The sequence below is a fragment of the Arcticibacter sp. genome (assembly GCF_053551015.1).
Genome location: NZ_JBMQOB010000017.1, coordinates 1 through 115,343, shown reverse-complemented (window position 1 = coordinate 115,343; position 115,343 = coordinate 1). Strand labels below are relative to the sequence as shown.

Genomic DNA, 115,343 nt, shown 5'->3' with positions numbered 1-115,343 from the left:
TTCCGAAAGGGGGAAATTATGTTTTTGTCGATGTGGAAGGTTCGGATGCAGATCTGGACGATCTTCATTTGATGAAGACCTGCAGGCATCATATTATCGCCAATAGTTCATACAGCTGGTGGGGAGCATGGTTGAACGGTTATCCCGATAAGATTGTGATAGCTCCGAAAGAATGGTTTAGAAATCAGCCCGACTGGAATACAAAGGATCTGCTTCCTGAAAGCTGGCTCAAAATCTAATGGCATGAAGAAATTGTATTCAAAGTTTCTGTACGTAATTGCGAGTTTGAACTATCCTTCGGTGTTGAAAGACTACCGGTATTTTATACGGGACAATTATTATAGCCGGACCCGCCAGATCCTCTTTTTTTGGAAGGATTACATGACTAAACCGAAGTATAAGGTCATTGAGTTTCAAGGAGAGTTCGACCAGGAACTCAGGTATGTTATTCCATTTGCTTACTGGCACCATTTGAATGGTACCTTGAAGAAGACCATTTCATGCACGAATACAAAAGAGCTGTATTTCTTCAGTGAAGATCACGAAGAGCGTCACACGAAGCGGATCTGGGAGCTTGGTTACAGCAATTACGAAATCCCCAATATGACCCATTCTGCGTCGTTCAGTTATACGAAGTGGAAACAAGTCCCATTTAAGAGCTTCTACAAAAATGATGTCTTTAGGTATGATAAGCCCATTCTCCTTGTCGCGAATAAATACAACATCGAATGGGATGATGCACCACTCAATTATTTCAATTTGGAGTTTCTTGACTGGCTTATTACGCATTACAGCGATACGTATCAGATCATCTACAACAGGCCTCTAAACACGCAGATCGTTTCTGATAATAGCGAAATTCTTGATCTGAACGAACATTGTTGGTTACGTGAAAGGCATCCCGGAGTGATCCTGATGAATGATCTTTATGAAGCTAACATCGGCCTGGTGAACAACTTCAATCATCTTCAATTGATGGTATATGCCAACTGCGACCGGTTTATTTCCGCTCATGGGGGGACGGCGGCGTTTGCGAGCTATTTCGGAGGCATTAATGTTATCCTGTCAAAAAGAGGGATAGAACATCATCTGAAAGAGTTCGACAGTATTTTTCCTCAGCTCTCCGGTGCGACCATTTATCATGCTGAGAATGAAAATGCGCTAAAAGCCTACGTGGAGAAATACTTCTAACTGCCATGATATTCATGCTGAGATACATCGAATTAATTAATTTAATCTTTAATGCCTGGATTTAATAGTTAAATAAAACCATTAAATTCGACAGTCCATAAACCTTATCGAATGAACTTTGTCTTTGTTAGTCTTCAACGCATTAACACGGGTCGTGAGTCAACCTCTATTGGTCTGGCTAAAGCCCTATCTAAGGAACATGCGGTTCTATATGTTAATCCTCCGATCGACAGGCGGACCTATCTTTCAAAGCAGGGAGATGTTTATACTAAACGACATATCCAGGATATCCGGGCGGGGAAGCCTGGACTGTCTGAACTATCGGCTAATCTGTGGATATTGAATCCCGAGAAGGTCATCGAATCTGTTAACTGGATTCCCTCCACTCCGATATTTTCGCTCTTCAATAAGTTCAATAACCGGACATTCGCATCAAGCATTAAGAAGGCTGTCGGGGAGTTGAAATTTGAGTCTTTTGTGTTGATCAATGATAAAGATATGTTTCGCAGTTTTTATTTGAAGGAACTGTTGAAGCCCAGCATAGCCGTGTATCTTGACAGAGATTATACACTTGGCTTTGATTACTGGAAACGGCACGGGAACTCTCTCGAGCCCAAACTCATGAAGAAGCAGGACCTGGTGGTCTGTAACTCCCTGGATTTTACAAAGCGAGCGTTAAAATATAACCCGGCAAGTTTCTATATCGGCAACGGAGCTAATCTGGAGATATTTGATCATGAAAAGACCTGGGCAGTGCCGGATGACTTAGGTAAGGGAGAGCGTCCCTTAATCGGATACATAGGAGCGTTAAATTCCATGCGTATCGATATCAAGCTGATTGAAAAAATAGCAATGAAGCGTAAAGACTGGGATTTTCTCATGATAGGAGAGGAAGATCATGAATTTCGGATGAGTGCTTTGCACAATATGGAAAACATCAGGTTCCTTCCTAAGAAACATACTAACGATATCCCTGCGTATGTTAAACATTTCGATGTGTGTATCAATCCGCAGCTCATTAACGAAATTACTATTGGCAACTTTCCAATGAAGATAATTGAATATCTGGCGATGGGACGTCCCGTAGTTGCTACAGAAACGAACACCATGAAGGAAGTCTTCAGCGAAGTGACCTACCTGTCGAAAGATACAGAAGGGTACATTGCAGCTATTGAACGAGCTTTGGCAGAGGATACAAAGGAAATACAGAAATTAAGAAGCCTGTTTGCCAGGCGATATAGCTGGAAAGCATTATCTTCAATCTTGTTAAGCCATATTGAAGAGTTTGCTAAAAACGAAAGCAGAACGCTGAACCATGATTTAGTGGTTAAGCTGGCCGAAAGGAGATAAAAAGGCAGGTTTACGAATTTAGTCGCATATTAGCGAGTTGATTATGGAAGGTACGAACGAGACGATAAGCATTGTTACGGTATGCGATAACCATTATGCGCTAATGCTTGCAGCATTACTGAAATCCCTAGAGGTTAATTACAAGGGTAAGAAAAGGATTGATCTGCATATTATTGACGACGGGCTTAAGGAAGGGACTATAGAGAAAATTGCTCGTTCGGTTGATAAACAGGTGTTTGATATTACCTGGTTGAAGTTGGAAGATGCCATTCGTGACAGGTCTGAATTACCACTCGACAACTCAACTTTTCCGTTAAACGTGTATGTTCGGCTATTCATCCCGCATTTTTTACCATCTTCAACCGGGCGGGTATTGTACCTGGACGTCGACATGATAGCAGAAGCAGACATCAGCATGCTCTGGAATGTGGATATGGAAGACAAAGTGGTTGCAGGAGTGGTCGACCGGTCAGGCACAGTAAGCAGCACCTGGGGAGGAATTACGAATTATCAGGAGTTGGGCTTAGACCCCGACACAAAATACTTCAATAGCGGCTTACTGCTGATTGATACACGGAAATGGCGTGAACAGGACATAACGCGTCGGGTTCTTAAATGTATACAGGAAAACAGCAGGTATGCGGGATTTCCGGATCAGTACGGACTGAACGTCGTCCTGGCCGGTCAGTGGCTGGAGCTGGATAGTAAATGGAACTGCTACGCCATGTCTACCGAGGAAAGTCCTTATATCATCCATTTTATCGGAATTAAACCCATCTATACGTCCTATGAATATAGTTCATATTACAAGGAACGCTTTTTTCATTATCTGAGATTAACAGAATGGAGTAGCTTCAGGCCTGTAAGTAACAATTTCAGACTTCTGAAGAAATTGTATAATAAGGTGGTTAAAAGATGGCGGAGGATAGTCAACGGACGCCAGAAGAGTTAGTCTGGAATTTTGTAATTAAGTCAAAAAGCGATGGTTAAGGTATTTAAGGGAGTGACTTTACTTGTAACGCACTATAACAGGAGCAGTTCTTTAGAGAGGTTGTTAAACGCTTTCGGGCATCTTGAATGCCGGTTTGAAGACATCGTTGTGTCAGATGACGGAAGCGCTGCCGAACAAATAGCCTATCTGGAGGAGCTACAAAAAACTCATGCTTTTCGCCTGATCAAGACGGCGGTCAACAAAGGGCTGGGGAATAACATAAACAAGGGGCAGGAGGCCGTAAGTACGCCGTACACCTTGTATGTTCAGGAGGATTTTGTTCCTTCAGCATCGTTCCCTGAGCATTTCCAGGATGCTCTTGAGATCATGGAGGAGCGGGGGGATCTGGACATTGTTCGTTTCTATGCGTACTACCCGTATCCTTACTTGCGGCCATATAAAAAGGGCTTTTCTGAAATGCACATCAAGCCCTGGTACCCGGATTACGGTAAGATCTATTACTATAGTGATCATCCTCATTTGCGCCGCAGTAACTTCCTGCAGAGATTTGGTCATTATGCTGAGGGGATCAAAGGCGACCGTACGGAGTATCGCATGTGCGTCTCTTTTATCCAGAACAAGGGAAAGGGTTTATTTTACGATGAGTATGATCAGCTTTTTACTCAGGTGAATTCCGATGAAGAGCCCAGTACCATGTCGCGGAAGAGCTGGACAACAAGCAAAAATCCTTTGATCTCCCTCGTTCGCTATGCTTATAGACAGATTCGCTATAATTACGATATTTTGTTCAGTAAGCAGGTTTCCAAAAGCAAGAACTCCTGAGGAACTTGTTTAGAGCAGAAGCCTGTGAGCGCTGTGCACAGTGATCCGGCGGATATTAGGGTGTATGAAAATTGATATACATCGCCGGATTGGCTATATTTGAACTATACGAAATTGCACATTCAAATGGGTAGCCGATTAGCTTTTTTAGGAAATTATTTGAAATATCCTTACTCAAAGGTTAAAAATCCGGCTATTAGGGGAATATTTTGGGTGAATACCCCATCATCAACAATTTCGATGTTAAGCTGTTTTAGTTCATAATAAGGCGCGTCCAATTATTTTATCCATCTGAGTATGCCCATAATTACCAACAGAGATATTCTGATCGTCGGTTTACAGCCATGGGACACGGAGATCGGCAGCAACTGCAAAGATATTGCACTTGAGTTCAGCAAGCATAACAGAGTCTTATATATCAACGCTCCACTCGACAGGATAACCATTTTAAGAAGGAAGGGTACGGAGTACGTCGATAAACGCTTGCGTATCAGGAAGGGAGAAGGAAAGGCGTTAGAAGAGGTATCTTCCAATTTATGGGTCTACTATCCGGACACTATTTTGGAATCCCTGAGCTGGATAAAGGTCGGTTGGTTGTTTGACCTGCTGAACCGGTTTAACGGGAAAAGATTCTCAAATTCGATAGAAAAAGCGTTGGGCATGCTGAATTTTAAAGACTTCATCCTGTTCAACGACAACGATATTTTTAAGAGCTTCTATCTGACAGATTACCTCAAACCTGCGTGTAGCGTGTACTATTCAAGGGATAATCTGCTGGCGATGGATTACTGGAAATTTCATGGCAAGCGGCTGGAGCCAAGGCTCATGGCTAAAAACGATGTTTGCGTTGCCAATTCTATATATTTAGCCAATATCTGCCGTAAATATAATCCTAACTCATTTTATGTTGGTCAAGGTTGTGATGTAGAGCGCTATACAAACGTGTCGCAGACTTCAGTACCTGCGGATATCGCTGATATTCCCAGGCCGGTCATTGGATATGTGGGAGCGCTGATCACCTTACGCCTGGATATCGGGATCCTTTATTACCTTGCTGAGCAACATCCGGAATGGAGTATTGTGCTGGTAGGTCCAGAAGACGAGGATTTCAAGAAGAGTTCACTCCATACCCTGAAAAATGTTCACTTTTTAGGGTCGAAGGATCCGCTGGAGCTTCCTCACTACATTTCTGCGTTTACCGTTTGTATCAACCCTCAAATCGTGAATGAAGTTACGATAGGAAATTACCCAAGGAAGATAGACGAATATCTGGCCATGGGGAAGCCTGTTGCGGCAACCAGAACGGAAAGTATGGAAGCATTTGCCGAACATGTCGCATTATCTGTCAGCAAAGAAGAGTTCGCTAAAAATGTGGAGGACCTTATTGCTCATGATGCTGCTGATCTGCAGCAATCCAGAGCAGCTTTTGCCGCTGGTCATACATGGACAGCCAGCGTCGACGAGATCTATGAAGCCATTTATAAAACACTCCAATCCGGTAAATAATCGTAAATGTCTGGCTGCATTAAAGTGGTCGAGTTTTTAACATTCGTATAATCAATCAGGTGAATAGAACAAAATCTGCTTTCAAAGGGGCAATCTCGTCTCAACTATATACGGTCTTGGTGATATTATTGAATCTCGTCACTACTCCGTTTATCCTGGGTCATTTGGATGCCTCCATTTACGGACTGTCCATCGTTATTTTTCAGATCACATCGTACCTGGGGATGTTTGATTTTGGACTGACTGCCGGCGTCGAGAGGTTCTTAGCAGGTACGAAGAGCGATAGTCAGGATGGCAGGCAGAAGATCCAGGAAATCATTTCTACCTCTTTTATTGTCTATGCCATTTTAGGAATGCTGGTCATCGTAGTCGGCGCAGGAGTTTCACCTTATGTTTCAGGGATTTTTGATGTTCCTGCGAAATCAGGCACGGACATTCAATCTATAGTGATTGCCCTGGCATGCCTGGTAGGCGTTCAGTTTCTTCTAAGATCCATCTCCGGGATATTTTTTGCTCACCAACGGCAGCTATTGTCTAATACACTCTCGTTCTTCCTAAGCATCAGCAATATTGCATTTACCGTTCTTTTCATCTACTTAGGCTACGAACTGTGGAGTTTCGTGTTCGCCCAGGTATTGGTTTTCGTCGTCAACGCCGTACTCAATTTGTATATATTCAGAAAGAGCTATCCCTATATCCGCCTGAATATGGCGGACTTCAGAATGCCCTTATTGAAGGAGATGTTCTCCTACGGATTCTATCTTTTTATTATCGGAATCGCTGTCCAGATCGTCTTTCAAACGGACCGGATCATTATCGGATCCCTCGTTTCTTTATCTGCCGTTTCGGTATATGCATTGACATCAAAGCTTCCTGAAATGGCCTCTCAGTTTATCTGGAAAATTACGGACAATTCCTTTCCTGCGATGGTTGAATTATCGAAGGGGAACGACATTAACCCGTTCAGGGTTGTGCATAATAAGCTGATGGATCTGACTCTTTCACTATCCACCACTGCCTTCTGGTTAATCTGCTTTATAACTGCTCCGTTCCTCAAGTTGTGGGTGGGGGAAAGCTTCTTTGCGGGACAAAACTTCGTGTTCCTTGTTGCCTATCTCTACCTGATCCAGTTAACGTTCATTCATGTGAGTGCAATGTGTCTTAACGGTGCAGGAATCGCCAAGCAGTTGTCGTATATGTCGATACTGGAAGCAGTCTTAAACCTGGGGTTTTCCGTTTATTTCGCTAAGAAGTTCGGGCTCATCGGTGTGCTCTACGGAACTGTGCTTGCGGGCCTTGCCACATCGTTCTGGTATGTTCCATACCTGACGAGTAAGTTTATGGGAATATCACTCCAAAAGTATATAGTTTCTCTGCTGAAGCCGATTCTATTCTGCTCGCTGTTCGATGGCTTGCTGTATATGTTCTTTAAAGATTGGTTTGTTGCGACAGGCTGGTGGTCATTTATTATGTATTTTGCTGCTGCTTCAATTGTCGTACTTATTCCCCTTCTCTTTTATAACAGGAGTGCTTTGAAGGAAATACGATCTAAATTATTTAAGACGGCTGTTTAATTTGTATCTACATGGAAAAGTTTGAGATTCCTTTAGTTTCGGTTATCATGCCGGCGTATAACTCCGGACAACTGATAAGAAGGTCTATTCAGAGCGTTATCGGGCAGACGTATAAGAGATGGGAACTGATTGTTATTAACGATGGTTCCAAAGATAACACTGCTGAAATAGTATCTGAGATGGCTGCTGTTGACCCACGGATAAAGCTGATCACACAAAAGAACGGTGGCATCGGCAGAAGCAGAAATTCTGGGTACAACCACGCGTCGGGGGAATGGCTGGCGTATTTAGATCATGATGATCTATGGACGCCGGATAAGCTGGAAAAACAGATGCATGTGGCTGGTCAAAATCCTTCCTATGACGTCTTGTTTTGCGGAGGCTGGTTTTTTTATAATGACGACCTTACTAACCTGGTAGATTATAAGACGATCTATGGAGAGTTCAGTGCTGAGAGGATGTTCCTCAGGCAACTTGAAGAGAACTATATCCCGACCCTGGCGGTAGTTGTTAAAAAATCAATTCTCGAAAAGATAGGTCCCTGGGATGAAAGTAAGGCTATACAGGGATGCGATGATTATGATTATTGGTTCAGAATGGCGCAGGTGAACGCGACTTTTTATGGTTTAAACGACAAGCTGTTTTATTACAGAAAGCATGGGAGCAATTATTCAAACGATGTCTCGAAAATGCTTACGGCCGAGGCCCATGTTTTACTGAAAGATTATGACCGTGCTATATTGAACAATGGGGCAAAGACCAGGCTATATAAAAAGAAGCTTCATTCGATACTTCTGGCACTTTTCCGAAACGGCGAAACTTCTAAAGTTAAAACCTTGCTTAAAGATCTTTACAGCCTTTTACCATCACCTATGTTGAAGGCAGCTCTGACAACTTTAAAGTATTCGGACTCGTATATGCCCCTGAAGGCTTTTTTGAAATTGGATAGGGTGCTAAATACTAATTGAACGTATATGCTAGCCAGAATTAAACAGTATCTCCGCAAAACCTTGCTGTTTTACAGCCTTCCGGGTGGAGATAAGATCAATGTGCACAAGAGCTTTACGATAGGTAAATATCGCAAGCTTTATATTTCCGGTGAGTCGACAGTCACGATTCAGCAAAACGTAGCGTTGAGAGAATTTTGCAATATTGTTGTGGAGAAGGGTGCGGAACTGCGGATTAGCAGCAACGTGTTTTTTAACAATCACTGTTCAATAAATTGCATGGAGCGGATAGAGATAGGAGAAGATACGCTGATCGGAGAAGGCGTGAAGATCTATGATCATAATCACCGGTATGTGACGGAACCCAGCTTTGAAGTCTTCAAAGACAGGTTCGTTTCCTCTCCGGTAAGTATCGGGAAAAATTGCTGGATCGGCAGTAATGTTACTATATTGAAGGGAGTCTCGATCGGAGACAATGTTATTGTCGGTGCAGGATGCCTGGTACATAGGTCCATACCCGCCAATCACATCGTTAAATTCAATTCCCAGTTAATTGTTGAACCACTTGAAAATGGAAATAGAGAGAAAAAAGCTTAATATCGTTTTTACCATCGATGAAAATTTCATCAGGCACTTCGCTGTGGCCCTGGTCTCTGTTCTGGAAAATAACAAGGACTTAGACCTGCGTATATTCGTTATTCACGACCTGGAAAACTCGGAGAAACTCGATAAGGTACTCAGCTTTTTCGAATCCAGATACGGTATTTCAGTGGAACAGCGATCTCTGAGCAGCTCTGCACTGGAAAATTACAAAGTATCGCATCATCTTTCAAAAGCGGTATATTTCAGGTTATTCCTGACGGATATCCTGCCGCCCGAAATCGATAAGATCCTGTTCCTCGATTCAGATCTTGTGGTTACATCATCCCTGTCATTTTTCGCTGATTTCGAGTTCCAGCAGCAGGCTCTGCTTGCTCAGGATGATATCGAACTTGATTTAAATATCCAGAGGCTGCGGGACATGGGATTCCCTCTGAAACGCTATTTCAATGCGGGCGTACTTCTGATCAACCTGAAGCTGTGGCGTGAAAGGAATATGGCGGCAAAATTCATGGAAATTGCTAATGCGTACATGGACAAGCTTGCCTGGTGGGATCAGGATATTTTAAATATCTGTTTCTATGACCAATGGGAGTACTTTGATAAAACGTACAACAGTCTGCATCTGCGCCATAAGCTAAAGAAAAGACCCGTGATCATTCATTATGCAGGCCCTTCTAAGCCCTGGCAGTACATGAATAATAATCCGTACAAATCTCAATATTGGAAGTACCATCGAATGACACCCTTTAAGCATATCCCGATCGAAGGCCGTACGCTGAAGAGTATCTGGAGGAAGAACTACATCATCTTCAAGGTGTTCCTGATCAACACGTTCACCGATAAAAACTACTAAAGGATGCAGGTTGCGCATATCATCATGGCTCACAAGGATCCTTTGCAGGTAAAGCGACTTGTAGACAGGCTGCTGCACCCTGGCTGTTCTGTTTTTATTCATGTTGACAGAAGTAAAGCTATTGAGCCGTTTAGGGAGGTGATCACTAACCCGCAGGTCCGTTTTGTAGAGCGCCGCATCAAGGTCAACTGGGGTGGATTCAGCCAGGTTCAGGCTTTTATTCATTCAATGGCTGAGTGTATGGAGTGTGCGCCTGAGACGGAATATATTAATTTCCTGAGTGGACAGGATTACCCGCTACGAAGCATGTCTGAGCTTCAGGAATTCTTGTCATTACACTCAGGAGCTGCTTTCATGGAATATGTCACTGGTGGCGATCCGTGGTTAGAAGAGTCAAGAAGAAGAATAGCGCAGTATCATATTACGGATTACACGTTTCCGGGACAATATAAACTGGAGAAACTGATCAATTACCTGATGCCCAAGCGACAGTTGCCCGCTGGTTTCGAGCTGGTAGGGCGATCGCAATGGTTTACAATCGACAGCGAATCCGTACGCTATATTCTAGACGTGATCAGCACGAACAAGCCGATCGTAAATGCTTTCAAACACAGTTGGGGAGCAGATGAACTGTTCTTTCAGAGCATCTTATACAACTCTTCGCTAAAGCCTAAACTGGTCAATGATAATCTTCGGTACATTGACTGGAGTGCCGCACAGTCGAGTCCGAAGGTCCTGACGATCGGCGATGCTGAAGCCCTGATCCGCTCAGGTAAATTCTTCGCCAGAAAGTTCGACTCCCTGGTTGACGAGGAGATAATGGACTATATCGACAGCAAGCTAGTCCGTTAATTCTAAGGGCAATACGCTAGTAAGATTAGCCTTCGTTCTTAGAAGTTTTGGTGTCGTGATCTTTCTCTGATCTGAGCATCTGGAATGAGCGCTTAACTTCCTTTACTATTCTATTGCTCAGTGCTTTAGTGAAGCTTCCTTCCAGGGCCAGGGTGCGGGGTCCGGTCCACGGCCGTGCAGCATTTGATGTTACAGGCTTTATCTTACCATATTTCATCATATCGAAAGCAAGTCTTCCATCCTCACCCCTGATATTCGCCATTACGTAGCCTGCCTTGAGTCCAAACTCCTTTATATACCCCATACTAATACCGTATGTATTCAGATAGGGGCGTTTAATTTGCCGGTAAGAGGCAATCACATCCTTTAGCCGTTCAAGTATAAAGAGCTGCCACCTTGGATATCCTGGCTCAGGCAAGAAAGAATATCTGCCATATACACAAACCACGCCGGGTTCGCGTAAAACTTTCATCATTTCATCGATCCAGCAATCGGGATAGAGACAATCCGCGTCAGCGAGTAAAATATACTCCCCTTTAGCATTTTCCTGACCCATTTGTCTGGCAGGTCCGCAGCCTTGTATAGACTGAAATACTTTTCTAACATGCAGCCGGTCAAGAGTGTCCTGTGTTCTGTCTGATGAATTATTGTTCACGACGAGGATCTCGAAGGGGATACGTGTTTTAGATCTGGATAGCGAGCCTATACAGCGCAGTACGTTTGCCTCTTCATTATAGGCAGCAATGAGGACGGTTATTACCGGTGTGTTGCTTAGAACAGCATCTAGCCGGCTGTTTACTTCATCTATAGCGCTCTGCGGAATATCGTTATACGTGTTATAAGGCAGATTAACATCCTTTATCCAATCAGGTATTTTCATCAGTATTGTTGAGGTTTGAAAGGTGAATATTCTTTCTCTTCGTTATGTCCAAACGCTTGGTTATGGTAATTAGTGCTGCGAAAAAGTAGAAATAAATATTGGAGGGGTATTGCACGATAGCCTCCTGCGGGTAGTTTCCGACGGCGTAGGCGAAGACAATTACGGTCATGGCCAGACAATACGATCGTAGCTCAGGATCTTGAATCCGGAAAGAATTATTGATCCCGGTAATCAGGATGATAACCATCAATGTACAGATTAACAGGAGACCGATAGAGCCTGTTTCTACCGCTACCCTGACATATCCGCTATCGGGCGGGAACTTAGCAAGTTCAGAGTTGGGCGAAAATCTTTCGCCCCAGGTGCCGGTTGACCCTAGTCCGCCACCGAAGGGGTGGGTCTGTATGAACGGCTGGATCTTTGCCTGATTGATTTTCCTCACATTGAATGAAGCATCCTCAGAGGGCCGGAACGCAGATTGGAAGCGCTGAATGCTTGGACTCGATGTTGGCATGAAGATCAGCGCCCCCATGATTGCTCCGGCTATGATGCTGAAAATAATCATGTTCCTGTTCAATTTCATGATGGCGAGCAGGATCAAACCCGCCGGAACAAGGACGTATGCACCTCGCGTTCCGGAAAGCATCATCGCGAGAAAGAAAATGAATGCCATAGACGCCAGAAGGATCTTCTTTGTATTGCTGACAGGTCCGAAGAGCATACATATACAAAACAGCGTTGCAGAAACCATATTGTACGCAAATGCTACCGGATCCGAAAAGATGGAAAATTTTCGCCAGTGACCGCCTATGAAGTAAAGACTTCGAAGTCCGGGATCCTCGAGGCGCTTTAGCTCCCAGGAGGAAAAGCCGAAGAGTTCCTGTTTAAACGCATAAGCCGCTGCGAAGAGCGCCAGCGCCAGCCATATCTTCAGCATCCATTTAACCAGGCGGAGCGTGCGGATATTGTGACTGAAGATAAAGTACATTAAAGTAACAACTGCCACTGTTCTAACGGTGTACAGCCAGGCCATGCGGGATTCGGCTGTTGGATTTGCAAGTTGTAAGACATTGTAAGCCACCCAGATCAGGATGATGATTCCAATAGGTTCCTTGAAGACGCTCCAGTCGGGTTTCCGTTTCTGGGCAAGTAGAAAGCCCAGAATAAGCAGTGCCTGAATACCGTCCATTACCGTTCCGAGAGGTATACTGGAGATCATCCCATAGATCCACATGACCAGGTACGCCGCGATAAATATGATCAGTATGCCGAATCGCGGGAATGCAACAATCCCGAAAACAGCAGGTAAGGCGAGCATGGCAACGAGCAATAATATTCCTCCTGTCATTCCCTGCCTGTAAACGACAAAGGAGCAGAAGACGCTGAATACAGAGAGCAGGATCAAGCCTTCCGGATTGTTCAGTTTTTCGACCAGAAAAATCCGTTTTAAATAGGCTGCCAAGCTAAATTTCTTGTGCGGCTTGCGTAAGTTGATGACATCTTTCATTATAAAAATATCAACTTGATGAAAAAGTAATAAACGATCAGGCAAACCAACGCTATTGCCGCTTTCCGCTTATATTCCTGCAGCTTCATCTCCAGCCTGCGGATCTTCTCATGGTCTTTTTTGACAGGATCTACCCTCATTTCTCCTCGTTTAGCTTGTCGATCGATCTTGAATGATAGTGCTTGGTCGCTACAGAGATTTTATTTGCTTTCCTGATCTTCAACAGAGATAGAAGCTGATAGTACATGAAGTTAGGAATGTTCTTTAATGACTTGTATATGCGTCTGTCTGTTGTGGGCTTGGAGAGTGCACTATAGAAGCCGTAGATGAAGATCATAAAAGCAAGCAACCAGATCAGGCTGGTCAGGGGACTCACCAGAAGGTTAATAAGAAGGCAGAGAGCAGATAGGAGGATGAAGATAAACAAGGGGGGCCTTAAAAGAGTAATGCCAAAAAGCAGCTGATTCAGACTGGAGTTTTTGATGCCTTTACCGACAAGAGAAAACCCGAGAGAAAAATACTTGAACCAGGTGTTAATCCAACGTGACCTTTGTTGCACTAGCTGATCAGAACGGGAGGTTTTTTCGTCGTAAACGATTGCTGATTCGGCGAAAGCAATTCTTAAATCTCTGCCGACAATAGCAGCCTGAAGAACCTTGTCGAAACCTGCACCCTCAACAGGATTGTTTTGCAGACATGCTTTGTACAGCGGCACTGAAAATGCCATTCCTGAGCCGGCCAAGGTAGCCGAAGAGCCTGATTCAAAGAGCAGCTTACCATCGTAATGATGGTAGTAGATATCCCTGGCGGCATCAAGGCACGCGTAGGTGGTATCCAGGTTCTTGGCTTCTCTGACTCCCTGAACGGCCTGAAATCCCTGCTGAAGCACAAAAACGAGTTCATTCAGATATTCGGGGTGAACAAGGTTATCACTATCAATAATTGTGAGATGTGTATGGGGCCTCACAAAGCGATCTATAGCATAAAAGTGCGATTTAGTATTGCTGCCCAGTGTCTCGGCGGGACGTAATAGTGATACGTTCTGGCTGCCGAAATCAAGTCCTGTTATATCACATTTGTCGGCAACTACATACACATGATAATTGGAATAGTTCGACTGGAGGATAGAGGAGACCACTGCAGGCAGCGTATGCGTTTGCTCGTAAGCGGTTACGATAATGGCAAAGTCGGTATCCTGCGGAGTGCCGGTTGATCGCAGATGAGTAGTCCGGCGCCTGAGTCTCCATAGGAGAGATAGCAGAGACGGCCACACGAGGTAAAATCCGACTAAGCATTGAACGATCTTCCAGATTACATTTGCTACCATCATGCTTTACTTTTCGTCACATTCGTATTTCCGTCGCGCGGTTCATTCTTGTTCAACACCCAGCCGTCGAACTTGTTCTCTAGGGATTTCAGGTATTGTATATGGTTTTTCTTTTCGTCGCTGAGGGTTTGTCCCGCCTCGAACACTGCCACGATATTGCCGGCAAAGAGCATCCACTCCTTGCTTTGGTTCATAGCGGATACTGGCGGCGTTTCAATAATGATAATATCAAAGATCGTCTTGAGCTCTTTCAGCTTAGCCGAGATCGTTGGCGCATCCGCAATTTCCAATGGAGACCGGTCTTGCCCCTTATTTGCGAGAACGGTAACCGCGGAAGAGGGGCTGATATGGGTGAGTCCTATTGCCCCTGTGAGATAATCTTCGATGAAGACTTTTCCTTCCAGAGATTGACTTATGTCGGGATGCCCAAAGTTCCCATCGATCAGGAGGACTTTCTTGTCGGTCATCTTCCAGGCATGCGTTAAGCTGAGGGCCAGAAGGGTTTTTCCTTCAGATTCTTTCATGCTTGTTATCGCAATTATTCCGGATTGAAGCTCGCGGTCAATTTCGAATCGAATAGAGCGTAACTGGCTTTTAAATGTATCCAGGTTTGCTGAGGTGGAGCCTGACCAGATGGCGTTTAGGTCAACCTTTGAGCCGCGCACTTTATTCAGAACACCCAGGACGGGAACATTCGTTTTGTTTGCCAGATCCTTTGCAGTGGTAATGGAGTTATCCAGGAAAAACAGGATAAAAAGCACCACCAGGCAGAATACGAATGATATTATGGCGCTCAGTATCACCAGAAGCATCTTTTTCGAAGGCTGAGGCAGTCCAGGCATCGCTTTTTGCACCTGGCTAAGCTTGATGGTAAAGCCCGATTCCAAACTGCTCTGATTGAACTTGTTGAGTGCGTCAAGATATTCTGTGCTGGAGATCTGCACCTCACGTTCGAGAGACTGAACCTCGGCTTCATGCGGCACCATCTGGTCAAACTGTCCGTTCAGGTTGTTCAGCTCTCTGTTGATCGTGTTTAAGCTGTATCTGGACAGGTCGAGCTGCACCTCCAGTTGTATTTTCTGTTCGACGAGCGTCTGTTTGGTGGCCAGCGGGCTGTTCAGGTATTGATCTGCTGAAGTGTTGATCTGATAATTCAGGATCCGCTGCAAAGAATCTATGGATGCTTTATTTACAGGATCAAAATCATTCTGCACGTAGAGGTCATAAAGAGACTTTAACTCATCCTTGGTAGAGGCCAGTCTCTGGTTTGCCTTGGTGAGAGATGACTCCAGATAGCTTCGCTCCCGGGGAGCGAATTTTGCTTCGATTTCCTCAACTGCACCTGTATTGGCGGCTATTTCCTTCAGAATAGCCTGTTTTTGATTGTTGTATTCTATTATTTGTCCATATAGCTGACTGGACTGCTCTTCCAGATTCAGCACACGGTTCTCAATTTTATAGTTTCTAAGTGCCGCGATCCTGGAGTTCATCTCCGATCTTTTCTGAGCAACCAGGCTGTCGAGAAACACATTGGCCCGCCTTTGGTTGGTCTTCACGACATAGGCGTAGTGTTTGATAAATTCTTCTATTACTGTATTGACGATGAATGCAGACAGCTGTGGATTTTCTGAATCAAATTCAACATTGATAAAGTCACTGTCGCCTGCACGACCTATACCGATACGGTTTTTAAGAGATTCATTGTCGTATTTGAGATCACGTAAGATATTATGCAGTTGACTCTGTTTTTTATCCCAGAGATTCAGCCCTTCAGATTTGGCGTATTTGTCCTGGAACGTTATGATCATCTGTTGTTTCTCGCGTTCACTAGTTTCGTTTAGCACTGACTGGATGTCTCTGAATGGAGTTTTGGAATTCAGGTCATGGATAATGAGTTTATAAGATACCTGATCCAGTATTTTTTTTAATCTCATCATCTCAATGAGATTACCAAACTCCTGATTCACTTCAGCCCATCCTTTCTGGCCGTTTTCGCCTGTGATCGCGGTTTGTGTCTGATCTACAATTCCTGTAGCGATTTGTGATTGTGATACGTAGGAGTTTGGAAGATTTCTAACCAGGAAGTAGGTGATGACCAGGGTCAGGGCAGGTATGATGATCAGGGTAAGGCGATTCTTTTTTAAAAGCCTGATGAACTTATAGAGGTCTTCCATTTACTTTATTTCTTCCAATTTTCTAACCAGTAATTCCTCAAGTGATGACTTGGCGGTAATCATATTTGCTTCTGCTTGCACCCGGGACATTTGCGCGCTGGACAAAGAAGTTGATGCTGTATTATATTCCTGCAGGGTAATTTCGCTTCGTTGATATTTTAGTTTTTGATCGTTGAATGAGGTTTCAGCGTCGACAACAATTTTGTTCTGCAACCTGAGTGTGTTCAAGCTCTGGAGATAATACATATATCTGCGGGTGACCTCGGTTTCCAGCTGAAGTGCGTATTCATTTTGTTCCAGCTGCGCGATCGCGACTTCTTCTTTTGCTGCTTTGATAGTGAACGGTCTCCTCAGGAGTGTACCGGGACTTATGGACACACCAAACTGGTATCCTGTAAGGAGCTGAGGATTTACAATGTCAAGGGTCCTGTCACCTGACCTCAGAAGATAGGAAAATGAGAAAGGATCCAGCCATGCTGCCTTTTCACCTGATAGATTATTCTTTGCAATCCTGACCTGATGATCATAGGCTTTAGATTTTGGATAGTTTTCTTTGGCAATTGCGATCAACTTTTGAACATACAAAGGTGAATATTCAGTCATTATCGATTCCTGTGCGGTCGCAATCTGAAAGATCAGGACAAATTGAAAAAAGAGTAGAGCAGATGTTTTCTTCTTGAACATTGTTAGTCGTAGAAAGAGGCGAAAATAAACAACTTTCGCCATTTTATTGGTTTAACAAGATGTTATTAAAAATAAGGATGATTTTCTAATTTTTGATATTATTTTCACATATGGGGAAGAAAGTTCACATGTTGGGTGTGAGTTGACATTCACACAATAAGGATCGGGCTTTTTTGTCGATATAAGTTAGGGGTATGCTAAATTAAATGACATCGTTATCAGTGTTTTACAACTAATGAGCGTCGAATTTGTTGTGTGGTTGTCCCTGGCTGTATTTTTGTTTCAGGCGAACGGTCAGGCTCTATTTAAAAAACACCGTTGTTATCATATGTTTGTAGCTAATTTACACGCTCTATTTAAATTTTTATGACCAAATCTTTACAGCTTATCACATGTTTTCTGATGGTCGTAACTCTCTCGAATGTCGCGAAGGCTCAATTTCCTTATAATGAGAGTTTTAGGAATGCTACAGCTGAGGGCGTTATATTCGGAGGCGCACCCTCCGCGTTCTTAACCGCAGCACCGGGCACCGGGCCGGCCGGAACGAGTATAGATCCGGTGGGAAACGGATACCTCCGGCTCACCAATAATGCAAATAATCAGAAGGGCTTCGTTTATAGTACAAGTACTTTTCCATCGTCTAAGGGCTTATCCGTAGATTTTGAATATTATATTTATGGGGGTAGCGGAGCTGACGGAATCAGCTTGTTCTTATTTGATGCTACCGCTAATCCTTTTGTGATCGGGGGATTCGGAGGATCACTCGGTTATGCGCAAATCACGACTACGGTCCCGGTTTCTCCAGGAGTATCAAAGGGCTACCTGGCTATTGGTCTGGACGAATTTGGTAATTTTTCCAATACCAACGAAGGAAGACAGGGTGGTATTCCGGGGCGGAGACCGGGATCTGTCACTTTGCGGGGCAGGGGGGACGGAGCGGCGCTTGTTCCCGACAATTACCGCTTCCTGACGACGGTCAGAACGGAGGACCTTGGATTTCCTCTTACGGTTGGGGGACCTTCCAGAAATTCTAGTCCCACGTTAGCAGGATACCGGAGAGTTTCTATGGAACTGGTGCCTGATCCCAGGGGCGGATATAATATCACCGTGCGAATTTCCCGCGGGGGAGCCCGACTGATCACAACCACTGTTATTGACAATTATTACTATCCGGACATCGCTCCGGCTACGCTGAGCTATGGAATAGCGTCTTCAACCGGAGATCAGACTAATTTTCATGAGATACGGAACGTTCAGATAGATGTTATTAACGTTGGTGAGCTGGCGAAGCCTACGGTGATTGCTGACAGCCTTACTGTATGTGCCGGGCAGCCTGCTTTTCTCGATGTGACGCTAAATGACAAGTCTAATGAAGGCGGAGTGATCAATACAGCATCCGTGGACCTTAACCCCTCTCTGGAAGGCGTGCAAACGGCTTTTACGGTAGCAGGGCAGGGGACGTTTTCGGTCAACACAGAAGGAATTGTGTCTTTTACGCCGGTAAGCGGTTTTACGGGTACGGCCGCAGCGAGCTATACCGTGAGAGATAATTACGGTGCTCAATCAGACCCGGCACCCATACGCGTCACGATCAGCCCGTCACCCGTTCAGTCGGATGCCGGACGAGATACCATACTGAGCGTCGGAACAGCCGGAAGAAGCTACACGCTCCGCGGAAACACCCCCGCTTCAGGAACCGGAGTTTGGACCCAGATAACGGGACCGAATACGGTGGTGTTTAGCAATTCTGCATCTTCAACATCAACTGTCAGTAACTTAATTGCGGGTGCTTACATCTTCCGGTGGACCCTTACTTCAGCCGGGGGGTGCCAGGACTTTGATGATGTACTGATTACCGTCAATTCTCTGGTGTTTACTGCTCCTGACATCGCAGTGAGCGGTCCTGTAGACGGGCGGGTTGTCGTTAATGTTCCTGTTCCACCGGGTGGTTCTGTCATCATCACGAGACCACCTTCTAATGGTACAGTAACCATCGATCCGGTTACAGGCCAGATCATCTACATACCTAATCCCGGTTATTCGGGTCCTGATGATTTTGAATATGTAATTGTAGATGGAGAAGGCAACCAGTCGACACCGGGTCGGGTAAATGTGGTGATCAACCTACCGGTAAAAATCGGTCTTGCAAAGGCAGTCAGTTCGGTGGTGAAAAACATAGACGGAAGTTATAATCTGAGGTTTATCTTCACGGTCGTTAACTACAGCAATGTGCTTGTTGATCAGTTAAGCCTTGTTGACGATCTCACCGCAACGTTTAAGGAATCGCGTTTCACCGTTAGCGGCTTGTCGAGCAGCGGCACCCTGCAGGTCAATTCAGGATTCGACGGGAGTTCTGATAAGGAGCTCCTGCTGCCTGAGAGCACGATCAGGGCAGAGAACAAGGAGTCTGTAGTACTTGATCTGATCGTTTATCCCGCGTCTGAGAGTTCAACGTATACAAACACTTCGTTTGTACGGGGCAGATCTATACGTGACGGCGTAGAAGTATCTGATCAATCAACAAACGGACTATCTCCGGACTCCAGAATTTCAGGCGACCCAAGTCCCTCAGATCCAACGCCTGTCTCTCTGGTCAGGGAAAGCCTGTTCATTCCCGGAGGGTTTTCACCAAATAACGACGGCATCAATGATTTTCTGATCATTCAAAATAGCTTAGGGCGGAAGATTCATTTAGAAGTATACAACAGATGGGGGAACCGGATCTATCGGGCCGCAGACTACCAGAATAACTGGGACGGGCGATGTACGGAGGGAATCCATATAGGTGATGATGTTCCGGTCGGCACGTACTACTATGTGGTTATCATAGATGGTCAGGATAAAATGTCGGGCTATATCACAATCAACAGGTAATGAAACTCAAACTCATAACAATAACTATCCTGCTTACAAGCGCCCTTGCTGGGGTGGCGCAGCAGAATCCCATGTATTCGCAATACATGTTTAATACCATGGCTATCAATCCGGCGTATGCGGGGAGCAGGAATGTTGTTTCGGCGACGGCATTGCACCGCAATCAATGGTCAGGAATGGAGGGGGCACCCAAGACCACCACGCTGACTATCGACGCTCCGTTCCGGAGCAAGCGGGTGGGGGTCGGATTGCAGCTGATCAACGATCAGCTGGGAATTTCGAAGACCACGGGTGCCGTTCTGAGCTACGCATACAGGATCAGGATGGACAAAGGTTCGCTTGCTTTTGGCGTTCAGGGTAGTGGTGTCCAGTATCGTGCTGACTATACCAGTGTAGATCTGGGAAGCGGCGGGGTATATGACCCGGCCTTCTCAGAGAACGTTAATAAGATGCTGTTTAATTTCGGCACCGGTGTTTATTATAATTCCGATAAGTTCTATGTGGGCTTATCGGCTCAGGATCTCCTGAACACCCGGATCACAGAATATGAGGCTCCTGAGGATTACGCCGGAGGCAGCTTCAAAAATCTCCATTTGTTCTTTGCCACCGGCTATGTCTTTACGCTGGATGAAACCTTCAAGCTGAAGCCCTCCGTTCTGGTTAAAGCCGTAAAAGGAGCTCCACTTGAAGGTGATTTAAACGCCATGCTGTGGATAAACGATGTGATTGCTGTAGGTGGTCAGTACCGTACGAATGCAGATGTTGCCGGTATCCTTGAAGTGCAGGCCAGCCCGCAGATCCGGATAGGTTACAGCTATGATCACAGTGTTACCCGGCTGCGTAATTTCAATTCAGGCAGTCATGAAATTATGTTGCGTTATGAATTCGGCTTTGAACGCGGAAAAATACTGTCGCCCAGATACTTTTAAGTCTTATGAAACACTTTTTACAAAGGTTTTTTTTAGCTTGTTGCCTGGCATGTGTATGCCTGGGTAGTACAGCCTATTCGCAGTCTTCAAACCAGTCGAGATCTTTCAAGGCAGGGAAGTCTGCATTTGATTCATTCCGGTATATGGATGCAATAGGAAGTTTGAGCCGGGTACTGGTGGCAGACTCCTCCAATGTGGAAGCCATGGAGATGCTGGCCTACAGTTTCAGACAGACGAAAAGATATCCGGAGGCTCTCCGCTGGTATGAAAAGCTGAGTCAAACGAAGCCTTTGAAGGCTGAATGGGCACTATTCTATGCGGAAGCTCTGGCTACGGATCAACAGTACGAGAAGTCTGAGAACTGGTACAGGGCATACCTGCGCTTGATCCCTGCAGACCGGAGGGCATTAGCTTTCGCACGTTCGAATCCCGGGGCATTTGCAAATGAGGCGACCTTCTGGAGGGTCTCGCTTACGGATCTTAACACCTCTGCTTCGGAATATGGTCCGGTTTTCTATAAGAATGGCCTTCTGTTCAACAGCAACAGGGTCACCGAGCATCCCGTAAAGAGAGTTTTTCCATGGGATAATACCCCTTTTACCAATCTGTACTATATCAACGATCTGAAGCGTATCAGAACGATGAACGATCATTCCATTGGTTCTTATCTTAAAAGGCCCAGTCTTGGTTGGAAGCAAAATGATGATGATACGGCTCCGACATCCAATGACAGCAAGACACTGGGTCAGTTTGATCCATCGGTATACGGCGACTCTACAGGTGCCAGTCCCGTTCTGAATAATGGTATAGAGCTGCTCCGGGGAAACGTAAACTCGAAGTATCATGAAGGTCCCGCTGCCGCTTTTCCTGACGGTTCAATTATTTTTACCCGTAACAACTATTTCAGGGGTCGGGCCGGACAGAGTGAGAAGGGGATCAACAAGCTGAAGCTGTACATTGCCACAGGGAACAAGCTCGGGACAATTTCGGAGTTTCCGTATAACAGCGATGAATATTCGACCGGGCATCCTGCACTAACTCCCGACGGGAATATCCTGGTCTTTTCTTCTGATATGCCTGGTGGTTATGGAGGTACGGACCTTTATTATTCGGTACGCTCGGGAAGCCAGTGGACCCGTCCGATCAACTTGGGGAAACAGATCAATACAGAGGGAAATGAGCAGTTTCCTTCCATATCAGCTGAGGGGGTCTTGTTCTTTGCATCAACGGGGCATCCGGGACTTGGCGGACTGGATGTCTTTCAGGTTTCTCTGGTAAATATGCGACCTAGCGGTGCACCGCGGAATATGGGTACTCCGATCAATTCGTCTAAAGATGATTTCGGCTTCATCAGGACTGCAGATGGTAAGAGCGGTTACTTCTCGTCTAACAGGGGAGGTAATGACGATATTTATCACTTTGAACAAGCTACCTACAGGGTGATCCTGGAAGGCCGGGTTACAGATGGAAGATCGCGCTTGCCCCTTGCGGGAAGCAGATTGTTGCTCAGGACGCTGGATGGAACAGATACAGTTCATACAAACGCGAGGGGAGAGTTCAGGCTCGACATGAAAAAGGAGACTGACTATGAAATCACTGCTCAGAAGCTTGGCTATGTGAATCAGCTCGTTTTCCGGTCATCAATAGGCATTGAAACAGACTCTGTTGTAAGGACCGATGTACAGCTATTCAAAACGGAAAGTTCACAACAATATGTCATTTCTAACTGCGACTCCCTCAAACGCGTTTTTGCGGTGGAGAGCATCTTTTATGATCTGGACAGGGATGAAATCCGGGCTGATGCGCGTCGCTCGCTGGACAAGCTGGCAGCGCTGATGAGAGCACACCCAGAGATGAGCGTGATTACGTCAAGTCATTGCGACAGCCGCGCTTCAGAAGAGTATAATCGTAATCTATCGATGAGGAGAGGTATGTCGGCCAGAAGCTATCTGATTTCAAGAGGTATCAGCGGCAGTCGTATCAAAGTGGAATACTACGGTAAAACCAGACTGTTAAACCGCTGCTACGATGGTGTAATCTGTTCGGAAGCAGACCAGCAACTGAACAGAAGAACGGAGTTTGATGTGATTCTGAATGGTGTGAACCTCAGTCAGCTGGATTGCGACGAACTTTAATTTGAAGAGAAGGAAAAGGTCTCAGACCTTTTCCTTCTGTAATAACGCCGGGAAGGTTTTCAGTAAAATCTTCAGGTCCAGCCAGAATGAATATTTGTTTGCGTAGAAATTGTCGAGTTTTTTACGTTCCCGTTCAGACATATCTTCTTTTCCCCGCTTGCTGATCTGCCATAAGCCGGTAAGCCCTGCAGGTCCGAGAAAGCGTGTAGTCCACTCGTTTGAAGTCAGCATTTCGGCCTCGTAAAGCGGAAGCGGACGGTTGCCTACCATAGACATATCGCCAACCAGCACATTGAAGAGCTGAGGGAGTTCGTCGATACTGGTCATTCTGATGAACTTGCCAACCTTGGTGATACGAGGATCATCCTTGATCTTGACAAATGCAGATTTACCCTTTTCCGAATCAGTGTATTGATTTAAAGAGGAGAGCAGGGCGATTTCTTTATCCGCATTGGTCCTCATAGACCGGAATTTATAAAAATCGAAGATTTTGTAGCCTGTGCCAACTCTCTTGCTTTTATAGATCACCGGCCCGCGTGATTCGAGTGCGATGCATGCTGCAACAAATAGGAACAGCGGTGACAGAATGATCAGTGCGCAGCCTGAGGCCAGGATGTCGAACGCCCGTTTATAACCTGGAACTGTATATCGTACGTCCACCTTTCCCGATAATTCTGTCAGGGTAGGTTTAATCAACTTGAACTTGACCAGGAAGGAAAGACGTTCACAAAGGTCTTCGGTGGGGAAGGGATAGTTATAGTAATCGTGTACCTTTAGGGAAATAGCCTTCCTCTTCCACTCTTTATTTACGAAGGCAGACAAGACGACGATGATCATACCGCCCAATAGGGGATTCTTCTTGATGTTACCCACCTTTTGAATCCACTCACCTTTGAAGTCCGCTTCGATGAGCAAGATATCGGGAAGAGTAAGAAGCGATTGATCGTTTAGAAAGCTCTCTATATTGTGAATAGTCAGCTCCCCCGGGTATACATCATAGTAAGTAGAAAGATCAATGAACAGGTAATCTTTCAGTTCATTTCCAACATAAACGATACGGGCATTCACACCGGATCTGCTGAGCGTGCTCAATGATGATTCAAACAACATCTGTTAGTTAATTTGCGGGTTTATTTCGTGTAGAAAGGAGCTTGGTAATCTCTGTTTTCAATGCTTCCGGATTGAAAGGTTTATGTATGTAAGCCTCAGCCTTCCTGCTCATGCTATCGGCAACTCCCTGCAAGTCATCGTTACCGGATAGCAAAATGACGGGTATATCGCGATAATAGCCACTTACTTTCAGGTTGTGAATAAAGGATGTGCCATCAAAATAGGGCATGTGAAGATCGGATATAATCAGGGCTGGGTCGTTACCTTCTTCAAGCCAGCTGATTGCTTCTACTCCACTATTTTTTATGACCAGCTTGTAATCTTTGGAAAGTACAAAGTTCAGTAGCTTCAGTATACTTATCTCATCATCCACTATAAGTATTTCTTTCTTCATAAGGTAAAGTCTGCTTGGCTTCCGGTGTAATGTATACGTTCTACGCCCGTAATGTGAAAAGGTTTGAAATCTTTACATAAAGATACACATAAATGGTATATTGTGAACTGGAAATTAACCAAAAAGCGATTTAAACGGGATAATTTCTTAGTTTGCGCTTACAAAAAAATTACAATACGATTCCATAATTAACTTTCAGGATTTACATATTTAATTAATTTTGCGTTGCAACACCCAAATTATGTCAGAAAAAGCTACATTAAACCTAGGAGATAAAACGTACGAGTTACCGGTTATTACCGGTACTGAGAATGAAAAAGCTATAGATATTTCAAAGCTGAGAGATCAGACCGGATATATTACACTAGACAGTGGGTTTAAAAACACTGGCAGTACCAAAAGTGCTATTACTTACCTGGATGGCGAGCAGGGTATCCTGAAGTATCGCGGATACAAGATTGAGGATCTTGCAGAAAGGTCGAGCTTCATCGAGGTTGCATATTTGTTGATTTATGGAAACCTGCCGACTCAGACAGAGATTGATAATTTCAAACTTCAGATAAGCAAGCATATGCTTCTTCACGAGGATATGAAGAAGTTCTATGACGGATTTCCTCCGAAGGCACATCCGATGGGCCAGTTGTGCTCACTGGTTAGTTCGCTATCGGCATTTTCTCCTGAGAGCCTTAATCCTAACCCCTCTGAGGAAGATATTAACTTAAGCATTATTAAGCTGTTTGCTAAAATGCCGACTATCGTTTCGTGGATTTACAAGGGATCACTTGGTGAGCCTTTTATTTATCCGAAGCACAGCCTGAGCTATGTGGCGAACTTTATGAATATGACCTTTGGTCAGGTTACAGAAGAAGTGGAGATTGATCCTGTAGTAGTAGATGCACTTGATAAGCTGCTGATCCTTCATGCAGACCATGAGCAGAACTGCTCAACATCCACTGTTCGTATCGTTGGCTCTTCAGGATGTAATTTACCTGCTTCTATTTCTGCCGGTATTTCAGCGCTATGGGGGCCGTTACATGGTGGGGCTAACCAGGCGGTGATTGAAATGCTTGAGCTCATCAAGAACGACGGTGGTGACACCGAGAAGTGGATCAACAAAGCAAAAGATAAAGATGATAACTTCCGTTTGATGGGCTTCGGTCATCGTGTTTACAAGAACTTCGACCCTAGAGCTAATATTATAAAGTCAGCTTGTGATAAGATCCTTGATAAGTTGGGTATCAATGACCCGATCCTGGAGATCGCAAAGAAGCTTGAAGAGGCGGCGCTGAACGATCCTTACTTCGTAGAGCGTAAATTGTACCCGAATGTGGATTTCTATTCAGGGATTATCTACAGAGCTTTAGGATTCCCGACAGACATGTTTACCGTCCTTTTTGCTCTGGGACGTCTACCGGGATGGATTGCACAATGGAAAGAAATGAAAGAGAACAAAGAGCCTATCGGCAGACCTCGTCAGGTATATGTTGGCGGAGTTGAGAAGCAATATGTTGATATTGCGGAGAGAGGATAATTTCTCCTTTAACATAAAAAAGGGTGTCTGAAAATTTTTCAGGCACCCTTTTTTATGTTTTATATTTCGTCTCTTTTTAGAGGAGAATTCCGGCAATCGTTGCGGAAAGATAGGAGGCAAGCGTACCGCATATCAGTGCTTTTACGCCCAATTTTGCAAGATCCGATCTTCTTTCCGGAGCAAGTTCTCCGATGCCACCCACCTGTATCGCAATAGAGCTGAAATTGGCGAATCCGCATAAAGCGAAGCTGGTGATGACGAGGGTTTTCGGGTCTATGGTATCTTTTATCTTGGCTAAGTCAAGATAGGCAACAAATTCATTGATCACCATTTTGGTGCCCATTAAGGAGCCGGCTGTGTGAATATCTTTGAAGGGAACTCCCATCGCCCAGGCGAAGAGCGAGAATAAAGCTCCGAGAATCTGGTTCAGGCTCAGGTGATGAATGTCAATACCTACAAAAGAAAGCGATAAGCCCCATCCGCCCAGAACGGAACCGATACTTCCCAGAACATAGTCAACAAGGGCGATGATCGCAATGAAGCCGATTAGCATAGCGACCACGTTTAAGCCTACTTTCAATCCGTCGCTGGCGCCGTGTGATATGGAGTCTACCAGGTTGGCACTGGTTTTCTTAATTTCAAGCGATACCTCGCCTTTTGTTTCAGAGACCTCGGTTTCAGGCCAGACTATTTTTGAGATGACAAGGGCAGCCGGCGCGGCCATGATGCTGGCTGCCAGCAAGTACTCTGCCGGCACGCCGAAAGAGATGTAGATCGCCATAACGCCTCCGGCAATACAGGCCATGCTACCGGTCATGGATGCAAGGAGCTCCGACATGGTCATGCCTCTGAGATAAGGTTTGATCATGATCTGGGCTTCTACCTGTCCTACAAACGCACTGGCGATATTAGAGAGAGCTTCAGCTCCCGAAACTCCCATGAGCTTATAAACTCCATAGGCGAATACCTTTACAATACGTTGCATGATACCCAGATAATAGGCGACGCTGACGAGTACTGCTACGAAGATGATGGTAGGGATGATGTTAAAGAAGAAGATGGTATCTACTCCGAATGCTGTGTTAAGTGCTATTCTGTTAGCCAGGGGGCCGAAGACGAAGTTGGCACCTGCATGAGAGAAGTCGAGTACTTTGGTGACACCTGCGCCAAGCCACGCGAATATTTGTTTTCCTGCAGGAACTTTAAGGATAAATACGGCTAGAACGAGCTGGATGGCTAAACCGGATAAAACAAGACGATAGTTGATGGCCTTACGGTTGTTAGACATCAAAAAAGCGATGGCGAAAATCAGTACGATACCGATTATGCCGGTGAATCTTTCCATTTATATATTTCTGTATTTGTAAAATTCTTGGGAGGTCTTAGGAAGACTTTCTTTTGGAGAGCTCATCACGGATCTTAACGGCTTTTTCATATGCTTCTTCAGCAAGTGCTTGTTGCAGCTTTTCTTTCAGCTCGTCGTCACTTAGTGCGGTATAGCCTGCGCTGGCTTCCTGCTTTTCTTCTCCGGCCGCGCTGTCTATATTTTCAAGGAAGACAAAGTCATTGCCTTCAATCATAATGCCTGCGGATGCGAGTATGAATTCGTATGTATGGATAGGGCAGGCAAAGCGTACGGCAAGGGCTACTGCATCTGACGTGCGGGCGTCAATTTCCTGTATTTGATCACCGTCGCTACAGATCAGTTTGGCGAAGAATATTCCGTCTACGAGATTGTAAATAATTACCTCCTGGATGTTAATCTGAAAGGCTTGAGCAAACGACTTGAACAGGTCGTGAGTAAGAGGGCGCGTCGGTGTCATCTTTTCGATTTCGACAGCTATGGCCTGCGCTTCTGATCCACCTATTATGATGGGTAGCCGGCGTCGTCCATTCACTTCCCCCAATACGAGAGCGTAAGCGCCGGACTGTGTCTGACTGTAAGATAACCCCACAATTTCCAATTTGATTTTTTTCATTCCGTTTACCCTTAATCGCCTGTTTTGTTTTATTTTGCAAAAATAGATTAAAAAAGCATTTTTTTATAATGAACGACGACCGATTGCAAAAGCTTTTCGCTTTTTTGGAAAATGATCCTTCAGATCCCTTCATTAAATATGCTCTCGCAACTGAATATACGAAAAGACTTGAGCTTGAGAAAGCGCTTTCTTACTTCGAGGACCTGCTGACGAATCATGAAGAGTATGTGGGGACGTATTATCATGCCGGTAAGCTCTACGAAAGGTTGGGAAGAACAGAAGACGCGATAAAAACCTATCAGAAAGGAATGTCTGTTGCAAAGGCTGTTCGTGATATGCACGCTTTTTCTGAATTACAAACAGTATATCTATCTGCCACCGGCCAGAACTACGAAGATGACTAAACTCAATGCCAGGAAGCTGTTGTTTTTGCGGGATGTTCTGGTATTCACGCTGACAGCTTTCGGCGGAGCGCAGGCACACCTTGCGATGATGCTCAAAGAGTTTGTGATGAAGCGGCGGTATATCAGCGAGTCTGAGCTAATGGAGCTGAATGCGATGACTATGCTGCTTCCCGGACCCTCTTCCACGCAGACGCTGGTGGGTATAGCCTACAAGGTGGGAGGCTTGTCACTGTCTCTGATTACCTTCCTTATCTGGATATTCCCCTCTGCTGCTTTTCTATGCTTCATGGGGGTCATTTATTCCTTTCTGGGTACAAGGGAGAGTTATCATCATGTGATGGCTTATATACAACCCATTGCAGTCGGCATAGTCGGTTATGCTTCTATTACGCTGGGTCGGCATCAGTTGAAAACCAGGCTGAGTTTATGGCTTGCCTTTGCGGCGGTGGTTGTAACGCTGATTCTGAAGAACGCCTTTGTTTTTCCGATTCTGATTCTGATGGGCGGGATAATTTCCTCTGCTCTCGAAAATTCGCCTGATGAGAAGGATCTGCAAACGAGTGTTTTCAAGGGAATTAACCAGAAGAAAGTGCTGTATTTTATTGGTATTCTGCTCTTGTTCGCGACGCTAGGTGCGATTATCAATCAAACATCGCCCTTTAGTTTACCTATCCGCCTGTTTGAAAACTTTTACCGGAACGGTGTCATTATTTTCGGAGGGGGGCAGGTGCTTGTACCGCTGATGTTCACCGAGTTTGTGGAGATGAAAGGATACCTGACTTCTGACCAGTTCCTGAGTGGTTATGCGTTTCAGCAGGTACTTCCGGGACCTACCTTTTCGTTTACTTCTTTTGTAGGCACGATGGCCATGAAAAATGCGGGTAATGGACTTCCCGGGCAGATTGCAGGCGGCGTGGTTGCTGCCCTCGGGATTAACCTGCCGGGTGTGATCCTGGTGTTGTTCTTCGTGCCTTTCTGGAATGATCTGAAGAAGATCGGTCGCATAAAGAAGTCGCTTTCAGGAATCAATGCAGTGGCTGTGGGCTTTGTTATTGCGGCTTTTCTGTTCCTGTTGCAGCCGGTATTCTCAAAGACGCCGGCAGTGGGGATTTTTGAGTCTGGGATTATCCTTGCTACTATTGGTTTGCTGCAATTTACCAGGATCAGAACCCCCTGGTTGATCCTGATGGGGGTTCTGATCGGTTTTATATCTTAGGAGCCTTAGAAAGGTGCTTCGTCGTCCATCTCATCCATTCTGGATGGTCTGGTGATGAAGCTGTTTGGCTTATCGAAGTCTGTTGAAGGAGCCATTCCAGCAAAGGGGTCTGTGCTCGCTGCCGCTGAGTTGACACTAAAGTCATCTTCCAGGTCGGCAAACTTCACATACTTACCTACGAAACGCAAAGGAATCGTGCCTGTTTCACCGTTACGGTGCTTGGCAATGATTACTTCGCCAATACCGACTGTGGAACGACCTTCTTCATCCTCGGTGAGTCCGTAGTATTCCGGTCTGTACAGGAAGAGTACCATATCGGCATCCTGTTCAATGGAACCAGACTCACGTAAATCGGAGAGCATCGGCTTTTTGTTCCCTCCCGGGCGGCTTTCAACTGCACGACTCAACTGAGAAAGTGCGATAACGGGTACGTTCAACTCTTTTGCGACAGATTTAAGTGCACGGGAAATGCTACCAATTTCCTGCTCACGATTACCACCTTTGCCTTCACCCTTACCATGCATCAGCTGCAGGTAGTCAATGATGATCATCTGGATGTCGTATTGGGCTTTTAGTCGCCTGCATTTAGCTCTGAATTCAAAGATATTCAATGCCGGTGTGTCATCTATGAACAAAGGAGCCTCTGTTAAGGTGCCTATTTTGGAGTGAAGCTGCTGCCATTCCCACTCGGCTAGGTTGCCTTTTCGGATTTTTTCCTGTTCGATTTCCGTTTCTCCCGAGATCAACCTGTTTACCAGCTGAACGGAGGACATCTCGAGAGAGAAGACCACAACCGGTTTGTTGAACTGAACGGCGGCGTTCCTCGCACAACTTAGTACGAATGCTGTCTTACCCATTGCCGGACGTGCCGCAATGATAACTAAGTCAGACGGCTGCCATCCGGAAGTCATTCTGTCGAGTGCGGTGAAGCCGGAAGGTACACCGGTAAGTCCGTCAACACGGTCACGCAGTTTTTCCAGGGAATCCAGCGATTCGCGAATGATATCGTCCATCTTTCTTGAATCACGGCGGAGGTTATTCTGGGCTATGTCGAAAAGGTTCTTTTCAGCATGGTCCAGAAGGTCAAATATATCTGTGGTGTCTTCGTAAGCATTCTGAATGATCTCAGTAGAGATTCGAATAAGCTCTCTCTGAATGAACTTTTGAGAGATGATACGCGCATGATATTCGATGTTCGCTGCAGATACAACACGGTTGGTTAACTCTGTTATGTAAAATGCGCCTCCAACCATTTCCAGATCGCCCTGTTGCCTGAGCTGAGACGTTACCGTCAGAATGTCGATCGGGGAGGACTTCTGGAAAAGGGTAGCGATGGAAGCAAAAATCTTCTGATGCGACTCCTTGTAAAAGAGTTCAGGTTTAAGAATGTCAATGACTGCAGACAGCGCGTCTTTCTCCAGCATGAGCGCACCCAAAACCGCTTCTTCTAAATCTAGAGCCTGAGGAGGTAGCTTTCCGAGCCCGCTTACCATGTTTGTAAGACGAGCGCGCCTGTCTGTACCCGTGGATTTCCTGTCAGGGTTGAATCCCCCATTTTCCATGTCTAAACTCATGCTGCAAAAATACATAAACGCTTTGTGTAGTTCTGCACAACAAACCAGAAGGATGGTGTTTTTTACAATAGCACGGGTTTTAGATATCCACATTGAAATGTGGATAAGTTGTTAGTGTAGTGCAATTATCAGGCGTTTAGCTACGTTCGGGGTATGTTAGTAAAATTAATTGATGTTAAAAACGAAATCGTTCGAGAATTTATTAAGTATTATATGCTCAAAAAAACGGTAATTTGTCAGATAAATTTTTATGAATGAATACTAATTCCGAGAGGGCCCGCAGGGAGCATAACCAGATGATTTTTGGTATCCGCGCTTTGATCGAAGCGATAAAAAGCGGACAGGATATTGAGGCTGTGTACGTGCAGCGTGGTCTTACAGGTGCTTTATTTAATGAGTTAAGGGTCTTATTAAAAGAGGCTGAGATTACCTATCAACAGGTACCGGTTGAGAAACTAAATCGCATTACGCAGAAGAATCACCAAGGCGTGATTGGGATGATATCTCCGATCACGTATCAGAAGATAGAAGATATTGTTCCTCAGATTTACGAGAAAGGAGAGGTTCCCTTACTGCTGATTCTGGACGGAATTACAGATGTGCGGAATATGGGAGCGATTGCGAGAACAGCTGAATGTTCAGGTGTAAATGCCATTATCGTTCCTGTTAAAGGGTCGGCGCAGATTAACCCTGACACGATCAAGACGTCGGCAGGAGCGCTTTTCAATATTCCTGTTTGCAGGCATGAGAACCTGGGTAAAGTGGTGCGTTATCTGCAGGAATCTGGTATACAAATTGTTGCCTGTACGGAGAAGACGAACGACTACTTATATAAAGTTGATTTCAAAGGTCCGACAGCGATCGTGATGGGTTCAGAAGAAGATGGGATTTCTTCTGAGATCATGCGGATTGCGGATCATCTGTCGAAAATACCGATGAGTGGAACAATTGGTTCGCTCAATGTATCTGTGTCTGCGGGCGTAATTCTTTATGAAGCCGTGAGACAGCGGACCGTTTAAAGGTCAGCATATAGTAGTTTATTGAGAGGACATTAAACTAACCAAAATTAAGGTGAATGATTATTATCTATTTATAGACACCGAGACATCAGGACTGCCCAAGAAATGGGACAAGCCCTACGGCAAACCCGGGAACTGGCCATATATCGTGCAGGTATCCTGGGTTGTATACACGACATTGGGCGAAGAGGTGGTGCAGAAAGACCATTTCGTGTCCGATGACGATTTTGTGGTTTCGCAAGGGTCGTTCAATATCCACGGCTTTTCGGATGAATACCGGAAGAAGCATGGCCGGACGAGAGAAGAGGTTATGAAAGATCTGGCGGCGGACCTTCTCAAGTACCAGCCCATCATCGTTGGGCATTTCACAGAGCTTGATCTGCATATGATCGGCGCTGATTTTTACCGTGCGGGTCTTCCGAACCCGGCGTTGAATTTGCCAGCCTTCTGCACGATGATCGCTACGATGAAGATGGTGCAAAATCCGTCGGCTAGTTTCTTAAGACTTGGCCAGCTGTACGAGCAGCTGTTTAATCAGCATCTCCTGAATCCGCACAATGCCCTGGACGATTCTATCGCTACAGCCCGCTGTTTTTTTGAACTGAAGAACAGGGGCGACATCACAGACCAAATCATTCAGGCTCAGCAAAAAGCTCTCGATAAGGTGAAATTGACCTCAAAGAAGTTTTCCTTTGCACTTCCGGTGCTTGTACTGTGCCTGGTAACCATACTCATTTCATTTCTTTTCTAGAATCTATGACACGCGCTGAATTCCTAAAAAATGTTCTTCCGTTTAATATACTACCCGATGAGGTGCTGCTAGGGGTTGCTGATCTTCTGCATGAAGTACGGTATACAAAGGATACGGTAATCTATCAGCAGGAAGTGACTAAGATGAAGGGAGTCGATATCATCGTTGAAGGTACGTACGAGTCATTTTTCTATGATAGCTCACATGCGAGGCGCATGGAGGAACATCACGATGCCGGCTTCTGCTATGGAGGCGTTTCGGTTTTGTTAAACAGGAAGCGTTCATTGAGGACTGTCATTGCCAGGAAAGGCACGGTGGTTTATTTCCTTCCACGTAAAGACTTCAGGGCCTTATGCACGGCTTATGAGGAGTTCTTCCATCATTTTACTGCCGACTTTGGACGCAGGATGCTGAATGAAGAGTTCGCTCATTTCGCGAAGAAGCCTACTTCATTTGAGGAAAGCTATCTCGCATCAGAACTGTTGTATTCAAGACGCATCGAAAGCATTGGATACCGGGATATCGTCTACTGCGATGCTGACACTCCGATTTATCAGGCCGCCTCGATCATGGCAGAGAATAAGACCAGTTGTTTGATTGTCCGCAATGCTGAGTCAGAAGTACTGGGCTTTGTTACCGATATAACCCTCAGAGATAAAGTGATCGCTGCGAGAGGAAACTATGATGCGCCTGTGATTGAAGTGGCAGATAACCCTGTGACGACTATAAGTAGCCAGGCATTTGTTTATGAGGCGGTTTTGATGATGTTTTCGACTAAGACGAAGTATCTTCTGGTGGAGGATCAGGGTGTCTATAAGGGCATCATCAGCCGTAACCGTTTGCTGAGTGAACAGGCACAGTCACCGCTGGTATATGTACAATCTGTTAAGCTGGCTGTTTCGGTAGAAGAGCTCCGATCGAAATGGCAGCAGGTACCACAGATGATCACACAGCTTCTTGGCCGTGGAGTCAACGCGGAGATCATTAACCAGATCATTTCGACGATTGCAGATACAATAGCGCAAAAAGTGATTGAGGAAGTGATTAAGCGCGTAGGAGAGCCGCCTGCAAAGTTCGTGTTCATGGTGCTTGGCAGTGAAGGCCGGAAGGAGCAGACGCTTAAGACTGATCAGGACAATGCAATCATTTATGAGGATAAGGCGAATGAGCAAAGGGAGTTGGTTAGGGAGTACTTCCTGAATTTTGCGAAGATTGTTTCCGAGAAGCTGGATTATATAGGGTTCAGTTACTGTACAGGTGGATTTATGGCGAGTAATCCGGCCTGGACGCATTCTCTCTCGCACTGGAAACGGAATTATGTCAGCTGGATGGAAGAATCCTTACCTGAGACAGTAATCAAGTTCTCTACTTTTTTCGATTGCCGCTATATTTATGGAGACAAGAACATCATCGCTGAACTGCATCAGTTCCTGGATGAAAAGCTTCATGAGCCCATGGAGAAACTCTTTTTCCATATGGCGAATAACGCGGTACAATATCAACCACCTCTTACATTCTTTAAAAATATACGGACAATCACTGTCGGGGAGCAAGAGGTCTTTGATATTAAAAAGGCGATGACTCCCATTGTCGATCTGGTTCGCTTATATTGTTTGAAAAATAGGATTTTCAAAACGAATACGGGTGAACGATTGAAAGCGCTCAAAGATATAAAGGTGTTCTCGGAGTCGGAATACCATGAGCTCAACCAATCTTATTACTACCTGATGGCTATGCGCCTGAAAAAGCAAGCCAGCCAAATCATACACGACAAGGCCGTTCCGGAGAACTATATAGACCCGAACAGCCTGACGAAAATTGAGCAAGTAACACTAAAAGAGATATTTCGCACGATAGAGACATTTCAGTCGAGATTGCGACGCGAATACACCAATAATTTGTTCGGTTAAATGCCTGAGGTTTAATGATTCTCATCATTTAGCACCTTGACTGCTATCATTGGTTTCGTGACGATTTGAGGATACCTTTATATCATCAAATCACGATTAAAAGTAAATATCATGAAACCCACAAATGCAGAAAAGCTTGTTCAGAAGATTGAGAGAGTTAGAGAAGCCCAAAGGTTATACTCTTCTTACAGTCAGGAGCAAGTGGATGAAATCTTTCGTCAGTCCGCCATGGCTGCAAATAATGCAAGAATTCTGTTAGCTAAGCTGGCAGTTGAAGAGACAGGGATGGGGCTTGTTGAAGACAAAGTAATCAAAAATCATTTTGCTTCGGAATACATTTATAATCAATACAAGGACACAAAAACCTGTGGTGTCATCGAAACAGATGAAGCTTTTGGCATCACTAAAATAGCTGAGCCAATAGGTGTTATCGCAGCTGTTGTCCCTACTACCAATCCAACATCAACAGCGATCTTTAAGGCATTGATCGCTTTGAAAACAAGGAACGGTATTATCTTTTCCCCGCATCCGCGCGCAAAGAAATCAACTATTGCGGCAGCGAAGATCGTTTTGGAAGCCGCTATAGCAGCCGGTGCACCGAAAGACATCATTGGATGGATCGATGAGCCCTCTGTAGAGCTTTCTCAGATTGTGATGGCAGAGTGTGACCTTACTTTGGCTACAGGAGGTCCGGGAATGGTTAAATCTGCATATTCATCAGGAAAGCCAGCTATCGGTGTGGGTGCGGGAAATACACCTGCGATCATCGATGAGACAGCCCACCTTAAGATGGCGGTAAATTCCATTTTATTGTCTAAAACTTTCGATAATGGCATGATCTGCGCTTCTGAACAATCTGTTATTGTTATAGACAGCATCTATGAAGAGGTAAAACGCGAATTTGAGGATCGTGGTGCCTACATCTTGAATGATCAGGAAGCTGAGAAGGTACGTAAAGTAATTGTAGTAAATGGCGTTTTAAATGCCGGTATCGTTGGACAATCTGCTTTCAAAATCGCAAAGATGGCTGGAGTTGACGTGCCTGAGTTCACTAAAATACTTATTGGAGAGGTAGAGTCTGTTGAAAGATCAGAAGTCTTCTCACACGAAAAACTGTCTCCGCTTCTGGCGATGTATAGAGCAAAGACCTTTGACGAAGCACTGGAAAAGTCAGTTCGTTTGGTGAAGTTGGGTGGATTTGGCCACACTTCAGTACTTTATACAGATGAAGTAAAATCTCATGACAGGATCGAAGCTTTCGGCGCAAAAATGAAGACAGGAAGAACAATTGTGAACATGCCATCATCACAGGGAGCGATCGGCGATATATTCAATTTTAAGTTGTCACCTTCACTGACTTTAGGATGCGGCAGCTGGGGAGGAAACTCTGTTTCTGAAAACGTAGGTGTGAAGCACTTGTTAAACGTTAAGAGCGTGGCTAGCCGGAGAGAAAATATGCTTTGGTTCCGGGTGCCTGAAAAGGTGTATTTCAAATACGGTTGTATGCCGGTAGCCCTGCGTGAATTGAAAGACCTCGGCCGTAAAAAAGCCTTTATCGTAACAGATAAGGTTCTTTACACACTGGGCTTTATTGACCCGGTAGTTAAAGTGCTGGAAGAACTGGGAATAGAACATACTGTGTATTTCGACGTGGAGCCTGATCCAACACTGGAAACAGCAAGACGTGGAGCCGCAGAGATGATCAACTTCCAGCCTGATACCATCATCGCTTTAGGAGGTGGCTCACCGATGGACGCAGCAAAGATTATGTGGGTATTATATGAGCATCCTGAAGTGCGCTTTGAGGATCTGGCAATGCGCTTCATGGACATCCGGAAACGTGTTTATCGTTTCCCTACCATGGGCGAAAAAGCAATGATGGTGGCAATTCCAACATCTGCAGGTACAGGATCAGAGGTAACTCCGTTTGCGGTTATTACGGATGAAGTATCCGGTTTGAAATATCCACTTGCAGATTATGAACTCACTCCAGACATCGCGATTGTAGATGCTGAGCTGATGATGAAGATGCCAAAGGGACTAACATCCGCTTCAGGAATAGATGCTCTGACTCATGCATTGGAGGCGTACGTTTCAGTACTCGCATCCGAATACACCAACGGTCTGGCTCTTGAAGCAATCAGGTTGATCTTTAAGTATCTGCCAGACGCCTACAACGAAGGTCAGACAAATGTGAAAGCCCGCGAGAAGATGGCGCATGCGGCAACAGTAGCGGGAATGGCGTTTGCTAATGCTTTCCTGGGTATCTGCCACTCATTAGCTCATAAACTGGGTGCAACACACCATGTACCGCATGGCGTGGCGAATGGAATGCTTATCACCGAGGTGATCAGATTCAATGCTGTAGATAATCCAAGAAAGCAGGCTGCGTTTCCTCAGTACAAATATCCAAACGCGAAGTGGCGCTATGCACGGGTTGCAGATTATCTGAACCTGGGTGGTGAAACAGATTCAGAGAAAATCGAGCTTCTTATAGCTGCTATTGATGATCTGAAGGCGAAGGTGGGTATCCCAGCATCAATTAAGGAATACGGTATTTCCGAAAATGCCTTCTACCCAACACTTGATGCTATGTCAGAGCAGGCTTTTGACGATCAATGTACAGGTGCGAACCCTCGCTATCCACTAATTAGTGAACTGAAACAATTATATATAAATGCTTTTGAGGGAAAACAAGAATCAAAAGCGGAAGAGCTCGAGCTTAAGACAGAAGTTATAGCCTAATTACCAATACGAAAGGAAGAAAAGCCCCGCTGCGCCAGCAGCAGGGCTTTTTTGCGTTGTAACGGGACCGAACAGTTTTGAATGCAGAGTGAACATTTCGTCACTTCGATTGCTTATAGTCATTGGGCAGCATTGCCCCTTTAACTTTTAATCCACTATTATGGCGAGCAATTTTTTCATGGTTCTTATCGATGATGTACCGACCCGCTTTGAGAAAAGCAGAATAATTGAGATTGAACCATCTGGTAATGGCGGATCGAAGATAATTATGGATGCATCGCATGAGTCTGAAGAGCCGATCGTATATTTCACCAGTGAGGGGTACGAGGACGTTATGAAGTCATTTTTGTCCTAAAATTTTGTAGTTTTATGCTATCTCATGAGCTTAAACTACAAACGTATTGTAATTAAAGTAGGATCTAACGTCCTTACAAAGTCGAACGGTCTGCCCGATATTACGAGAATCGAGCATCTGGTTGATCAAATTTCCCGGATAAAAGAGCAAAACCGGGAGGTAATTCTTGTCTCTTCAGGCGCGGTTGCATCAGGAAAGAGCATTCTCTCGGCTTCAGATAAATTTGATGCTGTTGTAACCCGACAGTTACTTGCATCTGTCGGACAGGTGAAGCTTATAAACAAGTACTCTGAACTGTTTGAAAAAAAGGGCCTCGTATGTGCCCAGGTACTGGTTACGAAGGAGGATTTTCGCGACAGACTTCATTATCTGAATATGAAGAACTGTTTTAATATTCTGCTGCAGCATAATGTTGTTCCTGTAGTCAACGAGAATGACGTCATATCCGTAACAGAGCTGATGTTTACAGATAATGATGAGCTGGCGGGACTAATTGCGTCTCAACTGAATGCTGATGCTCTGATTATTTTAACCAATGTGGACGGAATCTATAATGGCGACCCCAAAGACGAAAGTTCCAGTGTAATAGAGCGTATTGATCAGGAATTTACCGGATTTTCAGAGATTATATCGGCTAAGAAGTCTGAATTCGGTAGAGGCGGCATGATGACTAAATCCAATATGGCCCACAAGGTAGCGCGATTGGGAATAGCTGTGCATATTGCAAACGGCACCACGAATGATATTATTCCAGGGCTGTTATCCGGAGAAGTAGTAAATACCTATTTTGTTCCTCAGAAGAATGCTTCCGGAAGAAAGAAATGGATCGCACATTCTGAAAATTACGCTACCGGTATTGTAAAGATAAATGAAGGTGCAAAGCTTGCATTAACATCTGAAAAAGCCAGCAGCCTTCTGCCGGTAGGCGTCGTCAGTATAGAAAAGGAGTTTAAAAAGGGAGAAATCATCCGACTCATTGATGAAGATAATACGCCGATTGGTCTGGGCATTGCCGAGTACGGCTCAGAGAAGGCCAGGGAGAGAGTCGGGGTGAAAAAACAGAAAGCTCTGGTCCATTATGATTATCTCTATTTAATTTCCAAAAACTAATAATATGAGTCTTAACGGTTATTTTGAGGCGGCGAAGTCTGCCGCGAGACCATTGAATATGGTTGCTCCGGAGCGGGTTTCAGCTGTGCTGCTTGATCTGGCTGATGCACTTGTAGCGGAAACGGATTTTATCATCCGGGAGAATCAAAAGGATCTTGACAGGATGAGTCCAGACGACCCGAAGTATGACAGGTTGAAACTCTCGTCAGGCAGGATCCAGGATATTGCAGCTGATCTCAGAAATGTCTCGAGTTTAGAGAGCCCGGTGCGGGCCGTATTGGCGGAGAAGCAGCTTCCGAATGGTCTTCTTCTGAAGAAGGTTAGAGTGCCTCTGGGGGTTGTTGGGGTGATTTACGAGGCTCGTCCCAACGTTACTGTGGATGTGTTTTCACTCTGTCTGAAGACGGGCAATGTAGCCGTTTTGAAAGGTGGAAGTGATGCCTCATTTTCCAACGAAGCCATCATTTCAGTGATCCATAGAATTCTTGATGTTCATGGAATTGACACGAATGTGGTGACCTTGCTGCCGCCGGACAGGACTGCAACTGAAGCTTTGCTAAATGCAGTTGATTATGTGGATGTAATTATCCCACGTGGCAGTCAGCACCTGATCAATTATGTAAGAGAAAATGCGAGGGTTCCTGTAATAGAGACAGGAGCGGGGATTGTGCACACCTTTGTAGATGAGTCTGCGGATGTGGAAAAGAGCCGGGATATCATACTCAACGCCAAGACACGGCGTGTGAGCGTCTGCAATGCCCTGGATTGCCTGTTAGTGCATGAGCAACGCGTCGGAGATCTGAGCTATCTGCTGGGACAACTGAGTGAGTCGAACGTGATGATCTTTGCTGATAAACAGGCTTTTAACCAGCTAAAAGATAGCTATCCCGAAAATCTGTTATTTCAGGCGGAGGATGAGCATTTCGGAATCGAGTTTCTGGACTATAAGCTTGCCGTCAAAATAGTGAAAAACCTGGAAGAAGCATTAGATCATATAGCGCGATTTAGTTCAAAGCACAGTGAAGCTATACTTTCTGAAAATGAGGCTAATATAGATGCATTTTTCAATCAGGTCGACGCCGCGGCGGTCTACTCGAATGCGTCTACAGGTTTCACAGATGGGGCTCAGTTTGGCTTAGGTGCTGAAATAGGAATAAGCACTCAAAAACTACATGCCAGGGGACCGATGGGGCTAGAAGAGCTAACTAGTTATAAGTGGATAGTAAGAGGAAACGGGCAGGTGAGAGCTTAAGCTCTCACCATTGCTAATTTCGGAAATCCTTTTTCAAGGAGGTAGAAACCGCCGAATAACATGGTGCCATAAATAGCATCCGCTATGATCATGTTTCTTAAGAAAGGTAATCCCATAACATATGACTGAATCACACCATTTAAATTATGTGGATACCATGGGTACAGGAAAGCAAAGTTTGTGATGAGGAAGAAGAAGACTGCTCCTGCAACCGAAGAAAGAGCAATAGACATAGGCGTGATTTTACCTCGAATGACCATTCCACAAAGGACCATAGCGATGAAACCGATGTAGACCGCTATATTGAACCCACTTCCAAGAAAACTATCAGATATAGCCATAGCAGTTAGCGGCACCAAAACTGCTGTCGCTTTGTTCTGAAACTGTGCACCTGCAAAGATTGCCAGGGCACCAACGGCCGTAAAGTTCCAAATATGAGGAACATAAAGAGGAAGAGCTCTTGTGCATGCAGCAAGTAAAACCAAGCCACTTAGTACAAGAAATCTGGATGAGAGTACGGTTTTTGTCATGATTCAAAGTTAAAAGGAAAAATTGAAAGCGGAAAGCTTTATGTTTTTTTAGTAGTTTTGGGCGACCGTGAAAAATGTATTCAAAGCTCCTCACATTAGTTCAGAATCTAAATAGATACAGAAAACAGCATGTTTCTAATCGGAACTTCCTGATTATAGCTGCCGTAATTGTGGGCATTATCGCGGGCCTGGCAGCTTCCGTGTTGAAGCTTCTTACCCATCATATAGAAGTTTTTCTTCAGGATGAACTACAATGGAAGTACAAAATCTATCTCTACCTTGGATTTCCTTTGCTGGGCATGCTTCTTTCAACTATTTATGTAAAGAGGTTTATTGTAAAGCGTAAGTTCGAGACCGGACTGACACAAATTCTATATAGCATTTCCAGAAAGTCCAGTAAAATGGATTTCCATAATATTTATTCGCAGATCATTACAAGTGCTTTGACGGTAGGATTTGGAGGCTCTACCGGATTGGAAGCGCCTATAGCGACTAGTGGAGCTTCGATCGGATCGAATATCGGGCGGGTTCTTGGTCTAAATTATCGTGAGGTTACCTTGTTGCTCGCATGCGGTTCTGCAGCTGCGATTGCCGGAGCATTTAACAGCCCCCTTGCAGGGATCGTATTCGCAATCGAAATACTCCTCCCGGAGTTCTCTATTCCGGTATTTATACCCTTGTTGATCGCATCAGCTACCGCGTCGGTTGTAGCGAGGTTATTTTATCAGGAACAGCTCTTCTTATTTATTTCGGAAGGGTGGGAATTTAAGGGCCTGGCTTTTTATGTGCTTCTCGCTATTTTGCTCGGCTTGTTCTCCATTTTCTTTACAAAACTTACCTACTGGGTTAAGGGCAAATTTAAAAAGATAGAGAACGTTTATTCAAGAGCGATAGTTGGTGGGCTGATCCTTGGACTTCTGATCTTTATTTTTCCCACTTTATACGGGGAAGGGTATATCAGTATCAAGCAGCTTCTTGTAGGAAACTATAACATTCTGCTTAGAAACAGCATCTTTTCCCAATATACGGATGTTCCTGCTATACTGATCTTTTTTACTCTATTTGCTTTGTTTGCGAAAGCCTTTGCTACTCTTGTCACTTTGAGTGCAGGTGGCAACGGCGGCGTTTTCGGGCCCAGTATAATCCTGGGAGGGCTTGCTGGTTTTCTTTTCTCCTATGGGATCAACCAAACAGGTCTTATTCAACTGAATATTTCAAACTTTATAGTTGCTGGTATGGCTGCCGCCTTGAGCGGTATCATGCATGCACCTTTAACCGGTATATTTCTTATCGCTGAGATAACAGGTGGATATGTCTTAATGGTGCCTCTTATGATCGTCAGTGCGATATCCTATTTTATCAGTAAAGCCAGTTTAAAACATTCCATATACACGAAGGCGCTTGCAGAAAAAGGCGAATTGCTTAGTCATGAAGACAAGGACGGGATTGTACTTCGGATGATGAAACTGAAATATTTGATTGAAAAAGGGTTTGTTGAGCTTCATCCCGACGAAACACCACAACAAAGAAGTGCAGACATATTGCAATCTAAAAGGAACATTTTTCCGGTTGTTGATAAGAACAGGAAGTTTCTGGGATTGATTTATAGCGGGGCCTTATTTGATTTGCTTGTGAACAAAAAAGATGACGTCCGGATCAGTGAACTCTATGAGCAGGCACCTGCTGTAGTCTATTCCACCGAGAGTATGCAGGCTGTGATGGAAAAGATGGATAAGCAGGATGTATGGATCCTGCCCGTTGTTAACGCAGAGGGCGAATATTTAGGCTTTATTTCTAAATCCGCAGTATTTAATAAATACCGCTCGTTGCTGGTGCGACAAGCGGCATATTTGGACTAATACTATTCCGATCTCTTAAGACCGTATTTCTCAATTTTGCTGTATAGGTGACTCCTTTGAATATCTATGTCATCAGCTGTCTTCGAAACGTTCCAATTGTTTTTTTGGAGCTTATACTTAATGTATTCTTTTTCTGACTGGTCTTTATATTCCTGGAAGCTTGCATATTGATCGAAGTTTACCTGAGGGCCTGCAGCTGGTGAACTGGCTGATGGCATGGATTCCTGAGATCCGGAAGGATTAGCGAATGTACGGACATCATTCTCTGTTATCGTTTTCTCACTCAGGATGATCAATCGTTCAACCATGTTACGGAGCTCTCTGATATTTCCTGTCCACGGTAATGCTTTCAACGCATCAATAGCACCATCGCTGAACTTCTTGACCGGCATTCCGTACTCTGAACAAATCTCGTTGCAGAAGCTTTCTGCCAGTATGGATATATCTTCTTTTCGCTCGGAAAGGGGAGGTACATGGATAAGAATCACACTCAACCGGTGATAAAGGTCCATTCTGAAGTTATTCATTTCAATTTCTTTCAGAAGGTCTTTATTCGTAGCAGCAACAACTCTTACGTTTACTTCAATTTCCTTTTCCCCGCCGACGCGAGTAATCTTGCTTTCCTGAAGAGCACGCAGCACCTTTGCCTGAGCAGAATGGCTCATATCACCAATCTCATCCAAAAATAGGGTACCTCCGTTAGCCTGCTCGAACTTTCCGATACGTTGTTTTACAGCTGAGGTGAAAGATCCTTTTTCATGTCCGAAAAGTTCGCTTTCAATCAACTCAGAAGGGATTGCAGCACAGTTTACCTCGATTATCGGGCCAGTAGACCTGTTCGACTTTTCATGAAGCCATCTCGCTACAAGCTCCTTCCCGCTACCATTAGCTCCCGTAATTAATACACGGGCCTCGGTAGGAGCAACCCTGTCAATAGTATCCTTAATTTTTGAAATAGCCGGCGAATTGCCCAGAATCTCTCTTACCTTACTAACTCTTCGCTTAAGTACTTTAGTCTCAGTGACCAAATTTCCTCTTTCAAGCGCGTTTCGTACAGTGATAAGTAAACGATTCAGGTCTGGTGGTTTGGAGATGAAGTCGTATGCGCCCTTCTTGCTGGCTTCTACTGCAGTCTCGATAGTACCGTGACCGGAAATCATGATAAACGGAAGGTCGGGTTTTACAGCAAGTCCTTCTGAAAGGACTTCCATCCCATCCATTTTGTTCATCTTGATATCGCAGAGTACCAGATCGAAATTCTGCTTTTGAATCAAGGCTAGCCCATCGATGCCATTATCGACATCTTCGACTTCGTAATCTTCATATTCAAGTATCTCCCGTAATGTATTACGGATAGCACGTTCGTCGTCAACAATTAGAATTTTAGCCATAATGTTCTAGTTTTTCGAACACAAGAAGATGGATTTTGTTTTTGCGAATGTATACAATTATATACAGTTTTTAATTGGAGCGATCATAAAAACACAAAGCTGTCTGAATAAGACAGCTTTGTAAAAGGTTTGTAAGCCGGGTTCTGTTTCCCTATGGGGATTCCATCATTTATCTAGCCATATCATTGCTGATATGATCAAACGACCTACCCACTGGTGCATTTGCCTGGGGCAAAACTAAGACGAGCAGCCTTATTCGCCAGCATATTTGGTCTTTCAACTCCTGGGGTTTACCGCGATGTATGTCACCATACAAAGCCGTGAGCTCTTACCTCACGTTTTCACCTTTTCCTGACAGTCAGACTGGCAGGTAGTTTATTTTCTGTGGCACTTTCCGTACACATCGATAGATGTGCCCTTCCCGTTAGGAAGCAAGATGCTCTGCGTTGCCCGGACTTTCCTCCTGGTACAAAATACCCGGCGATGGATCAACCGCAGCGAAGTTAGCGTTTATTGCTGATAATACACTTTTTAAGATGAGCTGATGCATCATTTACGTCGTACAAACCCTGTTTATTTCCGAAGGTGTTGGTTACATACGTGACCAGAGCTGCGATGTCAATGTCGGGGAGGTTCGCGTTTGCAGGCATATTTGATGAATAGACAATATGGTTAACCAGCATCGTGTCGCTTGTGCCATATTTTATCCAACAGGCAAGTTTCTGCTTGTGTGCCTTCAAGAAAACCGTATCCGTAAGCGGAGGGATAAGTTTCCCAAGCCCCTTCCCGTCGCCTCCGTGGCAGTTCTGGCAATGTGTGTCATACAGCCTTTTCCCGTTCGTATAGTACCGGGCGTAGTTCAGATCATTTTCAGACTGGCATGCATAAAATACGCTGCAGCAGGCTACGATACTGAAGATGAGGCAGACAAAGTTGAGCTTACTCATCACTTTCTTTGAGTAAAATATCCATGTCGTTCATCAGCTTAGAGACCTGGTCTTCATTTGTCCCGTCGTAAGCACCTCTTAAACGGCCTTGTTTGTCTACCAGGATAAACCATCCTTGATGGATATATCCCCCTGGGGCATTCGAATCCTCATTTACAGCCACCAGATAGCTTTTTTCAGCAAGCGTATAGACGGAATCTCTGCCACCTCTTAAAAATTCCCACTGTGTGCCCTCTACACCCAGCTTGGTTGCATACTCCTTCAACTTTTCCGGGGTATCATATTTGTAATCAATCGTATGGGAAGCTATTTTGACCTGTTCGTTATTCTTGAATTTGTCATATACCTTCAACATATTGCGATGCATTACCGGGCATATAGAAGGGCAGGATGTGAAGAAGAAATCTGCAACATAGATCTTGTTCTTAAAGTCGCTCTTCGATACTGTTTTATTATCCTGATTTACAAAGCTAAAATCCGGAACAGTCTGATATAGCGTATCTGTAACAGTCTTGCCATCAACCACGCGCGTGACCGCCTCCCGGTTACCGAGGATAGGAAGTTTTTCAGCGGCTTTGTTGCAGGATAAAAGCAAGAGCATTGCAAAAGGGGTAATTAAGCGAATATTCATGCTGCAAATCTACTTCTTAGCACATTGGAATACAAGAAATTGATAGTAAACGCGTGTTTCTTTACTGCTTCGTGCCCGAAAGTATATCTTTGTTACATGGCTGCAATTGTAAAAAGGATAAGTCTGGAGGGCGTAAGGATCTTTGCTCACCACGGATACTATCCGGAGGAGCAAATACTGGGAACTCCCTTCCTTGTTGATGTCCTCACGGAAATGGTGAGTGAAGATGACGATTCGGACGATCTGGATCTAACCGTGAATTATGGTCGCCTGTTCGAGATCGTATCAGAAGAAATGAAAATAACCAGAAAGTTGCTCGAGAAGGTGAGTCATTCCATCCTCTTACGAATTAAAGAGGAGTTTCCATTTCTAGATATGATACAGGTTAGCATTACCAAACTGTCATTACCTCTTCCCGGTCAGATCAAGAATTCAAAAGTTGAGCTCATTTATAGACGACAAGAATAATCAATACGCCAAAGCTTCAAAGTCAATCATCTTCTGGCGCTGTATTTCAGGGATTCGTTCAGGTCTGTTCTTTTCGTAATTAAAGAATATGCACACCGTTTTACCCGTCGTGCAAATCTCCTCGCCCTGAGGTGTTTTGATCGTTAAGATGTATTCCACGGTGAAACTGCAATTTCCTAGTTTTGATATCCTTACGTTGGCGTAGAGCTCATCCCCATACCTGACGGGTTTCTTATAATTCACCTCAGCTTTGGCTATGATAATTCCTCTTGTGTTACTGCGCCAATTTACAATCTGCTTCCAATAGCCGGAGTGAGCAATTTCAAAATAGGTAAGAAACACATCATTGTTTACTACGCCAAATGCGTTCAGGTCTCCAAACCGGATTGGAATATAGGTTTTAAAATTATAAGAATCGAAGTTCATGTATCACGGGATTAGTCTCACTGTCCTGCAAGGGACGCGATGTATTTGTCTAAACTTTATTCAGGAACGTTTTGTTTGTTACTAAGCCCAGAAGTATAAAAGAATTGATTTTGCTTCTACTGAATCAAAAAGTTAGTTTTGCACATGCTCAGAGAAATACCCGAAACCAAGAGAAAGGCACTAAAGATTAATTTGAATCCTAATATCTATGGCACATTTGCTGAGATTGGGGCAGGCCAGGAGGTTGCGCGCAACTTTTTCACAGCAGGGGCCGCTTCGGGCACAATAGCTAAAACGATGTCCGCATACGACATGGTATTCAGTAACGAAATCTATGGAGCTGAAGAGTCCGGACGCTACGTCAGCAAATCGAGATTGCTCAAGATGCTAACCCATGAGTTCGACCTGCTTACTGAAAGACTCGAGGGGCTGACCTACGATCAGCGGTGTTTCTTTTCATTTGCTAATACGGTTACCACACTTAACTACAGCAAGACCAATGAGCCTCATGGCTGGGTAGGGATTCGTTTTCAATCTGAGCCCCACGGAAAAGCTAACGAAATTATATTACACATTCGCCTGCTCGACAGTGATGCCAGCTTACAGCAAAATGTTTTGGGAGTGATCGGTGTGAATCTCGTATATGCAGCCTTTTTCCTGAACGGCGATGTTCAAACAATGATTGAATCACTTGTTGACAATCTATCAATTGGATCTGTAGAGATCGACCTGATCAACTTACGAGGTCCTGTATTTCAGAACGCGAACGACCGGCTTGTCAATTTGTATCTGATCGCTAAGGGCTTCTCAAGCGCAGCTATTTTCGACAGATCGGCAGAGGTTCAGCAGTCGAAAGACCTGTTGTATAAAAAGAATATCATGATCCTCCGCACGAAGTTCCGACAGAAGTCAACACCTAACTTCGACCTCTTCAATCGTGCCGTTGAACAATTTAAAAGAACTCAGGGAATTGATGGCTCAAATCTGGTTGTGCTGATCGAAGTGTTGATGTCCAATATGTTTGATGAAAAAAAGGAGATCAACAGAGAGGATCTCGAGGAATTCGCGAAGAGGGCAGAAGAACTTTGTGCAACGGGAAATCACGTGATTGTATCTCACTTCTCGCGCAACCACAAGCTGGCCCAGTACCTTTCTAAATGTAAGCCGAGCAGCGTAGGGATATCTACAAACATTGCCAACCTGAGAAGGATCTTTGATTCAGCCAAATACGGTGAGAACTACACGGACGAGCTTTTAAGCTACGTAAGCGACTTGTTCAGCAAGAACGTAAAACTTTACGCGTACCCCTATCTGAATAAAGTAACTAACGAGATTATCACTACTCAGAACATGCCTGTAAGCTACCAGGCAAAACCCTTATACGATTTCTTAATTCTCAATAATTATATAACAGACATCGAAAGCTACGATAAGAAGGATGTTAAAACGGTCTGATTTAGCTCCTTGGATGGTACTGCCGGATCATGTCTTTCAGGTAAGCTTTGTCCAAATGCGTGTAGATTTCAGTAGTGGTAATGCTCTCGTGACCAAGCATATCCTGCACGGCACGAAGGTCTGCTCCGCCTTCAATAAGGTGTGTTGCGAAAGAATGACGAAAGGTATGGGGACTGACATCCTTTCTCAGTCCGATTTTTTTCGCGAGGTCTTTGATTATCAAAAAGATCATCACCCGGCTTAAAGGGCTTCCGCGTCTGTTTAAAAAAACATAGTCTTCAAAGCCGGGTTTTACCGACTGATGAATTCTGGATTCATTTAGATATATGTTCAGATATTTGATGGCTTCGCCACCTATAGGAACCAGACGTTGTTTGTCGCCTTTGCCAATTACCTTTATATATTCAATATCCAGAAATAAGTCGGAACGCTTTAGGGTGATCAACTCAGAAACACGAAGTCCACAGCCATACATGACTTCCAGGATTGCCCTGTTGCGCATTCCCTCAGATTTGGAATGATCAATCGCATTTATGAGTGCTTGTATCTCCGGAACGCTCAAGGTATCGGGTATGTTGCGGCTCAAGCGGGGGCCTTCCATTAAGGCTGCTGGATTATGTTCAAGACCTGTTTCCATCACCAGATACTGATAAAAGGTTTTTATGGCAGAGAGTACTCTGGCCTGCGAGGAAGCGAGCATACCCAATTCATTCAGCCAGCCTAAGAACAGCCTGAGATCATCTGTGCTAACAGATCCGGGCAGATGTCCCCCCGTACTGTCACAGAAGGATTGCAGTTTACCAATGTCTCTGATATAGGCTTCAATTGTATTTTGAGACATACCTCTTTCAAGCAGGAGGTAAGATTTGAAACCAGTCAGCAATGTACTCCAGTTCATACTTTAATATATGACATGTTCAAATTAAACTAGTATGTTTGAACAATCTCAAACTATTTTGAGTGTTCAAAGATGATCAATTCAATCAAATCGTTTAACATTAACTGAAAATACTGAACAGTGAATTTACATGTCATAAATGGTCCCAACTTAAATCTGCTTGGGAAAAGAGAAAAATCAATCTATGGAGATGAGAGCTTCGAACCATTTTTTGCAAGCCTGCAGAAACTCTTCCCGGAGATTCAGCTTGAGTACTTTCAAAGCAATTCAGAGGGAGAGATCATCGATAAGATACACGAAATCGGTTTTGAATCTGATGGAATTATCTTAAATGCGGGTGCATATACACATACGTCTCTGGCAATTGCTGATGCAATAGCTGCGGTGACGACTCCCGTGGTAGAAGTTCATATCTCAAATGTTCATGCAAGGGAGCCGATCAGACACCACTCATATCTGGCCAAAAACTGCGTCGGTGTTATTGCCGGATTCGGTCTCAACAGCTATAGACTCGCTATTCAGAGCTTTATTCGATAGCAGCCTTTAGGAATCCAAATGCCAGGAGAGTGGAACAGCTCAGCAAGCGCAGCTAACAGAGCATACTCTTAATCCCTGCGTTTATATCTGTTTTCCAGACCCTCGAGTGTCAGACACTTTAAGTGATTTAAGTATGGTAAACACCGACATCGCATAGCTTGCACGTGCCTGCTTCAGCAGCTTATGAGCTGCTGAGCAAGTACTATCCCTTTTCAGGAGCTTGTTTTCAGACCGGTATAGCACAGACGATGGCGAGTAGTTAACCGCAGCATCCGCGGAATAGGCAGTAAACGAGCCTAGATTTACGCCATAAAATCCCTTCTTATTGTCTTCCCTAAGCAAATTTTCCCCCATGTTGAAGTATTTAGCTTCAGACAGCGCCAAGTTATAAATGGTGGGAAATATGTCTTTATGCGAGCCATACCTGCTAGTGTCCACACTGAATTGCGGGCTATATCGTTTCGGAATATACATATACAAGGGGACGCCCCTTTGTGAGAGCTGCCCCGTTTCATCAAAGTCAAACAACATCAGGTTGTTATGATCTCCGGTAGCTACTACAATCGTGTTACTTGCAAGAGGTGAATGTTTAAGCTTATCCAGAAATGCCCCCAGGCAATCATTAGAGTACTGTAAACAGTTTAAGTTCTTTATCGCCAGACTTTCTTCAACTAAAAGCCGCTTCTTAACATCTGCCGGCAATTCTATGGGCAGAGGCTTGTAAGTAGCTGGCAGGTCGAATGGTGTATGATTGCTCGTTGTCTGGATAAACATGAACTTGGGACGGTCCTGATCAGCTGATAACTTCCTGAAGACGTATTCGAATAAGTATTCGTCATAGGCGCCCCAATGATTTCCTGTAGAATGTTGAATTTCCTTATAGATATCCTCTCTTCCGAAGAGCTTATCAAAACCCTGGTTCGGAGCGAGCTCATGTATATTCCTCCACGAGGTTTCTCCCCCGGTAACGAAGATCGTTTCAAAACCCGCACGTTTAAACGGCTGTGCTGTACCAGTAGGAAGAGGTTGAAACCTATAGCGCGACTGAGTTAATGCTATAGGGCTGTTCGTAAGGAGAAATTCGAGGCTCTGAACCGTCGAGTTGCCGCTGGAAACAAAATTTCTGAACACCACATCAGACCCGAAATGCGGTTTCAGTCTCCCCATCACGTCAACATCCCCGGAGTTGAGCATCATATTGTAATTGCTCATACTTTCCATAAAGAGAAATATAACATTGGGTTTATTTCTCGCCAAATAAGCGTTTTTCGGCGTTGTGGAAAACAGGTTCCTGATTGCGCTTTCCTCAGTCAAGTCAGCGGGCAGGTCTTTTTCTGAAAAGTAATCCTTAGCGGCTGCCCGAATATTGTCATAGCCCATTTCATGAACAAGGCTGAGCGAGGATCGCTGGATATCGTCTGCTTTGTTACGTTCAGAAAAAGCAGTTTTCAGCGCATAAACTCCGTTAGTCGCAAGGAAATTGATTGATTTGCTGGTTGAAACTGATGTGTCATGAGATTGCAGGGGAAAAGTGCTCAGCGACTGTCTGATGCCAAGAACAAGGATTCCTACAATGGCCAGTGACGCACTGATATTTGCCCATAGAGGCATTTTCAGGCTGAAGTGTCTCTTTCTATACAAGCGTTTAGCATAAAAGGCGTAAGCGGACAAGATGGATGAACATAGCAGGAAGATCCTCAGAATAGGATAGTCTGACCACACCGAGGTCATTACCGCTTTTGTGTCATCGTCGATGAGCCCGAATATCAAAATGTTAATGTGAGATTGAAAATAGTTGTAGAAATATTGATCAATAAATAAGACCAGCATGAAGAGGCCAACAGAAATGCCACAATATGCCCAGACAAACTTTTCGATGAAAGACCGGTACTTCGTTGATGATACGAAGATAAAACTGAGGAACAAGCAGAATGGAATAACAAGGCTGTAGCTGATCACCATTGTGTCAAACTGAAATCCTCTGAAAAAGGCCTTCGCTGTGTCTACAGGCATGCTGAAGATATCAGTATTGTGGAGGCGTACAATGAAGGATATTCGAAAGCAGGTGAATAATAAAAGCTGGAATATGTAGATACAGAAAATCTTGTAAACGTTGTTGTAGAAATGTTCAAACCTCTTTCTCATTGTTAGTCTGCGCGTTAAGGAAGCGCGAAAGTAGGACTATTTGTGAAATGTTTTCAGAAAGTTGAACTAAATTTTCACTCAAGTTAAATTCTTCACGAAGAAGCCTTTACCTGAGAGCCTGATCCGTATTCCATATCATCATCAACTGGTCTTCACCTACCGAATATGTCTTCCTGGTTCCTCCCTTCAAAGTCGGAGCAGGCAACCCTTCATGCCAACGGGATGGGCCGACGAAAATGCGGGCTTCATCCCATAATCCTTCCTTGATGAAGAGATCCAATGTAGCTGCACCTCCTTCAATGATCACCGATTGGATATCGAGTATGTACAGCTGGTAGGCAATCATCTGTGGGAGGTAGTGATCGAAATTTTCTATTTCAAGGTATTTTGTTTGACTATCGTAGTCCGTCTTTTTAGCATTGAAAACTATAGTAGGTTGAGACTGATCCAGCAAATGCGAGTTTGCGGGTAGTTCGAGATTTTTATCGATTACAATGCGTACCGGGTTGCGACCATTCCATTCCCGAACATTTAGTTGAGGGTCATCCGCTAAAGCTGTGTTTTTTCCAACCAATACAGCATCTTCTTCCGTGCGCCACTTATGGGAAAGAACTTTAGCTTCCCTGCCCGATATCCACTTTTGAGAACGGTCGGACGGAGCAAAAAACCCGTCGGCAGTCTCCGCCCACTTCAGGATGAAATAGGGCCTCTGCTTGGTGATGCGCGTAAAGAAGCGTCTGTTGATGAAATTTGCCTCTTCAACACAGAAGTTCTCCGTTACTCTGATGCCCGCCTCCCTCAACTTCAGCACGCCCTTGCCATTCACAGAGTCGAATGGATCGGGAGAGCCGATCACCACATGTGGAATTTTATGCCGGATGATCAGGTCTGCGCAGGGAGGCGTTTTGCCGAAGTGCGAACAGGGCTCAAGATTGACATAGATGGTCGAGTGGCTTAATATCTCTTTATATTGATCCGGATAGCGGTTCATCACATCATTGATGGCATTTACCTCCGCATGTGCCTGTCCGTATTTCCGATGGTATCCTTCCCCAACTATTTTACCCTGATAGACCACTACCGAACCAACCAAAGGGTTCGGACTTACTGATCCCATTCCAAGCTCGGCCAGCTCAAAGCAGCGTTGCATATACTTTATTTCCGGTACTTCAATCGTGTTGTCTTTCATACAGCGCAACAAATTTAGTTATTCAATTGTAGATTAATCTGTATTTTGCCCGAATATGACGATCGGAGAGATAGAGCAGAAAATTGCCACTGAGCTGGCAGATCAATATGGTGAGAACGAAGCTCAGAGCCTGGCCCGCGTAGCCATTGAAGACGTTTGTGATATAAGGTTCACAGCACAGATGGGGCAGAGGTCAACTCCGCTTTCGCACGAACAGGAACAGCTTCTTTTGAAAGTGCTTGACGGTTTGAAACAGAACACTCCCCTCCAATACTTGCTTGGCTTCGCTGACTTCTATGGTCTAAGATTCAAAGTTGCGCCGGGGGTACTCATTCCCAGGCCTGAGACTGAAGAATTGGTGGACTGGGTATTGAGCGACATTGCGCTACAACGAAATCAGGAAGGTGCCCGTCGGATACTCGATATCGGCACAGGAAGTGGCTGTATCCCAATCATCCTGAAGAAGAAGCTACCGAATACTGAAGTAATCTCTGTCGATGTTTCAGAAGAAGCCCTCAGGATAGCGTCAAGTAATGTCGTGTTCCATGATGTGGATGTCAGGCTTGTTAAAGGTGATGTGCTGAATGAACTGTCAGATTTTCAAAAAGATACAGTTGATATTATTATAAGCAATCCGCCATACATCACGAGTGCAGAGAAAGCCCAAATGCACGCAAATGTACTTCAAAACGAGCCTTCACTTGCTCTCTTTGTACCCGATGAGGATCCTTTGATTTTCTACCGAAAGATTTTGATTCTGGCGCAAACCTGTCTTGTTCCTGATGGATCTGTGTACTTTGAAATCAATTCGCTTATGGGTGAACCCATGCTAGCACTGATCAGCGAGTACGGATTCGCAGGCGATTTAAGAAAAGATATTAACGGGGCAGACCGGATGGTTAAAGCCCGGAGGTTACCTCAATAAGAAAATACTGTATGATAATTCATACATGTAGAATTTATCATACAGTATTTGTACTTAACAGATATCGCTATGACTTATACAGCCAGTTCATCGAGGTAGTTAGTAAGTCGCGGAAGGTGGATTACATTATCATGCTGCTCATTTTCCATTGACCAGAAACTTCCCGCCAGTTTGAAGATCTTGAAAAGCTGAGCCGCTTCATGGAGAAGAAAGAACTCGGTCCATTGACTAACCGTCATTCTGCCTAAGACAGCATGTGTGCCTACGCGTGAGGCACTTTCGTTATCTGCATTCTCCAGGAGTGTACAAATATCCTCTCTTAAACGATACATCTCGTGCAGAAGGGAGCCCGTGGACTTTGCACAGCTAAATCCGAATTCAGGATCGTAATCAGGCTTGTACACCTCGAAGAATGGATTCACGTCACTCATCATCGTTCTTAATCGATGCATAAATACATGATGATAGCGTGTTAGATAGGCAATCGTTTCGTGAATTGAAAATTTATCAGGTATAAGCCTGCTGTAAATAGCTTCCGGAGGAAGATCGTCGATGTAAGTTTTAATCGTTTTGTGTTGATTCAAAAAACGTTCAATAGTATGCTCTTGGAGATTCATTTTGAATAATTCAGGTTGGTAAAAGATATATGCATAATGTATGCCAGCTTCATACAAATGTGATATCTTCAGGTTAATATTACATTGACCAACCGTTATTAATTCGTTAGATCCCGATCCACAGAAAGTACAATTTTTCCGATGTGATCACTGTCCTCCATAAGCGCGTGCGCTGACGCAGCATTTGCTAGCGGAAATGTTCGGTAAATTATCGGTTTAACGTTCTGACTTTCGAAAAGCGGCCATACGATTTGCCTGATTTCTTCGGCCAAAGCTGCCTTGAATTCATTGTTTCTTGCCCTGAGTGTACTGCCCGTTACGGTCAGCCTTCGGCGCATCAGATCGGCTATGTCTAGCTGGACTTTGTTGCCTCTCACCGCATTGATGAACACCAGTCTACCTTCCTCTTTCAAGAGGCGAATGTTTCTATCCATGTAGTCGCCGCCAATCATATCGAGTATAACATCGAAGCCGACATGCTGCAGTTCATCAAAGAAATCAGACACCTTGTAGTTAACGCACTTCAAAGCACCCATCGCTTCTGCTGCAGCACCTTTTTCGTCAGATCCGGCAGTCGCGTATACTTGTGAGCCCAGTGCACGTGCGAGTTGTATTGCCGTAGTGCCAATGCCACTGGTTCCACCATGGACCAGCAAAGTCTCGCCTTCTTTCAGCTTTCCTCTTTGGAAAACGTTATGCCAAACTGTAAACACAGTTTCCGGAAGTCCGGCCGCCTCTTCGAAGCTTAGGCCTGCCGGTATGGACAGGCATACATCGGCATGGGCAACAACATATTCTGCATAGCCGCCGCCGCCAATAAGCACGCAGACGGCGTCGCCGGGTTGCCATTTTACTACACCTTCTCCGCATGCAGCCACAAGACCAGATACCTCCAGTCCGGGGATATCGGCAGCGACTCCAGGCGGAGAAGGGTAGTGGCCCTTCCTTTGAAATACGTCGGGGCGGTTTACGCCCGCAGCAGCTACTTTAATCAGCACTTCATTAAAACCCGGTACCGGCATAGGCCTTTCCTCCAGCTTCAGCACTTCAGGTCCGCCTGATTCAGAAATAATAACTGCTTTCATTGTTGAGGGTTATAAAGTTTCTTTCAGCCACTTGAAGAATTCACGCTGCCAAACCTGAGCATTCTGAGCGCCTATTACCCAGTGATTCTCATTAGGAAGATAGACAAGTCTGCTTTTTATACCCTTCAGTTGGGCAGCCTGGAACGCTTCCAGTCCTTGTTCAACAGGGACCCGGTAATCAATTCCTCCCTGAACGATCATGATCGGCGTGTTCCATTTATCTACGAATTCGATAGGGCTCGACTTTTTGTAGCTTACCGGAGGATTGTTTCCCCAGTAAGGACCACCCACGTCTTTGTTGGCAAACCACAGTTCTTCCGTTGTTCCATACCAGCTGCGCAAGTCAAAAAGACCGTCGTGAGCAATAAAGCTCTTGAATCGGTTTTCGTGTATGCCCGCAAGCATGAAAACGGAGTATCCACCATAGCTCGCACCCACGGCGCCGAGCCTGTCTTTATCCACATAAGGTTCTTTCGCGATGTCATCTATAGCGGCCAGATAGTCCCTCATAGGTTGACCACCCCAGTCGCCACTTATCGCTTCATTCCATTTCACCCCATGTCCCGGCATACCACGCCGGTTCGGTGCGATGATAATATAGCCGTTTGCTGCCATTAGCTGGAAGTTCCAGCGGAAAGAGTAGAACTGCGAAAGTGCAGACTGTGGTCCACCCTGACAATATAAAAGAGTAGGATACTTTTTCTTTGGATCGAAGTCCGGGGGATAGATAACCCATGCTAACATGTCCTGATTATCAGAAGTACGTATATGTCTTTCCGATATCTTTCCCATCGCAAGCTTGTCGTACGTGGCTGTATTTACCTCCGTCAGTTGAGTGAGTTTTCCCGTAGCGGAGTTAATTTTATAAAGCTCTGCGGCATGGTTCATGTCCTCCTTCTTCACAATCAGGTCAGCGCCGGCCTGACCAACGATCGTGTTGATATCATGCTGCCCTGTGCTGATCTGACGAATGGGCGAGCGGCCGGGCTTACCCGCAATGCTTGTTATCTCGTATAATTGCTCAGTTCCTTTCGTCGATGCCAGGAAATATATCTTACTGCCGTTTTCGTCCCATCTGAAAGAAGCAACAGTGCCATCCCAATCTTTGGTGAGGTTAGTGGACTTGCCCGTCTTAAAATCGTAAATCACCAGATCGTTCTTGTCTGATTCGTAGCCATCCTCCTTCATACTTAGCCAGGCGATCTTAGAACCAGAACGGTTGTATTCAGGATTGGTGTCGTAACCTTTCAAAGTCTCGCTCAGATTGACCGTCTTTTTGGAAGCAAGCGAATAGAGATAGACGTCGGTGTTAGTACTAACCGCATACTCTTTGCCGAATTTCTTCTTGCTTATGTAAACGATAGATTTACCGTCGGGGCTCCATATCGCATCCTCTTCACCGCCAAAAGGCATTTGAGGAGCGTCGAAGGGCTCATCGGCCATGAGGTCAACTTCATTCCTGATGGTTCCGTCTACGTAATCAGCGACGAAAATATGCTGAAATTTTCCGTCTTCCCAGGTATCCCAGTGTCTGTAGTTCAGATCGTCATAAACATACACGTCAGATTTCTCCAGCTCGGGATAGCGGTCCTTGCTATGAAGCTTCAGAAGCAGAACTTCCTTCGAATATAAAACGCGCTTTCCGTCAGGAGAAAGCCGCAGGTTGCTAAGCGGAGCCTCAAAGTGGCTGATTTGTTTCTTGTTTTCACCAGTAGCATCCATGATCCAGATCTGCCCGCCTTGCAAATAAGTTATTTTACCTGATTTGGCATCAGTAGATATGACCCGCTTCCCACCGTCTGCCGACGTTAGCTGCACGGCCTTTCCTCCGCTTACAGGAACAGAGAAAAGGTTCCTGCTGCTTTTATTTTCTTTAAGATCATAGTTAGTCACTCCATAAATGACATTCTTTCCATCCGCAGTTACCGCCTCACCGGTAACCCTCCCGAGCTTCCAGAGCAGCTCTGGAGTCATCCTGTCTTGTGCGTTCACAACCGTGATCGCCAGAATAAGCCCCATCCCAAGTGTTCTTTTCATTATGAAATATTAATTGTTACTTTCTATTTCTTCAACCAAGCCTAACAGCAGGTATTTTGCAGAGGCCATATTTGTTGCCAGGGGAACATTATGAACGTCGCATACGCGAAGCAGCATCTGGACGTCCGGTTCGTGGGGATGCTTACCCAGCGGATCGCGGAAAAATATGATAGCACTCAGGCTTCCCTCAGCGGCCATAGCAGCTATCTGCGCATCACCTCCTGCAGGTCCGCTCAATTTGCGGGTTACTTCGAGACCGGTTTCCTGAATTTTAGAACCTGTTGTTCCTGTCGCAATCAGGTTCATCGGCTGCAATATATCGTGGTAGGTCTTTACAAAGGCTACCATTTCGTCTTTCTTTCCGTCATGAGCAATGAGTGCAATAGTTTTCTGTTTCATGATTTTTATTTAAAAAATATATATCCAATAAATATAGCTGCTATGAGCCCTACCAGATCTGCTATAAGGCCGCAGGTTAAGGCATAGCGTGGGCGCTTGATGTTGACAGAACCGAAGTATACGGCTAAAACATAAAAGGTTGTTTCAGTAGAACCCTGGATGATACTGGCAAGCCGTCCTTCGAACGAGTCGGCGCCATAAGTAGTTAATACATCAACCATTAGTCCGCGTGCACCGCTACCGCTGAGTGTCTTCATAATTCCTACAGGAAGCGCAGGTACGAAAGAGGTGTCGAGTCCGCAGGCGGCAACAATTGAGCCGATTCCATTGACCAGATAGTCCATACATCCGGTAGCACGAAAGGCACTAATGGCTACCAGGATAGCGATCAGGAAAGGAATGATCATGACTGATGTTTTAAAGCCATCCTTGGCTCCGTCGATAAAGGACTCATAGACATTAATCTTTTTTATCGCGCCGTATCCAACAAAAAGAGTGATAATCGAAAAAATAATAATTCCACCCAACAGGCCTGTATAGACTTCAATTTGGTCGGGGGGCATTCCTCCAAGCCAGAAATACAGCCCGGTCATCAGAGCCACAAACCCACCAATAAAGATTAGAACGGGTAGTTTAAAGAGGTTTATTCTCTGATACAGAGCTACGGCGATCATCCCGGAGACGAATGAAATGAATGTACCGATCAAAGAAGGTATGAAAATATCTGCGGGGTTCGCGGCGCCGTTTGCCATTCTCAACGCGATCACAGAGGTAGGTATAATCGTCAGACCTGCAGTGTTCAATACCAGAAACATAATCTGGGAGTCGGTGGCAGTGTCCTTGTCCGGATTCAGATCCTGCAGGTCTTTCATAGCTTTCAGCCCCATTGGAGTTGCCGCATTGTCGAGTCCAAGCATATTAGCCGAAAAGTTCATGATCACCGAACCTGAAGCAGGGTGACCTTTAGGAATCCCCGGAAACAGCTTGCTAAAGAAGGGGTTGACAGCCCTGGCAAACATGGCAATCATCCCGGCATTCTCGCCAATCTTCAGGATGCCGAGCCAGAAGGTCATAATACCTATTAATCCAATGGAGATTTCGGCGCCTGTCTTCGCGCTGTCGAACATGCCGTTCATGACCTGGGTAAAGACCAGGGTATCTCCAAAGAAAATCAGCTTTACCAGTGCTACAATGAACGATATTAAAAAAAAAGCAACCCAGACGTAATTAAGAGCCATATATTCTGCTAATCGCGGTTTAACCGGCTAAATCTACAAAAAATCGTTACAAAACCTGTCCCTCTCTGCAGGATCAATTATATCTTGATTTTTACATAAGAAAAGCATCTACGATTTTGCTAAAACACTACGAAATGATCGTTTTGTTGCGAAAATCACTTCGAATTACATTAAACTATGATGTTCGTCATTTCCAAAACTCCAAAGGATGATTACAATTGCATCGTATATCAATGAGGTTCCCAATCTCATAAAAGCATTATGGAAAAATCCTTATTTAAAAAGTTTGTACTACCTCTGGAACTCGAACGGATCGTCGAATCGAAAGAAATTATTCTTGCGGAAAGCAGGGAAGATCTTAGTGATCTGGCACTCGGCAGAATTCAGGGGCATACCTATGAAGTATCCTATGATACTCCTGGTCTAGGCAAAGTCGTTGAGGCAACTGTCGTCAGATGCAAAAACGGAATTTCGGTCAACTACACAGATCCTTACCTGAGGAGACGTGACCCGGATTGTATGGTTATCGCCGATAGCAATCCAACCGACAAGCCCAAGTTTGAAGATAAGTATGGTACAGATTTTTCTGACTTGCGAAATGCCACGTTTGAATGGCTGGCAGAGCAGGATGAACTGATTCTAGTTCCCTTTATGGCTGGCGGTGATGAAACAGGTTATCCTTCATTGTTGGTTGCACCGGCAAATGCAGGCTTTTTTGCAGCCGCGCTGGCAGATCTGCAGGGCTTTATCCCCCGGAGCAAAATGCCTCATGAGTTTAAGCCCCGTGCCGTGATTTATCTGGCACCTCCGTTCAGACATACACATTTCGGTGGTAAACAGGTGGTTGTTCACAATCGCTTAGATAAGATGCACGAAATGTTCGCATATAACCTGTATCCCGGACCAAGTGCTAAAAAGGGAATATATGCCGTTTTGCTGGACATAGGCGAAGAAGAAGGCTGGACATGTCTGCATGCTTCAGCGGTAAAGATAACCACCCCGTACGAAAATGAATTTACCATCATGCATGAAGGTGCCAGCGGCGGGGGTAAGAGTGAGATGACCGGTGCAATACAACGGGAAGCGGATGGCCGTCTCCTTTTGGGCACTAACCTGAAAAGTAAAGAGAAGTACTACCTTGACATAAAAGACTCATCTGAGTTACAACCTGTAACGGATGATATGGCGCTTGCCCTTCCGGGATTCCAGAACGGCAAAAAGCTGGTGATTAAGGATGCTGAATATGGATGGTTCCTCAGAATCAATCATATTGACCAGTACGGAACAGATCCTGATATTGAAAGAGCTACTATTCATCCACAGGAACCGCTCGTATTCCTGAGTATCGATGGTAAGCCGGATGCGACCTGTCTGATTTGGGAACATACTCTCGACAGTCCTGGTAAACCATGCACAAATCCACGCGTAATATTGCCAAGGCGCTTCGTTCGCAACACCGTTGATCAGCCTGTGGAAATAGATATCAGAAGCTTCGGGATAAGGACGCCGCCTAGTACCAGAGAGAATCCAAATTACGGAATCATTGGTATCTTCCATATTCTTCCTCCTGCATTGGCATGGCTGTGGAGGCTGGTAGCTCCGAGAGGACACGCTAACCCGAGCATCATGAGTACGGAAGGCATGAGTAGTGAAGGAGTGGGATCTTACTGGCCATTTGCAACAGGGCGCCGTGTTGATCAGGCGAACTTATTGCTTGAGCAGGTATTAAACACACCTCTTACACGCTACATTCTAATTCCGAATCAGCACATCGGTGCTTACGAAGTCGGCTTTATGGGACAATGGATCGCACGGGAGTATCTTTCCCGCAGAGGCAATGTAAGCTTTAAAAAGGAACCTTTGGTTCCTGCCCGTACCCCTTTGCTGGGCTATGCACTGGAGTCATTGAAGATCGATGGTCAGGTTATTCCTAAACATTTCCTGCAAGTTGATCTACAAAAAGACAATGGAACTGAAGGGTATGATGCCGGAGCGCAGATATTAACCGACTTCTTCAAGAAGGAGCTGAAAAAATACCTGGTTCCTGATCTTCATCCTTTGGGAAGGAAAATCATCGAGACATGCCTCAACGATGGAACGCTGCCGGATTATGTGGATCTTATTCAATATCCACTGGAAAGCAAAATCATCGAAGCAACTATAGCATAGGCGGATCTGTCCGTTAAATAAGAGCTGTGCCGTCCGGACGCCATCTGGCGTTCGGGCAGCCTTCCACCAGGCAAACCGCTAAAGTGGTGCACCTGGCTTTTTAAAAAAGACACATAACTTCGTGAAAAACAAGTTATGTGTCAATAGAATTACAGTTTCTTAAATTAAAAAGCCGTACATTTGAATAAATTTTAAAGTTTTAATGAAGATATTTATTGCAGGTCTTCCTTTCGAAGTAGAGGAAGCAGAATTAAGAGCGGTCTTTGGTGATTTCGGCGTAGTTAAATCACTTAGAATTATTAAAGATCGTGAGACAGGCAAAAGCAGAGGCTTTGGCTTTGTCGAAATGCCGAACGATGAAGAGGCTAAAGAAGCTATCAAGAACATGAATGGTGGAGACTACAATGGAAGTAAGATCACCGTTAAGGTAGCTGAAGATAAACCGAATGATGGTCAGAACCGTGGTTTCAACCGCGGAGGTGGCAGCAGAGGCGGCTATAACCGATAACATATACAAAAGGGCTGTAATCAGCCCTTTTGCTTTATTATGACTACAGTATTCCCATAATGCTAAGAGTCGTTGATCTTGTATACAGCATCCGCAACCTCCTGTCGCTTCTGTTGCAATTTCGTAAAAAGATTCATAGTCCATATTAGAACGCTGCTGGCCTCGTTTAAAGTGCATGCCCCAGAGATCCTCTTAACAGCGCTAAACCATAATTAGTTGTTTTACTAGAGGCATATTCTTTATTATTGCATTATAGATGAAAGTATTTGTAATCCTGTTTGCACTATTACTGTCCTCTCCATGTCTGACTGCTCAAAGTATCAAATATTTTGTAAGAGGGACTTTGCAGGATACTACTGGTACCGGGATTTCAGGTGCAACAGTCTTACTTACCTCTGATCTCGATTCAATCAGCGTCCGCACCAACGAGAAAGGCTTCTATTCCTTCAAAGATGTATTGTCATCAACCTTTAAACTTTCTTTGTCAAACCTGGGATATCAGTCTCTGGAAAGACAGTATGAACTGGATCCTGAAAACTTCTTTATCGACCTGGAGCCTCTTCAACTACAGGCCCAATCCTATGAGCTGAACCAGATCCTGATAACGGGCAAACAACTCCTTGTCATCAAAAAGGATACGATTGAATATCATTCCCGTAACTACAAGCTTCGTGAAAACGCTTACACGGAAGACCTCATGAGGCTGCTTCCTGGAATTATACTGAGTCGCGATGGAAATATTATAGCGCAGGGAAGGCAGATCTCGAAAATCACGGTGAACGGGCGGGACTTTTTCGGCGGAGACGTGGAAACGGTCATCAAAAATATACCGGCCAACCTGATCGAGAAGATACAGGTCATCAACGACTATGGGGATAAGGGAAGGCTGACGGGCAATAGCGACGGAAGAGCCCAAAAGATCATCAACATCAAAACCTGGGCTAATTTGCGTAAGGGCTATTTCGGAAACACAAATGCCGGTGTCGGTACGGAAGGACGCTACCAGTTGTCTGCTTTAGCCAACTACTTCAATAACAACCGCGAAACCGGTGTATATGGAAATCTGAATAATAATAACTCCAATCTTAGTGGCTCCGGCTACACGCTAAAGAACGGTGGTGATAACGGGTTGACTACATTAAACGCTTTCGGACTGAATCATCGTGAAAAATATAATAAAAACCTGAGTTCCTTTGGGAGCTATAACTTTTCTAACGCTCAGAATGAGCTGTTTTCTGAAACATTTCGTCAAAACATTTATCCTGATAATACGAAGATTACCAACTCAGATACCAGTAGTATCTACAGCAATGCTTATGATCACCTCTTCCAATGGAACCTGGAGTATGACCGCAACAAAGTGGATTATATACAGATCAGCCCCTCAATAGCTTATACCCGGAAGAAGACCGGCAGGGAGGTTGACCTTTCCCAGAGCAAATTGCTCAACTCATTCCTGGCAGATAGCTTACGCCAGATTACTGACGAAGACATTTTCAATTCGACTCCTCTTCTGGGACTTAAAATTGTCGGAAACCACAGGTTCGCGAAGCCAGGCAGGAATATCTTTGCCGAAGTGAACGTTAAAAATGGGGAGAATACATTACGGCAGAGCCTGGACGCCCGGCTGAACTATTTTGACCGGCGGGGAAACCTGACGCTCGACTCCATACAACGAACGTTCCACCGCAACGCAATCGAAAATCTTTCATATTCTGGCAGGCTTTCTTTTACCGAGCCGATGGGAAATGGCTCCATGATCGAGTTAGGGTATATCTATGACTACGCTGAGTATCTGAATGACAGGGAGACAACAAGGGCTTATCAGCGTAAGCGCATTGACTCATTGAGCAATAAGTATACGTACTCCTTCATGACGCATACAGTCAGCCTATCGTTCAGACACAATAGCCAGAAACATTCTTACGCCCTGGGCGTGAGCGTGCAGCCTACCCAGTTAACAGGTGAGTCTATCAGCAGGAATATCTACGTGAACAGGAACGGACTGAACATTGTTCCTGAGTTAAATTATACTTATACATTTTCTTCTGAGAAGTCCTTTGCATTCAACTATGCGGCGAGCAGTAATCCTCCTTCATATCTGCAGCTTCAGCCGGTGAGAGACGTAACCAATCCTCAATACCCTGTTACCGGTAACCCAACGCTCAAATCAGAGCTCTGGCATACCGTGGACTTCTCTTACAACAGTTTCAATTTTGACACCGGAAACACCCTCTTTACCAATTTCAATGCTTCGATTGTACAGGATCAGGTAGTTTCGAATACAGTGCTCGTTTACCAGGAAGGGAATGTCGTTAACCAGGAAACTTTGTTTGAAAATGTGAACGGAGGATTTCAGCTCGGTGGAATCTACAATGCTTCGCTACCTTTGGTTGGACGCAAATTGATTCTGGACATCAATGGTAGTGTCAACTATAATAATAATGTATCTTTAAGTAATTATACCAGAATCAGCGGGAGGAATCTGATTGCATCGCAAAACCTGAGAATGCAGATCAACCCCGGAGGTCGTCTGGAACTCAACCCATCCGTCACCTATACCTTCAACAAAACATCGTATACCATTGACGAATATGAAAAAAATAAACTCTCTTCCTGGGCCCTTAGTGCTTCGGGGAGATTGAACGTAAGCCCTTCATTTATTATCGGTTCTGCACTCGATAAGAACTTCTACAATGGTCTTGCAGGATCAGTAAAGACCAATCCTCTTATCCTGAATACTTATCTTGAACTTCAGTTCCTGAAGAGCAATAGGGGAGCCCTGCGTTTCACAGGTTTTGATCTTTTCAATCAAAATACAAGTGTTCAACGGATGGTCCTCAATAACTCCATTCTCGATAACCGGACGAACAAACTCGGCAGGTACTACATGTTGTTGTTCACCCTGAACATTAATAAATTCGAGACATAACAGAACTCCCGGCCTGTTAGGGCCGGGAGTTCTGTTATGTGGATTAGAGACAGGGATTATTGTTTCGGAACAAGTACATTATTGATGACGTGTACTGTTCCATTGGTTCCTTCTACATCAAAAACAGTTACCAGAGCTTTGTTTCCTGCAGCATCTGAGAGCTCAAGATTCTTATTTTCGTTTACTTTCAGCGTTACTGTGCTACCATCAATGGTATTCAGTGTTGCTACTCCTTTACCGGCGGTAAGGGCCTTTATAATATCATCTTTGGAGTATTTACCGTTCACGATATGGTTTTTAAGGGTCGCTGCCAGTTTCGGCTGCTGAGTCAATAAGCTGTCGCCGGCAGGTACTGATGCAAATGCCTGGTCAGATGGCGCGAATACGGTAAAAGGACCGGCTCCTTTGAGTGTAGATTCTAATCCTGCATTTTTGATGGCAGTAGCCAGACTTGCATTGTAACCCGATGATGCAATTGCCTGTGTCACGTCACCTGAGGGAGCCACCTTTTGAGTGCTTGCTGTAGCCGCGTTGCTGTTACTTGTTGAATCGGTTGTCTGCGCTTGAGTGGTCGCTAAGCCTATTAGCGCTGCAAATGCAGCAGAAAGCATGATCTTTTTCATATGTTATAGATTGTTAATGTTCCGGATAAGGAAAAAACTTTGCCAGAATCGTAGGAGATTATTAAATCGCTTATTTATAGGGGTATAATCAGAATTGGGTGCTGCAGTTAGCCCCGATGATTGCAGAATGCTGCAACAACCTGTTGTCTTACGCACCGCGTGCAAGAGTGCCTGCGACAACAAACTTGCCGCAAAAAGCGTTAGACTTGTCGTATGAAAAATATTATTTATCTGTCTCTGCTGGCGTTTATCTTTTCCGCCTGCGGTGTTAACAAACAGCTTAAACAAGCGAGAGCTTTTGAAAAATGCAAATACGACATTAAATCTGCAGATAGTCTGTATGTCGCCAATGTAAATGTTATGGAAACGCTCAAGTCCGGAAACTTTGATATTGTTAAGTCACCCCGGATCGTGCTTGCACTTCTTCGTAAGAACGTACCCCTGGAAGGGAATATCAATCTGGAGATCAGAAACCCCAGTCCAAACGCGGCAGCTATACGTCAGTTTGAATACAAGTTGCTCATCAAGGGGAGTGAAATCGCCAATGGATTCGTAGATCAGGCGGTTCAGGTTGCAGCAAACGGAGGGAGGGTTGTAGTACCCATAAAGGTCAATGCAAACATGTACGGCTTCCTGTCCGACAGTAAAGCACAGCGCGCCATCCTCGAATTCTTCGATAAGAATTCCAACGATAAAAAGAGTGTACTCACCATTAAGATCAGACCAACAATAGGACTGGGCAACAAGGACGTGAAATTTCCGGGTTATATTACTATCGACAAGGAAATCACCAGGAACATCTTATTATAATCCTTGTTCGTCAGTACGACTGAGCTTCATGAGGAACTGGTCTGTGGACTCCATTAACAGGAGCTCACAGCTCCAGCCTTCCTGTTCAGCAACTTCCCTGAGTGTATGCTGATCAACATAGAGCCACTGAAACCATTCTCCAAGTTGGTTTTTATATCGGTAGCGATAGCCGATCTCACCATAATAATGATCTTTGGGAAAGGGCTGACTCTGATAAAGATAGCTCAGGTCAGATGAATCAAATACCAGTCGGCCGCCAGGATTCAGCAGTTGCTGCGCATGATGAAGAAAGGCTTCCAGCTTAGAGAGCGAGGAGCAGAGCCCGATTCCGTTCATCAATAGCAGGATGGTATCGAACTTCTCGGCCTCATATGCAAAAAAGTCCTCATTCACTACCTGCTTCACGCCACGTTCCCTCATGATTTCGCAGGCTTCAGCAGAGATCTCCAGTGCGGTCACATCCATCCTGTTTTGCTGCAGTACGAGGGCATGTGATCCTACTCCGGCACCGACATCCAAAACGCGCCCTTTACAATATTTAAGAGCAAGCCTCTCGATTTCCGGCATCTCCTCATAATCTCTGAAAAAAACGTCGACCGGCATTTCTTCCGGGTCTCCATACGTATTATACAACCAGAGTGTAGGAACGTGTCTGTCCTCGTAATAATCCCGTAATGCCTGTCCAAATACATCCATCGTCCTGCAAAGAAAAGAATTTCAAATGATATGTGAGGCCCATTGGATCTATAGCAAGCCTGATCAAATCCAAGCTACTGAATATCTCTATCATAGATGCCGGATGTGCAGAGGAGATGTTTGTGGGGGCTTCGCATCTGCCACAAGCCACATGCAAGTAAGTTGCCAGTGATTGAATAAGTGAGAAGTTTTTTAAATATTACAAGGATATTTCATTTTCTCCTGTATTTCCTTAATAAAACTTATAAATTTGGCGCATTACTAACAAGAGTTATACCATGAAATATAATTTCGGCGCCGGACCCTGTATTTTGCCACAGGAAGTTTTTAAACAAGCATCAGAGGCAGTATTAAATTTTAACAATACCGGACTTTCCATTCTTGAGATTTCTCACCGTGCCCCAGAATTCGAAGCTGTAGTTGACGAAACACTGGCTCTTATTAAGGAGCTTTTAAACGTTCCTGAAGGCTACTCAGTACTTCTGTTGCAGGGTGGAGCAAGTTTACAGTTTACAATGGTTCCTATGAACCTTTTAGGCGAAGGTCAAACTGCCGCATACCTGGATTCAGGAGCCTGGTCAAGTAAGGCAATTAAGGAGGCGAAGCTTTTCGGAAACGCAAATGTTGTAGCATCATCAAAAGATGCCAATTACACTTTCGTTCCTAAAGACTTTGAAATCCCTGCTGACGCAGCATATTTCCATTGCACTTCCAACAACACCATCTTCGGAACGGAGCTCTTCAGCTTTCCTGAAACAACTGTGCCAATCGTTTCAGATATGTCATCAGATATTTTCAGCCGTCAGATCAATGTTGCTGATTTCGGTATTATCTATGCCGGTGCACAGAAGAATATGGGACCTGCAGGTCTTACCCTGGCAATCGTCAAAGATGAACTAATGGGTAAGTCAGGCCGCAAGCTTCCTTCGATGCTCGACTACAAAGTTCATGCAGATAACAAATCACTTTACAATACACCGGCTGTATTCTCTATCTACGCATCATTATTAAACCTGAGATGGCTGAAAGCCAAAGGTGGCGTAGCTGCAATCGAGAAAGAAAATATCGAAAAATCTGAAGCGCTCTACGCAGAGATCGATCGCAACCCATTATTTAAAGGTCCTTGTGCAGTAGAAGACAGATCTCGTATGAACGTTTGTTTCGTAATGGAGAACGCTGAACTTGAAAAGCCATTCCTGAAATTTGCTGAAGAACGTGGAATGATCGGCATCAAAGGCCACCGCAGTGTAGGAGGATTCAGAGCCTCTATTTACAATGCTTTACCTCTTTCTTCTGTTCAGGCTCTTATCGATACGATGAAAGAGTTTGCAGATAACAACGCTTAGATAAAACAAATACAAGACAATGATAAGAATACTTGCAAATGATGGTATAGACGCTGTCGGTAAGAAATTACTTGAAGAAGCCGGCTTTACTGTCGAAACACAAAACATTCCTCAGGATCAGCTTCCGGAAGCTTTAAAGAACTTTGATGCTATCACTGTACGCAGTGCTACCAAGGTGAGAAAAGACCTGATTGATGCTTGTCCTAATCTGCGACTGATCGGTCGTGGTGGAGTAGGAATGGACAATATTGATGTTGAATATGCACGTGAAAAAGGACTTGCAGTGGTAAACACACCTGCTGCATCTTCTCCCTCCGTTGCTGAATTAGTATTTGCTCACCTGTTCACGGGTATCCGTTTCCTGCACGATTCAAACAGGAAAATGCCAGTTGATGGCGCTACACAGTTCAATTCGCTGAAGAAAGCTTACGCGAAAGGCATCGAGTTGAAAGGTAAAAAGATCGGTATTATCGGATTTGGCCGTATCGGTAGAGAGACTGCAAAGATAGCCCTGGGTTTAGGCATGGAGGTTCTTGCATACGACCTGTATGATGTTCCTGCAACCTTGCAGCTGAACCTTGCTGGTGGCATCAATGTAGATGTTCCGGTAACGAAGGTTGAATTCAATGAACTGATCACCGATAGTGACTTCATCAGTTTGCACATTCCTTTCCTGGATAAACCGATCCTTGGAGCGCATGAATTCGCAAGAATGAAAACAGGCGTAGGGATTGTAAACTGTTCGCGCGGAGGTACTATCGACGAAGAAGCACTGATCGAAGCCTTAAATAACGGAACTGTCAGCTTCGCCGGACTGGACGTGTTTGATAACGAACCAACTCCTCGTCAGGAGATCCTTGTTCATCCTAAAATCTCTCTCACTCCACATATCGGAGCTGCTACTAACGAAGCACAGGAGCGTATAGGAGTTGAACTGGCTAGTCTGATTATTGATTTCTTCAAGAAATAGTTGAAAAGATTCTCATAGTTGAAGGCTGCATAAGAACTATGCAGCCTTTTTTTGTGAACTATTTTCCTCCGAATACTGTTGTCAATTGTATCTTGTGATTCAAATACGCACATCTCATGTCATTAAAAAATAAGAAAAGCCGCATTGTCATCATTGGAGCCGGAGCTGTAGGTTCCACTACTGCCTATACACTTCTATTAAGGGAGCGGATGGATGAGCTCGTACTCATTGATGCGAACCAGGAAAAAGCTGTTGGCGATGCTCTGGATATGAGCCACGGTTTACCCTTTCTCGGACAATCAAAGGTCTGGGCGGGTAGCTATGAGGACTGCCGCGGTGCTGATATCATCATTATCACTGCCGGAGCCGCTCAGCGTGATGGTGAATCCCGGATAGACCTTTTGAAACGGAATGTTGCCATTTTTGAGAGCATCACTACTGAGGTGCTTAAATACAATACCGACGGTATTCTGCTTATTGCCTCCAACCCGGTTGATGTGATGAGTTACTTCACATGGAAAAAATCCGGGTGGCCAACCAACAGGATCATCGGCAGCGGAACTTTGCTCGACAGCGCCCGCTTCCGCTACCTGATCGGTGAAAAGCTGAACATTGACTCGCGAAGCGTGCACGCGCATATTATCGGCGAACACGGAGACTCAGAGCTTCCCCTGTGGAGCCTGGCAAACGTAGCCGGCTCCGGACTGTCGCTCTCAGACCAGGATAAAGAAGAAATCTTCTCCGATACCAAAAACGCGGCCTATCAGATCATCAAGGCCAAGGGAGCCACATTCTATGCAATAGCCCTTGCTCTTGACCGGATCTGCACAGCAATCCTCCACAATGAAGCCTCTGTGCTGAATGTTTCCACACTGCTTAATGATTATCATGGAGTGTCGGACGTATTCCTGGGTGTACCCTGCGTAGTAGACCGGAATGGAATCCGAGAGGTATTACCCCTGGAAATCACCGATCAGGAGAAGGAATTACTCCATGCATCTGCTGCCAAGCTAAGGGAAGTCATTGGAACAGTGAGCATGTAGCGCTAAATACACGTATTCATGATTAAATTCAATTATCGATCAGCACTTCTGGTGCTGATCCTGTGCTCACTGGCAGATCATCTGCATGCCCAGCAAAGCTACAAGAACTTCTCTATTGGAATAGGTGGGGGCCTCGTGCATTCTTACACAGACCGGCAGAAGCCTGACTTAAACTATTTGGCTTCGGGGAGTCTGGACTACTATTTCACGCCCTATCTGAATGCCGGGCTTGAACTTCAGGGCGGTACCATGTCAGGTTCCAGCATAAATGCCGACAATGGGCGTACCGAAGGTTTCAACAGTGAGTTCGCTACGTTTCAGGTGAGGGGCAAGGTACACCTCGGGGAGTTTACAGGACGGCCCCGCCGGTACCGCGTTTTTCAGGATTCTTTTATAAGCCGCGTAGCAAAAGGATTATATCTGGGCTCAGGGGGTGGTGTGCTCGTTATACGAAGCCGCGAAAATTCAGAAGCTCTCTACCACAATAAAGAGCTCTATTTGCCTGCTATGGCTGGCATCGACGTGAGTATGGGAGATGATTCGCGAATCTTATTAAACCTCAACTATCAACTCAATTTCGTTTTAGGAGATAAGATAGATGGGCTGGTATCACGGGGATCGAAAAATGATATGTTTAGCTCGCTGACTCTGGGTGTAGCCTATACCTTCGGGCGTTTGCACTACTTGTAGTATTTGGTCAGCTCAGACAATTAGACCACCTCTGCAACTACAAAAGTGCTGCCGCCTACAAATACCAGGTCTGCGTCCTTCGCGCATGCCTGTGCCTCCAAAAGCGCTGCCGTAACACTTGGGTAAGCCTCGCCGGAAAGCCCTGCTGCAAATGCCTCTTTTTTCAGCTCTGATGCCGGTTTGGCCCGCTCTATGTCCGGAGCACAGAAGTAGTATATCGCCTCCTTGGGCAGCATGCTGAGCACCTTGCTAATATCCTTGTCTTTGACCATGCCGATCACCAGGTGAAGCTGCCGGTATGAAATGCCTGCCAAATTTTTAAGTACCTCTCGGATACCATCTTCATTATGACCCGTGTCGCAAATCGTTAGCGGATGATGGCTGATGGTCTGCCATCTGCCCATTAATCCCGTGCGCGAAGTAACCTGCTGTAATCCTGCATAGACTTGCTCATCACTGATGACAAAGCCGGATAGCCTGAGTTGTTCGACTGTCGAGAGCACCGTCTTTACATTCTTGAGCTGATAGGAGCCTGTAAGGTCCAGCGAGAGATCAATCGCCGCGTTAGCATCCGAGGTACCGGCTGTTGTTTTTTCGGCCCTCAGGTGAAGCAGTTGATCGTTTGAAGCCTCCCTACGGTCGGCTTTCCATTCTTCTGAAGCGAAGTAGATAGGGGAATGCTCCCGTGCTGCTTTTTCCAGAAAGACTTCTTTCACCTCTTCAGAGGCTTCGCCAATAACCACCGGCACTTCCGGCTTGATGATTCCGGCCTTCTCAGCAGCGATCTCGGGAAGCGTAGTTCCCAGGATTGCCATGTGGTCATAGCCGATATTGGTGATCACCGATACCAGAGGTTTGATCACGTTGGTGGAATCCAGGCGCCCGCCCAATCCGGTTTCAATCACGGCAATATCGACTTTCTCGTTGGCGAAATAGTCGAACGCCATAGCCACTGTCACCTCGAAAAATGAAGGGTTTACCTCTTCAATCAAACTTCGCTGGGCACTCACAAACGATACGACCTGCTCCTCAGTGATCATCTCCCCATTGATACGGATCCGCTCACGAAAGTCACGAAGGTGTGGAGAAGTATAAAGGCCGGTCTTATAACCGGCCTCTTGTAGTATGGAGGCCAACATGTGCGACGAGGAACCTTTCCCGTTGGTTCCCGCGACATGAACCGCCTTAAACCGGTGCTGCGGATTGCCGAGTGCGGCACATAGCACCAGGGTATTATCAAGATCTTTCTTAATCGCTGAAGCACCCTGCTTTGAAAACATGGGCAAGCGTGAATACAGGTATTCAACAGTTTGACGGTAGTCCATTTGAGTAAGCTATATTCCTTCGCCTTACTTTACCTTGAAGTTAAAGACTACTACACCGATCTGCACATCCGGAGCTGATTCCAGCTGGTTCAGACTAGCGCCCAATACCGCTTGTTCACACTTTCTCCAAAGCGCCTGATCCGATAGAGTGGTTCCTTTAACACCGGCTCGGGCAAATACAACCTGACCTCGTTTGTCGACCCGGATCTCCACGGCAATACGCCCTGATAGCTGACCTTCATCCGAAATCTTAGGCAGGTTCATGAACCTTCTGCTCGCCAGATCCAGCTTCACGTTTCCAAAACCCGATCCGCCGCTGCCATAATTTGGTGCCAGAGGATCCCCGTCAACGTCACCCTGATTACCAGGAGTACTGCCGGTACCGTCACCGAGGCCTGAGCCTTTGGTCTTTTTACCTTTGTACAGCGCATTCTGGTTAACCGCCGGCTTTGAAGGTTTCTCTTCAGCAGCAGTTGCGGGAGCCGTCGATGTTGTCTTTTTCGGACTAGCCTTTATAACCGGAGCATCTTCCATCTCCTGAGTCACTACCGTTTTCTCGCTGGTTTCAGCTGAGGGGGTAGGTTGGGGCTGTGATTCTTCAACTACTTTGTCGGGCGGAGTATTATTAGCATTCGGATCCATGGACGGCTCCTCTATGCTCATGTAATCCTCACCCATACCTTCCTCAGCAGTTCCGTAGTTCACGATGATGCCACCGGTTCCTACTTCCTGAGGAGTGTTCATTCCGAAACGCAGGATATAGCAGAGGAGCAGAAATGCAGCCATTAAAGCTCCGGCAATCATAAACGCCTTCGGATAATTATTTTCTTCCTGGTACTGCATACCTTACTTAGGTTCTGTTGCTAAAACAAGTTTTATAGCCAATCTGTTGGCAACATCCATAATCTGAACAACGTCCTGAATAGCAACCTTGCGGTCAACATATAATACAATTGTCAGCTCATCTGTCTGCTGCTTCAAACCCTGCAATCTGCTCTCTAATTCGGTGACAGCTACAGGCTGCTTATCCAGAAAATACTCCAGGTTTTCTGTTACTGATATAGTAACGGTTTTCTTGGATACAGATTGTCCGGTATCCGACTTGGGCAGCATCAGCTTAATCACGTTCGGATTGGTCACTGTAGAAGCGATCAGGAAGAACAGCATCAGGAAGAACATGATATCGTTCATCGCCGAAGTATTTACTTCAGCTGCCGGTCTATTTCTCTTTCTTAAATTCATGCCTGTTTATCTTCCTGGTTCGTCTAACAGATCTACAAACTCGATAGCATCTGTTTCCATTCTTAAAATAACGCGGTCAACCATGATGTTCAGGATATGGTAACCTACGTATGCAAGGATACCGATAGCCAGACCTGTGGCTGATGTAATCATTTTCTCGTATAAACCTCCCGCGATAAGACCAATACTGATGTTATCAGCTAAAGAGATGTTGTAAAAAATCTTGATAACCCCAAGGATGGTACCCACGAACCCAAGCATTGGTGCAATACCTGCTACGATACCAAGGATACTGATGTTTTTCTCCAGCTTTGAAACCTCCAGCTTACCCAAGTTTTCAATCGCTCCCTCAATTTCCTTGATCGGACGACCAATACGGAGAAGTCCCTTTTGAAGCATGCGTCCTAGTGGAGAGTTGCTGTTTCTGCACAATGCAATGGCAGAGTCGAGGTGACCTGTCAGTACACTTTGCTTCACCTGCGACATCAGGTTAGATTCATTTCTTGAAGCTTTTCTGATGGTGATGTAGCGTTCGATGAAGATGACCAGTCCGAGGAAAAACAAAAGTGCCAGTGGAAGCATCACCCAACCGCCTTTCAGCAGAAGGTCGAAGAAACTGAGTTCCTGTGCTTCCTGCAAAGCCTGGGTAGTAGCAGTTGCCACAGTGTCGGGAGTAACGTTGTTAAAGGAATCGATTTGTAATAAAAACATGTGTGTTATTTTTTAGCTTTATCGTTTACGGTTAAGATCCAGGCCTCTTTGTTAAAGGTACTTTGTACGCGCCGTTTTTCAACATTGGCTGCTTCAAACGTGCTGAACGAACCCAGGCTGATTTTGTATTTTGGTTTTCTTGTATCTTCCACCACCCGGGCTTTGATGCCCCGGCTCTGCATGAGCTTCACATAGGTCTCCGCTTCTGAAGACAAGGCAAAGGATGCGCCGATCACTTCGAATGATGGTGCCGCCGCTACCGCTGCAGGAGCTGTAGCCTTAACAGGCGTTTTGGCCGGTGTGGTAACCGGCGTTGTAGCTGGTGTCCTGACCTGTGTTTTTACGGAATCCTGATGATTGACAGCTGTCCCTGAGGTACTGCTGTCTTTGATTGTTTCTGCGGGCGCCGCTACCGGAGCCGCCTTGCTAGCAGCAGGTGTTTCTACCTTTGGCTTATTCCGTTCTGTTATCGGTTTGTCTGCCGTCAAATTAAACAGGGAGGGTTGGAACACATACAACAGACCTGCTGCGATCAGCAGAATGATGAATGCAATCGTCAGTGTCTTACCCGTACCTGAGGATTCCGACTCCTCCTCCATCACCTCAAGCTGGTTTGCCTGTTCTACCTGTGCGGTATTCAGTGTGCGCACCCTTGATGAGTAAGCAGGGTCCTGAACAGCTGGAAGACCGAAATAGGCAGGGGAGCTATCGGCAGCGATAAGCTGTAAGCCGGAATGTCCGTTCTTGAGAATGCCAATAGGCTGTAGCTCTACCTGGTTATCCGAAGCAAGACTTTGCTGTATGCTGTTGACGAACTTATTAATGAAATAGCGGGATGAGGCTTCCGAGATCTTTTTAGCCTGACTAATGTAACGAACCAGAACATCATCACCGTCCGCAGCAGAGCGGAAGCGCACCTGATCATAAGGAGCTTTAAATACACCTGACGCCTCGTTAAAAGATGCCGGGGTTCTCTCCTTATAGAAAGTGCCTATATCAGAAAGACATACCTCATCATAATCCCGTAGCAATTCCGATATATATAGCGAAATGTTCATTCCCGTAAAATTACACTAAAAAGTCAATCTAGCAAAGATATCAGAATGAATAGTTGATGCCTCCAAGTACGTTCATACCCAGCTGAGGGTAGTATAAGAAGCGTTGGTACTTGTTCCCAACGATATTATTCAGGCGCAGGAAAATACCTACCTTCTCCTGGTAGAGGTACTCTGCTCCGGCGCTGATATCAGCATAGCTTTTCACCTTAACAATGCTCGGAGTAGGGGTAGACAAGATAGCGGATGTTGCGTCATTGAACACAAGCTCTCCATCCAGCGTCAGCTCCTTGGTCACCTTCACACGAGCATTGGTGAACAGTTTGAAGTCTGGTTTGAACCAGGCCTTTTCCTGAACATCCATGTTGTAGTTATTGATCGACACTCTTCCAAGCCAGCTGAATCTTTCAGATACCTTCACATTAATCTCACCCTCTAATCCTGTCACATTCGCGTCGTCATAGATCACGTCGAAACGTTCCGGATTGGTTGGATTATTGATAAACAGTGCCATGTTCTCCAGCTTCTTGTAAGAAAGCGTTGCCTTGTAGCCGAAGCCTGCACCTGCGTTCCCCTTGATACCTCCGTAGAAATTTGCAGTCTCATTGGTGTTGAGGATGCTGATGTTCCTGTTCAGATAAGGGTTCTCATCGGAAAAGTTTCTCAACGTTGATTTATTCACGTCGCCCGTGTAGCCCGCAAAGATGGTGGCAAATTCAGGAACGATCGGCATTTCGGCCGTAATGGCAGGGTAGAGGTTGAAGCCTGAATTGCTACCGAACTCCTGTACCAGATTCGCACCCAGCGTTAACTTGAAGTTGGTGCCCTGTAACTTGATGTATGGGTTAGCCCTGAAAATATGGTTGCCTATAGAGGCTGAGTCTTTCGTTTGGGTAAAGTCCAGTGATGTATTCACACCCACGTTAAATTTATCCCAGACCTTGTTGACAAAGCCGCTCAGCACGAATGCATTTTCCTTTGCGTTGAACTTATCCGAAAGGAAATAAGCATCAGCTTTAAGTGCATAGTCAATCTCGTCTTCTTCACGGTAGTTCTTCAGCATCTCACCTCTCAGCGTAAAGGTATTGTAACGCTGCTTTTCAGGATCAGCACTGAAAGGCTGATTGCTTACCGGATCCAGACCGTAGTAAGTGGTTCCGAACTTCTCAAATCCCAGCTCACCGAACAGGGATACCTGCTCCTGAATGCTTTTTCCGAATATGCCGGCGCTCTGACGGGAGAACTTCTGTCCCTCGTAATCGCCTTTTTGATTCAGGTGCTTCACAAAGAAGCCTGCTTGTAAGGCCTCGTCTGTACCGGTATTAAGATAAAGCTCTGCCAAACCGGTACTGAAGTTACCCAGTCCGAACTTCGCATAATTATTCTTCAGAGGCGGACGGTCACCTTGTACAACCTCCTGAGCCTGCAGCTGACGGATGTCCGTATTCACTTCCAGCTTCTTGTCGAATATCGAGTAGTTAAGTGGGCGTCTGTATACGCTGTTGCTGTTCAAATCGGGACTTCTCCTGATTTTCGCGGCGTCAGCTAAGACAGGTTTATATGGTCGCTCAACGACGATTTCTTCTGTTAACGAACTTTTTGCAGGTTCTGTCTTCTTTGGATCCTCGGTTTGTGCATAAGAAACCGACGAGATCAAAAGCGCGCAGATAGCAGTTGTATATGGAATATGATTCAGTTTCATTCTAGCCTATTTGTTCTTAGTATTCAGTTGATCCAGCTTTGACTTCGCAGTTGGCAGCACGTCGTCCTTACCTTCATAGTTATCCAGTACGCTCTGTAAAGTGGCCTTTGCCTGGAAAGTATCCTTAAGGGCTACATAGTTGTCGGCAAGCAGGATATATGCTTTGGCAACCCAGTAATCCTGAGATTCCATTCTCTTCACCAGGTCCAGTATGTTCTTCTGAGAGGTTTTGTAGTCTTTCTTCTGGTACTGCACATTGGCCACTGTATATAGGGCTTCTGCTCCAGTAGCTGTGGTGGTTTTAGTAGCAACCGCGGTTAGTTCTTTTACGGCAGATGTGGTGTCACCCTTCATCAGGTAAGCCTTTCCACCATAAAGTCCTGCTCTGTTCTTATCATCTTCCGATGCACGGTCAAACGCACGCACAAGCTTCACATACTTCAGCACGTCATCCGGCATGTTCATGTTGCTATACGCTTCCATCAGGTTGTTTACGGCATAGCTGTAGTTCGCCTTGTATTCTGAAGTAGTTTCCAGTTTTTTCAGGTAAACAACAGCTTCATTGTATTTCTTCTGATTCAGGTAAAGCTTGGAAATACTGATCAGCGCACGCTCTGTGTAATCACTCGTCCAGTCATTCAGGATGAAAGTATAGTCGGGAATGGCTTCGTCCGGACGACCCAGCTTCACAAGGCTCTCTGCACGAATAAACTTCGCATGTTTCTCGTAGATCGGCTTAGGGAACTTGTCGAAGTATGCATTGATCGCATCAAATGCTCCCTGTGAGTCGCCCTTCAGGAACAGGTTGTTCGCCGCCTGGAAGGTAATATTGTCTTGCTCTGATGTCGACAGGTTACCAATGCTCGTCGTATTGGCGTATGCCAGGAACCCGTTTGCATCTGCCTTGTCCAGATAGATATTTTTGATCGACTCTAGTGCCAGCTTCGCTTCATCAGTAGTAGAGTAGTCCTGTACCACACGTTGGAAGGTAGCAAGTGCCGCGTCATTCTCATCGCCGTTGTACTGAACCAGACCGATCGTTACCAATGCTCTCGGCACATAGCTGCTTCTCGGATATTTTTCGATCAGCGCCTGCAGGTCGGTCTTTGATTTTTCGTTGTCACCCTTTACGAAATAAGTATAGGCAATCTCGAATCCGGCGTCGTCTGAATAATTTGAATTCGGGAACTGTCGCAGTAAAGCCTCGTGAGTCGAGATTTTCAGGTCGTTCTGTCCCTGTAATCCTTGGATCATTCCTTTCTGGAATAAAGCGTAATCTTCACCTGGACTTTTCCATGCGATGATCTTGTTATACTGCGCCATCGCGGCATCATAGCTCTTCATGACAAAGTAGGAATCCGCTAGCCGGAGAGTAGCATCTACGATGGTATTCTGATCCTTGTCATTACCGTTCAGGAAGCGCAGGAAATAGTTAGAGGCCTTGCTATAGCCTTCATTCTGAAAAGCCGAGTAGCCTAAAGCATAGTTGGCGTAGTTGTAAACGTCTGTTTTCTTTGCAGCCGGCATAGCCAGGAACTTTTCAAACTGGGTAACTGACTCTCCGTATTTACGGACCTCAAACATGGCTTCAGCAAGCCAGTAAGTGGCCAGAGCAGTGATTTCCGGATCGATTGAATTGTTCTGGGAACGCATGAACATCGATATACTGTTTTCAAACGCACGTTCGTTATAGAATTCCAGTCCACGGAAGTAAGTCACACGCTGATAAACCATTTGCGACTCTTCATTTTTGTTCTGTATCGTTTCCAGGATGTTTACTGCTTCCTTGAAGTTTCTGGTCGATAAAAGCACTTCTCCAAGAAGGGTCTTTGCCTCATTTATCCGGGTGGATCTCGGGTAGGTCTTGATGAACTCCTGAACCGCGTCGAGTGCTACGGTATGGAATTCCAGCTCCTGTGAAAGTTTTGCGTAATTCAGCAAGCCTTCCTCTTTCAATTTAGGATCGAAGTCAAGGCGAGATGCCCTGAAAAAGGCGTTGCGGGCACTTTGTTTATTATTGGTTTTGATCAGTGCACTTCCCAGAACGATCATCCCGTTCTGATAATGGATATCCGGAGTGTTCATTTTCTCCAGTTCCTTGATAGCTTTCTCGTATTCTTTCTGCTGTACGTAGATGTAACCAAGCTGATAGTTATCCTGGTTGTTTTGTGTTTTACCCTGATCCAGGTTCTGGAATCTCAGGTAATAGTCGAGCGAGCTCTTGAAGTCTGACTTTGCAAAATATGTTGCTGCCACGATCCGGTACATCTCCGCCTTATATTGCTGGTCGATCGTCTCTATAGCAGGGATAGTATAAGCCAGAACATCATCGTAGCGCTTATCCAGGAAGTACAGAGCAGAAATATAATAAGGATAGCTCGCCCGGTAGCGAGTCGAATTTTTCAGTCGCTCAAATTCTCTTAATGCGGTCTGATAGTCGGCAGCCAGGTAATTCAGGTAAGCGTAGTAATAGATAGATGACTCTGCATACTCACTCTTGCCGTCTTTTAACTCAGCAAATAGAGGTTCTGCACCATTGTAGTTCTTGCCAACGAAATAAGCGTAACCCAGTTTAAACCGGTATTCATCCGCTTCTCTTCCTGCCAGATTGCCCGCTTCTGTCTTACTGAACCATTCTACCGCCTTTTCGTAATTTTTACGGTCAAAATAAGATTTACCTATCTGGAAGTAGGCCGACTTAGTATTGGCACTTGCAGGGTTTTCTTTGATGAAGTGCAAAAATAGACTTTCAGCGTTGTCATTACCCAGCTCCAGCGCACAAACTGCCTGGTAGAATTGAGCATTTTCCTTTAAAAGGGATATCTGCTCATTTTCGGGAAGTGGCTGGGAGGATGGACTAAGGCCGGATTGTTCTACGCGACTGAACTGTTCACTTGCCGCCACATATTTCTTTTTCTCAAAAAGCTCTAATCCACTTTTATAAGCCTGGTTGATGGTAAACCATTCCGATTGCTGGGCTTCTGCTAAATGAAAAAAGCATACAAATGACGTAGCAAGTATATATTTTCTAAGCATATCAAATTTTAAAATCGCTAAATAACAAGTTATAAACCACACTTGCACACAATAGATGTTAACAAATGTGGAAATCTGCCAAAATTAACGTTTAAGCAGCGAATACTAGTATATATTTAAGAAAAGTATTTTCTCAGGAAGTTGTAACCTTTAATAAGCAGTTGATACTAAGGTTTTTGACCAGCCAGAAGATAAAGGACTGCCATGCGAATCGCAACGCCGTTTTCCACCTGATCAAGAATGATGGATTGCTTGCTGTCGGCCACGTCGCTGGTAATTTCCACGCCGCGGTTAATCGGTCCGGGGTGCATAATAATGATCTCCTTATCCAGAGAGTCAAGAATCCGTTTATTAACACCATACATCATGGAGTACTCCCTTAATGAAGGGAAATATTTGATGTCCTGTCTTTCCATCTGGATGCGGAGCATGTTGGCAACATCGCACCAGTTCAGGGCGTCCATCAGGTTGTATTCTACTTTAACACCGAGGCTTTTTATGTATTTTGGGATCAGGGTAGTCGGTCCGCAAACCATGACTTCCGCACCCAGCATCTGCAGACAGAGGATGTTCGACAAAGCCACGCGGGAGTGGAGGATATCTCCGATAATGGCGACCTTTTTACCGGCTACGTCTCCTAACTTTTCGCGAATAGAAAAAGCGTCGAGAAGTGCCTGTGTGGGATGCTCATGTGCACCGTCGCCTGCATTCACAATCTGGGCATTGACATGCTTGCTCAGGAATACGCCTGCTCCAGGGTAGGGGTGTCGCATGACGATCATGTCGACCTTCATGGCCAGGATATTGTTGACTGTATCAATAAGGGTTTCTCCCTTGCTTACCGAAGAAGAGGAAGCAGCGAAGTTGATAGTATCTGCGGAAAGTCTTTTTTGAGCGAGTTCAAAAGATAGCCTGGTCCGTGTTGAGTTTTCGAAAAAAACATTGGCGATAGTCACATCTCTCAGAGAGGGAACTTTCTTAATAGGCCGGTTCAGCACGTCCTTGAAGGTATCGGCTGTCTCAAAGATCAACTGGATGTCGCGCTCATTCAGATCTTTAATCCCCAGAAGATGTTTTGTACTTAAGCCCTTATTTTGATCTGCCATGGATGTAGTGTATATGTAATCTGAATTTTACTTATAAAATCTTTAGTCTTTCTCTGACAAGAGAATAACGGTATCTTCCTTATCTGTTTCTTTCCATGAAACAATAACCCGCTGAGAGTTGATGGAATCCACTTGTATCCCGATATAATCAGGCTCTATCGGTAAGTCGCGCGAAAATCTTCTGTCAACCAACACCAGGAGTTCTACTTTCTGGGGCCTTCCGAATGCAAGCATGGCATCCATAGCTGAGCGTATGGTTCGCCCAGTCCAGAGCACGTCGTCTACGAGGATAACCTTTTTACCTTCAATGATGAAATCAATACTTGTTGCATTAGGCAGGAGGGGAATTTCGCGCCTTCTGAAGTCATCCCTAAAAAAGGTGATGTCCAGACTGCCATGTAAGATATTGGCCTGCGGCAGTATCTGCTTTAATTCAGAAGCAATCCTGTTCGCCAGATAAATGCCTCTGGGTTGTATACCCAGGATAACGGAGTTTGAAAAGTCGTCATGATTTTCAATCAGCTGATGACACAGCCGCTGAATCGTAATCTGGAACTTTTGGCCGTCAAGCAGAGTTAGATTTTGCATGTTTTGATTTGCGCAAAAATAAAAAAAATAAACTATACTCATAAAAAAAGCCCTGCCGTATTTACGGCAGGGCTTTTAAATATTCAGAATACTGTTATTATTCAGCTTCTTCGTCTGAAGGCTTAGACTGGCGTGCCTGACTTTCAGCACCTTCCATCTGTTGCTTCAATTGAGCCAATACACTAAGATCTCCTAATGTAGATTTTTCAACTGAATCTTTAACCTTCTTCACTGCACTTGAAGTAGCTTTCTGGTCGTTTTTCTTCTGAGAAACCTCAGCAGATCTAGCGTCAGAACGTGCATCTTCCCAGATACGTGAATGAGAAACTACGATACGTTTAGCATCCTTGCTGAATTCAATGATCTTAAATTCTGCAGTTTCCTCAGCTTTAAGCGCTTTTCCATCTTCTTTGATAGAGTGCTTGCTTGGAGAGAAACCTTCAACACCGTAAGGTAAAGCAACGATAGCACCTTTCTCAGTAACCTTCAAAACAGTTCCTTCGTGGATAGAATCCACAGTGAAGATTGTTTCAAAAGTATCCCAAGGGTTTTCTTCTAATTGCTTGTGACCCAGGCTCAGTTTACGGTTATCCTCATCAAGTTCAAGAACAACAACATCAAGAACTTCACCTACCTTAGTAAATTCGTTCGGATGGTTGATCTTTTTAGACCATGAAAGGTCTGAGATGTGGATCAATCCGTCGATACCTTCTTCGATCTCAACAAATACACCGAAGTTAGTCATGTTCTTAACAACAGCAGTGTGTTTGCTTCCGATTGGATATCTCTCAGCGATGTTCTGCCAAGGATCTGGAGTCAGTTGTTTGATACCCAGGCTCATCTTACGCTCGTCGCGGTCTAATGTTAATACCTGAGCTTCGATCTCGTCACCTACCTTCAGGAATTCCTGAGGGTTACGCAGGTTCTGAGACCAAGACATTTCTGATACGTGGATCAGTCCTTCTACACCTGGAGTGATTTCAAGGAAAGCACCGTAATCAGCAACAGTAACGATCTTACCTTTAACTCTTGAACCGATCTCGATTGTTGTATCAAGAGAAGCCCATGGGTGAGAAGTAAGTTGTTTTAAACCAAGGGCAATACGTTTCTTCTCATCATCAAAGTCAAGTACAACCACGTTGATCTTCTGATCAAGTGCCAATACTTCCTTCGGATGCTCGATACGACCCCATGAAATATCTGTAATGTGCAATAGTCCGTCAACACCTCCAAGGTCAATGAACACACCGAAATCAGTGATGTTCTTAACAGTTCCTTCAAGAACCTGACCTTTTTCAAGTTTGGCAACGATCTCTGTTTTTTGATTTTCCAGATCGTCTTCAATAAGAACCTTGTGAGAAACAACCACGTTTTTGAATTCGTGATTAATTTTCACCACTTTGAATTCCATTGTCTTACCTACGTAAACATCGTAATCACGGATCGGCTTGATGTCGATCTGAGATCCTGGAAGGAATGCTTCAACTCCCATGATGTCAACGATAAGACCACCCTTAGTACGGCTTTTAACAAAACCATTGATGATCGTGTCATTTTCCAAAGCTTCATTGATGAGCTCCCATGAACGCTGAGTTTTAGCACGTTTACGTGAAAGAACCAATTGACCATTAGCGTCTTCCTGTGATTCTACAAATACGTCAACTGAATCACCAACTTTCAAATCCGGAGTATCGCGGAATTCAGATAGTGAAACCATACCATCTGATTTGAATCCGATGTTTAATACTACGTCTTTGTTGTTAATTGATACAACAATACCTGAGATGATCTCACCTTTGCTGATCGAATTAAATGTTCCGGCATACAGTTGCTCCAGTTTGGCACGCTCTTCATCGCTGTAGTTACCAAAACCTTTATCATCTGCATCCCAATCAAAATCGCCGGCCGGCGTAATTAGGGTTTTAGACTTAATGTCTTCAATTGACAAAGAATCAGCTTCTGATTCAATGTTTTCTTTAACCGTGTTGGTTTCGTTGTCATGGAGTTCCGCTGACTTAGCTTGTAGCTCCTTTTCTGCTTCTTGTTTTTTGGCCATTAATTAATTTATCTCCTTTTCCCGATTTAAATCGGAATCGCAAAGGTAACTAAAGTTATTTTGATAATTAAAAATTATTTTATTGATTTTTAGGTATTTTCTAAAGCTGGTAGCCTGGCGAAACAATGATCTTCCGCTTCTGTTACCTTTGAAACATGAAAACCTATTGAAAATGGAAAATAGCAATAAACAGAATCCTATAAGAGAGAACAAGCCTTCTGGAAATAATGACGACCAGAAGATCACTAAGAAACATGAAGATGACGCGTTCAAGACACCCGACCGCGAAAACCGCCTGGGATGGGAGCAACCTATGGATGAACAGCAGCATGACGAAACCAGCACTGCTGATCCCAAGGACGAACCGCAATAGCGCGGATCGCCGACGTCTGAGTGAATCGCGCTGAACTACCTGTTATGGGTGTTCACGCGATCCAGAACGAACTGAAGTTGCTCTTCTTCGTTCAGCTCGGTATTGTCCAGAATAATGGCATCATGCGCACGAACCAGGGGACTTTCTTTTCTGGTAGTGTCGATGTAATCCCGGTGGGCGATGTTTTCAAAGACTTCTTCCATCGAGATATCTTCTCCCTTAGCCAGAAGCTCCTTATACCGGCGCTCGGCTCTGATCTTGGGATCGGCAGTCATGAAGATCTTGACAGGAGCATCCGGAAATACGATGGTACCAATATCACGGCCATCCATTACCACATTCTTTGATCTGCCCATTCGCTGCTGCTGCTTAACCAGCTCTTTTCTGACGGATTTGATTGTGCTGACCTCGCTTACGAGCTGAGATACCTCCATTCTTCTGATTTCATCAGACACTTCCTCTTCATTAAGGGTAATGTGCGTCTGGTAGTCGCGCGAATGAAAGTTCAGATGTATATCTTTCAGTGCCTCCCTGATCTGCTCTTCGTTCGTCAGATCAATATTGTTCCTTTGGAAATATAAGGTAACGGCCCGGTACATGGCCCCTGTATCTATATATATATAATGCAGTTTCTTCGCGAGGGCTTTGGCGAGCGTGCTTTTACCACAGGAGGAGTAACCATCTATGGCAATTACAATGTTGTTTGTCATCGCTGCAAAGTTATTATTTATAGCGAAGCACTGAAAATAATTACGAGATTCTGCCATTAAACTGACAGCCCGCTACTGTCATCGTTTATCGTCCGAAACTATAGAATAGGCTGGCTGAACCGTATTGGTGCGACTTGACCTGCGATTTGAGTTCTTTGGTCTTGAATATCGCCGAAAAGCTAAGCAGCCAGCGGTCTTTCGTGTATTTGACGCCAAGTTCCTGGCTGTAAACGATGCGCCTGGGCGTATAAGTGACCGAACCTTTGTCATCTCTGAACATACCGCCCTGTATCGTGGCGTCATAAGCAACGAACTGGAGCATGGGCTGGGTGTAGAAGAAAAATTCCTTATCGGGAACTACCGACCCCTGTTCGTTGGAAATGCGGCTGCCCGTGCTGGCAGATCCAAACAGCTTATTGATCTCACCCGCACGGAATAACACCCCTGCCGCTGCTGAGCTAAAGGTCGTGCCCAGTGAGGCTTGTCCCGCCGCACTGAAATCAGTACTCTTACCTGGACGGGCCAGCAGTCGCTTGTATTCGAAGCGGGCGTTTACGCCCAGCTCGTTCTTTACCTGATATTGCCAGCCGTTGATCTCGTAGAAGCCCACAGCATCGTGCAGCAGTTCCTGAGCATCCTGTGCCAGTGAGTTTGGTCCGATCGTTCCGATTGTTAACCCCGCGCTGAACTGACTCTCATCTTTCTTGTACCAGTTCATCTTCACAGAACCATAGAGAAATCCTGCAAATGGCCGGTCCACATAGCTGATGTCGGGAACAGCCCCGGTTTGCGCATTATAAATCGATTGGCCGACTTCTACTTCCCAGATCTTCTTGATCAATGCCGCAGTAGTGTCAGTTTCCCTGACGGCATGACTATAGCTGATGAAGAGTCCGTTTGTATAGTACCTGTCGGAACCGAAGCCCAGATAGGCATCATTTTCTGTACGAAAGCCGAAGCTGCTGTTATAATTTCCGGTTTGTGCGCTCACTGAAATAGCCGGGATCAGCAAAATGGCGAGGGCAATGGCTTTAAGTCTGTTCATATAGTTAATAGCAAATATGGAAATATTTTTACGCCAAGTGCAAGAGCGTGAAAATATTAGTATATGACGGTATCATGCGGAAAGGGAGTAATTGATTGTGTCGGCGGTCAGACTTGATTCACCTTACATTTTCGCGGTAAGGTTGGGTTACCGAAGGTTGAATGCCGGGTGAGCGTCGGGTGACCAACCTCTGTGCCAAATCCTTAAGAGCATCGTCTATTTGTCTTGCAGATATCCGGGCGAGAAGGGGGCATCAGCCAGTATACGCAAAGCATGGAGTTATAAAAAATGGGGAACAGCTTGCGCCATTCCCCATTTTTTATAACTCCATCAGAATCTTATGCCTCTTTGATCGTCAGATCAATAGGATCCTTCACTTTTTCCTGTGATAGGGCGAGATCAATCACTTCTCTCATCTCTGTCACATAATGGAAGTTCAGATCTTTTATATAGCTTTCCTTAATCTCCCTGATATCTTTTTCGTTGCTCTTGGAGAGGATGATATCTTTAATATTAGCACGTTTCGCTGCGAGGATCTTTTCTTTTATTCCTCCTACAGGAAGTACCTTGCCTCTGAGGGTGATCTCGCCTGTCATCGCTAAATTCTGCTTAACCTTACGCTGCGTAAAGGCGGACGTTAGTGCAGTCAGCATGGTGATACCTGCTGATGGCCCGTCTTTAGGTGTTGCGCCGGCCGGAACGTGTACGTGGATATCCCACAGGTCGAATAAGCGGTGGTCAATGCCGAACTTGCGTGAATGTGCTCGCAGATACGCCATCGCAATGGTGGCTGATTCTTTCATCACATCCCCCAGATTCCCGGTAAGCGACATTTTTCCTTTACCAGGGCTCAGACTTGCTTCGATGAACAGAATATCTCCGCCAACCTGTGTCCAGGCCAGGCCGGTTACTACTCCGGCAACATCGTTACCTTCGTAAAGATCTTTGTCGAAGATAGGAGGGCCCAAAATGGTTTCTACATCGTTCTTGCTCAACGCCGACGTATACTCGGTTTCCATGGCAATTTTGGTGGCTATACCTCTGACCAGGGATCCGATCTTCTTCTCGAGACCACGTACGCCCGACTCGCGGGTATAGTCTTCGATGATCTTTTCAATCACCACTGGTTTCAGGGTAACGTCTTTTTTAGTCAGGCCATGTTGCTCAATTTGTTTGTGCAGCAGGTGCTGTTTGGCAATCTCAATCTTTTCCTCGATAGTATATCCGTTCACCTCGATGATCTCCATACGGTCGAGCAGTGCAGGATGAATGGAACTCAGTGAGTTGGCCGTAGCGATGAACATAACGTTCGAAAGATCGTAGTCGAGCTCAACATAGTGGTCGTAAAACGCATTGTTCTGCTCCGGATCCAGAACCTCTAGCAGGGCAGAAGAGGGATCGCCCCTGAAGTCGTTTCCAACCTTGTCAATCTCGTCGAGCACGAATACCGGATTGGAGGTACCTGCTTTTTTGAGCGACTGGATGATCCGTCCGGGCATCGCACCGATATAGGTTTTGCGATGACCTCTGATTTCAGCTTCGTCATGAACACCTCCCAGGGCAATACGGACGTACTTACGGCCCAGCGCACGTGCGATGGATTTACCTAGGGACGTTTTTCCGACTCCCGGAGGGCCTGCAAGGCAAAGGATAGGAGCCTTCATATTCTGCTTCAGCTTCAGTACGGCAAGATACTCGATTATGCGGCGTTTAACCTTGTCCAGACCGTAATGGTCTTTGTCGAGGATCTTTTCAGCTCGCTTCAGGTCGAAGTTGTCTTTGGAAAATTCATTCCATGGAAGGTCAAGTATCAGCTCCAGGTAATTTACCTGTACAGAATAATCGGCCGCAGCGGGGTTCATTCTCCCCAGTTTTTCCAGCTCTTTCGTGAAGTGATCCGTAATATCGGTGGACCATTTCTTCTTGGCAGCGCGCTCCCGGAGGTTCTCGAGTTCGAGGTCCGGACTGTTACCGCCCAGTTCTTCCTGGATGGTTTTCAGCTGCTGATTCAGGAAATAGTCCCTTTGTTGCTTGTCGAGGTCGGTACGGACTTTCGACTGAATCTGGTTCTTGAGTTCCAGCATCTGGAGATCCACCGTGAGGTGCTCCAGTACCATGGTTGCTCTTTCGTGAAGATTAGCCACTTCCAGCATTTTCTGTTTCACCGTCACATCTGCATTCATATTTGATGAGATGAAGTTGATCAGGAATGAAGGGCTTTCAATGTTTTTTATTGCGATACCTGCCTCACTTGGAAGGTGAGGAGACAGCTGGATGATCTGCATAGCCAGGTCTTTGATCGATCCGACCATGGCCTTGAACTGTTTGTCTGATTTGGGACGGATCTCCTCAAACTTGACAATAGTGGCCTTCATATATGGATCTACCTGAACTTCTTCGTTCAGTTTGAAGCGTTGCTTTCCCTGGATGATAACAGTTGTGCTGCCATCGGGCATCTGTAGCATCTTGATAATAAGCGCTACGGTACCCACTTGATTCAGTTGATCAAAGGTGGGATCTTCAATGGCCACGTCTCGTTGAGACACCACACCGATGGTGCGGTCTCCTTTGTATGCATCCTTTATCAGCTTAATGGATTTATCCCGGCCAACAGTGATCGGAATAACTACGCCAGGGAACAATACGGTATTCCTCAGCGGCAATATTGACAGCATTTCCGGCGTATCCTCATTATTCATTTCCTCTTCATCCTCCTGAGACATAAGGGGAAAGAATTCGGTGTCTTCGTTTATTATAGGTAATGAGTGATTAAAATCAAGGAGGTTATTCATCTATATCCTTATTTAACGTCATTCTGACAGTGAATTTTTATTTAAGATGGTGTTTTCGTGTTATCACCTATAGGTGCAAGCGGTATGCCAAAATTCCTTAGCTAACGTAAATCATACATGCAAGGAAGAATTTTTTAAAACAAATCAGCGTACTTTACCATTTAATGAGCGTATATCGCCTTTCACGTTTGGGTATTTATATTTTGTAAATCGTAAAAATAGAAATAATATTACACCTCATTCGTTATAGGACGATCAGAACTTAAGTTTTTTAAAATGAAATTAATTGCATCAATTTTTTCTTTTGTTTTTTTATTTGTTTCAGCAGCTAGTGCTCAACAGACTCAGGAAATTAAGAATAACAATGTAAAGCAGGGGCAGAAAGCCCTTATGGACGGTGATTTTAAGCAGGCAGTTGTTCATCTCGAAAAAGCCATTCCGGCGGAAGGTTCGAATCCGGACGTTCTTTATATGTTAGGATATTCTTATTATCATTCAGGCGACTACGCGAAAGCCATCAGCACTTTCGGGCAAGTAGTTAACCTGAAGCCAAACAACGTCTCTGCGTACTACTACCGTGGAAAAGCAAGAAACGTTATGGGTACTCAGATGAACTCTACCTTGTCGGCAACTGAGAAGGAAAAGCTTCTTCTTGCTTCTATCAGAGACTACAGCAAGGCTATCGAGCTGAATGCCGAAGATCAGAAGTTATATCAGAACCGTGCGATGGCATACCGCGATTACGGCATCCTGAAGGGACAGAAAATTCCTAAGTTCTATGATAAGTCAGCAGCTGCCAACTCCTTTAAATCTTGCATCGGCGACTTACAAAAAGTATTGGATGCGAATCCAGGACGAAAAGATATTACCGACGAGATGAAAAAAGCGAAGGTTTATATGGCTAATCTGGACAGATAGTCCAAAGTTTATTTTGATACCAATAAAAAACCCTGGGTTCGAAAGAGCTCAGGGTTTTATTTTGCCATCTATGCTGTAATTGTTTTCTCCCAGCCCTCTCACGTCTTGTCGCTTAACGATCCGATAGAGTGAGTCGGGGTAATAAGTCAACGTTTCGGTAGAGCGATAGATCTCATTGTTGACGCGGTTGTTGATCTCGATAGCAGATATTTTCTTTCCTGTGCGTTCCAAACGGATCTTCTGAACTTTCAGGTTGCTATCAGTTGCCGCATAGGTTGTCACGTTTCCCTCGCGGGTGGTGGTATAGCTGTCTTTCCAGGAAGGTTTGTTGATATCGGACGAGATAAAGAGATCGAGTTCCTGTTTCCAGTCGCTAATCTTCAGCTTTTTCTCTTCTGCGTCATTATTGTGATCTACACGCTTTGTTATTATCGGATCCTGCTTAGCCAGGCGGGCAGCCTCTGTAGTGAAAAAGCCCCGGATGTCAAAATATGCATTTTGATTGTCCAGAGCTTTTTTATCTTCTGTACACGAAGTCGCGTACAGAAGAATGAAAGTGGTTAATACTTGTTTATATAAGGACATTTCCGGTCATTTTTTCCGGGATAGGTACGCCCAGGATACGCAATACGGTAGGGGCGACATCGCCGAGTTTTCCATCTGCTACCTGCTTGTAGTCTTTGTCGATCAGAATGCAGGGAACCAGGTTCGTTGTATGAGCCGTGTTCACTGAACCATCTTCATTGATCATGTAGTCTGCATTACCGTGATCGGCAATGATGATGAACGAGTATCCGTTCTCCAGGCCACATTCCACTACGTCTTTCAGGCAGCCGTCTACGGTTTCAACCGCTTTTACCACTGCTGAGAAAACACCCGTGTGGCCAACCATATCTGGGTTTGCGAAGTTCAGGCAGATAAAGTCCGGCTTTCCTTCAGGGATTTCTTCACAGATCGCATCGCGGATACCCTGTGCGCTCATTTCAGGCTGCAGGTCATAGGTCGCTACTTTAGGAGAAGGGATTAACAAGCGTTTTTCGCCTACGAAAGGAGTTTCCTTACCTCCGGAGAAGAAGAAGGTTACGTGCGGATACTTTTCAGTTTCGGCAATACGCACCTGCGTCTTGTTGTTAGCTTCAAGAACCTCACCTAAAGTGTCCGAAAGGTCGTCTTTTGTAAATATGCTTTGCACACCTTTGAAAGTATCATCATAGGTGGTCATGGTGATATAACGAAGATCCAGAGGAACCATGTCGTAATCAGGGAATGCCTTCTGAGTCAGGGCTACCGTGATCTCGCGCCCGCGGTCTGTTCTGAAGTTAAAGCAAATGACAACATCGCCTTCCTTGATACGGGTGATCGGCGCACCGAACTCATCCACTTTCACGGTTGGTTTGATAAACTCATCAGTGATGCCTTCAGCATACGACTCTTCCAGAGAAGCGATCAGATCGTTGGTGTGTGATCCTGTTCCGTGTACGAGAAGATCATAAGCCTGCTTTACGCGTTCCCATCTGTTGTCGCGGTCCATCGCATAATAGCGACCGATCATTGACGCGATCTGCACCTGCGAATCGGCAGTGTAATCAAGGAGATCCTTGATGTAGTTCCTGCCTCCGTTTGGATCGGTATCACGACCGTCAGTAAAGGCGTGAAGAAAAACACCCGGAACGGCAGCAGTTTTTGCCGCGTCGCAAAGTCCTTTAATATGTTTGATATGTGAATGCACGCCTCCGTCGGAAACAAGGCCGATCAGGTGTACGTTCTTTTTTTCTGCGATGGCATACTTAAATGCATCCTGAATAACAGGATTTGTGTTGAATTCCAGATCATCAACAGCTTTGTGAATTCTGCCCAGTTCCTGGTAAACAACACGGCCGGCGCCGAGGTTCATGTGACCAACTTCTGAGTTGCCCATTTGTCCCGCAGGTAATCCAACCGCTACGCCCGATGCTTCAAGCTTAGAGTTCGGGTAAGTCTGGATCAGATGATCAAAGAAAGGAGTCTTTGCCGCTACGATCGCGTTGGATGCATCGGCCTTGCCATAGCCCCAACCATCAAGAATTATAAGTGCTACTTTTTTATTTTCCACACAACAAATATAGACTTGAATTATTAGTATGCAAAGTGAGCTGAATCATATTATTATGTTTTGTAGCCCAACAAAACGATAATTTTGATGTATTTCTTATTTTAGCGCACTTTATGAAAGAATACGAAGAATTACTTGATCAATTCATTACAAACGCACTTTTAGAAGACATCGGCACCGGTGACCATACCTCCCTGTCGACCATTCCATCAGGAAAGCAAGGCTCGGCCAGGTTAATCATTAAGGAAGAAGGAGTTCTGGCGGGAATTGAAGTTGCCCTGGCAATCTTCAGGCGTGTTGATTCTGAATTATCAGTGAGTGTACACATCGGGGACGGTGCAAAAGTTTCGTATGGCGATATCGCGCTGACCGTATCAGGCAGTATTTACTCCATACTCGTTGCAGAGAGACTGGTTTTGAATACCATGCAGAGAATGAGTGGGATAGCATCGACAACCTCAAGGATCGTTTCTAAACTAGAGGGAACAGGTACCCGCGTATTGGATACCAGAAAGACAACTCCCAACCTAAGGTTCCTGGAAAAGAAAGCTGTAGCAATAGGGGGCGGGGTGAATCATCGCTTCGGCTTATACGACATGATCCTGATCAAGGATAATCATGTAGACTATGCAGGCGGCATAAAGAACGCCCTGGAGGCAGCAAGGGAATATCTGAAGACTAAGTCCCTGTCACTTGAAATAGAGATTGAAGTCAGAAACATTGCCGAGCTGGAAGAAGTGATCGAAGCTGGTGGAGCAGACCGTATCCTTCTCGACAACTTTGACTATGATACGCTTAAAACCGCTGTGAAGATGATCGACGGCAGGTATGCAACTGAAGCGTCCGGCGGGATTGTAGAAGATGACATTATCCGCTACGCAGAATGCGGCGTAGACTATATTTCCATGGGTGCACTTACTCATTCGGTTAAGAGCCTGGATATGAGTTTAAAGGCGATCCGCTAAATGCGGAACAGGAAGATTAGGTTCAATTAATTCTTGATTTTTAGTATTATTGCACACTGAATGATATCCATATATTCTCTTGCAGCTATTTTGGCTGCTTATCTTTTTGGATCGGTTCCCAGTGCAGTCTGGATCGGGCAAGCTTTTTACGGGATTGACGTTCGCGAATACGGGAGCGGAAATGCTGGCGCGACCAACACTTTCCGGGTGCTGGGGACTAAGGCCGGCGTGACTGTGATGGTTCTTGATATTCTAAAAGGATTTACGGCTACCAATCTGGCCTATTTTATCGGGCTTTCCATCACGGGGCCTCAACATTCCATCCAATTCGTCAATTATCAGCTGGCATTAGGCATCACAGCGGTGATGGGGCATTTATTCCCAATCTTCGCAGGGTTCAGGGGCGGCAAGGGTATTGCCACCTTATTCGGTATGGTGCTGGCCGTTCATTTCCAGGCTTCTGTGGTTTGCGTATCGGTGTTCCTTACTGTGCTGATGCTGACCCGGTATGTATCACTGAGTTCAATCATCGCGGGATTCTCTTTCCCGTTGAGTATTATATTTATCTTTCATTCGCCGCTCCGGTCGATCGTTTTATACGGCATGTGCATTTGTGTTCTCATCCTGATCACACATCAGAAGAACATCGAACGTTTGCTGAAGGGCAAGGAGTCGAAGATAAATGTATTCAAAAAGAAAACCGCTGTATAGGTTTTTTTGTTGCATTGAGAAATTCACACTTACTCATATGAAACGCTTAAAATCACCATTTACTTTTATACTGATAGCTGTATTAGCGGCCTGCTCGACGGTTCCGCTAACGGGCAGAAGGCAGTTAAACCTAGCTAATTCGCAGGAAATTCAGACACAATCGGTTCAGGCATACCGGGAGTTTTTAAAGGACCCTAAAAATGTGGTGGTCAGTTCGGGTGCTGACGCCCAACTCGTGAAGAAAGTGGGCAGCAGGATTGCTACCGCTATTGATAAGTACCTCAGCCAAAATGGCTACGCTAATCAATATAACTTCACCTGGGAGTTTAACCTGATCAAGAGCAAAGACATCAATGCATGGTGTATGCCAGGCGGTAAAGTTGCCGTATATACAGGCATCATGCCGGTTACGCAAACAGAAGCGGGCCTGGCTACTGTAATGGGACATGAGATTGCCCATGCTATTGCAAGGCATTCAGAAGAACGCTACTCGCAGACGCTGGGCGCACAGGCGCTAGGTGGCGTTGTAGGTGCGGCTACCGGTTCTGAAGGCATTTCACAGCTTTACGGATTAGGCGGACAGCTTGCCCTGTTGAAATACGGAAGAAGTCAGGAATCAGAAGCAGACCGTTTAGGACTGATCTTCATGGCCATGGCCGGCTACAATCCGAGCAATGCAGTTACTTTCTGGCAGCGCATGGCTGCTGCAAAGCAGAGCAACGGTGCAACACCTGAGTTCCTGAGCACGCACCCGAGCGATGCTACCCGTATCAATGATATTCAGAAGCGCTTACCAGAAGCGATGAAGTATTATACCGGAAAGTAGTTTATCTGCTTAAAACCTCTAACATAGCCTTTGCTTTCAGCATGCACTCCTTGTATTCAAGGGCAGCATCGGAAGCAAAGGTTATTGCACTTCCAACCTGGAAGGAAACAAAGCGATTGCTTTGATTATAGATCAGGCTCCTGATCACGACATTGAAATCAAAATTCTGCTGTTCGTCAAAGTAGCCTACAGCTCCCGAATAAATCCCCCTTTTCGTTTCTTCAAACTCTTCAATCAACTCCATCGCACGAACTTTTGGTGCGCCCGTCATGGAGCCCATCGGGAAAGCGTTGCTGATGATTTCGACAACATCGGTATTCCTGGCGACTTGGGAAGTGACTGTGGAGATCATCTGATGAACCTGCTGAAAGGAATAGATCTCACAGAGTTCTTCCACCTTCACCGAACCGGGAAGAGCGGATTTAGTTAGGTCGTTTCTGACCAGGTCGACGATCATCACATTCTCTGCTATTTCCTTATCGTTCTGTTGTAAGGTACGCTTCAGCAGCTCATCCTCAGTTTCATTTGCTCCGCGTGGCGCGGTACCCTTGATAGGCTGGGAGATGACCTTAGTCCCGCTTTTTTTAATAAAGCGTTCGGGAGAAGACGACATGATAAACTTGTCGCGAAGCTTGAAAAAGGACGAAAAAGGAGCAGGGGAAGTCTCGTTCAACTTGATAAAAGCGGCGAGCGGGTCGAGCTGTTCTGCCTTTGCGTAGAACTGCTGGCAGAAGTTCATCTCGTAAATATCTCCGCGGAGGATATGTTCTTTGATGCGATCCACCTTCCTGATATATTCTTCCCTTGACAGCGTTGCCTGCAACTCACCGTCGAATTGAAGGGAATTGAACGTGGGAATACAGGCGTTTATTTCTTCGAACAGTGCAGGCTGCTCTGAGAGGATTTCAACCGTATTTTCTTTGATCAGGATGAGGTGCTGTGGTACGAAGAAATACATATCCGGAAAATGCAGCAGGTCGGGATTTTCAGAACGGAGACTTTCAAGTTCGTTCTTCAGGTCGTAGCACATGAAACCCGGCGTAAAGGAAGGATGATCCTTCAGGAAGTTGCCGAGTCCGCTGAACGCCTCTCCAGGCTGGGGGGCGAATTCCGTCTTCACTCCGGCAGCGATCACAGCAGTATAACTGGAATAGCGGTCTTCGTAGCCGTTGGAGTCAAAAAAACAGGCCACTTCGAAAGAAGTGGCCCATTGTAAAGCTTTATGCTTAAATATGGATATATTATCAACTATACAATCAAAAGATTGCATGATCAGATTGTCTTAGTTTAATACGAGAGTTTGAACTCTGTCAGGTCCAACTGAAAGATAACGAACCGGTACGCCAACATGATCTTCGATGTATTTTACATAAGAAGAAAGTCGGGCAGGGATCTCTTCGATTGTCTTGATGCCTGTCAGGTCTTCATTCCAGCCCGGGATCTCTTCCAATACCGGCTTTGCAGGAACGCTGCAAAGGTCATAAGGCATGTAGTCGATCTGTTCGCCGTTATAGTCGTAATGTGTGCAGGCGTAGATCTTGTCGAACCCGCTTAATACGTCAGCCTTGGTCATAACCAGTTCAGTCACTCCATTCAGCATGACAGCGTATTTCAATGCAGGGATATCGATCCATCCGCATCTTCTAGGTCTTCCTGTGGTTGCGCCGAACTCATGTCCGATTTTACGAAGCTGTTCGCCTGTTTCGTCAAACAGTTCAGTAGGGAAGGGTCCACTGCCCACGCGGGTGCAATAAGCCTTGAAGATACCGATTACCGAACCAATCTTTTGAGGAGCGATACCGAGACCGGTGCAGGCACCAGCAGTAGTGGTATTTGATGAAGTAACAAACGGATAAGAACCAAAGTCTACGTCGAGCATAGCACCCTGTGCACCTTCAGCAAGAACAGTTTTTCCATCCTTCAGGTATTGATTAACGAAGTGTTCGCTATCTACCATTGGAATGCTTTTCAGGTACTCAATTGCAGCAAAGAAAGTTGCTTCCTTTTCGCTGAAATCAGGGATTTCGCCGTAGTGAGAAAGGATCGACTTATGTTTAGCGACGAGCCTGTCATAACGTTCTTTGAAGTCAGGAAGTTGAGTATCACCTACACGAAGTCCGTTACGTCCGGTTTTGTCCATGTAAGTAGGGCCGATTCCTTTCAGTGTGGAGCCGATTTTTCCTTCACCCATCTTGCTTTCAGATGCAGCATCCAGAAGCTGGTGAGTAGGAAGGATCAGGTGAGCCTTGCGTGCAATAACCAGCTTATTTGCGGCTACAGGGTCAAAGCCACTCGTTTTGAGGTTGTCCAGTTCGCGTTTTAAAATTATAGGATCTATGACCACACCGTTTCCAATCAGGTTCATCGTCTTTGGGTTGAAGATACCGGAAGGGATGGTGTTCAATACATATTTTTGATTGTCGAATTCCAGCGTATGTCCCGCGTTAGGGCCACCCTGAAATCTTGCGATCAGATCATAATTTTGACTAAGGACATCAACGATTTTTCCTTTGCCTTCGTCGCCCCATTGGAGGCCTAAAAGTACATCAACTGCCATGAGTGATTGTGGTAATGTTAATTTTTAGAATATGAATCACAGTAACCTTCCTTCAGTTTGGAACAGTTACCATAAAGATTGAGTGAATGATGTTTGATTTCAAATTTCAGAAGGTCGCCCATCATACTTTGAATTTGTCCAATGCGCGGGTCGCAGAATTCGACGACTTTGCCGCAATCGATGCAGATGATATGATCATGCTGCTTGTAGCCATAGGATTTTTCAAACTGAGCCATGTTCTTACCGAACTGGTGTTTGGTAACCAGGTCACAGGAAACAAGAAGCTCCAGGGTGTTGTAAACCGTTGCGCGGCTTACCCTGTACTTTTTGTTCTTCATATGGATGTATAACGACTCGACATCGAAATGGTCGTTTCGTGAATAGATTTCTTCAAGAATGGCAAAGCGTTCAGGTGTTCTTCTCAGGCTTTTATTTTCGAGGTATGCTTCGAAAATCTTTTTAACCATTGCTATCGTTTCTTGTACAGGCATATTCTTTTAGACTCAGCGTTCAAATTTATCCAAAAAATTAACAAAACTTAAATTTCTTTACGATGCCTTGTTAATGTTACGGGCTTCTGAGTCAAATCGTGTCACTGCAGTGACGCCTTTAACCTGCTTCAGCTTTCGGATCAAATTCTCCAGGTGATTGGTGTCGTTAACGTATACCATAATCGATCCTTCGAAGATTCCTTCGTTGCTGTCGACGGTAATAGATCTCATGTTGACCTTGAAATCATTGGAGATAACAGTAGTCAGCTTGTTGATCAGGCCGACCTCGTCGATTCCGGTGATTCGAAGCCCTGTCAGGAATGCAAGTTCCTTCTGTGAAGTCCACTTTGCTTTCACCACGCGGTACCCATAATTGGCCATCAGTTTCGTTGCATTCGGACAATTGGTGCGGTGGATCTTGATTCCGTCGTTTACCGTAATAAAGCCGAAAACGTCATCACCCGGGATGGGATTACAGCAATTAGACAACTTGTAGTCGATCTTCTGCAGGTCTTCACCGATAAGCAGGGTATCGCTTTCCTTGGCCTTTACCTTGCTCATGATGCCTTCCAGCTGGGTGGCGGCAATCCTCTCGGGATTGCGCTGTTCGACGGCTTTCTCTGAAGCCTGGAATTCCTTCAGGTTCTTCAGGTCTATACCACCTTTTGCAATTGTGTAGAACAAGTCAAGCGTATTGTTGAACTTGAAATAGAACGCGATTTTATGAATGTTCTCGGTATTGTAGGTGATCTTGAGCGACTTTAGTTTTCTCTCGAGAATCTCTTTTCCTTCTTCAGCAACGCGGCGTTTTTCTTCCTTCAGGGAAGACTTAATCTTGGATTTGGCCTTAGCTGTAACCACAAAGTTGAGCCAGTCTTCTTTAGGCGACTGCTTGCTGGAGGTGATAATTTCCACCTGATCGCCGTTCTGCAGTTTGTGAGACAGGGGCACGAGCTTATGGTTGACTTTCGCTCCGATACATCTGCTTCCGATATCGGAGTGGATTTCGAAGGCAAAGTCGAGTGCTGTTGCGTCCAGTGGAAGCTGCATCAGCGCCCCTTTCGGCGTGAAGATGAAGATCTCATCGGAGAAGAGGTTCATCTTGAAATCGTCGAGGAAGTCAAGCGCATTGGATTCCGGATTCTTCAAGAGCTCCCGCACCTTCTGGATCCAGAGGTCAAGGCCACTATCGGATGATGATTCTTTATATTTCCAGTGTGCCGCGAAACCTTTTTCGGCGATCTCGTTCATGCGCTGGGTTCTGATCTGTACTTCCACCCACTGGCCTTTGGGACCCATTACGGTGGTGTGCAGAGATTCGTATCCATTAGCTTTTGGTGAGGACACCCAGTCGCGCAGCCTGTCGGGGTTTGGCCTGTAAAGGTCAGTTACAATAGAGTAGGCCTTCCATGCATCGGCTTTTTCCGTTTCAGGTTTACTGTCCAGGATGATGCGGATAGCGAAGAGGTCATAAACCTCTTCAAAAGGGATACCTTTTTTGCGCATCTTGTTCCAGATGGAATGGATGGACTTCGGCCTGCCGTATACATCGGCATGGAGGCCCTGTGCCGCCAGGATATCTTTTATCGGACCAACAAACTCTTGTATATAAGCCTCGCGTTCCGCTTTTTTCTCGTTCAGCTTTCTGGCTACGAACTTGTAGGTTTCACGTTCCGTGTATTTCATGGAAAGATCTTCCAGCTCTGACTTCATGGCATACAGACCGAGCCTGTGCGCAAGAGGAGCATAGAGGTAGATCGTTTCGGACGAGATCTTCAGCTGCTTGTCGCGCGGCATGTGATCCATGGTTCGCATATTATGCAGACGGTCAGCCAGTTTGATCAGGATAACGCGGACGTCATCTGCCAGAGTAAGCAACATCTTGCGGAAATTTTCCGCCTGCAGGGAGCTGTTATAATCAAATACGCCGGATATTTTAGTCAGCCCGTCAATGATCTTGGCTACTTTCTTTCCGAACTCACGTTCGATATCTTCGAGGGTAATTGCCGTATCTTCAACCACATCATGAAGAAGGGCACAAACTATAGAGGTCGTACCCAGGCCAATTTCTTGTGCAGCGATCTGTGCAACGGCAATAGGGTGGTAGATATAAGGTTCTCCAGATTTCCTCCTCATATCCTTATGGCTGTCTAGTGCAAGATCAAAAGCCTGTCTGATCAGCCTTTTATCGCCCTTCTGCATCGTGGGTTTGCATGCTTTAAGAAGTGCCCGGTAACGTTTTAGAATCTCGTTCTTCTCCGCTTCAATATCAATCACCAATTCGTTCATCTTCAATTGCTCAGGGTTTCGTAATCATTATACTTATTTACAACTATTTGGGTTACATTTACGTATTGCCGTAATAAATATATATACGAAATAAGGTGTGTTTTGTAGTAACTAAGATATGAAAAAAAATACTATTTTCTTCATGAGTGTGATGTTGTTGGCTAGTATGGCTTATGGTCAGACGAATAATGACATTCCGGTGAAAGGAAAAAATGATACCATCCGTGTTGCGGTGACACGGGATGATTTTGGCCAAATGGTACCCTGGATCCCGCTGTCGGATGTGTGGGTAACGAGTTCCAGGATCTTTCAATCGCCTGAAGCCAGAAGCAAGTTCAACAGACTTCGTTATAACGTGCTGAAGGTTCTTCCCTATGCGAAGTTTGCCAGAAACCGCTACAGCAGGTTGCATGATGAGCTGGAACTGACCGACAATAAGAAGGAGCAGAGGAAGCTGGTCAAAGCCTGCGAAAAGGAGATTAAGGACATGTTCAATAAGGAGATCAAGAACATGACCATCACTCAGGGCGAGATCCTGATTAAGCTGATTGACAGGGAGACGGGGAACAGCAGCTATCAGCTGGTGAAGGAACTGAAGGGTGGCTTTACGGCATTCTGCTACCAGTCTGTTGCCCGTGTATTTGGTCATAACCTAAAGCAGAAGTATGATCCGCAGCAGGAGCGGGATATTGAGAATATCATCCAGCGTTACGGCTATTACGGGAGCTACAGCTTTAACTAACGATATGATGACTTTTCTTTTTTTCTAAAGTCTTATTTTTGCAGGCCTTCAGGCATTGGCCTGGCGCTTGACGAGATAGTACATGAAATTAGATATCCTCATTTTTGCCGTCCATCCGGACGATGCTGAACTAGGTTGTTCGGGAACCATATTGAAACATAAAGCTGCTGGTAAGAAGGTCGGGGTGATCGACCTGACGCGGGGAGAGCTTGGAAGCAGAGGGTCGGCAGAGATCCGTGATGAGGAAGCGAAAGTGGCTGCGGAGATACTGGGTCTGGATGTACGCGAGAACCTGGCGATGCGGGATGGCTTTTTTCAGAACGATGAAGCGCATATTCTTCAGGTGATCCGGAAGATCCGTCAGTACCAGCCTGAGATTGTTATCGGAAATGCTTTTACCGACAGGCATCCTGATCATGGAAGAGCCTCTAAGCTTATCAATGATGCGGTGTTTCTCTCAGGTCTGGTGAAAATACAGACGGAGATGAATGGCCTTCCACAGGCGCAATGGAGACCCGGACTGCTGCTTCATTTTATCCAGGATACGTATATTAAACCTGATGTTCTAATCGATGTGACTCCGTTCTGGGAAACCAAGATGGAGTCTGTACGGGCATATAAGACACAGTTTTATTCCCCTGATTATGATGAGGAAAACCAGACCTATATCTCCAATCCGGAGTTTATAAAGGCTGTGGAAGCCCGCGCCAGAGACTATGGCAAAAGCATCGGCGTCACCTTCGCAGAGGGTTTCACATCGTCAAAGCTGCTTGGCGTTGACAGCCTGTTTAATCTGATATAGCTTAGACCTCTTTCAGAGCTTGCGCGATTTGCTCTTTCATGCCCAGCAATCCAAACAGTCCGCCGGTATGCAAGGCCAGGATGCTGGAGCCTTCGGCGATTTGATCGTTCCCGATCAAGTCATATAAAGCAAACATCATTTTTCCAGTATAAACAGGATCCAGAAGGATTCCGGTTTTTGCACTGAACGATCCAATAAACCGGAGCAGTTCAGTGCTCGTTTTGGCATAGCCGCCAAAGCTGTATTCCGCATGGAAAGCATAGGATGGCGGTGTTTCAAAATACGCGTTGATCTCCTCTTTCAGGAAGTCTGCACCTTTCAGCACGGGCACACAGTGGCACAGGGCGGCGGTGCCTAATCCGGAAAGCTGGCTGCCTTTAAGGAGGCCGGCGAATGTAGTTCCCGTACCTGCCGCGCAGAACAGGTGATCATAAGGGTGCTGCAGTTCCTGTACAATCTCTGCACATCCTTTCATGGCGTTTTCGCCGGCGCCCCCTTCGTCTATAAAGATCGTGTCGGGATTCTCAGCAAACCTGTTCTTATATAAAGCCTCCTTGTCCCGGTAGGCTGATCTGTCGGTAAAGATGAGTTCCATCCCGAACAGGCGACACAGGGTCAGTACATCTGAATTAATATCTTCTCCACGTACAAAGGCAGTGCTCCGGAGTCCGAACTTTGCAGCTGCGCAGGCGCTTGCCAGCAGATGATTGGACCAAACCCCTCCAAAGGTGACCAGGTGATTCTTTTTCTTTGTTCTGGCTTCCAGGATATTATATTTTAGCTTGCGCCACTTATTACCGGAGATAAAGGGATGGATCATGTCATCGCGCTTCAGAAATACACGTACTTTCTTTTCGGTAAAGAGCGGATCCTGGAGCTGCTCTTCGGGACTGTAGATCTGAAATTCGTTCATATGCGATCATAAGGTTCAAAAATAAAGTAAAATCTTACTTTTGTGCCATGTTGGAAGAACAAGATAGCGTTGAGCAGGAAGAGCAGGACTTATACGAACACTTTAAGATTATAGTCGACAAGGGGCAGTCGCTTTTGCGCATTGACAAATTTTTGATGCACAGAATTGAGAATGCATCCAGAAACCGGATTCAAAATGCCATTGATGCGGGAAGCGTCCTTGTGAACGAAAAAGCGATAAAGCCAAGTTATAAGGTAAAGCCTTTGGATGTTATTTCCATCGTCCTTGCACATCCGCCACGTGATACGGAAGTGTATCCTGAAGATCTTCCTCTAAACATCGTACATGAAGATGATGATCTCCTGATCATCAATAAGGAACCCGGTATGGTTGTTCATCCGGGCTATAATAATTATACCGGGACGCTGGTCAACGCGCTGGTGTTCCATTTCCAGCAGTTGCCGCAGTTGCCGGGAAATGATGGCCGACCAGGCCTGGTGCACCGGATTGACAAGGATACTTCAGGCTTGCTGGTGATCAGCAAGAACGAATATTCCATGGCCTACCTGGCAAAGCAGTTTTTCGACCATTCCATTCAGCGTAAATACCTGGCTCTGGTATGGGGCGATCTGGAAGAAGATGGTACGGTGACAGGTTATATCGGAAGGAGCCTGAAAGACCGCCGTGTAATGGACAACTGGGACGATGAGACGCGTGGCAAGTGGTCAGTTACCCACTATCGGATTGTGGAACGGCTAGGCTATGTAACGCTTATCGAGTGTCAGCTTGAAACAGGGCGTACCCATCAGATCCGTGCACACATGAAGCATATCGGCCATCCCTTATTTAACGATGCGATTTATGGCGGAGATAAAATACTTAAGGGAACGATCTTTAACAAGTACCGGCAGTTTGTCGATAATTGCTTTCAGATCATGCCGCGACAGGCACTTCATGCGAGGTCTCTCGGGTTTGTACACCCTAAGACGAAGAAGACTGTGCTTTTTGAATCGGAACTGCCTGCCGACTTTCAGGGAGTTTTAGACAAATGGCGCAATTACCTGGCACATCAGAAAGATGACCAGAACTAAGAATTGAATTGTAAAGATGAGTTTTATAAATATAAACGGAGAGATTGTGGCCTCAGGTCAGGCAACCATCAGTGTAGCTAACCGCGCGTTCAAGTATGGAGATGGCTTGTTTGAATCGATGCGTATGATGAACGGAAAGCTCATGTTTGCAGACCAGCACGCGCAGCGCCTGAGAGAGGGGATGGATGTTCTTCAGATTGAAGAAACATCAGTGATCAGTCCCGAATTTCTGGAAGAGAAAGTGCGCCAGCTGGCCATTCGCAATAATATAAAGGATAATGCAAGGGTACGCATGACGGTGTTCCGCGATTCGGAAGGCTTATACAGCCCCACGGCTAACCATATGGGGTACGTGATTGAGATGACGCGGACAGACCAGGCTGATTATGCATCAAACTACAAGGGCCTGATTGCGCAGGTTTACGAAGATATTACCAAGCCGATTAATATACTGTCGAACCTGAAAACCTGTAATTCGCTGTTGTATGTCATGGCAGGGATTTTCCGTAAGAAGAACTCGCTTGACGAGGTGTTTATCCTCAATCAGAAAGGTTTTCTATGCGAGGGGATGAGTACGAACCTGTTTGTGCTTTATCAGCAGACCCTTTATACTCCAGCCCTTGAGGAAGGTTGTATTGCGGGTGTGATGCGATCGGTGGTGATCGGGCTTGCGGAAGAAAACGGGATTCAGGTAATCGAGGCTCAAATAAACCCCGATATTCTGAATGAAGCCGATGAAGTTTTTGTTACCAATGCAACCACCGGGATCCAGTGGATAATGGGTTTCAATGGAAAGAGATACTTCAATAAACTCTCTAACGAGTTATTAGGATATCTGAATGCGATAGCTTAAAAAGTTTCGTCGCTCTCGTCGAAAGTCGCTGCGTCGTTTAATACATATTTTAAAAATCCGAAGACTACGCCTATAGTGATGATAGTTGCCATGTTGATGTGGTTTTAATTGTCCGCCACATAACAAAAGTGGACATTTAAGCGTATTCATAATATGATCATCACATCGCAAAAAAAATGATCTCCGGCACAGTATCTGCATGAATAAATTGCAGTAATTTATACCGGCTTTAGGACCTATTTAGTTCATGCTTAGATTCTTTGTACTCGTACTGCTGTTTTTTTGTACTTCGAAAGTGTTCTGCCAGGAGGTAAAGGAGATCTATGGCTCGGTTACTGACGAGACCCATACCCCTGTGTCTTTTGCATCGGTGTTTGTGAAGGATATGAACGTCAGTACAATGGCTAATGAGAACGGGTACTTTAAGTTAAGCCTCAAGCCTGGAACCTATACGCTAATCTTCAGGTTTGTAGGCTATAAAAGTGTTGAACGGGAGATTGAGCTACTGACCTCTGTTCGCGAAGACGTCGTGCTGATGAAGGACAGTTATACGCTCGACGAGGTTCATATTACTGAAAAGAAGGAGGATCCGGCCAACGCCATTATTCGGAACATTATTTCAAAGAGGAAGTATCTTCGTTCCACACCTTCTTATGAATGCGACGTATATACCAAGGGTGTTCAAAAGTTGATGGATGCCCCCAAGCGCATATTGGGTGAGAATGTGGTGAAGACGCTGCGCCTCGATTCAAACAGGAGGGGGATTCTTTATCAGTCGGAGACTCAGTCGAAGCTATTCTTCCGATACCCGGAGCGGAAGGAAATTATGCTGGCATCAAAAGTCGCCGGGGATAACCAGGGATTCAGCTTCAATCGCGCGCTGGATCTTCAGATCAACTTTTATGATAATACGATTAAGTGGGCAGCGTTCGGGAACCTTCAGTTCGTGTCACCTGTGGCAGACAATGCTTTCCAGTATTATTCATTTCAGCTGATCGGCACGGTGGAAGAAAACGGGATGCAGATTGAAAAGATCAAAGTGTCTCCACGGAAGAAATATGCCCCCACGTTCAGTGGCTTTATATACGTGATCAAAGGAGATGGACGCCTCTATAGTGTGGATCTGTATCTTACAGACGAGTCGCGTATCAATTTTGTAGACACCATGCATATTTCCCAGCATTACCGGCAAGTGCAGAAGACCCATTGGCTGCCTTCAGATATCACCATCCGTTTTAAGGGTAAGGTCCTCGGATTTGAGTTTGCCGGTTATTATACAGGCTTATACAGCAATTATATTCCGAATCCGGTTTTTCCGGATAATTTTTTCAAGGATGAGATACTGCGGATTGAGGCTGATGTAAACACTTATGACAGCACCTGGTGGGAGGATAGGCGGCCTGTTCCTTTAACAGGTGAGGAGGAAGCAAACTATGCTTATAAGGAGTCGCTTCTGAAGAAGACGGAGTCAAAGACCTACCGGGATTCCATTCAGAAAGAAACCAATAAGTTTAAACCCATCCGTTATGCGTTGGTAGGTCAGCGGATTGAGAATATAGGTAATAACAGCTACTGGTTTATCTATCCCCTGCATAATACCGTATTTTATAATACGGTAGAAGGTTGGGGAGCGAGACTCAGGGCACGGCATGTTAAGCGATATGGCTTCAGGCGTTCTTTGGAGATAGAGCCTAACTTCCGTTATGGATTTTCCAGTAAAACCACCAACGCCAATGTTGAAGTCACCTACCGGGTGGATACGCTTCACCATGCCAGTTTCACCTTCAGAGGAGGAAGCGACTTCCTCGATTTAAACAGCCGGGGTACGGTGAATCTATTTTATAATACGCTGACCACTCTATTTGAGGGTAAAAACTACCTGAAGCTTTACCGGTCTAATTTTTCCGCATTCAGTGCCCAGAGAGAGATTGTTGATGGTTTAATGCTGAATGTAGGGACGGAGATTTCCAGGAGGATTCCGATGCGGAATTCGTCGTTCACCTCTATTTTTGACCGAACGGCTAAGATGATCACATCCAATAACCCGCTGGATCCTGCCACGGAGGAGGATGTCTTCCCAATAAATAACGCGTTCAGTATTGAAGGGAAGTTGTCTTATACCTACGGACAAAAGTACACCACCAGACCAGACGGGAAGATTTACGAGCCTGCCAGGTATCCAACGCTCATGCTGAATTACCGTAAGGGGATTCCAGGCGCATTCAATTCAGTTGTAGACTACGACTTTTTCTCAGTGGATCTGTTCCAGGATAAAATTTCTGCAGGCTTGTGGGGCTACAGTTCCATCTATTTGTCGGCCGGTAAGTTTCTAAATACCAACTCGCTCTTCTATCCGGATATGCGTCATTTTACCGGTAACCAGACCGCTATATATAATCCGCTATTTCCTAATTTCCACTTTCTGGATTTCTACGCGTACACCACCAATGACCGCTATGTAGAGGCGCACTACGAGCATAATTTCGCCGGCAAGTTTTTGAGCAAAGTTCCGCTTGTTCGTAAGTTAAAGCTAGAGGAAATTATCGGAGGCGCGGTACTGGCTCAACCTGTGACCAATTACCAGGAAGCTTATATTGGTTTGCAACGTCTCGTTTTCCGGGTTGACTACGGTCTTTCATGGACCCCCGATAAGAAAGTTTATCAGGCATTTCGTCTTTTTTACGGTTTCTAATGTATTTTTTTCTGGTCGATTCTGGTTGGTAGGGTGTTTTTTGCTCTAATTGGAGCGTGTTTTTGGTATTTGTTTCCTGTATTTATTGGCTTTTAACTTATTTTTAGGCTTTATTTGATTGCGTATTGATTTATTTGGAATAATATTTTGTTTTTACCTGAATAATTTTCTGTTTGTATTAAAAATTTGACGAATAATACTTAATTTCATTACAAAATCACTAAATCTTGTATAAATGAAAAAAGTATTACCGTTTTTATTGCTGATTGTCGCAGTTATACTGGGACTGATTTTTCCTTCTCTGGAGCCCACTGTAGCCAAAGAGAGCACCATTGATACAGGAGACACAGCCTGGCTACTGGTATCCACCGCGCTAGTATTATTAATGACACCAGGACTGGCGTTTTTTTACGGAGGTATGGTTAGGAAGAAAAACGTCATTTCGACCATGCTGCAGAGTTTTGTGTGTATGGGTTTGATAACGGTTCTTTGGGTGGTTTTCGGATTCAGTTTGGCCTTCGGAGATGACATAGGTGGCGTCATTGGTAATCCTTCCACATTCTTTATGATGAAAGGGATGCTCGGTGACTCATCATGGTCGTTGATGCCTACCGTTCCGTTGGTGTTGTTCGCTATGTTTCAGTTAAAGTTCGCGGTGATTACCCCTGCACTGATAACAGGAGCATTTGCAGAGCGGATACGCTTCAATTCTTACCTGATTTTCTTGTGTTTGTTCATGATCGTTATATATGTTCCTCTGGCTCACGCAACCTGGCATCCAGACGGAATTCTTTTTCAAAAAGGGGTTCTTGATTTTGCAGGAGGTACTGTGGTGCACATGTCGGCTGGTTGGGCTGCATTGGCATCTGCTATATTTTTAAAGGGTAGAACATCTCCTGAGCATGCGCCTGCACGCATCAGCTATGTGATGTTGGGAACAGGACTTCTGTGGTTCGGCTGGTTTGGCTTCAACGCGGGATCGGCCGGCGGTGCTGGTCCGCTTGCAGCTACAGCGCTCGCTACGACGACTACCGCTTCTGCGGCAGCGGCGATGGCCTGGGTGTTCTTCGACATGTTCAGAGGCAAAAAGCCAACAGCGATCGGTGCGTGTATCGGTGCAGTGGTTGGACTTGTTGCCATTACCCCTGCAGCAGGATTTGTATCGGTGCCACACTCCCTGGTCATTGGAACAGTAGCTGCGGTAATCAGTAATCTGGTTGTGATCTGGAGAGGACGCACCAAGATTGACGATACGCTGGACGTGTTTCCTTGCCATGGTGTAGGAGGTATGGTTGGGATGTTGCTGACCGGCGTGTTTGCGAGTCAGAATGTTAATGCCGCGAATACAACCGGTAACGGTCTTTATTTTGGTGAAACGCATCTTTTCTTTACGCATTTGGTTACGCTGATAGTCGTTTCAATTTTCGCTTTCGTAGGATCTTATGTGCTGCTGCTGATCACCAACGCGATCAGTCCGCTGCGTGTATCCGAAGAAGACGAGGTTGCAGGTCTTGACGCGACACAGCACGGCGAAGAGCTTTAGTCACATTCTTAATATTAACGCTTGAAACACCCGCCTTAAACAAGTGGGTGTTTTTTTTTGCGTCTATTTATTGTATACATTTGCTTCTTAATGGAAGCACAATCTTTACGCAAAAACCGCCCTGTCGCCATCTGGTTGTATATAGGGGCATTCATGATCGTTGTTCAGGTCTTACTCGGAGGAATCACCCGTCTTACAGGTTCAGGATTATCGATAACGGAGTGGCAGCCGATACTGGGAGCATTACCTCCTATGAACGAGCAGGCCTGGCATGAGGCTTTCCAGAAGTATCAGCAGATTGCACAGTATAAATACATCAACAGTCACTTCAGTCTGGAAGACTTCAAGGCGATCTATTTCTGGGAGTGGCTGCACCGGGACTGGGGGCGTTTGATGGGATTTGTGTTTCTTTTTCCATTTATCTATTTCGTGATAAAAAAGAAGATCGGGAAATCCATGATAGGGCCTATGATTATCCTTTTCCTTTTAGGAGGACTGCAGGGAGTAATCGGCTGGATCATGGTAAAGAGCGGAATCGGGACAGATCTGGTGTACGTAAGCCATATCAGGCTCGCCGTTCATTTTATGGCGGCGCTAGTGCTTCTTTGCTACGTGATCTGGTTTGCGCTAAAGATTACCGTGCCCTCTTACAGGCTCATACATCAAAAAACACTTAAGCAGTTGAATATCTGGATTCTGGTAGTTATTACTATTCAACTGATCTACGGAGCGTTCATGGCAGGCACCCATGCTGCACTTGCAGCACCGACCTGGCCTGATATGAACGGCCATTGGGTGCCGTCACAGCAGATGTTCAACCAGGGGAGTTTTCTTTCAGATATCACACACAATCTGATCAGTATACAGTTTATACATCGTACCCTGGCTTACCTTATTGCGATCATGGTATTGGTGTGGACATTTATATCTGTAAAGCTGCCTCAGGAATCGGTTCTTTATCAGATCAGATTTATCCCGCTGGTGGTGGTGTTGCTACAGGTGCTGCTTGGGGTGCTTGCCCTGCTGTATAGCATGAACGACATGAAGCTGACCTACAGTATTATTCACCAGTTTGGAGGAATTGTGCTTCTGGCAGTCATGGTGTTTACCTATTTCTACAGCAGGGGAAAAACAGCAGCCTAAATAAAATACATTACCTATGTCGAACAGATTAATTCATGAAACCTCCCCATATCTACAGCAGCATGCATACAACCCGGTGGATTGGTATCCCTGGGGTGAGGAGGCGTTGACGAAGGCGCGGGAGGAGCACAAGCTGATCCTGGTCAGTATCGGCTATTCAGCATGCCACTGGTGCCATGTAATGGAGCACGAGTCCTTTGAAGATGCCGGCGTCGCAGCGATTATGAATGAGCATTTCATTTGCATCAAGGTTGACCGCGAAGAGCGTCCGGACGTTGATCAGATTTATATGCATGCGGTGCAGCTGATGACCGGACAGGGTGGATGGCCACTGAACTGTATTTGTCTGCCGGATCAGCGACCAATATATGGGGGGACGTACTTTCGCCGGGAGGATTGGAAGAATGTGCTCAGCCAGCTGGCGGCATTCTGGGAAGAAAAGCCAGAGGAAGCTATCGGTTATGCAGAGCGGCTGACCGAAGGAGTTCAGGAGCTGGAGAAGCTTAATCTTTCAACCGAAGAGATTGAATATTCACAGCAGGACCTGGAAGATATTTTAAGACCATGGAAGAAGACCTTCGACTTAACAGAAGGAGGATATAATCGTGCACCCAAATTTCCCTTGCCAAATAACTGGCAATTTATGCTTCGTTACGCCCATTCGATGGGAGACAAAAGTGCGAGCGATATTACACATCTGACCCTGCGTAAGCTTGCCTATGGGGGAATATATGATCAGATAGGCGGCGGCTTTGCGCGGTACTCTGTTGACGGGGAGTGGCATGTTCCGCATTTTGAAAAAATGCTGTATGACAATGCACAACTGGTTAGCCTCTATGCAGAAGCGTATCAGCAGGAGCCTCAGGTGCTCTACAGGCAGGTTGTTTACGAGACACTCGAATGGGTAGAGCGTGAAATGGTGTCGGCAGAAGGAGGATTCTATTCGGCGCTGGATGCCGACAGCGAAGGTGTGGAAGGAAAGTTCTATACGTTTACGCTCGCGGAACTGGAATCCGTGCTGAACGAAGAGGAAAGCGCAGCATTCAATGCGTTTTACTCAGTGACATCGGAAGGCAACTGGGAAGAAGAAAAGACGAATATTCTGAAAAAGGAGGTTGAGCTGAATGAGCTGGCCGCGACACTAGATATATCTCCCGCTGCTGCTGAGGCACTTCTTGAGACTGCAAAGTCGAAGGTTTTTTCTTATAGAAGCAAGCGTGTCAGACCGGGACTTGACAATAAGATCATTGCCGGGTGGAACGGAATGATGTTGAGGGGCTATGTAGACGCCTATAAGGTGTTTAACGAACAGAGATTCCTGGACATGGCCCTGAAAAATGCGCATTTCGTACTGGATCGGATGGTCGAAGCCGATGGTTCCATGCATAGGATCTTCAAGAAAGAAAGGTCAGCCGGAACACCTTCATCTGCGTTTCTTGATGATTATTCTTTCGTAATTAACGGCCTTATATCCTTGTATGAGGCCACTTTTGATGAGAAATGGCTTGCTGAAGCCCACCGTCTTTGCGAGTACGTGATGAAGAACTTCTTTGATGCGGGAACAGGACTTTTCTTTTATACTTCACAGACCGATAAGGAGCTTATTGCACGGAAGCATGAGATCATGGATAGTGTAATCCCTTCATCCAATTCCTCGATGGCGATTAACCTGTTTAGGTTGGGACATTTGTTTCAGGATGAGGGTTATCTTGCACAGTCTGCAGAGATGTTGCGTACGGTATTTCCATCCATTAATACCTACGGATCGGCTTATTCAAACTGGGGAATATTGCTGATGAATGAGGTTTTCGGAGTGTATGAAATTGCCATTACCGGCTCTGACAGCGAAAAGCTGAGAGCGGAACTGGAAAATAATTTCATTCCGAACAAAATTCTCTTGGGAGGTAGCGCAGGAACATTACCTTTGCTGCAGGATAAATTTGTTGGTGAAACCAAAATATTTGTTTGTAAAAACAGAACTTGCAGATTGCCTGTTACAACTGTATCCGAAGCACTAGGTCAACTTATTTAATTTTTTAGGGGTCTGCGCATTTGAATAAAGCAGACCGAATTTAGACAATATGAAAATTCAACCAAACAGCGTGGTGGCGCTTACATACGATTTGTATACCACTCAAAATGGAGAAGAAGTGTTTGTGGAAAAGGCAACAGAAGAACAGCCTCTGGTTTTTCTTTATGGAGTTGGAATGATGCTTCCTAAATTTGAAGAAAATTTATCAGGACTGGGAACAGGCGACGCTTATGACTTCCATTTGACTGCTGCTGACGCATACGGTTTGAAAGATGATAACGCCGTTACTGAATTGCCTTCTGATATGTTCCAGGGTATGGACGTGCCCGAAGTAGGTTCTGTTCTTCCATTGCAGGATAACCAGGGTAATCAATTCCGTGCACGTGTTACAGGTGTTTCTGAAACAGGTGTACAGGTTGACTTGAATCACCCAATGGCAGGTCAGGATCTGCATTTCAAGGGACAGATCTTGAATGTACGCGAGGCTACTGAAGAGGAGCTTTCTCACGGTCATGCTCATGGAGCTGACGGTCATTCTGGTCACTAAAAGAATTATTTATAAAAGTAAAAAGCCATTCCGAAAAACCGGAATGGCTTTTTTTGTTGGGGTTAGGTGGGGCTGAAAGGATTTGGGGAAGGAGATGGTTTTCCTGATACGTTTTCGACTTAAAGAGAGATATAAATATTAGTCTATTGGTTTGGTAGATTATACTAATGCTTTTATATTTGGCTAAGGGCGAATTCGAATGCAGGTATTCTCGCTCAGCAGATTATATGATCAGAAAATTTACATTCCTCCTAGCTTTATCCGTCCTGATTTATTCCTGTTCAGGTGTTCCGAATACTCATCAGGGAGCTGATACGAATGCGCAGGTGGAACTTCATAAGGAGGCCGAGGAGAACTGGCCTGAGCGCTTCGGCTTTGGCAAGGAGGCGTCGTCCGAATTGATTGAAAGGAGAGATATTGATATTTCCCCTGATGGAAAGGGTTTACCTGCGGGTTCGGGAACTGTCGCTCTCGGGAGATCTGTTTACCTTTCCAAGTGTGTAGCCTGTCACGGTACCAGAACTTCAAATGGCAGTTACGACCGCCTCTTTGCAATAGAAGCATCGAAAGTACATCCGGATTCTGTAGCTAAGGGGAAGCGCACGAAGACCATTGGAAACTACTGGCCTTATGCCACTACGCTCTACGATTACATCAACAGGGCTATGCCATTTAATTCGCCAGGATCATTACAGCCAGCCGAGGTTTATAGTCTGACGGCCTACCTGCTTTACGAAAACGGTATTGTTAAAGAGGATGTGGTGTTGACTTCCACATCGCTTCCGCGGATTATTATGCCGGCGAGGAGGCGATTTGTTGAAGATGACAGACGTGGTGGGGCTGAGGTTAAATGAAAGTACTAAATCAAACCAAAATAAGATGAGCGATTCAGGCAATGAGCGGAAGATCAGCCGCAGAAAATTATTGTTAGGCGGAGCTGCAACTGCCGCCGTAGTTCTCGTAAAGTCATCGTTCGGGAAGATCGTGCAGACTTCTTTGCCTGAATCATCCGGCGTTACGGCAGATCCAACCAAGATACTGGGAGCCTTTCCAGCGGAGATCGGGACAAGATCTTCTTTCGAGAAGCTAGTCAAAAAGCCATCGTTTACCTCATCCAGGACACCCCTGCAAGCTTTATACGGCACAATCACTCCCTCTGATCTTCATTTTGAACGACATCATGCCGGCGTGCCTTTGATAGAGCCTGATGGGTATGAGCTACTGATTCATGGTCTTGTCGATAAGCCAATGGTGTTTAGCCTGGCTGATTTAAAGCGGTTTCCTTCGGTGACGCGAATAGCGTTTTTAGAATGCTCAGGGAACTTTAGGACAGGAAAGATGGAGATGTCGCCCCAGGATATATGCGGACTTACCAGTCAGAGTGAATGGACAGGTGTGATGCTGTCTACTTTATTGAGGGAAGTAGGGGTTCGATCAGGTGCGGGCTGGCTTTTGGCAGAAGGGTCAGATGCTGCAGTAATGACCAGGAGTATACCGCTTCGGAAGGCGCTAGATGATGCGATGATCGTTTACGCGCAAAACGGTGAGGCGATACGACCGGAGCAGGGTTATCCTGCGCGACTCTTCCTGCCGGGATGGGAAGGCAATACCTCCATCAAGTGGATCAGAAGGATCGAAGTTGGAGATCAAGCTTATATGACGCGCGAAGAAACATCGAAATATACTGAAGAAGTAAAAGGCGGCAAGATCCGCCAGTTTAGTTTTGATATGGATGCTCGATCGATCATTACCTATCCGGCATATCCTGAGCGTGTGGAGCGAGGCTGGATAGAGATCAGAGGCATTGCCTGGAGCGGAAGAGGGAAGATTGTACAGGTCGATGTCAGTACTGATGCAGGGAAGAACTGGTACACGGCCAGCCTCCCGGGTTTGATCCTGGACAAGGCGCATACGCAGTTCAAGTACCTGTGGTATTGGGATGGGGGAGAAACGGAGATTCTTAGTCGCGCGACAGACGAGACGGGATATGTGCAACCTACTATGCAGCAGTTGATAGCTGCAAGAGGCGAGAGTATGGGCGGCTACCACCTGAATCCGGTTACTGCGTGGTATGTTCAAAGAGATGGTCAGGTTTTTCATCGGCCAGAGAGGTGATTTTGATGCCTCTTTTGAGGGTTAGGTAAGCTGGTGTTTGGTTCAAACTGGGGAGATGCGTGGGTTTCCGGGGTTATGTTTTAGCTAGTTTAGGGAAATTAACAATTGGGGGCTTTATGCCGCTTTCGTTTTATTCCTGTATTTTTACTGTGGGTTCTGCCTTTTGAAGTTGAGGCTCCCGGGGGGACGAGAAGGATTAGTGGAGTGTCTCTTTGTTGGGTTCTTTATTGGCTCTGCTAACGCTTATGGTTGGGTTTTCTGTTTTTGGGCGGGTGGTTGTTCTACGGGTGCTTTTCGGCAGGCTCAAGGCTAAGGACTTATGGGTATTTTAGAGTTGGATATGGGCTGGTGCGGGCGTGTGACCAGATAAGATTAATAGACGAATGAGAGAAATTTTGCAATTGCAGTTGAAGACGAAGGAAGATCAACTAAGTCTGGTAAATAAGAGAATCAGGATAGCCCGGGAAATAGAGAAAAAGAATATGGGCGTTAGCTGGGAAGAGATGCAGGAGTTTCTTGGTCATGAGTATCAGCACAGCGAGCAGCAAGAAGACAGAGAGCAGCAGCTTATCGATCCCGCTCTGTTTGTGCAGATAAGTGCAGATCTTTCTGCTTTAGAAAAGCGGCTGGGTAAAGAGATTGAAAAGCTAAGGAGTCAGTTGGCGAAAATGGGTTAGGGTATGGGATGGGCAATAAGAATCTGCTAGCAGTTTGTTAGTGCCTGTGTGGTTACGGGTCGGCGGGCAGGTCGAGGGGTCGTCTTATTTAAGACCGGGGAGCTGGCAGGGAGCGAGGTTGTTATTACGGCCTACAATCCCTCAACGAAGGCCGTAACGTTAAAGAAATCTGATTCTGCCGGCGAGCGGCTTCCCCGTACAACCTAGCAGCCACATGTCGGCGATACATACGTCTTCTTAGATATAGAGATGCCGCAGTCCTATATTGATGCATCTGAGGCTGAATTAAGGACAAGAACACAGGAGTACTCAGATGAGAACAGTGTCCCCAAGGTAGCTTATAACCTAGAACTGGATCCTCGATACATACGAGAAGTTCATCCCGTTATTGTACTAGCCCCCTAAAAGACTGGACTAAATTTAGAAAACAATTTAGAACCATTAAATTAGGGAATCATGAAAAGAGAAAGAAGATCTTTCACACCTGAGGACAGACTTGCCATCATTCAGGAAGGAGAACGAGAAGGCT

The 115,343-nt window shown here is 45.3% G+C and carries 100 protein-coding genes and 1 other RNA gene (1 of these 101 running past the window's edge); 54 read left to right on the top strand and 47 right to left on the bottom strand.

The features are described from left to right. The 11 genes from ACO1NU_RS11790 to ACO1NU_RS11740 all read left to right on the top strand — a co-directional run. Positions 1-239 carry the final stretch of an alpha-1,2-fucosyltransferase gene (locus ACO1NU_RS11790; protein ID WP_448818688.1) on the top strand. It extends 631 nt beyond the left edge of the window, so only the last 239 of its 870 coding nucleotides appear in the window; its start codon lies off the left edge, out of view; the stop codon is at positions 237-239. A 4-nt stretch (positions 240-243) separates the two neighbouring features. Continuing rightward, the gene (locus ACO1NU_RS11785) at positions 244-1,191 is read left to right on the top strand and encodes a hypothetical protein (protein ID WP_448818687.1); all 948 of its coding nucleotides are present in this window, start codon (positions 244-246) and stop codon (positions 1,189-1,191) included. A gap of 111 nt (positions 1,192-1,302) precedes the next feature. Then, the gene (locus ACO1NU_RS11780; RefSeq protein ID WP_448818686.1) at positions 1,303-2,541 is read left to right on the top strand and encodes a glycosyltransferase; all 1,239 of its coding nucleotides are present in this window, start codon (positions 1,303-1,305) and stop codon (positions 2,539-2,541) included. 43 nt (positions 2,542-2,584) lie between these two features. Then, entirely contained in the window at positions 2,585-3,493 is a 909-nt protein-coding gene (locus ACO1NU_RS11775) for a glycosyltransferase family 8 protein (protein ID WP_448818685.1), read from the top strand. A gap of 30 nt (positions 3,494-3,523) precedes the next feature. After that, positions 3,524-4,315 (top strand): glycosyltransferase, encoded by a 792-nt coding sequence (locus tag ACO1NU_RS11770; protein WP_448818684.1) that lies wholly within the window; start codon positions 3,524-3,526, stop codon positions 4,313-4,315. A 297-nt stretch (positions 4,316-4,612) separates the two neighbouring features. Continuing rightward, positions 4,613-5,821, top strand: a complete 1,209-nt coding sequence (locus ACO1NU_RS11765; RefSeq protein ID WP_448818683.1) for a glycosyltransferase — start codon at positions 4,613-4,615, stop codon at positions 5,819-5,821. Positions 5,822-5,880: 59 nt separating this feature from the next. After that, positions 5,881-7,395 carry a lipopolysaccharide biosynthesis protein gene (locus ACO1NU_RS11760; RefSeq protein WP_448818682.1) on the top strand — a complete coding sequence of 505 codons (1,515 nt, stop codon included), beginning with the start codon at positions 5,881-5,883 and terminating at the stop codon, positions 7,393-7,395. Between the two features lie 11 nt (positions 7,396-7,406). Next, positions 7,407-8,363 carry a glycosyltransferase family 2 protein gene (locus ACO1NU_RS11755; protein WP_448818681.1) on the top strand — a complete coding sequence of 319 codons (957 nt, stop codon included), beginning with the start codon at positions 7,407-7,409 and terminating at the stop codon, positions 8,361-8,363. 6 nt (positions 8,364-8,369) lie between these two features. Next, positions 8,370-8,939 (top strand): acyltransferase, encoded by a 570-nt coding sequence (locus ACO1NU_RS11750; protein WP_448818680.1) that lies wholly within the window; start codon positions 8,370-8,372, stop codon positions 8,937-8,939. Then, positions 8,914-9,798 (top strand): glycosyltransferase family 8 protein, encoded by an 885-nt coding sequence (locus tag ACO1NU_RS11745; protein WP_448818679.1) that lies wholly within the window; start codon positions 8,914-8,916, stop codon positions 9,796-9,798. Before ACO1NU_RS11750 ends, ACO1NU_RS11745 begins: the two co-directional genes overlap by 26 nt. A gap of 3 nt (positions 9,799-9,801) precedes the next feature. Next, positions 9,802-10,650: a beta-1,6-N-acetylglucosaminyltransferase gene (locus ACO1NU_RS11740; protein WP_448818678.1), complete on the top strand. Its 849-nt coding sequence runs from the start codon at positions 9,802-9,804 to the stop codon at positions 10,648-10,650. Between the two features lie 25 nt (positions 10,651-10,675). On the opposite strand, the gene ACO1NU_RS11735 is transcribed toward ACO1NU_RS11740, so the two are convergent. From ACO1NU_RS11735 to ACO1NU_RS11710, 6 genes are read right to left on the bottom strand one after another with little or no spacing between them, the layout of a single operon-like run. Next, positions 10,676-11,530 carry a glycosyltransferase family 2 protein gene (locus ACO1NU_RS11735; protein WP_448818677.1) on the bottom strand — a complete coding sequence of 285 codons (855 nt, stop codon included), beginning with the start codon at positions 11,528-11,530 and terminating at the stop codon, positions 10,676-10,678. Beyond that, positions 11,517-13,037 (bottom strand): O-antigen ligase family protein, encoded by a 1,521-nt coding sequence (locus ACO1NU_RS11730; protein WP_448818676.1) that lies wholly within the window; start codon positions 13,035-13,037, stop codon positions 11,517-11,519. Before ACO1NU_RS11730 ends, ACO1NU_RS11735 begins: the two co-directional genes overlap by 14 nt. Further along, positions 13,037-13,177: a hypothetical protein gene (locus ACO1NU_RS11725; protein ID WP_448818675.1), complete on the bottom strand. Its 141-nt coding sequence runs from the start codon at positions 13,175-13,177 to the stop codon at positions 13,037-13,039. Before ACO1NU_RS11725 ends, ACO1NU_RS11730 begins: the two co-directional genes overlap by 1 nt. Continuing rightward, a complete protein-coding gene (locus ACO1NU_RS11720) occupies positions 13,174-14,367 on the bottom strand; it encodes a glycosyltransferase (protein ID WP_448818674.1) in 1,194 nt (397 codons plus the stop codon). Before ACO1NU_RS11720 ends, ACO1NU_RS11725 begins: the two co-directional genes overlap by 4 nt. After that, a complete protein-coding gene (locus ACO1NU_RS11715) occupies positions 14,364-16,538 on the bottom strand; it encodes a GumC family protein (RefSeq protein WP_448818673.1) in 2,175 nt (724 codons plus the stop codon). The genes ACO1NU_RS11720 and ACO1NU_RS11715 overlap by 4 nt, the downstream gene beginning before the upstream one ends. Beyond that, positions 16,539-17,222, bottom strand: a complete 684-nt coding sequence (locus tag ACO1NU_RS11710) for a TolC family protein (protein WP_448818672.1) — start codon at positions 17,220-17,222, stop codon at positions 16,539-16,541. It abuts the gene before it with no gap. A 402-nt stretch (positions 17,223-17,624) separates the two neighbouring features. Here ACO1NU_RS11710 and ACO1NU_RS11705 point away from each other — a divergent pair, with 402 nt between their 5' ends. From ACO1NU_RS11705 to ACO1NU_RS11695, 3 genes are read left to right on the top strand one after another with little or no spacing between them, the layout of a single operon-like run. Beyond that, positions 17,625-20,096: a T9SS type B sorting domain-containing protein gene (locus ACO1NU_RS11705; RefSeq protein ID WP_448818671.1), complete on the top strand. Its 2,472-nt coding sequence runs from the start codon at positions 17,625-17,627 to the stop codon at positions 20,094-20,096. Continuing rightward, complete coding sequence (locus tag ACO1NU_RS11700; RefSeq protein WP_448818670.1) at positions 20,096-21,025, top strand: PorP/SprF family type IX secretion system membrane protein; 930 nt, start codon at positions 20,096-20,098, stop codon at positions 21,023-21,025. Before ACO1NU_RS11705 ends, ACO1NU_RS11700 begins: the two co-directional genes overlap by 1 nt. Positions 21,026-21,030: 5 nt before the next feature. Next, positions 21,031-23,160 (top strand): OmpA family protein, encoded by a 2,130-nt coding sequence (locus ACO1NU_RS11695; RefSeq protein ID WP_448818669.1) that lies wholly within the window; start codon positions 21,031-21,033, stop codon positions 23,158-23,160. A gap of 21 nt (positions 23,161-23,181) precedes the next feature. On the opposite strand, the gene ACO1NU_RS11690 is transcribed toward ACO1NU_RS11695, so the two are convergent. Both ACO1NU_RS11690 and ACO1NU_RS11685 read right to left on the bottom strand, forming a co-directional pair. Next, positions 23,182-24,270: a sugar transferase gene (locus ACO1NU_RS11690; protein ID WP_448818668.1), complete on the bottom strand. Its 1,089-nt coding sequence runs from the start codon at positions 24,268-24,270 to the stop codon at positions 23,182-23,184. Between the two features lie 7 nt (positions 24,271-24,277). Then, positions 24,278-24,664: a response regulator gene (locus ACO1NU_RS11685; protein ID WP_448818667.1), complete on the bottom strand. Its 387-nt coding sequence runs from the start codon at positions 24,662-24,664 to the stop codon at positions 24,278-24,280. A gap of 241 nt (positions 24,665-24,905) precedes the next feature. Between ACO1NU_RS11685 and ACO1NU_RS11680 the strand changes: the two genes are divergently transcribed. After that, entirely contained in the window at positions 24,906-26,195 is a 1,290-nt protein-coding gene (locus ACO1NU_RS11680; RefSeq protein ID WP_448818666.1) for a citrate synthase, read from the top strand. 76 nt (positions 26,196-26,271) lie between these two features. On the opposite strand, the gene ACO1NU_RS11675 is transcribed toward ACO1NU_RS11680, so the two are convergent. Both ACO1NU_RS11675 and ACO1NU_RS11670 read right to left on the bottom strand, forming a co-directional pair. Next, complete coding sequence (locus ACO1NU_RS11675) at positions 26,272-27,540, bottom strand: NupC/NupG family nucleoside CNT transporter (RefSeq protein ID WP_448818665.1); 1,269 nt, start codon at positions 27,538-27,540, stop codon at positions 26,272-26,274. 37 nt (positions 27,541-27,577) lie between these two features. Next, positions 27,578-28,174 (bottom strand): bifunctional nuclease domain-containing protein, encoded by a 597-nt coding sequence (locus tag ACO1NU_RS11670; protein ID WP_448818664.1) that lies wholly within the window; start codon positions 28,172-28,174, stop codon positions 27,578-27,580. Between the two features lie 68 nt (positions 28,175-28,242). Here ACO1NU_RS11670 and ACO1NU_RS11665 point away from each other — a divergent pair, with 68 nt between their 5' ends. Further along, positions 28,243-28,578, top strand: a complete 336-nt coding sequence (locus ACO1NU_RS11665) for a tetratricopeptide repeat protein (protein ID WP_448818663.1) — start codon at positions 28,243-28,245, stop codon at positions 28,576-28,578. Beyond that, positions 28,571-29,794: a chromate efflux transporter gene (gene chrA, locus ACO1NU_RS11660; protein ID WP_448818662.1), complete on the top strand. Its 1,224-nt coding sequence runs from the start codon at positions 28,571-28,573 to the stop codon at positions 29,792-29,794. The genes ACO1NU_RS11665 and chrA overlap by 8 nt, the downstream gene beginning before the upstream one ends. A gap of 5 nt (positions 29,795-29,799) precedes the next feature. On the opposite strand, the gene dnaB is transcribed toward chrA, so the two are convergent. Further along, entirely contained in the window at positions 29,800-31,368 is a 1,569-nt protein-coding gene (gene dnaB, locus ACO1NU_RS11655; RefSeq protein ID WP_448818661.1) for a replicative DNA helicase, read from the bottom strand. Positions 31,369-31,622: 254 nt separating this feature from the next. On the opposite strand from dnaB, the gene rlmB reads away from it, so the two are divergent. The 7 genes from rlmB (at position 31,623) to ACO1NU_RS11620 (ending at position 40,510) form a co-directional block, all read left to right on the top strand. Further along, a complete protein-coding gene (gene rlmB / locus ACO1NU_RS11650) occupies positions 31,623-32,387 on the top strand; it encodes a 23S rRNA (guanosine(2251)-2'-O)-methyltransferase RlmB (protein ID WP_448818660.1) in 765 nt (254 codons plus the stop codon). 52 nt (positions 32,388-32,439) lie between these two features. Beyond that, the gene (locus ACO1NU_RS11645; protein WP_448818659.1) at positions 32,440-33,138 is read left to right on the top strand and encodes a 3'-5' exonuclease; all 699 of its coding nucleotides are present in this window, start codon (positions 32,440-32,442) and stop codon (positions 33,136-33,138) included. 5 nt (positions 33,139-33,143) lie between these two features. Then, positions 33,144-35,048 (top strand): DUF294 nucleotidyltransferase-like domain-containing protein, encoded by a 1,905-nt coding sequence (locus ACO1NU_RS11640; protein WP_448818658.1) that lies wholly within the window; start codon positions 33,144-33,146, stop codon positions 35,046-35,048. A gap of 111 nt (positions 35,049-35,159) precedes the next feature. Beyond that, entirely contained in the window at positions 35,160-37,793 is a 2,634-nt protein-coding gene (adhE, locus tag ACO1NU_RS11635) for a bifunctional acetaldehyde-CoA/alcohol dehydrogenase (RefSeq protein ID WP_448818657.1), read from the top strand. A gap of 160 nt (positions 37,794-37,953) precedes the next feature. Beyond that, positions 37,954-38,148 (top strand): hypothetical protein, encoded by a 195-nt coding sequence (locus tag ACO1NU_RS11630; protein WP_448818656.1) that lies wholly within the window; start codon positions 37,954-37,956, stop codon positions 38,146-38,148. A 24-nt stretch (positions 38,149-38,172) separates the two neighbouring features. Continuing rightward, positions 38,173-39,258, top strand: coding sequence for a glutamate 5-kinase (gene proB / locus ACO1NU_RS11625; RefSeq protein ID WP_448818655.1), 1,086 nt, complete (start codon positions 38,173-38,175; stop codon positions 39,256-39,258). Positions 39,259-39,262: 4 nt separating this feature from the next. Next, positions 39,263-40,510 carry a glutamate-5-semialdehyde dehydrogenase gene (locus tag ACO1NU_RS11620; RefSeq protein WP_448818654.1) on the top strand — a complete coding sequence of 416 codons (1,248 nt, stop codon included), beginning with the start codon at positions 39,263-39,265 and terminating at the stop codon, positions 40,508-40,510. Here the strand turns inward: ACO1NU_RS11620 and ACO1NU_RS11615 are convergent. After that, a complete protein-coding gene (locus ACO1NU_RS11615; protein ID WP_448818653.1) occupies positions 40,507-41,040 on the bottom strand; it encodes a DUF6580 family putative transport protein in 534 nt (177 codons plus the stop codon). The genes ACO1NU_RS11620 and ACO1NU_RS11615 overlap by 4 nt on opposite strands. Before the next feature lie 74 nt (positions 41,041-41,114). On the opposite strand from ACO1NU_RS11615, the gene ACO1NU_RS11610 reads away from it, so the two are divergent. Then, positions 41,115-42,899, top strand: a complete 1,785-nt coding sequence (locus ACO1NU_RS11610) for a chloride channel protein (protein ID WP_448818652.1) — start codon at positions 41,115-41,117, stop codon at positions 42,897-42,899. A 2-nt stretch (positions 42,900-42,901) separates the two neighbouring features. On the opposite strand, the gene ACO1NU_RS11605 is transcribed toward ACO1NU_RS11610, so the two are convergent. The 4 genes from ACO1NU_RS11605 to ACO1NU_RS11590 form a co-directional block, all read right to left on the bottom strand. Continuing rightward, entirely contained in the window at positions 42,902-44,290 is a 1,389-nt protein-coding gene (locus tag ACO1NU_RS11605; RefSeq protein ID WP_448818651.1) for a sigma-54-dependent transcriptional regulator, read from the bottom strand. 122 nt (positions 44,291-44,412) lie between these two features. Continuing rightward, positions 44,413-44,784: RNase P RNA component class A (rnpB, locus tag ACO1NU_RS11600), an RNA gene on the bottom strand. A gap of 9 nt (positions 44,785-44,793) precedes the next feature. Then, positions 44,794-45,237: a c-type cytochrome gene (locus tag ACO1NU_RS11595; RefSeq protein WP_448818650.1), complete on the bottom strand. Its 444-nt coding sequence runs from the start codon at positions 45,235-45,237 to the stop codon at positions 44,794-44,796. Then, entirely contained in the window at positions 45,230-45,868 is a 639-nt protein-coding gene (locus ACO1NU_RS11590; RefSeq protein WP_448818649.1) for an SCO family protein, read from the bottom strand. The genes ACO1NU_RS11595 and ACO1NU_RS11590 overlap by 8 nt, the downstream gene beginning before the upstream one ends. Positions 45,869-45,964: 96 nt before the next feature. On the opposite strand from ACO1NU_RS11590, the gene folB reads away from it, so the two are divergent. Next, positions 45,965-46,336, top strand: coding sequence for a dihydroneopterin aldolase (folB, locus tag ACO1NU_RS11585; RefSeq protein ID WP_448818648.1), 372 nt, complete (start codon positions 45,965-45,967; stop codon positions 46,334-46,336). Here folB and ACO1NU_RS11580 read toward each other — a convergent pair whose 3' ends face one another. Next, a complete protein-coding gene (locus ACO1NU_RS11580) occupies positions 46,337-46,762 on the bottom strand; it encodes an acyl-CoA thioesterase (RefSeq protein ID WP_448818647.1) in 426 nt (141 codons plus the stop codon). Positions 46,763-46,906: 144 nt separating this feature from the next. On the opposite strand from ACO1NU_RS11580, the gene ACO1NU_RS11575 reads away from it, so the two are divergent. Further along, a complete protein-coding gene (locus ACO1NU_RS11575) occupies positions 46,907-48,217 on the top strand; it encodes a nicotinamide mononucleotide adenylyltransferase (protein WP_448818646.1) in 1,311 nt (436 codons plus the stop codon). A gap of 1 nt (position 48,218) precedes the next feature. Here ACO1NU_RS11575 and xerD read toward each other — a convergent pair whose 3' ends face one another. Next, complete coding sequence (gene xerD / locus ACO1NU_RS11570; protein WP_448818645.1) at positions 48,219-49,115, bottom strand: site-specific tyrosine recombinase XerD; 897 nt, start codon at positions 49,113-49,115, stop codon at positions 48,219-48,221. Positions 49,116-49,235: 120 nt separating this feature from the next. On the opposite strand from xerD, the gene aroQ reads away from it, so the two are divergent. Continuing rightward, complete coding sequence (aroQ, locus tag ACO1NU_RS11565; protein WP_448818644.1) at positions 49,236-49,652, top strand: type II 3-dehydroquinate dehydratase; 417 nt, start codon at positions 49,236-49,238, stop codon at positions 49,650-49,652. Between the two features lie 81 nt (positions 49,653-49,733). Here aroQ and ACO1NU_RS11560 read toward each other — a convergent pair whose 3' ends face one another. Together ACO1NU_RS11560 and ribD are read right to left on the bottom strand one after the other, a co-directional pair. Beyond that, on the bottom strand, positions 49,734-51,797 hold the full coding sequence (locus ACO1NU_RS11560; RefSeq protein WP_448818643.1) for an LTA synthase family protein: 2,064 nt from the start codon (positions 51,795-51,797) through the stop codon (positions 49,734-49,736). 106 nt (positions 51,798-51,903) lie between these two features. After that, positions 51,904-52,986, bottom strand: a complete 1,083-nt coding sequence (ribD, locus tag ACO1NU_RS11555) for a bifunctional diaminohydroxyphosphoribosylaminopyrimidine deaminase/5-amino-6-(5-phosphoribosylamino)uracil reductase RibD (protein ID WP_448818642.1) — start codon at positions 52,984-52,986, stop codon at positions 51,904-51,906. A 55-nt stretch (positions 52,987-53,041) separates the two neighbouring features. On the opposite strand from ribD, the gene prmC reads away from it, so the two are divergent. Then, positions 53,042-53,911 carry a peptide chain release factor N(5)-glutamine methyltransferase gene (prmC, locus tag ACO1NU_RS11550; protein WP_448818641.1) on the top strand — a complete coding sequence of 290 codons (870 nt, stop codon included), beginning with the start codon at positions 53,042-53,044 and terminating at the stop codon, positions 53,909-53,911. A 74-nt stretch (positions 53,912-53,985) separates the two neighbouring features. Here prmC and ACO1NU_RS11545 read toward each other — a convergent pair whose 3' ends face one another. The 5 genes from ACO1NU_RS11545 to ACO1NU_RS11525 all read right to left on the bottom strand — a co-directional run bounded on the left by ACO1NU_RS11545 (position 53,986) and on the right by ACO1NU_RS11525 (position 59,287). Next, positions 53,986-54,528 carry a DinB family protein gene (locus ACO1NU_RS11545; RefSeq protein ID WP_448818640.1) on the bottom strand — a complete coding sequence of 181 codons (543 nt, stop codon included), beginning with the start codon at positions 54,526-54,528 and terminating at the stop codon, positions 53,986-53,988. A 98-nt stretch (positions 54,529-54,626) separates the two neighbouring features. Next, entirely contained in the window at positions 54,627-55,613 is a 987-nt protein-coding gene (locus ACO1NU_RS11540; protein WP_448818639.1) for an NAD(P)H-quinone oxidoreductase, read from the bottom strand. 9 nt (positions 55,614-55,622) lie between these two features. After that, on the bottom strand, positions 55,623-57,650 hold the full coding sequence (locus tag ACO1NU_RS11535) for an alpha/beta fold hydrolase (RefSeq protein WP_448818638.1): 2,028 nt from the start codon (positions 57,648-57,650) through the stop codon (positions 55,623-55,625). Between the two features lie 9 nt (positions 57,651-57,659). Continuing rightward, a complete protein-coding gene (locus ACO1NU_RS11530; RefSeq protein ID WP_448818637.1) occupies positions 57,660-58,049 on the bottom strand; it encodes a methylglyoxal synthase in 390 nt (129 codons plus the stop codon). A gap of 5 nt (positions 58,050-58,054) precedes the next feature. Next, a complete protein-coding gene (locus tag ACO1NU_RS11525; RefSeq protein WP_448818636.1) occupies positions 58,055-59,287 on the bottom strand; it encodes a nucleoside recognition domain-containing protein in 1,233 nt (410 codons plus the stop codon). A 261-nt stretch (positions 59,288-59,548) separates the two neighbouring features. On the opposite strand from ACO1NU_RS11525, the gene ACO1NU_RS11520 reads away from it, so the two are divergent. The 3 genes from ACO1NU_RS11520 (at position 59,549) to ACO1NU_RS11510 (ending at position 64,896) form a co-directional block, all read left to right on the top strand. Next, positions 59,549-61,456: a DUF4914 family protein gene (locus ACO1NU_RS11520; RefSeq protein WP_448818635.1), complete on the top strand. Its 1,908-nt coding sequence runs from the start codon at positions 59,549-59,551 to the stop codon at positions 61,454-61,456. A gap of 202 nt (positions 61,457-61,658) precedes the next feature. Next, positions 61,659-61,964, top strand: a complete 306-nt coding sequence (locus tag ACO1NU_RS11515; protein ID WP_448818634.1) for an RNA recognition motif domain-containing protein — start codon at positions 61,659-61,661, stop codon at positions 61,962-61,964. A gap of 256 nt (positions 61,965-62,220) precedes the next feature. After that, entirely contained in the window at positions 62,221-64,896 is a 2,676-nt protein-coding gene (locus ACO1NU_RS11510) for an outer membrane beta-barrel protein (protein WP_448818633.1), read from the top strand. Between the two features lie 56 nt (positions 64,897-64,952). Here ACO1NU_RS11510 and ACO1NU_RS11505 read toward each other — a convergent pair whose 3' ends face one another. Further along, positions 64,953-65,519 carry a fasciclin domain-containing protein gene (locus ACO1NU_RS11505; protein ID WP_448818632.1) on the bottom strand — a complete coding sequence of 189 codons (567 nt, stop codon included), beginning with the start codon at positions 65,517-65,519 and terminating at the stop codon, positions 64,953-64,955. Between the two features lie 213 nt (positions 65,520-65,732). Between ACO1NU_RS11505 and ACO1NU_RS11500 the strand changes: the two genes are divergently transcribed. Then, a complete protein-coding gene (locus ACO1NU_RS11500; RefSeq protein WP_448818631.1) occupies positions 65,733-66,329 on the top strand; it encodes an LEA type 2 family protein in 597 nt (198 codons plus the stop codon). Here ACO1NU_RS11500 and ACO1NU_RS11495 read toward each other — a convergent pair. Beyond that, on the bottom strand, positions 66,324-67,025 hold the full coding sequence (locus ACO1NU_RS11495; protein WP_448818630.1) for a class I SAM-dependent methyltransferase: 702 nt from the start codon (positions 67,023-67,025) through the stop codon (positions 66,324-66,326). The genes ACO1NU_RS11500 and ACO1NU_RS11495 overlap by 6 nt on opposite strands. Positions 67,026-67,303: 278 nt before the next feature. Here ACO1NU_RS11495 and serC point away from each other — a divergent pair, with 278 nt between their 5' ends. The 4 genes from serC (at position 67,304) to ACO1NU_RS11475 (ending at position 71,074) form a co-directional block, all read left to right on the top strand. Next, a complete protein-coding gene (serC, locus tag ACO1NU_RS11490; protein WP_448818629.1) occupies positions 67,304-68,371 on the top strand; it encodes a 3-phosphoserine/phosphohydroxythreonine transaminase in 1,068 nt (355 codons plus the stop codon). 19 nt (positions 68,372-68,390) lie between these two features. Then, the gene (locus tag ACO1NU_RS11485) at positions 68,391-69,341 is read left to right on the top strand and encodes a D-2-hydroxyacid dehydrogenase (RefSeq protein WP_448818628.1); all 951 of its coding nucleotides are present in this window, start codon (positions 68,391-68,393) and stop codon (positions 69,339-69,341) included. A gap of 116 nt (positions 69,342-69,457) precedes the next feature. After that, positions 69,458-70,384 carry an L-lactate dehydrogenase gene (locus ACO1NU_RS11480; protein ID WP_448818627.1) on the top strand — a complete coding sequence of 309 codons (927 nt, stop codon included), beginning with the start codon at positions 69,458-69,460 and terminating at the stop codon, positions 70,382-70,384. Between the two features lie 18 nt (positions 70,385-70,402). Next, positions 70,403-71,074, top strand: a complete 672-nt coding sequence (locus tag ACO1NU_RS11475) for a hypothetical protein (RefSeq protein ID WP_448818626.1) — start codon at positions 70,403-70,405, stop codon at positions 71,072-71,074. A gap of 20 nt (positions 71,075-71,094) precedes the next feature. Here the strand turns inward: ACO1NU_RS11475 and ACO1NU_RS11470 are convergent, their stop codons facing one another. The 10 genes from ACO1NU_RS11470 to rpsA all read right to left on the bottom strand — a co-directional run bounded on the left by ACO1NU_RS11470 (position 71,095) and on the right by rpsA (position 83,895). Continuing rightward, positions 71,095-72,399 carry a bifunctional folylpolyglutamate synthase/dihydrofolate synthase gene (locus tag ACO1NU_RS11470; protein ID WP_448818625.1) on the bottom strand — a complete coding sequence of 435 codons (1,305 nt, stop codon included), beginning with the start codon at positions 72,397-72,399 and terminating at the stop codon, positions 71,095-71,097. A 24-nt stretch (positions 72,400-72,423) separates the two neighbouring features. Continuing rightward, positions 72,424-73,242 (bottom strand): energy transducer TonB, encoded by an 819-nt coding sequence (locus ACO1NU_RS11465; RefSeq protein ID WP_448818624.1) that lies wholly within the window; start codon positions 73,240-73,242, stop codon positions 72,424-72,426. 3 nt (positions 73,243-73,245) lie between these two features. Further along, a complete protein-coding gene (locus ACO1NU_RS11460) occupies positions 73,246-73,641 on the bottom strand; it encodes an ExbD/TolR family protein (protein WP_448818623.1) in 396 nt (131 codons plus the stop codon). 6 nt (positions 73,642-73,647) lie between these two features. After that, positions 73,648-74,352, bottom strand: a complete 705-nt coding sequence (locus ACO1NU_RS11455) for a MotA/TolQ/ExbB proton channel family protein (RefSeq protein ID WP_448818622.1) — start codon at positions 74,350-74,352, stop codon at positions 73,648-73,650. 5 nt (positions 74,353-74,357) lie between these two features. Next, the gene (locus ACO1NU_RS11450; RefSeq protein ID WP_448818621.1) at positions 74,358-75,410 is read right to left on the bottom strand and encodes an HU domain-containing protein; all 1,053 of its coding nucleotides are present in this window, start codon (positions 75,408-75,410) and stop codon (positions 74,358-74,360) included. Positions 75,411-75,450: 40 nt separating this feature from the next. Beyond that, on the bottom strand, positions 75,451-77,109 hold the full coding sequence (locus tag ACO1NU_RS11445; protein WP_448818620.1) for a hypothetical protein: 1,659 nt from the start codon (positions 77,107-77,109) through the stop codon (positions 75,451-75,453). A gap of 6 nt (positions 77,110-77,115) precedes the next feature. Then, positions 77,116-80,145 (bottom strand): tetratricopeptide repeat protein, encoded by a 3,030-nt coding sequence (locus tag ACO1NU_RS11440; protein WP_448818619.1) that lies wholly within the window; start codon positions 80,143-80,145, stop codon positions 77,116-77,118. Between the two features lie 167 nt (positions 80,146-80,312). Then, positions 80,313-81,251: an aspartate carbamoyltransferase catalytic subunit gene (locus ACO1NU_RS11435; RefSeq protein WP_448818618.1), complete on the bottom strand. Its 939-nt coding sequence runs from the start codon at positions 81,249-81,251 to the stop codon at positions 80,313-80,315. 42 nt (positions 81,252-81,293) lie between these two features. Further along, positions 81,294-81,839 (bottom strand): bifunctional pyr operon transcriptional regulator/uracil phosphoribosyltransferase PyrR, encoded by a 546-nt coding sequence (gene pyrR / locus ACO1NU_RS11430; protein WP_448818617.1) that lies wholly within the window; start codon positions 81,837-81,839, stop codon positions 81,294-81,296. Between the two features lie 97 nt (positions 81,840-81,936). Continuing rightward, a complete protein-coding gene (gene rpsA, locus ACO1NU_RS11425) occupies positions 81,937-83,895 on the bottom strand; it encodes a 30S ribosomal protein S1 (RefSeq protein ID WP_448818616.1) in 1,959 nt (652 codons plus the stop codon). A gap of 172 nt (positions 83,896-84,067) precedes the next feature. Between rpsA and ACO1NU_RS11420 the strand changes: the two genes are divergently transcribed. Then, the gene (locus ACO1NU_RS11420; protein WP_448818615.1) at positions 84,068-84,268 is read left to right on the top strand and encodes a hypothetical protein; all 201 of its coding nucleotides are present in this window, start codon (positions 84,068-84,070) and stop codon (positions 84,266-84,268) included. 35 nt (positions 84,269-84,303) lie between these two features. On the opposite strand, the gene cmk is transcribed toward ACO1NU_RS11420, so the two are convergent. The 3 genes from cmk to lon all read right to left on the bottom strand — a co-directional run bounded on the left by cmk (position 84,304) and on the right by lon (position 88,815). Further along, on the bottom strand, positions 84,304-84,978 hold the full coding sequence (gene cmk, locus ACO1NU_RS11415; protein WP_448818614.1) for a (d)CMP kinase: 675 nt from the start codon (positions 84,976-84,978) through the stop codon (positions 84,304-84,306). An 85-nt stretch (positions 84,979-85,063) separates the two neighbouring features. Then, a complete protein-coding gene (locus tag ACO1NU_RS11410; RefSeq protein WP_448818613.1) occupies positions 85,064-86,023 on the bottom strand; it encodes a lipid A deacylase LpxR family protein in 960 nt (319 codons plus the stop codon). Between the two features lie 338 nt (positions 86,024-86,361). Then, positions 86,362-88,815 carry an endopeptidase La gene (gene lon / locus ACO1NU_RS11405; protein WP_448818612.1) on the bottom strand — a complete coding sequence of 818 codons (2,454 nt, stop codon included), beginning with the start codon at positions 88,813-88,815 and terminating at the stop codon, positions 86,362-86,364. Positions 88,816-89,091: 276 nt separating this feature from the next. Between lon and ACO1NU_RS11400 the strand changes: the two genes are divergently transcribed. Next, on the top strand, positions 89,092-89,733 hold the full coding sequence (locus ACO1NU_RS11400) for a tetratricopeptide repeat protein (protein WP_448818611.1): 642 nt from the start codon (positions 89,092-89,094) through the stop codon (positions 89,731-89,733). Positions 89,734-89,781: 48 nt separating this feature from the next. Here ACO1NU_RS11400 and ACO1NU_RS11395 read toward each other — a convergent pair whose 3' ends face one another. Together ACO1NU_RS11395 and gpmI are read right to left on the bottom strand one after the other, a co-directional pair. After that, the gene (locus ACO1NU_RS11395) at positions 89,782-90,318 is read right to left on the bottom strand and encodes a hypothetical protein (RefSeq protein WP_448818610.1); all 537 of its coding nucleotides are present in this window, start codon (positions 90,316-90,318) and stop codon (positions 89,782-89,784) included. Then, positions 90,305-91,825 (bottom strand): 2,3-bisphosphoglycerate-independent phosphoglycerate mutase, encoded by a 1,521-nt coding sequence (gene gpmI / locus ACO1NU_RS11390; protein WP_448818609.1) that lies wholly within the window; start codon positions 91,823-91,825, stop codon positions 90,305-90,307. The genes ACO1NU_RS11395 and gpmI overlap by 14 nt, the downstream gene beginning before the upstream one ends. Before the next feature lie 113 nt (positions 91,826-91,938). Here gpmI and nadC point away from each other — a divergent pair, with 113 nt between their 5' ends. The 3 genes from nadC to ACO1NU_RS11375 are packed head-to-tail and all read left to right on the top strand — an operon-like array spanning position 91,939 to position 94,327. Further along, positions 91,939-92,790: a carboxylating nicotinate-nucleotide diphosphorylase gene (nadC, locus tag ACO1NU_RS11385; protein ID WP_448818608.1), complete on the top strand. Its 852-nt coding sequence runs from the start codon at positions 91,939-91,941 to the stop codon at positions 92,788-92,790. A gap of 60 nt (positions 92,791-92,850) precedes the next feature. Continuing rightward, a complete protein-coding gene (plsY, locus tag ACO1NU_RS11380; RefSeq protein ID WP_448818607.1) occupies positions 92,851-93,501 on the top strand; it encodes a glycerol-3-phosphate 1-O-acyltransferase PlsY in 651 nt (216 codons plus the stop codon). A gap of 37 nt (positions 93,502-93,538) precedes the next feature. Beyond that, positions 93,539-94,327 (top strand): M48 family metallopeptidase, encoded by a 789-nt coding sequence (locus ACO1NU_RS11375; protein ID WP_448818606.1) that lies wholly within the window; start codon positions 93,539-93,541, stop codon positions 94,325-94,327. 1 nt (position 94,328) lies between these two features. On the opposite strand, the gene pabB is transcribed toward ACO1NU_RS11375, so the two are convergent. The 4 genes from pabB to ACO1NU_RS11355 are packed head-to-tail and all read right to left on the bottom strand — an operon-like array spanning position 94,329 to position 99,664. After that, positions 94,329-95,597 (bottom strand): aminodeoxychorismate synthase component I, encoded by a 1,269-nt coding sequence (gene pabB / locus ACO1NU_RS11370; RefSeq protein ID WP_448818605.1) that lies wholly within the window; start codon positions 95,595-95,597, stop codon positions 94,329-94,331. A 12-nt stretch (positions 95,598-95,609) separates the two neighbouring features. Continuing rightward, entirely contained in the window at positions 95,610-96,884 is a 1,275-nt protein-coding gene (locus tag ACO1NU_RS11365; protein WP_448818604.1) for an adenylosuccinate synthase, read from the bottom strand. A gap of 17 nt (positions 96,885-96,901) precedes the next feature. Beyond that, a complete protein-coding gene (locus ACO1NU_RS11360; protein ID WP_448818603.1) occupies positions 96,902-97,375 on the bottom strand; it encodes a Fur family transcriptional regulator in 474 nt (157 codons plus the stop codon). 57 nt (positions 97,376-97,432) lie between these two features. Next, positions 97,433-99,664: a RelA/SpoT family protein gene (locus tag ACO1NU_RS11355; RefSeq protein WP_448818602.1), complete on the bottom strand. Its 2,232-nt coding sequence runs from the start codon at positions 99,662-99,664 to the stop codon at positions 97,433-97,435. Positions 99,665-99,782: 118 nt separating this feature from the next. Here ACO1NU_RS11355 and ACO1NU_RS11350 point away from each other — a divergent pair, with 118 nt between their 5' ends. Together ACO1NU_RS11350 and bshB1 are read left to right on the top strand one after the other, a co-directional pair. Continuing rightward, positions 99,783-100,406 (top strand): DUF4294 domain-containing protein, encoded by a 624-nt coding sequence (locus ACO1NU_RS11350; protein ID WP_448818601.1) that lies wholly within the window; start codon positions 99,783-99,785, stop codon positions 100,404-100,406. An 82-nt stretch (positions 100,407-100,488) separates the two neighbouring features. Then, positions 100,489-101,208 (top strand): bacillithiol biosynthesis deacetylase BshB1, encoded by a 720-nt coding sequence (bshB1, locus tag ACO1NU_RS11345; protein ID WP_448818600.1) that lies wholly within the window; start codon positions 100,489-100,491, stop codon positions 101,206-101,208. A gap of 1 nt (position 101,209) precedes the next feature. On the opposite strand, the gene ACO1NU_RS11340 is transcribed toward bshB1, so the two are convergent. Beyond that, positions 101,210-102,121 (bottom strand): 1-aminocyclopropane-1-carboxylate deaminase/D-cysteine desulfhydrase, encoded by a 912-nt coding sequence (locus ACO1NU_RS11340; protein WP_448818599.1) that lies wholly within the window; start codon positions 102,119-102,121, stop codon positions 101,210-101,212. 47 nt (positions 102,122-102,168) lie between these two features. Between ACO1NU_RS11340 and ACO1NU_RS11335 the strand changes: the two genes are divergently transcribed. The 10 genes from ACO1NU_RS11335 (at position 102,169) to ACO1NU_RS11290 (ending at position 114,814) form a co-directional block, all read left to right on the top strand. Then, positions 102,169-103,212: an RluA family pseudouridine synthase gene (locus ACO1NU_RS11335; protein WP_448818598.1), complete on the top strand. Its 1,044-nt coding sequence runs from the start codon at positions 102,169-102,171 to the stop codon at positions 103,210-103,212. A 16-nt stretch (positions 103,213-103,228) separates the two neighbouring features. Then, positions 103,229-104,065 carry an aminotransferase class IV gene (locus ACO1NU_RS11330; protein ID WP_448818597.1) on the top strand — a complete coding sequence of 279 codons (837 nt, stop codon included), beginning with the start codon at positions 103,229-103,231 and terminating at the stop codon, positions 104,063-104,065. Positions 104,066-104,312: 247 nt separating this feature from the next. Next, positions 104,313-106,757 carry a DUF5686 and carboxypeptidase regulatory-like domain-containing protein gene (locus ACO1NU_RS11325; RefSeq protein ID WP_448818596.1) on the top strand — a complete coding sequence of 815 codons (2,445 nt, stop codon included), beginning with the start codon at positions 104,313-104,315 and terminating at the stop codon, positions 106,755-106,757. A gap of 235 nt (positions 106,758-106,992) precedes the next feature. Next, positions 106,993-108,300, top strand: a complete 1,308-nt coding sequence (locus tag ACO1NU_RS11320) for an ammonium transporter (RefSeq protein WP_448818595.1) — start codon at positions 106,993-106,995, stop codon at positions 108,298-108,300. Between the two features lie 90 nt (positions 108,301-108,390). After that, entirely contained in the window at positions 108,391-109,443 is a 1,053-nt protein-coding gene (locus ACO1NU_RS11315; RefSeq protein WP_448818594.1) for a COX15/CtaA family protein, read from the top strand. Positions 109,444-109,459: 16 nt separating this feature from the next. Continuing rightward, on the top strand, positions 109,460-111,475 hold the full coding sequence (locus ACO1NU_RS11310) for a thioredoxin domain-containing protein (RefSeq protein WP_448818593.1): 2,016 nt from the start codon (positions 109,460-109,462) through the stop codon (positions 111,473-111,475). A 49-nt stretch (positions 111,476-111,524) separates the two neighbouring features. Then, positions 111,525-112,022, top strand: coding sequence for an FKBP-type peptidyl-prolyl cis-trans isomerase (locus tag ACO1NU_RS11305; protein WP_448818592.1), 498 nt, complete (start codon positions 111,525-111,527; stop codon positions 112,020-112,022). Between the two features lie 227 nt (positions 112,023-112,249). Then, positions 112,250-112,876, top strand: a complete 627-nt coding sequence (locus ACO1NU_RS11300) for a c-type cytochrome (RefSeq protein ID WP_448818591.1) — start codon at positions 112,250-112,252, stop codon at positions 112,874-112,876. A gap of 25 nt (positions 112,877-112,901) precedes the next feature. After that, the gene (soxC, locus tag ACO1NU_RS11295) at positions 112,902-114,137 is read left to right on the top strand and encodes a sulfite dehydrogenase (RefSeq protein ID WP_448818590.1); all 1,236 of its coding nucleotides are present in this window, start codon (positions 112,902-112,904) and stop codon (positions 114,135-114,137) included. Positions 114,138-114,520: 383 nt separating this feature from the next. Further along, positions 114,521-114,814 (top strand): hypothetical protein, encoded by a 294-nt coding sequence (locus ACO1NU_RS11290; RefSeq protein WP_448818589.1) that lies wholly within the window; start codon positions 114,521-114,523, stop codon positions 114,812-114,814. The last annotated feature ends 529 nt before the right edge of the window (positions 114,815-115,343 follow it).

Excerpts from the sequence above, each read along its gene's own strand:
- ACO1NU_RS11785 (WP_448818687.1), top strand. The coding sequence starts at position 244 with ATGAAGAAATTGTATTCAAAGTTTCTGTACGTAATTGCGAGTTTGAAC.
- ACO1NU_RS11780 (WP_448818686.1), top strand. The coding sequence starts at position 1,303 with ATGAACTTTGTCTTTGTTAGTCTTCAACGCATTAACACGGGTCGTGAG.
- ACO1NU_RS11775 (WP_448818685.1), top strand. The coding sequence starts at position 2,585 with ATGGAAGGTACGAACGAGACGATAAGCATTGTTACGGTATGCGATAAC.
- ACO1NU_RS11770 (WP_448818684.1), top strand. The coding sequence starts at position 3,524 with ATGGTTAAGGTATTTAAGGGAGTGACTTTACTTGTAACGCACTATAAC.
- ACO1NU_RS11765 (WP_448818683.1), top strand. The coding sequence starts at position 4,613 with ATGCCCATAATTACCAACAGAGATATTCTGATCGTCGGTTTACAGCCA.
- ACO1NU_RS11755 (WP_448818681.1), top strand. The coding sequence starts at position 7,407 with ATGGAAAAGTTTGAGATTCCTTTAGTTTCGGTTATCATGCCGGCGTAT.
- ACO1NU_RS11750 (WP_448818680.1), top strand. The coding sequence starts at position 8,370 with ATGCTAGCCAGAATTAAACAGTATCTCCGCAAAACCTTGCTGTTTTAC.
- ACO1NU_RS11745 (WP_448818679.1), top strand. The coding sequence starts at position 8,914 with ATGGAAATAGAGAGAAAAAAGCTTAATATCGTTTTTACCATCGATGAA.
- ACO1NU_RS11740 (WP_448818678.1), top strand. The coding sequence starts at position 9,802 with ATGCAGGTTGCGCATATCATCATGGCTCACAAGGATCCTTTGCAGGTA.
- ACO1NU_RS11735 (WP_448818677.1), bottom strand. The coding sequence starts at position 11,530 with ATGAAAATACCTGATTGGATAAAGGATGTTAATCTGCCTTATAACACG.
- ACO1NU_RS11730 (WP_448818676.1), bottom strand. The coding sequence starts at position 13,037 with ATGAAAGATGTCATCAACTTACGCAAGCCGCACAAGAAATTTAGCTTG.
- ACO1NU_RS11725 (WP_448818675.1), bottom strand. The coding sequence starts at position 13,177 with ATGAGGGTAGATCCTGTCAAAAAAGACCATGAGAAGATCCGCAGGCTG.
- ACO1NU_RS11720 (WP_448818674.1), bottom strand. The coding sequence starts at position 14,367 with ATGATGGTAGCAAATGTAATCTGGAAGATCGTTCAATGCTTAGTCGGA.
- ACO1NU_RS11715 (WP_448818673.1), bottom strand. The coding sequence starts at position 16,538 with ATGGAAGACCTCTATAAGTTCATCAGGCTTTTAAAAAAGAATCGCCTT.
- ACO1NU_RS11710 (WP_448818672.1), bottom strand. The coding sequence starts at position 17,222 with ATGTTCAAGAAGAAAACATCTGCTCTACTCTTTTTTCAATTTGTCCTG.
- ACO1NU_RS11705 (WP_448818671.1), top strand. The coding sequence starts at position 17,625 with ATGGTCGTAACTCTCTCGAATGTCGCGAAGGCTCAATTTCCTTATAAT.
- ACO1NU_RS11700 (WP_448818670.1), top strand. The coding sequence starts at position 20,096 with ATGAAACTCAAACTCATAACAATAACTATCCTGCTTACAAGCGCCCTT.
- ACO1NU_RS11695 (WP_448818669.1), top strand. The coding sequence starts at position 21,031 with ATGAAACACTTTTTACAAAGGTTTTTTTTAGCTTGTTGCCTGGCATGT.
- ACO1NU_RS11690 (WP_448818668.1), bottom strand. The coding sequence starts at position 24,270 with ATGTTGTTTGAATCATCATTGAGCACGCTCAGCAGATCCGGTGTGAAT.
- ACO1NU_RS11685 (WP_448818667.1), bottom strand. The coding sequence starts at position 24,664 with ATGAAGAAAGAAATACTTATAGTGGATGATGAGATAAGTATACTGAAG.
- ACO1NU_RS11680 (WP_448818666.1), top strand. The coding sequence starts at position 24,906 with ATGTCAGAAAAAGCTACATTAAACCTAGGAGATAAAACGTACGAGTTA.
- ACO1NU_RS11675 (WP_448818665.1), bottom strand. The coding sequence starts at position 27,540 with ATGGAAAGATTCACCGGCATAATCGGTATCGTACTGATTTTCGCCATC.
- ACO1NU_RS11670 (WP_448818664.1), bottom strand. The coding sequence starts at position 28,174 with ATGAAAAAAATCAAATTGGAAATTGTGGGGTTATCTTACAGTCAGACA.
- ACO1NU_RS11665 (WP_448818663.1), top strand. The coding sequence starts at position 28,243 with ATGAACGACGACCGATTGCAAAAGCTTTTCGCTTTTTTGGAAAATGAT.
- chrA (WP_448818662.1), top strand. The coding sequence starts at position 28,571 with ATGACTAAACTCAATGCCAGGAAGCTGTTGTTTTTGCGGGATGTTCTG.
- dnaB (WP_448818661.1), bottom strand. The coding sequence starts at position 31,368 with ATGAGTTTAGACATGGAAAATGGGGGATTCAACCCTGACAGGAAATCC.
- rlmB (WP_448818660.1), top strand. The coding sequence starts at position 31,623 with ATGAATACTAATTCCGAGAGGGCCCGCAGGGAGCATAACCAGATGATT.
- ACO1NU_RS11640 (WP_448818658.1), top strand. The coding sequence starts at position 33,144 with ATGACACGCGCTGAATTCCTAAAAAATGTTCTTCCGTTTAATATACTA.
- adhE (WP_448818657.1), top strand. The coding sequence starts at position 35,160 with ATGAAACCCACAAATGCAGAAAAGCTTGTTCAGAAGATTGAGAGAGTT.
- ACO1NU_RS11630 (WP_448818656.1), top strand. The coding sequence starts at position 37,954 with ATGGCGAGCAATTTTTTCATGGTTCTTATCGATGATGTACCGACCCGC.
- proB (WP_448818655.1), top strand. The coding sequence starts at position 38,173 with ATGAGCTTAAACTACAAACGTATTGTAATTAAAGTAGGATCTAACGTC.
- ACO1NU_RS11620 (WP_448818654.1), top strand. The coding sequence starts at position 39,263 with ATGAGTCTTAACGGTTATTTTGAGGCGGCGAAGTCTGCCGCGAGACCA.
- ACO1NU_RS11615 (WP_448818653.1), bottom strand. The coding sequence starts at position 41,040 with ATGACAAAAACCGTACTCTCATCCAGATTTCTTGTACTAAGTGGCTTG.
- ACO1NU_RS11610 (WP_448818652.1), top strand. The coding sequence starts at position 41,115 with ATGTATTCAAAGCTCCTCACATTAGTTCAGAATCTAAATAGATACAGA.
- ACO1NU_RS11605 (WP_448818651.1), bottom strand. The coding sequence starts at position 44,290 with ATGGCTAAAATTCTAATTGTTGACGACGAACGTGCTATCCGTAATACA.
- ACO1NU_RS11595 (WP_448818650.1), bottom strand. The coding sequence starts at position 45,237 with ATGAGTAAGCTCAACTTTGTCTGCCTCATCTTCAGTATCGTAGCCTGC.
- ACO1NU_RS11590 (WP_448818649.1), bottom strand. The coding sequence starts at position 45,868 with ATGAATATTCGCTTAATTACCCCTTTTGCAATGCTCTTGCTTTTATCC.
- folB (WP_448818648.1), top strand. The coding sequence starts at position 45,965 with ATGGCTGCAATTGTAAAAAGGATAAGTCTGGAGGGCGTAAGGATCTTT.
- ACO1NU_RS11580 (WP_448818647.1), bottom strand. The coding sequence starts at position 46,762 with ATGAACTTCGATTCTTATAATTTTAAAACCTATATTCCAATCCGGTTT.
- ACO1NU_RS11575 (WP_448818646.1), top strand. The coding sequence starts at position 46,907 with ATGCTCAGAGAAATACCCGAAACCAAGAGAAAGGCACTAAAGATTAAT.
- xerD (WP_448818645.1), bottom strand. The coding sequence starts at position 49,115 with ATGAACTGGAGTACATTGCTGACTGGTTTCAAATCTTACCTCCTGCTT.
- ACO1NU_RS11560 (WP_448818643.1), bottom strand. The coding sequence starts at position 51,797 with ATGAGAAAGAGGTTTGAACATTTCTACAACAACGTTTACAAGATTTTC.
- ribD (WP_448818642.1), bottom strand. The coding sequence starts at position 52,986 with ATGAAAGACAACACGATTGAAGTACCGGAAATAAAGTATATGCAACGC.
- prmC (WP_448818641.1), top strand. The coding sequence starts at position 53,042 with ATGACGATCGGAGAGATAGAGCAGAAAATTGCCACTGAGCTGGCAGAT.
- ACO1NU_RS11545 (WP_448818640.1), bottom strand. The coding sequence starts at position 54,528 with ATGAATCTCCAAGAGCATACTATTGAACGTTTTTTGAATCAACACAAA.
- ACO1NU_RS11540 (WP_448818639.1), bottom strand. The coding sequence starts at position 55,613 with ATGAAAGCAGTTATTATTTCTGAATCAGGCGGACCTGAAGTGCTGAAG.
- ACO1NU_RS11535 (WP_448818638.1), bottom strand. The coding sequence starts at position 57,650 with ATGAAAAGAACACTTGGGATGGGGCTTATTCTGGCGATCACGGTTGTG.
- ACO1NU_RS11530 (WP_448818637.1), bottom strand. The coding sequence starts at position 58,049 with ATGAAACAGAAAACTATTGCACTCATTGCTCATGACGGAAAGAAAGAC.
- ACO1NU_RS11525 (WP_448818636.1), bottom strand. The coding sequence starts at position 59,287 with ATGGCTCTTAATTACGTCTGGGTTGCTTTTTTTTTAATATCGTTCATT.
- ACO1NU_RS11520 (WP_448818635.1), top strand. The coding sequence starts at position 59,549 with ATGGAAAAATCCTTATTTAAAAAGTTTGTACTACCTCTGGAACTCGAA.
- ACO1NU_RS11515 (WP_448818634.1), top strand. The coding sequence starts at position 61,659 with ATGAAGATATTTATTGCAGGTCTTCCTTTCGAAGTAGAGGAAGCAGAA.
- ACO1NU_RS11510 (WP_448818633.1), top strand. The coding sequence starts at position 62,221 with ATGAAAGTATTTGTAATCCTGTTTGCACTATTACTGTCCTCTCCATGT.
- ACO1NU_RS11505 (WP_448818632.1), bottom strand. The coding sequence starts at position 65,519 with ATGAAAAAGATCATGCTTTCTGCTGCATTTGCAGCGCTAATAGGCTTA.
- ACO1NU_RS11500 (WP_448818631.1), top strand. The coding sequence starts at position 65,733 with ATGAAAAATATTATTTATCTGTCTCTGCTGGCGTTTATCTTTTCCGCC.
- ACO1NU_RS11495 (WP_448818630.1), bottom strand. The coding sequence starts at position 67,025 with ATGGATGTATTTGGACAGGCATTACGGGATTATTACGAGGACAGACAC.
- serC (WP_448818629.1), top strand. The coding sequence starts at position 67,304 with ATGAAATATAATTTCGGCGCCGGACCCTGTATTTTGCCACAGGAAGTT.
- ACO1NU_RS11485 (WP_448818628.1), top strand. The coding sequence starts at position 68,391 with ATGATAAGAATACTTGCAAATGATGGTATAGACGCTGTCGGTAAGAAA.
- ACO1NU_RS11480 (WP_448818627.1), top strand. The coding sequence starts at position 69,458 with ATGTCATTAAAAAATAAGAAAAGCCGCATTGTCATCATTGGAGCCGGA.
- ACO1NU_RS11475 (WP_448818626.1), top strand. The coding sequence starts at position 70,403 with ATGATTAAATTCAATTATCGATCAGCACTTCTGGTGCTGATCCTGTGC.
- ACO1NU_RS11470 (WP_448818625.1), bottom strand. The coding sequence starts at position 72,399 with ATGGACTACCGTCAAACTGTTGAATACCTGTATTCACGCTTGCCCATG.
- ACO1NU_RS11465 (WP_448818624.1), bottom strand. The coding sequence starts at position 73,242 with ATGCAGTACCAGGAAGAAAATAATTATCCGAAGGCGTTTATGATTGCC.
- ACO1NU_RS11460 (WP_448818623.1), bottom strand. The coding sequence starts at position 73,641 with ATGAATTTAAGAAAGAGAAATAGACCGGCAGCTGAAGTAAATACTTCG.
- ACO1NU_RS11455 (WP_448818622.1), bottom strand. The coding sequence starts at position 74,352 with ATGTTTTTATTACAAATCGATTCCTTTAACAACGTTACTCCCGACACT.
- ACO1NU_RS11450 (WP_448818621.1), bottom strand. The coding sequence starts at position 75,410 with ATGAACATTTCGCTATATATATCGGAATTGCTACGGGATTATGATGAG.
- ACO1NU_RS11445 (WP_448818620.1), bottom strand. The coding sequence starts at position 77,109 with ATGAAACTGAATCATATTCCATATACAACTGCTATCTGCGCGCTTTTG.
- ACO1NU_RS11440 (WP_448818619.1), bottom strand. The coding sequence starts at position 80,145 with ATGCTTAGAAAATATATACTTGCTACGTCATTTGTATGCTTTTTTCAT.
- ACO1NU_RS11435 (WP_448818618.1), bottom strand. The coding sequence starts at position 81,251 with ATGGCAGATCAAAATAAGGGCTTAAGTACAAAACATCTTCTGGGGATT.
- pyrR (WP_448818617.1), bottom strand. The coding sequence starts at position 81,839 with ATGCAAAATCTAACTCTGCTTGACGGCCAAAAGTTCCAGATTACGATT.
- rpsA (WP_448818616.1), bottom strand. The coding sequence starts at position 83,895 with ATGGCCAAAAAACAAGAAGCAGAAAAGGAGCTACAAGCTAAGTCAGCG.
- ACO1NU_RS11420 (WP_448818615.1), top strand. The coding sequence starts at position 84,068 with ATGGAAAATAGCAATAAACAGAATCCTATAAGAGAGAACAAGCCTTCT.
- cmk (WP_448818614.1), bottom strand. The coding sequence starts at position 84,978 with ATGACAAACAACATTGTAATTGCCATAGATGGTTACTCCTCCTGTGGT.
- ACO1NU_RS11410 (WP_448818613.1), bottom strand. The coding sequence starts at position 86,023 with ATGAACAGACTTAAAGCCATTGCCCTCGCCATTTTGCTGATCCCGGCT.
- lon (WP_448818612.1), bottom strand. The coding sequence starts at position 88,815 with ATGAATAACCTCCTTGATTTTAATCACTCATTACCTATAATAAACGAA.
- ACO1NU_RS11400 (WP_448818611.1), top strand. The coding sequence starts at position 89,092 with ATGAAATTAATTGCATCAATTTTTTCTTTTGTTTTTTTATTTGTTTCA.
- ACO1NU_RS11395 (WP_448818610.1), bottom strand. The coding sequence starts at position 90,318 with ATGTCCTTATATAAACAAGTATTAACCACTTTCATTCTTCTGTACGCG.
- nadC (WP_448818608.1), top strand. The coding sequence starts at position 91,939 with ATGAAAGAATACGAAGAATTACTTGATCAATTCATTACAAACGCACTT.
- plsY (WP_448818607.1), top strand. The coding sequence starts at position 92,851 with ATGATATCCATATATTCTCTTGCAGCTATTTTGGCTGCTTATCTTTTT.
- ACO1NU_RS11375 (WP_448818606.1), top strand. The coding sequence starts at position 93,539 with ATGAAACGCTTAAAATCACCATTTACTTTTATACTGATAGCTGTATTA.
- pabB (WP_448818605.1), bottom strand. The coding sequence starts at position 95,597 with ATGCAATCTTTTGATTGTATAGTTGATAATATATCCATATTTAAGCAT.
- ACO1NU_RS11365 (WP_448818604.1), bottom strand. The coding sequence starts at position 96,884 with ATGGCAGTTGATGTACTTTTAGGCCTCCAATGGGGCGACGAAGGCAAA.
- ACO1NU_RS11360 (WP_448818603.1), bottom strand. The coding sequence starts at position 97,375 with ATGCCTGTACAAGAAACGATAGCAATGGTTAAAAAGATTTTCGAAGCA.
- ACO1NU_RS11355 (WP_448818602.1), bottom strand. The coding sequence starts at position 99,664 with ATGAACGAATTGGTGATTGATATTGAAGCGGAGAAGAACGAGATTCTA.
- ACO1NU_RS11350 (WP_448818601.1), top strand. The coding sequence starts at position 99,783 with ATGAAAAAAAATACTATTTTCTTCATGAGTGTGATGTTGTTGGCTAGT.
- bshB1 (WP_448818600.1), top strand. The coding sequence starts at position 100,489 with ATGAAATTAGATATCCTCATTTTTGCCGTCCATCCGGACGATGCTGAA.
- ACO1NU_RS11340 (WP_448818599.1), bottom strand. The coding sequence starts at position 102,121 with ATGAACGAATTTCAGATCTACAGTCCCGAAGAGCAGCTCCAGGATCCG.
- ACO1NU_RS11335 (WP_448818598.1), top strand. The coding sequence starts at position 102,169 with ATGTTGGAAGAACAAGATAGCGTTGAGCAGGAAGAGCAGGACTTATAC.
- ACO1NU_RS11330 (WP_448818597.1), top strand. The coding sequence starts at position 103,229 with ATGAGTTTTATAAATATAAACGGAGAGATTGTGGCCTCAGGTCAGGCA.
- ACO1NU_RS11325 (WP_448818596.1), top strand. The coding sequence starts at position 104,313 with ATGCTTAGATTCTTTGTACTCGTACTGCTGTTTTTTTGTACTTCGAAA.
- ACO1NU_RS11320 (WP_448818595.1), top strand. The coding sequence starts at position 106,993 with ATGAAAAAAGTATTACCGTTTTTATTGCTGATTGTCGCAGTTATACTG.
- ACO1NU_RS11315 (WP_448818594.1), top strand. The coding sequence starts at position 108,391 with ATGGAAGCACAATCTTTACGCAAAAACCGCCCTGTCGCCATCTGGTTG.
- ACO1NU_RS11310 (WP_448818593.1), top strand. The coding sequence starts at position 109,460 with ATGTCGAACAGATTAATTCATGAAACCTCCCCATATCTACAGCAGCAT.
- ACO1NU_RS11305 (WP_448818592.1), top strand. The coding sequence starts at position 111,525 with ATGAAAATTCAACCAAACAGCGTGGTGGCGCTTACATACGATTTGTAT.
- ACO1NU_RS11300 (WP_448818591.1), top strand. The coding sequence starts at position 112,250 with ATGATCAGAAAATTTACATTCCTCCTAGCTTTATCCGTCCTGATTTAT.
- soxC (WP_448818590.1), top strand. The coding sequence starts at position 112,902 with ATGAGCGATTCAGGCAATGAGCGGAAGATCAGCCGCAGAAAATTATTG.
- ACO1NU_RS11290 (WP_448818589.1), top strand. The coding sequence starts at position 114,521 with ATGAGAGAAATTTTGCAATTGCAGTTGAAGACGAAGGAAGATCAACTA.